General features: G+C 40.2%; 125 protein-coding genes, 3 tRNA genes and 3 other annotated features (1 of these 131 running past the window's edge). Of the genes, 109 read left to right on the forward strand and 19 right to left on the reverse strand.

All coding sequences use genetic code 11. From position 1 onward, the window contains the following. The first annotated feature begins 735 nt into the window (after positions 1-735). The 12 genes from pnuC to GSM42_RS12375 all read left to right on the forward strand — a co-directional run bounded on the left by pnuC (position 736) and on the right by GSM42_RS12375 (position 9,974). Positions 736-1,374, forward strand: a complete 639-nt coding sequence (pnuC, locus tag GSM42_RS12320; protein ID WP_160801846.1) for a nicotinamide riboside transporter PnuC — start codon at positions 736-738, stop codon at positions 1,372-1,374. A gap of 22 nt (positions 1,375-1,396) precedes the next feature. Beyond that, positions 1,397-2,431 (forward strand): AAA family ATPase, encoded by a 1,035-nt coding sequence (locus GSM42_RS12325; RefSeq protein ID WP_160801847.1) that lies wholly within the window; start codon positions 1,397-1,399, stop codon positions 2,429-2,431. A 327-nt stretch (positions 2,432-2,758) separates the two neighbouring features. Continuing rightward, on the forward strand, positions 2,759-3,538 hold the full coding sequence (locus GSM42_RS12330) for an SDR family NAD(P)-dependent oxidoreductase (protein ID WP_160801848.1): 780 nt from the start codon (positions 2,759-2,761) through the stop codon (positions 3,536-3,538). 2 nt (positions 3,539-3,540) lie between these two features. Next, entirely contained in the window at positions 3,541-4,311 is a 771-nt protein-coding gene (locus tag GSM42_RS12335) for an SDR family NAD(P)-dependent oxidoreductase (RefSeq protein WP_160801849.1), read from the forward strand. Positions 4,312-4,605: 294 nt separating this feature from the next. Beyond that, positions 4,606-4,779, forward strand: coding sequence for a sigma factor G inhibitor Gin (locus tag GSM42_RS12340; RefSeq protein WP_160801850.1), 174 nt, complete (start codon positions 4,606-4,608; stop codon positions 4,777-4,779). Positions 4,780-4,947: 168 nt separating this feature from the next. Beyond that, positions 4,948-6,369 carry an aminotransferase class I/II-fold pyridoxal phosphate-dependent enzyme gene (locus GSM42_RS12345; protein WP_160801851.1) on the forward strand — a complete coding sequence of 474 codons (1,422 nt, stop codon included), beginning with the start codon at positions 4,948-4,950 and terminating at the stop codon, positions 6,367-6,369. 20 nt (positions 6,370-6,389) lie between these two features. Then, positions 6,390-7,010, forward strand: a complete 621-nt coding sequence (gene tmk, locus GSM42_RS12350) for a dTMP kinase (RefSeq protein ID WP_160801852.1) — start codon at positions 6,390-6,392, stop codon at positions 7,008-7,010. Positions 7,011-7,135: 125 nt separating this feature from the next. Continuing rightward, complete coding sequence (locus GSM42_RS12355) at positions 7,136-7,939, forward strand: PSP1 domain-containing protein (protein WP_160801853.1); 804 nt, start codon at positions 7,136-7,138, stop codon at positions 7,937-7,939. Between the two features lie 37 nt (positions 7,940-7,976). Next, positions 7,977-8,375 (forward strand): initiation-control protein YabA, encoded by a 399-nt coding sequence (locus GSM42_RS12360; protein WP_237446590.1) that lies wholly within the window; start codon positions 7,977-7,979, stop codon positions 8,373-8,375. A gap of 41 nt (positions 8,376-8,416) precedes the next feature. Then, a complete protein-coding gene (locus GSM42_RS12365) occupies positions 8,417-8,680 on the forward strand; it encodes a GIY-YIG nuclease family protein (protein ID WP_160801854.1) in 264 nt (87 codons plus the stop codon). Further along, positions 8,673-9,548: a 16S rRNA (cytidine(1402)-2'-O)-methyltransferase gene (gene rsmI, locus GSM42_RS12370; RefSeq protein ID WP_160801855.1), complete on the forward strand. Its 876-nt coding sequence runs from the start codon at positions 8,673-8,675 to the stop codon at positions 9,546-9,548. Before GSM42_RS12365 ends, rsmI begins: the two co-directional genes overlap by 8 nt. 90 nt (positions 9,549-9,638) lie before the next feature. Continuing rightward, a complete protein-coding gene (locus GSM42_RS12375) occupies positions 9,639-9,974 on the forward strand; it encodes a hypothetical protein (protein WP_160801856.1) in 336 nt (111 codons plus the stop codon). A 152-nt stretch (positions 9,975-10,126) separates the two neighbouring features. Here GSM42_RS12375 and GSM42_RS12380 read toward each other — a convergent pair whose 3' ends face one another. Next, positions 10,127-10,399 (reverse strand): AbrB/MazE/SpoVT family DNA-binding domain-containing protein, encoded by a 273-nt coding sequence (locus GSM42_RS12380; RefSeq protein ID WP_037465050.1) that lies wholly within the window; start codon positions 10,397-10,399, stop codon positions 10,127-10,129. Positions 10,400-10,590: 191 nt separating this feature from the next. Here GSM42_RS12380 and GSM42_RS12385 point away from each other — a divergent pair, with 191 nt between their 5' ends. Then, on the forward strand, positions 10,591-11,541 hold the full coding sequence (locus GSM42_RS12385) for a DNA double-strand break repair nuclease NurA (RefSeq protein WP_160801857.1): 951 nt from the start codon (positions 10,591-10,593) through the stop codon (positions 11,539-11,541). 14 nt (positions 11,542-11,555) lie between these two features. Next, entirely contained in the window at positions 11,556-13,394 is a 1,839-nt protein-coding gene (locus tag GSM42_RS12390) for an ATP-binding protein (RefSeq protein WP_160801858.1), read from the forward strand. Between the two features lie 215 nt (positions 13,395-13,609). Here GSM42_RS12390 and GSM42_RS21400 read toward each other — a convergent pair whose 3' ends face one another. Beyond that, positions 13,610-13,705, reverse strand: coding sequence for an IS3 family transposase (locus GSM42_RS21400; protein ID WP_420820998.1), 96 nt, complete (start codon positions 13,703-13,705; stop codon positions 13,610-13,612). Positions 13,706-13,743: 38 nt separating this feature from the next. After that, the gene (locus tag GSM42_RS12400; RefSeq protein WP_160801860.1) at positions 13,744-13,917 is read right to left on the reverse strand and encodes a hypothetical protein; all 174 of its coding nucleotides are present in this window, start codon (positions 13,915-13,917) and stop codon (positions 13,744-13,746) included. A 412-nt stretch (positions 13,918-14,329) separates the two neighbouring features. On the opposite strand from GSM42_RS12400, the gene GSM42_RS12405 reads away from it, so the two are divergent. The 15 genes from GSM42_RS12405 (at position 14,330) to spoVG (ending at position 26,557) form a co-directional block, all read left to right on the forward strand. After that, positions 14,330-15,046 carry a hypothetical protein gene (locus tag GSM42_RS12405; protein WP_160801861.1) on the forward strand — a complete coding sequence of 239 codons (717 nt, stop codon included), beginning with the start codon at positions 14,330-14,332 and terminating at the stop codon, positions 15,044-15,046. A 380-nt stretch (positions 15,047-15,426) separates the two neighbouring features. Beyond that, on the forward strand, positions 15,427-16,389 hold the full coding sequence (locus GSM42_RS12410) for a GDP-mannose 4,6-dehydratase (RefSeq protein ID WP_160801862.1): 963 nt from the start codon (positions 15,427-15,429) through the stop codon (positions 16,387-16,389). 74 nt (positions 16,390-16,463) lie between these two features. Continuing rightward, a complete protein-coding gene (locus tag GSM42_RS12415; RefSeq protein ID WP_160801863.1) occupies positions 16,464-16,859 on the forward strand; it encodes a winged helix-turn-helix transcriptional regulator in 396 nt (131 codons plus the stop codon). A 66-nt stretch (positions 16,860-16,925) separates the two neighbouring features. Beyond that, positions 16,926-17,145: a binding site (T-box leader), on the forward strand. Positions 17,146-17,185: 40 nt separating this feature from the next. After that, on the forward strand, positions 17,186-19,156 hold the full coding sequence (gene metG / locus GSM42_RS12420; RefSeq protein WP_160801864.1) for a methionine--tRNA ligase: 1,971 nt from the start codon (positions 17,186-17,188) through the stop codon (positions 19,154-19,156). 79 nt (positions 19,157-19,235) lie between these two features. Continuing rightward, positions 19,236-19,760, forward strand: coding sequence for a signal peptidase I (gene lepB / locus GSM42_RS12425; RefSeq protein ID WP_160801865.1), 525 nt, complete (start codon positions 19,236-19,238; stop codon positions 19,758-19,760). A 22-nt stretch (positions 19,761-19,782) separates the two neighbouring features. After that, complete coding sequence (locus GSM42_RS12430; RefSeq protein WP_160801866.1) at positions 19,783-20,550, forward strand: TatD family hydrolase; 768 nt, start codon at positions 19,783-19,785, stop codon at positions 20,548-20,550. 14 nt (positions 20,551-20,564) lie between these two features. Further along, complete coding sequence (gene rnmV / locus GSM42_RS12435; protein ID WP_160801867.1) at positions 20,565-21,122, forward strand: ribonuclease M5; 558 nt, start codon at positions 20,565-20,567, stop codon at positions 21,120-21,122. Next, positions 21,119-21,997 carry a 16S rRNA (adenine(1518)-N(6)/adenine(1519)-N(6))-dimethyltransferase RsmA gene (gene rsmA / locus GSM42_RS12440; RefSeq protein WP_160801868.1) on the forward strand — a complete coding sequence of 293 codons (879 nt, stop codon included), beginning with the start codon at positions 21,119-21,121 and terminating at the stop codon, positions 21,995-21,997. The genes rnmV and rsmA overlap by 4 nt, the downstream gene beginning before the upstream one ends. A 76-nt stretch (positions 21,998-22,073) precedes the next feature. Continuing rightward, positions 22,074-22,550, forward strand: a complete 477-nt coding sequence (locus GSM42_RS12445; RefSeq protein ID WP_237446591.1) for a ribonuclease H-like YkuK family protein — start codon at positions 22,074-22,076, stop codon at positions 22,548-22,550. A 105-nt stretch (positions 22,551-22,655) separates the two neighbouring features. Next, on the forward strand, positions 22,656-22,937 hold the full coding sequence (gene veg, locus GSM42_RS12450) for a biofilm formation stimulator Veg (RefSeq protein WP_160801869.1): 282 nt from the start codon (positions 22,656-22,658) through the stop codon (positions 22,935-22,937). A 733-nt stretch (positions 22,938-23,670) separates the two neighbouring features. Next, positions 23,671-23,853 (forward strand): small, acid-soluble spore protein, alpha/beta type, encoded by a 183-nt coding sequence (locus GSM42_RS12455; RefSeq protein ID WP_160801870.1) that lies wholly within the window; start codon positions 23,671-23,673, stop codon positions 23,851-23,853. Between the two features lie 194 nt (positions 23,854-24,047). Then, positions 24,048-24,941, forward strand: a complete 894-nt coding sequence (ispE, locus tag GSM42_RS12460; RefSeq protein WP_160801871.1) for a 4-(cytidine 5'-diphospho)-2-C-methyl-D-erythritol kinase — start codon at positions 24,048-24,050, stop codon at positions 24,939-24,941. A gap of 23 nt (positions 24,942-24,964) precedes the next feature. Continuing rightward, positions 24,965-25,795 (forward strand): pur operon repressor, encoded by an 831-nt coding sequence (gene purR, locus GSM42_RS12465; protein WP_160801872.1) that lies wholly within the window; start codon positions 24,965-24,967, stop codon positions 25,793-25,795. Continuing rightward, positions 25,795-26,169 (forward strand): RidA family protein, encoded by a 375-nt coding sequence (locus GSM42_RS12470; protein ID WP_160801873.1) that lies wholly within the window; start codon positions 25,795-25,797, stop codon positions 26,167-26,169. Before purR ends, GSM42_RS12470 begins: the two co-directional genes overlap by 1 nt. A gap of 94 nt (positions 26,170-26,263) precedes the next feature. Beyond that, on the forward strand, positions 26,264-26,557 hold the full coding sequence (gene spoVG, locus GSM42_RS12475) for a septation regulator SpoVG (protein WP_028777589.1): 294 nt from the start codon (positions 26,264-26,266) through the stop codon (positions 26,555-26,557). A gap of 192 nt (positions 26,558-26,749) precedes the next feature. On the opposite strand, the gene GSM42_RS12480 is transcribed toward spoVG, so the two are convergent. The 4 genes from GSM42_RS12480 to GSM42_RS12495 all read right to left on the reverse strand — a co-directional run bounded on the left by GSM42_RS12480 (position 26,750) and on the right by GSM42_RS12495 (position 28,464). Then, on the reverse strand, positions 26,750-26,944 hold the full coding sequence (locus tag GSM42_RS12480) for a hypothetical protein (RefSeq protein ID WP_160801874.1): 195 nt from the start codon (positions 26,942-26,944) through the stop codon (positions 26,750-26,752). Positions 26,945-27,251: 307 nt separating this feature from the next. Further along, complete coding sequence (locus GSM42_RS12485; RefSeq protein ID WP_160801875.1) at positions 27,252-27,581, reverse strand: hypothetical protein; 330 nt, start codon at positions 27,579-27,581, stop codon at positions 27,252-27,254. A gap of 202 nt (positions 27,582-27,783) precedes the next feature. After that, the gene (locus GSM42_RS12490; RefSeq protein WP_160801876.1) at positions 27,784-27,957 is read right to left on the reverse strand and encodes a hypothetical protein; all 174 of its coding nucleotides are present in this window, start codon (positions 27,955-27,957) and stop codon (positions 27,784-27,786) included. A 270-nt stretch (positions 27,958-28,227) separates the two neighbouring features. Then, positions 28,228-28,464, reverse strand: coding sequence for a hypothetical protein (locus GSM42_RS12495; RefSeq protein WP_160801877.1), 237 nt, complete (start codon positions 28,462-28,464; stop codon positions 28,228-28,230). Positions 28,465-28,587: 123 nt separating this feature from the next. Here GSM42_RS12495 and glmU point away from each other — a divergent pair, with 123 nt between their 5' ends. The 7 genes from glmU (at position 28,588) to spoVT (ending at position 37,150) form a co-directional block, all read left to right on the forward strand. After that, positions 28,588-29,997, forward strand: coding sequence for a bifunctional UDP-N-acetylglucosamine diphosphorylase/glucosamine-1-phosphate N-acetyltransferase GlmU (gene glmU, locus GSM42_RS12500; RefSeq protein ID WP_160801878.1), 1,410 nt, complete (start codon positions 28,588-28,590; stop codon positions 29,995-29,997). Positions 29,998-30,011: 14 nt separating this feature from the next. Further along, the gene (locus tag GSM42_RS12505; RefSeq protein WP_160801879.1) at positions 30,012-30,959 is read left to right on the forward strand and encodes a ribose-phosphate diphosphokinase; all 948 of its coding nucleotides are present in this window, start codon (positions 30,012-30,014) and stop codon (positions 30,957-30,959) included. Between the two features lie 40 nt (positions 30,960-30,999). After that, positions 31,000-31,575, forward strand: a complete 576-nt coding sequence (gene pth / locus GSM42_RS12510; RefSeq protein WP_160801880.1) for an aminoacyl-tRNA hydrolase — start codon at positions 31,000-31,002, stop codon at positions 31,573-31,575. 34 nt (positions 31,576-31,609) lie between these two features. After that, positions 31,610-31,837 carry an anti-sigma-F factor Fin gene (locus GSM42_RS12515; protein ID WP_160801881.1) on the forward strand — a complete coding sequence of 76 codons (228 nt, stop codon included), beginning with the start codon at positions 31,610-31,612 and terminating at the stop codon, positions 31,835-31,837. 76 nt (positions 31,838-31,913) lie between these two features. Further along, complete coding sequence (gene mfd / locus GSM42_RS12520) at positions 31,914-35,459, forward strand: transcription-repair coupling factor (RefSeq protein ID WP_160801882.1); 3,546 nt, start codon at positions 31,914-31,916, stop codon at positions 35,457-35,459. Continuing rightward, the gene (locus GSM42_RS21185) at positions 35,443-36,468 is read left to right on the forward strand and encodes a peptidylprolyl isomerase (RefSeq protein WP_160801883.1); all 1,026 of its coding nucleotides are present in this window, start codon (positions 35,443-35,445) and stop codon (positions 36,466-36,468) included. The genes mfd and GSM42_RS21185 overlap by 17 nt, the downstream gene beginning before the upstream one ends. A 139-nt stretch (positions 36,469-36,607) precedes the next feature. Beyond that, positions 36,608-37,150 (forward strand): stage V sporulation protein T, encoded by a 543-nt coding sequence (gene spoVT, locus GSM42_RS12530; RefSeq protein ID WP_160802045.1) that lies wholly within the window; start codon positions 36,608-36,610, stop codon positions 37,148-37,150. Between the two features lie 114 nt (positions 37,151-37,264). Here the strand turns inward: spoVT and GSM42_RS12535 are convergent, their stop codons facing one another. Next, on the reverse strand, positions 37,265-37,657 hold the full coding sequence (locus GSM42_RS12535; RefSeq protein ID WP_160801884.1) for a hypothetical protein: 393 nt from the start codon (positions 37,655-37,657) through the stop codon (positions 37,265-37,267). 288 nt (positions 37,658-37,945) lie between these two features. On the opposite strand from GSM42_RS12535, the gene GSM42_RS20645 reads away from it, so the two are divergent. Together GSM42_RS20645 and GSM42_RS20650 are read left to right on the forward strand one after the other, a co-directional pair. Further along, a complete protein-coding gene (locus GSM42_RS20645; RefSeq protein WP_338055294.1) occupies positions 37,946-38,053 on the forward strand; it encodes a hypothetical protein in 108 nt (35 codons plus the stop codon). Positions 38,054-38,453: 400 nt separating this feature from the next. Further along, complete coding sequence (locus GSM42_RS20650; RefSeq protein ID WP_237446592.1) at positions 38,454-38,873, forward strand: RNA-guided endonuclease TnpB family protein; 420 nt, start codon at positions 38,454-38,456, stop codon at positions 38,871-38,873. Between the two features lie 319 nt (positions 38,874-39,192). Here GSM42_RS20650 and GSM42_RS12545 read toward each other — a convergent pair whose 3' ends face one another. Beyond that, positions 39,193-39,540, reverse strand: a complete 348-nt coding sequence (locus GSM42_RS12545) for a hypothetical protein (protein WP_160801885.1) — start codon at positions 39,538-39,540, stop codon at positions 39,193-39,195. A gap of 180 nt (positions 39,541-39,720) precedes the next feature. Here GSM42_RS12545 and GSM42_RS12550 point away from each other — a divergent pair, with 180 nt between their 5' ends. From GSM42_RS12550 to GSM42_RS12560, 3 genes are all read left to right on the forward strand, one after another. Then, positions 39,721-41,310 carry a putative polysaccharide biosynthesis protein gene (locus tag GSM42_RS12550; protein ID WP_160801886.1) on the forward strand — a complete coding sequence of 530 codons (1,590 nt, stop codon included), beginning with the start codon at positions 39,721-39,723 and terminating at the stop codon, positions 41,308-41,310. 127 nt (positions 41,311-41,437) lie between these two features. Further along, positions 41,438-41,713: a hypothetical protein gene (locus tag GSM42_RS12555; protein ID WP_160801887.1), complete on the forward strand. Its 276-nt coding sequence runs from the start codon at positions 41,438-41,440 to the stop codon at positions 41,711-41,713. Positions 41,714-42,376: 663 nt separating this feature from the next. Then, positions 42,377-42,535: a hypothetical protein gene (locus GSM42_RS12560; protein ID WP_160801888.1), complete on the forward strand. Its 159-nt coding sequence runs from the start codon at positions 42,377-42,379 to the stop codon at positions 42,533-42,535. A gap of 355 nt (positions 42,536-42,890) precedes the next feature. Here the strand turns inward: GSM42_RS12560 and GSM42_RS12565 are convergent, their stop codons facing one another. Beyond that, on the reverse strand, positions 42,891-43,061 hold the full coding sequence (locus GSM42_RS12565; protein ID WP_160801889.1) for a hypothetical protein: 171 nt from the start codon (positions 43,059-43,061) through the stop codon (positions 42,891-42,893). Between the two features lie 133 nt (positions 43,062-43,194). Here GSM42_RS12565 and yabN point away from each other — a divergent pair, with 133 nt between their 5' ends. The 29 genes from yabN (at position 43,195) to GSM42_RS12710 (ending at position 70,464) form a co-directional block, all read left to right on the forward strand. Continuing rightward, positions 43,195-44,676, forward strand: coding sequence for a bifunctional methyltransferase/pyrophosphohydrolase YabN (gene yabN / locus GSM42_RS12570; protein WP_160801890.1), 1,482 nt, complete (start codon positions 43,195-43,197; stop codon positions 44,674-44,676). Beyond that, positions 44,663-44,920 (forward strand): RNA-binding S4 domain-containing protein, encoded by a 258-nt coding sequence (locus GSM42_RS12575; RefSeq protein WP_160801891.1) that lies wholly within the window; start codon positions 44,663-44,665, stop codon positions 44,918-44,920. Before yabN ends, GSM42_RS12575 begins: the two co-directional genes overlap by 14 nt. Positions 44,921-44,991: 71 nt before the next feature. Further along, positions 44,992-45,276: a sporulation protein YabP gene (gene yabP / locus GSM42_RS12580; protein ID WP_160801892.1), complete on the forward strand. Its 285-nt coding sequence runs from the start codon at positions 44,992-44,994 to the stop codon at positions 45,274-45,276. Continuing rightward, positions 45,273-45,818: a spore cortex biosynthesis protein YabQ gene (yabQ, locus tag GSM42_RS12585; protein WP_160801893.1), complete on the forward strand. Its 546-nt coding sequence runs from the start codon at positions 45,273-45,275 to the stop codon at positions 45,816-45,818. The genes yabP and yabQ overlap by 4 nt, the downstream gene beginning before the upstream one ends. Next, positions 45,799-46,173: a septum formation initiator family protein gene (locus GSM42_RS12590; protein ID WP_160801894.1), complete on the forward strand. Its 375-nt coding sequence runs from the start codon at positions 45,799-45,801 to the stop codon at positions 46,171-46,173. Before yabQ ends, GSM42_RS12590 begins: the two co-directional genes overlap by 20 nt. Positions 46,174-46,298: 125 nt before the next feature. Next, a tRNA-Met gene (locus GSM42_RS12595) sits at positions 46,299-46,375 on the forward strand. A 7-nt stretch (positions 46,376-46,382) separates the two neighbouring features. Continuing rightward, a tRNA-Met gene (locus GSM42_RS12600) sits at positions 46,383-46,459 on the forward strand. A gap of 13 nt (positions 46,460-46,472) precedes the next feature. After that, a tRNA-Met gene (locus GSM42_RS12605) sits at positions 46,473-46,549 on the forward strand. A gap of 89 nt (positions 46,550-46,638) precedes the next feature. Next, positions 46,639-47,127 carry a DUF402 domain-containing protein gene (locus GSM42_RS12610; protein ID WP_160801895.1) on the forward strand — a complete coding sequence of 163 codons (489 nt, stop codon included), beginning with the start codon at positions 46,639-46,641 and terminating at the stop codon, positions 47,125-47,127. 265 nt (positions 47,128-47,392) lie between these two features. Further along, complete coding sequence (gene spoIIE, locus GSM42_RS12615) at positions 47,393-49,834, forward strand: stage II sporulation protein E (protein WP_160801896.1); 2,442 nt, start codon at positions 47,393-47,395, stop codon at positions 49,832-49,834. Between the two features lie 149 nt (positions 49,835-49,983). Beyond that, positions 49,984-51,375, forward strand: a complete 1,392-nt coding sequence (tilS, locus tag GSM42_RS12620) for a tRNA lysidine(34) synthetase TilS (RefSeq protein ID WP_160801897.1) — start codon at positions 49,984-49,986, stop codon at positions 51,373-51,375. 81 nt (positions 51,376-51,456) lie between these two features. Beyond that, positions 51,457-52,005, forward strand: a complete 549-nt coding sequence (gene hpt / locus GSM42_RS12625) for a hypoxanthine phosphoribosyltransferase (RefSeq protein ID WP_160801898.1) — start codon at positions 51,457-51,459, stop codon at positions 52,003-52,005. 403 nt (positions 52,006-52,408) lie between these two features. After that, positions 52,409-54,391: an ATP-dependent zinc metalloprotease FtsH gene (gene ftsH, locus GSM42_RS12630; protein WP_160801899.1), complete on the forward strand. Its 1,983-nt coding sequence runs from the start codon at positions 52,409-52,411 to the stop codon at positions 54,389-54,391. Between the two features lie 127 nt (positions 54,392-54,518). Continuing rightward, entirely contained in the window at positions 54,519-55,286 is a 768-nt protein-coding gene (locus GSM42_RS12635) for a type III pantothenate kinase (protein WP_160801900.1), read from the forward strand. Positions 55,287-55,297: 11 nt separating this feature from the next. Further along, positions 55,298-56,167 (forward strand): Hsp33 family molecular chaperone HslO, encoded by an 870-nt coding sequence (gene hslO / locus GSM42_RS12640; RefSeq protein WP_160801901.1) that lies wholly within the window; start codon positions 55,298-55,300, stop codon positions 56,165-56,167. Between the two features lie 72 nt (positions 56,168-56,239). After that, the gene (gene cysK, locus GSM42_RS12645; RefSeq protein WP_160801902.1) at positions 56,240-57,172 is read left to right on the forward strand and encodes a cysteine synthase A; all 933 of its coding nucleotides are present in this window, start codon (positions 56,240-56,242) and stop codon (positions 57,170-57,172) included. Between the two features lie 319 nt (positions 57,173-57,491). Next, positions 57,492-58,985 carry an MFS transporter gene (locus GSM42_RS12650; protein WP_160801903.1) on the forward strand — a complete coding sequence of 498 codons (1,494 nt, stop codon included), beginning with the start codon at positions 57,492-57,494 and terminating at the stop codon, positions 58,983-58,985. A 215-nt stretch (positions 58,986-59,200) separates the two neighbouring features. Beyond that, positions 59,201-59,773, forward strand: a complete 573-nt coding sequence (locus tag GSM42_RS12655) for an anthranilate synthase component II (protein ID WP_160801904.1) — start codon at positions 59,201-59,203, stop codon at positions 59,771-59,773. A gap of 63 nt (positions 59,774-59,836) precedes the next feature. Further along, entirely contained in the window at positions 59,837-60,610 is a 774-nt protein-coding gene (folP, locus tag GSM42_RS12660; protein WP_160802046.1) for a dihydropteroate synthase, read from the forward strand. Further along, on the forward strand, positions 60,603-60,959 hold the full coding sequence (gene folB / locus GSM42_RS12665; protein ID WP_160801905.1) for a dihydroneopterin aldolase: 357 nt from the start codon (positions 60,603-60,605) through the stop codon (positions 60,957-60,959). Before folP ends, folB begins: the two co-directional genes overlap by 8 nt. Further along, positions 60,956-61,465 carry a 2-amino-4-hydroxy-6-hydroxymethyldihydropteridine diphosphokinase gene (folK, locus tag GSM42_RS12670; protein ID WP_160801906.1) on the forward strand — a complete coding sequence of 170 codons (510 nt, stop codon included), beginning with the start codon at positions 60,956-60,958 and terminating at the stop codon, positions 61,463-61,465. Before folB ends, folK begins: the two co-directional genes overlap by 4 nt. 73 nt (positions 61,466-61,538) lie before the next feature. Further along, positions 61,539-62,522 (forward strand): tRNA dihydrouridine synthase DusB, encoded by a 984-nt coding sequence (gene dusB, locus GSM42_RS12675; RefSeq protein WP_160801907.1) that lies wholly within the window; start codon positions 61,539-61,541, stop codon positions 62,520-62,522. Between the two features lie 33 nt (positions 62,523-62,555). Further along, positions 62,556-64,043: a lysine--tRNA ligase gene (gene lysS, locus GSM42_RS12680; RefSeq protein ID WP_160802047.1), complete on the forward strand. Its 1,488-nt coding sequence runs from the start codon at positions 62,556-62,558 to the stop codon at positions 64,041-64,043. Positions 64,044-64,878: 835 nt separating this feature from the next. Further along, positions 64,879-65,529 (forward strand): nucleotide exchange factor GrpE, encoded by a 651-nt coding sequence (locus tag GSM42_RS12685; protein ID WP_160801908.1) that lies wholly within the window; start codon positions 64,879-64,881, stop codon positions 65,527-65,529. Between the two features lie 262 nt (positions 65,530-65,791). After that, positions 65,792-67,315: an Hsp70 family protein gene (locus tag GSM42_RS12690; RefSeq protein ID WP_160801909.1), complete on the forward strand. Its 1,524-nt coding sequence runs from the start codon at positions 65,792-65,794 to the stop codon at positions 67,313-67,315. Positions 67,316-67,338: 23 nt separating this feature from the next. Next, positions 67,339-68,646: a tetratricopeptide repeat protein gene (locus GSM42_RS12695; protein ID WP_160801910.1), complete on the forward strand. Its 1,308-nt coding sequence runs from the start codon at positions 67,339-67,341 to the stop codon at positions 68,644-68,646. 425 nt (positions 68,647-69,071) lie between these two features. Further along, complete coding sequence (locus GSM42_RS12700; RefSeq protein WP_160801911.1) at positions 69,072-69,218, forward strand: hypothetical protein; 147 nt, start codon at positions 69,072-69,074, stop codon at positions 69,216-69,218. Between the two features lie 311 nt (positions 69,219-69,529). Next, entirely contained in the window at positions 69,530-69,913 is a 384-nt protein-coding gene (locus GSM42_RS12705) for a hypothetical protein (protein ID WP_160801912.1), read from the forward strand. Positions 69,914-70,080: 167 nt separating this feature from the next. Further along, positions 70,081-70,464, forward strand: a complete 384-nt coding sequence (locus tag GSM42_RS12710) for a hypothetical protein (protein ID WP_160801913.1) — start codon at positions 70,081-70,083, stop codon at positions 70,462-70,464. A gap of 66 nt (positions 70,465-70,530) precedes the next feature. Here the strand turns inward: GSM42_RS12710 and GSM42_RS12715 are convergent, their stop codons facing one another. Next, on the reverse strand, positions 70,531-71,787 hold the full coding sequence (locus GSM42_RS12715) for an MFS transporter (protein WP_160801914.1): 1,257 nt from the start codon (positions 71,785-71,787) through the stop codon (positions 70,531-70,533). A gap of 393 nt (positions 71,788-72,180) precedes the next feature. Here GSM42_RS12715 and GSM42_RS12720 point away from each other — a divergent pair, with 393 nt between their 5' ends. Genes GSM42_RS12720 through pyrB form a run of 3 tightly spaced genes read left to right on the forward strand, consistent with a single transcriptional unit; the run spans position 72,181 to position 75,345 of the window. After that, positions 72,181-74,196 (forward strand): tetratricopeptide repeat protein, encoded by a 2,016-nt coding sequence (locus GSM42_RS12720; RefSeq protein ID WP_160801915.1) that lies wholly within the window; start codon positions 72,181-72,183, stop codon positions 74,194-74,196. A 24-nt stretch (positions 74,197-74,220) separates the two neighbouring features. Further along, positions 74,221-74,430 carry a hypothetical protein gene (locus tag GSM42_RS12725; protein WP_160801916.1) on the forward strand — a complete coding sequence of 70 codons (210 nt, stop codon included), beginning with the start codon at positions 74,221-74,223 and terminating at the stop codon, positions 74,428-74,430. Between the two features lie 6 nt (positions 74,431-74,436). Continuing rightward, complete coding sequence (pyrB, locus tag GSM42_RS12730; RefSeq protein WP_160801917.1) at positions 74,437-75,345, forward strand: aspartate carbamoyltransferase; 909 nt, start codon at positions 74,437-74,439, stop codon at positions 75,343-75,345. Between the two features lie 76 nt (positions 75,346-75,421). On the opposite strand, the gene GSM42_RS12735 is transcribed toward pyrB, so the two are convergent. The 7 genes from GSM42_RS12735 to GSM42_RS12765 form a co-directional block, all read right to left on the reverse strand. Then, positions 75,422-75,763 carry a hypothetical protein gene (locus tag GSM42_RS12735; protein WP_160801918.1) on the reverse strand — a complete coding sequence of 114 codons (342 nt, stop codon included), beginning with the start codon at positions 75,761-75,763 and terminating at the stop codon, positions 75,422-75,424. 93 nt (positions 75,764-75,856) lie between these two features. Further along, positions 75,857-76,231, reverse strand: a complete 375-nt coding sequence (locus GSM42_RS12740) for a hypothetical protein (RefSeq protein WP_160801919.1) — start codon at positions 76,229-76,231, stop codon at positions 75,857-75,859. 50 nt (positions 76,232-76,281) lie between these two features. Next, positions 76,282-76,995 (reverse strand): FixH family protein, encoded by a 714-nt coding sequence (locus GSM42_RS12745; protein WP_160801920.1) that lies wholly within the window; start codon positions 76,993-76,995, stop codon positions 76,282-76,284. 121 nt (positions 76,996-77,116) lie between these two features. Continuing rightward, positions 77,117-77,758 carry a response regulator gene (locus GSM42_RS12750; protein ID WP_160801921.1) on the reverse strand — a complete coding sequence of 214 codons (642 nt, stop codon included), beginning with the start codon at positions 77,756-77,758 and terminating at the stop codon, positions 77,117-77,119. Between the two features lie 2 nt (positions 77,759-77,760). Continuing rightward, positions 77,761-78,573: a sensor histidine kinase gene (locus GSM42_RS12755; RefSeq protein WP_160801922.1), complete on the reverse strand. Its 813-nt coding sequence runs from the start codon at positions 78,571-78,573 to the stop codon at positions 77,761-77,763. Between the two features lie 118 nt (positions 78,574-78,691). Then, on the reverse strand, positions 78,692-79,105 hold the full coding sequence (locus GSM42_RS12760; RefSeq protein WP_160801923.1) for a hypothetical protein: 414 nt from the start codon (positions 79,103-79,105) through the stop codon (positions 78,692-78,694). A gap of 209 nt (positions 79,106-79,314) precedes the next feature. After that, the gene (locus GSM42_RS12765; protein WP_160801924.1) at positions 79,315-79,665 is read right to left on the reverse strand and encodes a hypothetical protein; all 351 of its coding nucleotides are present in this window, start codon (positions 79,663-79,665) and stop codon (positions 79,315-79,317) included. Between the two features lie 155 nt (positions 79,666-79,820). Here GSM42_RS12765 and GSM42_RS12770 point away from each other — a divergent pair, with 155 nt between their 5' ends. The 8 genes from GSM42_RS12770 to GSM42_RS12805 all read left to right on the forward strand — a co-directional run bounded on the left by GSM42_RS12770 (position 79,821) and on the right by GSM42_RS12805 (position 87,353). Then, positions 79,821-80,510, forward strand: coding sequence for an MgtC/SapB family protein (locus GSM42_RS12770; RefSeq protein ID WP_237446595.1), 690 nt, complete (start codon positions 79,821-79,823; stop codon positions 80,508-80,510). 247 nt (positions 80,511-80,757) lie between these two features. Next, positions 80,758-81,093 (forward strand): hypothetical protein, encoded by a 336-nt coding sequence (locus GSM42_RS12775; protein WP_160801925.1) that lies wholly within the window; start codon positions 80,758-80,760, stop codon positions 81,091-81,093. 255 nt (positions 81,094-81,348) lie between these two features. After that, complete coding sequence (locus GSM42_RS12780) at positions 81,349-81,744, forward strand: hypothetical protein (protein WP_160801926.1); 396 nt, start codon at positions 81,349-81,351, stop codon at positions 81,742-81,744. Between the two features lie 239 nt (positions 81,745-81,983). After that, positions 81,984-82,436, forward strand: coding sequence for a hypothetical protein (locus GSM42_RS12785; RefSeq protein WP_160801927.1), 453 nt, complete (start codon positions 81,984-81,986; stop codon positions 82,434-82,436). Positions 82,437-82,802: 366 nt separating this feature from the next. Further along, positions 82,803-83,273, forward strand: coding sequence for a CtsR family transcriptional regulator (locus tag GSM42_RS12790; RefSeq protein ID WP_160801928.1), 471 nt, complete (start codon positions 82,803-82,805; stop codon positions 83,271-83,273). A gap of 6 nt (positions 83,274-83,279) precedes the next feature. Continuing rightward, positions 83,280-83,801: a protein-arginine kinase activator protein McsA gene (locus GSM42_RS12795; RefSeq protein WP_160801929.1), complete on the forward strand. Its 522-nt coding sequence runs from the start codon at positions 83,280-83,282 to the stop codon at positions 83,799-83,801. A 13-nt stretch (positions 83,802-83,814) separates the two neighbouring features. Continuing rightward, on the forward strand, positions 83,815-84,888 hold the full coding sequence (locus GSM42_RS12800) for a protein-arginine kinase McsB (protein ID WP_160801930.1): 1,074 nt from the start codon (positions 83,815-83,817) through the stop codon (positions 84,886-84,888). Positions 84,889-84,911: 23 nt separating this feature from the next. Next, positions 84,912-87,353 (forward strand): ATP-dependent Clp protease ATP-binding subunit, encoded by a 2,442-nt coding sequence (locus tag GSM42_RS12805; RefSeq protein ID WP_160801931.1) that lies wholly within the window; start codon positions 84,912-84,914, stop codon positions 87,351-87,353. Positions 87,354-87,472: 119 nt separating this feature from the next. Here the strand turns inward: GSM42_RS12805 and GSM42_RS12810 are convergent, their stop codons facing one another. Next, positions 87,473-87,760, reverse strand: coding sequence for a YciI family protein (locus GSM42_RS12810; RefSeq protein WP_160801932.1), 288 nt, complete (start codon positions 87,758-87,760; stop codon positions 87,473-87,475). A 123-nt stretch (positions 87,761-87,883) separates the two neighbouring features. On the opposite strand from GSM42_RS12810, the gene radA reads away from it, so the two are divergent. The 28 genes from radA to fusA form a co-directional block, all read left to right on the forward strand. Further along, on the forward strand, positions 87,884-89,257 hold the full coding sequence (gene radA / locus GSM42_RS12815) for a DNA repair protein RadA (RefSeq protein WP_160801933.1): 1,374 nt from the start codon (positions 87,884-87,886) through the stop codon (positions 89,255-89,257). 5 nt (positions 89,258-89,262) lie between these two features. After that, positions 89,263-90,336, forward strand: coding sequence for a DNA integrity scanning diadenylate cyclase DisA (gene disA / locus GSM42_RS12820; RefSeq protein WP_160801934.1), 1,074 nt, complete (start codon positions 89,263-89,265; stop codon positions 90,334-90,336). Between the two features lie 175 nt (positions 90,337-90,511). Continuing rightward, positions 90,512-91,216: a CDP-diacylglycerol--serine O-phosphatidyltransferase gene (gene pssA, locus GSM42_RS12825; RefSeq protein WP_160801935.1), complete on the forward strand. Its 705-nt coding sequence runs from the start codon at positions 90,512-90,514 to the stop codon at positions 91,214-91,216. A gap of 485 nt (positions 91,217-91,701) precedes the next feature. After that, positions 91,702-92,202 carry a CarD family transcriptional regulator gene (locus GSM42_RS12830; protein WP_338055299.1) on the forward strand — a complete coding sequence of 167 codons (501 nt, stop codon included), beginning with the start codon at positions 91,702-91,704 and terminating at the stop codon, positions 92,200-92,202. Between the two features lie 179 nt (positions 92,203-92,381). Further along, positions 92,382-93,482 carry a PIN/TRAM domain-containing protein gene (locus GSM42_RS12835; protein WP_160801937.1) on the forward strand — a complete coding sequence of 367 codons (1,101 nt, stop codon included), beginning with the start codon at positions 92,382-92,384 and terminating at the stop codon, positions 93,480-93,482. A gap of 79 nt (positions 93,483-93,561) precedes the next feature. Further along, a complete protein-coding gene (gene ispD, locus GSM42_RS12840) occupies positions 93,562-94,257 on the forward strand; it encodes a 2-C-methyl-D-erythritol 4-phosphate cytidylyltransferase (protein WP_338055296.1) in 696 nt (231 codons plus the stop codon). A gap of 5 nt (positions 94,258-94,262) precedes the next feature. Next, complete coding sequence (gene ispF / locus GSM42_RS12845) at positions 94,263-94,751, forward strand: 2-C-methyl-D-erythritol 2,4-cyclodiphosphate synthase (protein WP_160801938.1); 489 nt, start codon at positions 94,263-94,265, stop codon at positions 94,749-94,751. Positions 94,752-94,830: 79 nt separating this feature from the next. Further along, positions 94,831-95,041, forward strand: a binding site (T-box leader). Between the two features lie 46 nt (positions 95,042-95,087). After that, complete coding sequence (gene cysE, locus GSM42_RS12850; RefSeq protein ID WP_237446596.1) at positions 95,088-95,801, forward strand: serine O-acetyltransferase; 714 nt, start codon at positions 95,088-95,090, stop codon at positions 95,799-95,801. Further along, a complete protein-coding gene (gene cysS / locus GSM42_RS12855; RefSeq protein WP_160801940.1) occupies positions 95,770-97,167 on the forward strand; it encodes a cysteine--tRNA ligase in 1,398 nt (465 codons plus the stop codon). Before cysE ends, cysS begins: the two co-directional genes overlap by 32 nt. Beyond that, a complete protein-coding gene (locus tag GSM42_RS12860) occupies positions 97,164-97,598 on the forward strand; it encodes a Mini-ribonuclease 3 (RefSeq protein ID WP_160801941.1) in 435 nt (144 codons plus the stop codon). The genes cysS and GSM42_RS12860 overlap by 4 nt, the downstream gene beginning before the upstream one ends. Before the next feature lie 2 nt (positions 97,599-97,600). Continuing rightward, positions 97,601-98,344, forward strand: a complete 744-nt coding sequence (rlmB, locus tag GSM42_RS12865; RefSeq protein WP_160801942.1) for a 23S rRNA (guanosine(2251)-2'-O)-methyltransferase RlmB — start codon at positions 97,601-97,603, stop codon at positions 98,342-98,344. Between the two features lies 1 nt (position 98,345). After that, positions 98,346-98,852: an NYN domain-containing protein gene (locus GSM42_RS12870; RefSeq protein WP_160801943.1), complete on the forward strand. Its 507-nt coding sequence runs from the start codon at positions 98,346-98,348 to the stop codon at positions 98,850-98,852. Between the two features lie 81 nt (positions 98,853-98,933). Then, on the forward strand, positions 98,934-99,596 hold the full coding sequence (gene sigH / locus GSM42_RS12875; protein ID WP_202404907.1) for an RNA polymerase sporulation sigma factor SigH: 663 nt from the start codon (positions 98,934-98,936) through the stop codon (positions 99,594-99,596). A gap of 357 nt (positions 99,597-99,953) precedes the next feature. Then, complete coding sequence (rpmG, locus tag GSM42_RS12880; RefSeq protein WP_083964250.1) at positions 99,954-100,103, forward strand: 50S ribosomal protein L33; 150 nt, start codon at positions 99,954-99,956, stop codon at positions 100,101-100,103. 18 nt (positions 100,104-100,121) lie between these two features. Next, positions 100,122-100,349 (forward strand): preprotein translocase subunit SecE, encoded by a 228-nt coding sequence (gene secE / locus GSM42_RS12885; protein WP_160801944.1) that lies wholly within the window; start codon positions 100,122-100,124, stop codon positions 100,347-100,349. Between the two features lie 43 nt (positions 100,350-100,392). Beyond that, a complete protein-coding gene (gene nusG / locus GSM42_RS12890) occupies positions 100,393-100,926 on the forward strand; it encodes a transcription termination/antitermination protein NusG (protein WP_160801945.1) in 534 nt (177 codons plus the stop codon). Positions 100,927-101,171: 245 nt separating this feature from the next. After that, on the forward strand, positions 101,172-101,597 hold the full coding sequence (rplK, locus tag GSM42_RS12895; protein WP_160801946.1) for a 50S ribosomal protein L11: 426 nt from the start codon (positions 101,172-101,174) through the stop codon (positions 101,595-101,597). Positions 101,598-101,666: 69 nt separating this feature from the next. Next, the gene (gene rplA, locus GSM42_RS12900) at positions 101,667-102,365 is read left to right on the forward strand and encodes a 50S ribosomal protein L1 (protein ID WP_160801947.1); all 699 of its coding nucleotides are present in this window, start codon (positions 101,667-101,669) and stop codon (positions 102,363-102,365) included. Positions 102,366-102,398: 33 nt separating this feature from the next. Further along, positions 102,399-102,509, forward strand: a sequence feature (ribosomal protein L10 leader region). A gap of 49 nt (positions 102,510-102,558) precedes the next feature. Beyond that, entirely contained in the window at positions 102,559-103,071 is a 513-nt protein-coding gene (rplJ, locus tag GSM42_RS12905; RefSeq protein ID WP_160801948.1) for a 50S ribosomal protein L10, read from the forward strand. An 84-nt stretch (positions 103,072-103,155) separates the two neighbouring features. After that, the gene (gene rplL, locus GSM42_RS12910; protein ID WP_160801949.1) at positions 103,156-103,521 is read left to right on the forward strand and encodes a 50S ribosomal protein L7/L12; all 366 of its coding nucleotides are present in this window, start codon (positions 103,156-103,158) and stop codon (positions 103,519-103,521) included. 54 nt (positions 103,522-103,575) lie between these two features. Then, on the forward strand, positions 103,576-104,178 hold the full coding sequence (locus tag GSM42_RS12915) for a methyltransferase (protein ID WP_160801950.1): 603 nt from the start codon (positions 103,576-103,578) through the stop codon (positions 104,176-104,178). 177 nt (positions 104,179-104,355) lie between these two features. Next, positions 104,356-107,940: a DNA-directed RNA polymerase subunit beta gene (gene rpoB, locus GSM42_RS12920; protein ID WP_202404910.1), complete on the forward strand. Its 3,585-nt coding sequence runs from the start codon at positions 104,356-104,358 to the stop codon at positions 107,938-107,940. A 15-nt stretch (positions 107,941-107,955) separates the two neighbouring features. Then, positions 107,956-111,567, forward strand: a complete 3,612-nt coding sequence (rpoC, locus tag GSM42_RS12925; RefSeq protein WP_160801952.1) for a DNA-directed RNA polymerase subunit beta' — start codon at positions 107,956-107,958, stop codon at positions 111,565-111,567. A 355-nt stretch (positions 111,568-111,922) separates the two neighbouring features. After that, positions 111,923-113,377 carry a DHA2 family efflux MFS transporter permease subunit gene (locus tag GSM42_RS12930; protein ID WP_160802051.1) on the forward strand — a complete coding sequence of 485 codons (1,455 nt, stop codon included), beginning with the start codon at positions 111,923-111,925 and terminating at the stop codon, positions 113,375-113,377. Positions 113,378-113,564: 187 nt separating this feature from the next. Beyond that, positions 113,565-113,816 (forward strand): ribosomal L7Ae/L30e/S12e/Gadd45 family protein, encoded by a 252-nt coding sequence (locus GSM42_RS12935; protein ID WP_160801953.1) that lies wholly within the window; start codon positions 113,565-113,567, stop codon positions 113,814-113,816. A gap of 141 nt (positions 113,817-113,957) precedes the next feature. Next, a complete protein-coding gene (gene rpsL / locus GSM42_RS12940) occupies positions 113,958-114,374 on the forward strand; it encodes a 30S ribosomal protein S12 (RefSeq protein WP_160801954.1) in 417 nt (138 codons plus the stop codon). A gap of 44 nt (positions 114,375-114,418) precedes the next feature. Next, positions 114,419-114,889 (forward strand): 30S ribosomal protein S7, encoded by a 471-nt coding sequence (gene rpsG, locus GSM42_RS12945; RefSeq protein WP_160801955.1) that lies wholly within the window; start codon positions 114,419-114,421, stop codon positions 114,887-114,889. A gap of 66 nt (positions 114,890-114,955) precedes the next feature. After that, positions 114,956-115,343: the beginning of an elongation factor G gene (gene fusA / locus GSM42_RS12950; protein WP_160801956.1), read on the forward strand. The gene runs 1,688 nt beyond the window's last position; only the first 388 of its 2,076 coding nucleotides appear in the window; it begins with the start codon at positions 114,956-114,958; its stop codon lies off the right edge, out of view.

The raw sequence follows: 115,343 nt of genomic DNA on the forward strand, positions 1-115,343 counted from the left end.
ATAGGCGTGTTACTCACTCTTCGGTTTTCAGGGAATAATTTGACCCTAGCACAATATGTGTTAGGGTTTTTTTGATGTATGCAAGTAATTTTAGCCAACTTCGACATTTAACAAATTATAGGTCAATATTCATCAAGGTACCATTACTTCCTGATGGTAATGACTTTAGATTTTTTGAATAAAAACTGTGGAGTAAATGGGCAATAACTCAAGTAATCCTAAAGAAAATACAAGTTCTTTGCTGTAGACATTAGCCTGGTAAATTTGTTTTGAAAACGATCCCAATTCATAATTTGCGGGAAGTAAAAGAAGCATTCTTTTTTAAATATAGAGGTTGTTCATAAATAAAGTTTAAGCATGTAGGATTTGATGCTTGCGAACCTACGGCACAAGTCGCACTATGTTTTTTGTCTGCTGCTTCTAACCAACCAAAGACGCTCGACCTGCGCGCAACTTCGCTTTTGAATGGAATAAATGCAACAAGCTTTAATATATAAAAGTGATTCTTTTATATAATAAGATCACTTTTTTATACTTTCATTGTATTCTGGCCTAATAATAAGGAATGACATCCTCTCTATGAACAATAACAAAATGAAATATAATTCAACCAATAATAGATGCAACGAAATGTAGGATTGGTGGAATTAATATTTTCAGACCATGTTTTTGCTGTATATGGTAATGTATTTATTATATTAATAAATACTTGTTTAACTGGGTGATTTTATGGTTATGAAAAAATGGTACGGAGATGTTTTATTGTTTTTATGTATGATTATTTGCTTGAGCACTTCTACATCTGTTTTGGAAATGGTCGGAACCCTTACAGGTCTACTGTGCGTTTGGCTTACAGCGAAAGAAAATATTTGGTGTTGGCCAATTGGGTTAATCAATGTAGGTTGTTTTTTCTTTACGTTTTGGAATGCAAAGTTATATGCAGATATGACTCTTCAAATTCTCTTTTTTATTCTAAGTATACAAGGATGGATTATTTGGCTGACGAAAAGACAAAATGCTAATGTCAGACCAACAAAGAAACTTACTGCAAAGATGTACATTATTCTTCCCATCATACTTGTTGTCACCACATTGGTTTGGGGATATGTGTTGACGAAATACACGGATGCATCTATCCCGTATTTGGATGCGTTTATTGCTGTACTCAGTGTGATTGCTCAGTATTTATTATCTAGCAAAATTTTAGAAAACTGGTATGTATGGATTGTGATTGATGTATTTTCTGTTGGGATGTATTTATACAAAGATCTATACTCGATAGCGTTTTTATATTTGGTATATCTGGTGATTGCTATTTCCGGACTTATGACTTGGAGAAAGAACTTCTTGCGAAGCATGCCACATAGAGCTTAAAGCAAAGGATTTGTGATTACTTATGGAACAAGTAGGTCGTTATGGAAAAGAAAGAAAAATAGGACTGACATTAGGGAAATTTGCCCCTTTACATAAAGGGCATCAATATATGATTGAAACAGCAATAGAAGAAATGGACGAAGTAATCGTTCTTATTTATGACTGTCCTGAAACAACTGATATTCCACTCCCTGTCCGATCAAACTGGTTGAGAACTCTCTACCCTTCAGTAAAGGTGCTGGAGGCATGGGATGGACCTACTGAGATAGGAGATACACTTGAGATCAAACAGATGCATGAAAACTATATTTTAGGGCTATTAAATGGTACGAAAATCACCCACTTTTATTCTAGTGAATTTTATGGTGATCACATGAGTCAAGCACTTCATGCAGTGGATCGCCGAGTAGATGAAAAGAGGTCACATGTCCCTGTTTCTGGTACGAAAGTCCGGAGTAATAGCTATGCATATCGCAGTTTTTTACATCCTGTCGTGTACAAAGATTTGATAACAAAAGTTGTGATGGTAGGAGCGCCTTCTACTGGGAAATCAACTTTAGCAGAGCGATTAGCAACAGAATTTAAAACTGTATGGATGCCTGAGTATGGGCGTGAGTATTGGGAAGAACACCAAGAAAATAGACGTCTGACCAAAGTGCAATTGGTGGATATAGCAAAAGGACATTTGGTTCGAGAAGAATTATTAATTCCAAAAGCAAATAAGTATTTGTTTGTTGATACGAATGCCATAACGACCTATCTTTTTTCACAAGATTACCATGGGGAAACCCATCCAGAGCTTGCTGCATTAGCAGATCAGGCAAGTAATAGGTATGATCTTGTTTTCTTGTGTGAAGATGATATTCCATACGAGGACACATGGGATCGATCTGGTGATGTACATCGAAAAGTATTCCAGAAAAAAGTGAAGGCTGACTTGTTGCAGCGAAAAATACCTTTCATTTCATTGCGTGGAACAGTAGAACAGCGTGTTGGGAAGGTGAAAGAAATACTGGAGAAATTCGAGAAGTATCTTGGTTTAGGAGCTTTATGTTAAATAAAAAATATTAAGTTAGTTACCCCCCGGGCAATGCTGGGTTTTTTAGAATGAGCAATAAATTTTACTTGGAGTACTGCCATGGCAGTACCCCTATTTATTAGCACTAATCTTAGATAAAAGGAATACCTTCATCAGATGGTATTTCATTGTCGAATATATTAATTCTTCAAATATGTGTTGAAGTCTATTGTGTTACAAAGAATAAAATATGAAACAATAAATAGATAAGTGTTTTGCAATATTTAAGTACCTGTTCGTGGAATCTGTTCTTTTTACATAATTGTATGTTTTTTAAAATACACCTGATGATGGAGGAGTTTTTGGATGAAAGGTACAGTTCTTATTACAGGTGCATCCAGTGGGATTGGTTGGGAGTTTGCACTGTTGTTTGCAGAAGCTGATTACCATGTAGTAGCAGTTGCCAGAAACGAAATTAAACTAAAGGAGTTGCAGCTCACTGTTAAGGATCAGTATGGAACAGAGTTGGATTACATTGCAAAAGACTTGGTTCAACCTCAGTCTGTAGACGAATTGATTGAGGAAATGAAAGAAAAAAATTATTCCATTGATTACTTGGTAAATAACGCTGGTTTTGGGCAATTTGGTTCCTTTTTGGATACAGATGGAAAAGAAGAAATGGATATGATTATCTTAAATGTTTCTGTGCTCACTCATTTGTCAAAGCAATTACTGCCAAACATGGTGAAAAAGAAACATGGTGGGATATTAAATGTTGCCTCTACTGCATCTTTTCAGCCAGGTCCACTCATGGCGGTTTACTACGCTACCAAGGCATATGTCCTCTCCTTTACCGAGGCATTAGCAAATGAAATGAATGGCACAGGAGTTACCGTTACGGCTTTTTGCCCTGGTCCTACGTCCACTGGTTTTGAGAAACGTGCTAATCTTGGCACTTCGAAACTTTTTCAAAAAGGGGTCATGGATGTTCAAACAGCAACTAAAATAGGTTTTAGAGGATTTTTGCAGGGAAAGGAAATCGTTATTCCAGGGTTCAAAAATCGGTTACTTTCAAGGATCGTCAGCTTTATGCCAAGGAAGTTAGTGACAAAGATTGTACGTAAAATGCAAGAGACACGGAGGTAGGAATGAACAAAAAAACTGCTTTAGTAACAGGTGCCTCATCTGGTATTGGAGAGGCGTTTGCACATGAGTTAGCCAAGCGCGGATTTGATATTGTGTTAGTTGCTCGTTCGGAAGAAAAATTGAATAAATTAGCTCATAAGTTACGGGAACAAGTTCGGGTAGAGATCATCAAGCAAGATTTGAGTGAAGAGTATGCTGCAAAACGAGTGAAAGAAAAAATAGACGAAATGGGACTTGAAATTGATTTTCTTGTGAATAATGCTGGATTTGGTACAAGTGGGGAGTTTTTATCTAATTCAATGGAGGTAGATCATCAACAAGTGATGGTAAATGTCGCTTCTGTCTTAGATTTGACACATGTATTTCTCCCTAAAATGGTGGAGAGAGGCCATGGAACGATTATTAATTTGGCATCCTTGATATCATTTGCTCCTATGCCATATATGAGCGTATATGGTGCTACAAAAGCTTTTGTTCTTGCATTTTCACAAACACTTGCCGAAGAATATCGAGATAAAGGAATTCGTGTATTGGCCCTCTGTCCAGGTCCTACAGAAACTAAATTTTTTGAAGTAGCAGGCAGTAATGCAAATAAAGGGATGAAAATGCGAACCTCTCCTCAAGTTGTGGAAACTGCATTTCAAGCTTTAACTAGAGGAAAGAGTGTTGTAATAGATGGTTTGTCCAATACGACAATCGCCCAACTCCCTCGATTGATGAGTCGCAGTTTGATGATGAGAGTTGGTGGAAGGGCGATGAGAAAAATGAATTAATCTCGTTCGACCCTCTTTTTTAAATGAACAACACAAAAAACACACACACGTGCCAAGATTAATACAGGAATACAATATGCAAATAAGAATGTTATCATTGTTTTTACTACCATATAAAGATCTCCTTTTGCTTTACCATTCCTTTTCGATAGAAAAAATATGCAAAAAATGATGGTGCATTTGTTCTAGAAGGTAGTAATTTTAAATAGAAGTAAAAGAAACAACTTGTATCTTTATCGGCAAATTGGGAATAATAAAAATAGAAGGAATGCTAGATAAAGGTGGGCGAGTAACATGGATCAATGCAAAGAGCAAGAGTTATGTATTATCTGTGAAAAAGAGCGTAGGGATGTACTCCGTATTATGGATCAACCAATATGTACGATTTGCGAACAAGATATGGTTGGTGTGAGAGTGACTGATTGGGTGTATGATTTCTATATAGCCAGACTGAAACAGATCTGGTAGGCTTTGAAGAAGAGAAGAATGGCTAAAGTGGCTCTGTGGTAGGTGTGGTAGGGTCGCTTTATGGTGGATAAAAATAGAACAGCATCTGGCAACGAAAGATTACGCCTTAGAAGGCTTGCCATTCGGCAAGTTTTCTTTACTGTCTTATACATATAGGGGCTGACTATCATGACAGATCAATCCAGAGCTCCCTTGTGGGAAGCACTACAAAAACATACAATACAATCAAAAGCGAATTTCCACGTTCCTGGTCATAAAGCCGGACAAGTTTTTGATAAAGAAGCGCTGCCTCGATATTCTTCTATCCTTCCATTTGACTTGACGGAAGTAGGAGACCTTGATGATCTTCATGCACCAACTGGTGTAATCCAAGAAGCGCAGCAACTCGCAGCAGAAGTTTTTCAGGCGGACTATACAAGGTTTTTGGTTGGAGGAACTACAGCAGGAATTCTTGCCTCTATTTTAACAGTATGCAAACCAGGGGACAAAATACTAGTGGCACGTCATTGTCATCAATCAGTCTTCCATGGCTGTCTATTGGCAGGTGCAACTGTTGTTCCAATCCCGTATATAATCGATCGAGTATCTGGATTAGAAGCACCTGTATCCTCTATACAAGTGAAAGCGTTACTTCAGCAGCATCCAGATGCGAAAGCTGTTGTACTTACAAGTCCTACCTATTTTGGAGTCGTACAAAAGATAGAAGAACTAGCAAAAGTTATTCATTCCTATAAAATTCCATTGATCGTAGACGAAGCACATGGTGCTCATTTTGGATTCCATACTACTTTACCGAAACGTGCTATGGAGTTTGGTGCAGATATTTGCATTCAATCCACCCACAAAATGCTTCCATCTTTAACGATGTCGTCTATGATACATGGAAAGGAAAGATTTATTGACAGAGAACTTTTAGATACTTATTTACGCATGATTCAATCGAGCAGTCCATCTTATGTTTTGATGGCTTCCCTTGATCTATCAAGAAGATATATGGTTAAGGAAGGGGAAAGTATACTTACAAATGTATTAAGGTTATTGGATTCTTTTCGTAAGAGTCTATATAAACTTCCGTTTATAGTGGAGAAAAAAACTGTTACAAAGATGGACCCATTGAAACTCTCCTTATCGAGTTCATATTTTTCAGGATTTGAATTAGCATCACAATTGGAAGACAAAGGTGTATATGCCGAATTAGCGGATGATCAAAAGGTTCTACTTGTCTTTTCATTGGGTACAAAGCAAGCAGAACTTGATTATTTATTGCAGTGTCTTTCTCAAATCCATGAATACAAACCAATACTTACTGAGAAAAAGAATACAACACTCCTCACTCCTCAGGAAGGAGAGATAATTCCTTATGCCGAATGTAGAACAAGAGAACGCTGTAGGGTACCTGCAAAACAAGCAGTTGGAAAGAGAAGTGCCGTTCACCTAGTCCCCTATCCTCCAGGGATTCCTATTGTGTTGATGGGTGAAACCATTTATCAAGAAACGTTGGAATATCTTTTGTTTCTACATCAAACAGGAGGGAAAGTCCGAGGTATCGAACAGCAAGACGATCAATATTGGTTATCCGTATATAATTAGATATGAATGAGGTTACAAAAATGAAAGGCATTTTCCTAACATTTGAAGGAATCGAAGGGGTTGGAAAATCGACACAGATAGCAAAGCTTTATGATTATTTATCTGTGGACTACCCAGTTATTCAAGTACGAGAACCAGGTGGCACAAAGATTGGCATGGAGATTCGTAAGATTTTGTTAGATCCGTCCATTCAAGAGCCGTTTTCTATGTTTGCAGAGTTATTTTTATATGCAGCTTCTCGCGCACAATTAATGGAACAGGTTATTTTACCTGCATTAGAAGAAGGTAAGATCATTTTATGCGATCGTTTTATTGATTCCACTATTGCTTATCAAGCTTATGGTGCAGGTGTCCCATTACAGGATGTTCTCCAAATCAATCGACAAGCGATAGGGAATCATCTTCCAAATCGCACATATTTACTCGATCTCCCTATCTCGATCTCGCAAGAAAGACTTGCAGCACGAAGCAAAGGAAAAGATCGTATGGAACAAAAATCCGAGGATTTTCACTCAAGAGTACGCAATGGATATTTAGCATTAGCAGAAGATAATAAGGAACGAATCAAGCTGATCGATGCTACTAGGAGCAAAAAGTCTATTTTTAAAGAGATCTTGCAAGATATTAAGTCGTACATTTAATCCAAGTATTGGATTTCTTTTCATTTGCCGTAGGGAATCTACCGATGATAAAATAGATGCATAAATGTTTGTAGATGAACAACTCAATGGGTGCAAGTAGCCTGGAGTTGGAGGGTTGATCAGTCATGCTAAAAGTAATAGGTGTCCGCTTCAAGGAAGCGGGTAAGATATACTTCTTTAACCCTGATAATCTCATCATGGAACGTGATTCATCCGTTATTGTGGAGACTGTCAGAGGAATAGAGTTTGGAAAAGTTGTTTGGGGAGTGCGTTACGTAGAAGAAGATGAAGTTGTACTCCCTTTAAAACGAGTTTTACGCTTAGCTACAACAGAAGATACCGATAAGCAGCATGCTAACCAGCTAGCTGCTGAGGAAGCTTTGCGGGTGTGCTCGGAGAAGGTAAGAGAACATCAGCTAGAAATGAAGTTAGTAGATGCAGAATATACCTTTGATCGTAATAAATTAATTTTTTATTTTACCGCAGATGGCCGCGTTGATTTTCGAGAGTTAGTTCGTGATCTGGCAGCTGTTTTCCGGACACGGATCGAGCTGAGACAGATTGGAGTTCGAGATGAGGCAAAAATGCTAGGCGGAATTGGTCCTTGTGGACGTGTTCTTTGTTGTTCTTCCTTTTTAGGCGATTTTGAGCCGGTTTCGATAAAAATGGCTAAAGATCAAAATCTTTCTCTCAACCCAACTAAAATTTCTGGGTTATGTGGACGATTGATGTGTTGTTTAAAATACGAGAATGATAACTATGAGGAAACAAAAGATACATTACCGGATATCGGTGATGCAGTATATACTCCGGCTGGTCTTGGACAAGTAATGCTGCTGGACTTGATTGAAAGAAAAGTAAAAGTACAGTTGGAGAGTACTGGAACCATGGTGGAACACTCACTGGATGAAGTAACCGTAGAAGCTTAAGCTTGCCCCTAAGAGATTAGTTTGTAAGAAGAGGTTGATGAGCATTCCTCATCCTCTCAAAGGAGAGTGGGGTGGAGATTTGGATAAACAAGCAGTATTTAAGCGTGTTGCCCAAGTAGAGGAACAGATTGGTGAGCTGTATAAAGAATTGGGCGGTCTGAAATCGGAGATCGTTCATTTAATGGAAGAAAATACACGTCTGACCCTTGAAAACGATCAACTACGTAAATTACAACAAGAAGTTTCTGGAGAAAATGCTTCCACCTACTCAGGTGAAGTAGGCCAAACAACTCTGCACCAAAGTATCGGAAATCATCATTTGATGAATCTGTATGATGAAGGTTTTCATATATGCAATGTACACTACGGTCGAATGCGTACGGATGGCAATTGTTTGTTTTGTGTTGCTTTTCTCGATAAGACCAAAGAAGACTAAAGCGCCGGTTTTCCGGCGTCTTTTTTTGAAAGGATTTATGCATGTATATTGTCTACATATTAGAATGTTCGGATCGAACCTATTACACAGGCATCACCAACAAACTAGAAGCTCGATTAAAGCAGCATCAATTGGGCAAGGCTTCCAAGTATACCCGTTCACGTTTACCAATAAAATTGGTCTACCAAGAACCAGCCCTTGATAAATCTCATGCCCTGAGAAGAGAACTGGAAGTGAAATCTTGGTCTAGAACGAAAAAACAACAATTAATTCAAACCTATGTGGGAGAATCACAAAATGAATAGACAAAAAAGTTTTGCAAATGATCTTCAAGCGATCGGAAAACTGTATGTGGTTGGTACTCCTATTGGCAATCTTAATGAAATGAGTCCAAGAGCTATTGATACCTTAAAAGAAGTAGATTTGATTGCAGCAGAGGATACCAGGCATACTCGCAAATTACTCTCCTATTTCTCTTTTTCTACTGCTCTTACTAGTTTTCATGAGCATAATCAAGAAACAAAGAAAGTAGAGATTGTGGAGAAGATATTGACAGGTAAGTCAGTAGCAGTAGTAAGTGATGCGGGTATGCCTGCTATCTCGGACCCTGGAGAAGTATTGGTTGAGGCTGCCCTACAGGCTGGAATAACGGTTATACCAGTGTCTGGTCCTAATGCAGCATTAAATGCGTTAGTAGCTTCTGGCATTGCTGCACAGCCTTTTACATTCATCGGATTTTTACCTCGTCAAAAGAAAGAGCGGAAAAAAGAGCTGGAGAAGTGGGCTAGTTTCCCAACGACACTTGTTTTTTATGAAGCCCCGCATCGTGTAAAGCAAATGTTACAAGATAGTCTTGCGATTTTAGGAAATCGGAAGATTGCAGTTGCGAGGGAATTGACCAAAAAACATGAAGAATGGTTAAGAGGGACGATAGAAGAAGTTGTCGTTTATGTGGAACAGACAGATACATTGGGTGAATATTGTATTGTCATTGAAGGGGCAGCAGATGAAGGATTTAATCAGATGGATAACTGGTGGGAAGCGATGAGTATAGTACAGCATGTGGATCATTACATCGAAGATGGCTTGGATAAAAAAACTGCTATTCGGCAAGTAGCAAATGATCGAGGAGTTCCAAAACGTGAGGTATATCAAGTCTACCATGAGCATTAGTTAAATGGGTAATTTAGGGGATTACAATTTTTATTGGATTTGTTACAATTGCACTAGAAGACCAACCCGCGTTCTCCAAGGAGGAGAATCATGGCGAATTCGGTGATGCACGATCTCTCAGATCGACTCTTCGCTGCCATCGCACTTGCTTCCATCGAGGAGCACGACAAGTTCATCCAGATCTACCTGCTCATGAGGATCGAGAGTATTTTCGCTGGAAGTCTCAGCGAAGAAGAGGTATCTGAGATGGAGTGCGAGCTGGCCGAATGGGAGAGTAATTTCTCCATCTATACTGTTGATGATGTCCTTCGAGCGAAGCTCATCGAGTACGGAGGACTGTATGCATGTGTACATCTCCGTCCGAGCCTCGTCACGCAGGAGCACAAGGATCGTCTCCTGTGGGTATACACCCAAATCCTCCATTGAACCAGAACGCGGGACCCTCGGATTGGTGATGAACATCCAATTCGAGGCCCTGAAAATATCACTCTTTATATAGAAAAAAACCGAGCTTTTGATCAGCTCGGTTTTTTCGTATGTGTTTCTGTGTTCCAATATGTTATGTTTGGTAGGAGAAATTATTCAGCAGTCACTTTGTTCCCATTAATAAGTTCGTACATTTCTTCAATACATTTACGGCTTACTACTTTATTTTTATAACGAACGGTTTCGTCTACTTCGCCAGTGAAAATACAAGCTGGTTCATATTTTTTCAGTACGATGCGTTCTCCATCTACATAGATTTCCAAAGCATCTTTTTCGCCAATACCTAAGGTTCGACGTAATTCGATAGGAATCACCACTCGACCCAATTCGTCCACTTTACGGACAATACCTGTAGATTTCAACATAGTTGATTTCTCCTCTCAATTCTGATCTTTGATGTTATGTTTTTTCTCTTTATAATTGCTGTCAAATTTCGACATTGTTAATTCTCCCTCATCATACCAGCGATTCCCATACCAGTCAATATTACAATAGGGTAAATATAGAAAATTTCTTGAAGAATGTTGGAAACTTGTTAAGAAAAGGAGAGAGCTACATGTTACCGGTATCTATGGAACTTAAAAACAAATTAAAACAAGTCAATGACTCACTAAGAAAGCAGTTTCCTACCATAAACTATCAACCTACCGAGATTCGACAAAAACTGCAAAAAGCAGGTCGTTTTCACCAATTTGTAAAATTCCAAAAGAATGAGTTATCTTCCTTACTAGGGGAAAAAAGTATCGTTGGGGTGGATGGTTCTGTAAATTCTACCAAAGGTACAGAAAAACGTGTATTGTCCGTTTTTCAAGCATTGGCCAAAGCGACAAGAGGAGGAGAGAAATGGGCAGCTGATGTTTATACTCCACTTTTAGAAGAGGAAATAGAAAAAGAACAAGAACCTGCACGCCATGCTCGGAAAAGGGGTACCCTTCTGTCGAATTTAGAGATGGAAGTAGCGATACAGGCAATGAGAGAATGGCAGCCAAAAGCGATGTTGATGGATGGCTCCTTGTTGCACTACCATATAGATGATATGGGCAAATGGGAGACAGTGCAACGAGTTGCTTTAGAAGAAAACGTGAGTGTAATTGGAATTGCGGAGGAAATGGGGACAAGCACGCTAATCCATGAAATATTTCCAGATTATAAAGGTTGGACGGATCGAGATTTGCTTTATGGTGTACTAGAAGTAGGAGAAGCTTTCTTGCTAGATGAACGATATTTTGGAGGGAAGATGTGGAGGGCGGTTTTTCGTCCATCGGATAGTCCTGTTCCTGTTGGATTAGATGGGTTAATGGGACAATTGGATGAGCAAATGGATTTGATTCGTTTGGTTTATACGTTGACTCCCAAGCAAGGTCGAGGAATCCCGTATTGGTTAGATATCGTGGACAATCAAGTGCGAGTGACCAATGCTCTTGTTCAGACAATGGTAGAAGAATATATTGATGAGGATTTGCGAAGAAAATTATTGGTTACCAAACGAGATGAGAGAATTATTTAATAGGAAGTGAGCTTATGCAAGTAGTTGGAGTAACAACACAACAAGAAGTTTATATTGTTTCTCGTGAACGTAAATTTTGTATCAATGAATTTTTAGTTATGGTAGATGAAGATTTAGGTGACCCGATCGGCGAGGTAGTTGAGACATTATCGTATAACCGTTTGATTCCGATGGGCTTGGATAAATCGATTGTTGATGCACAAGTACTACAGACATTGCAACAGATCGGTTATGATGTGGAGTCCGAAGAAATTAACCTAGCAAAAGTTCGACTACTGGAGGAGGCGATTCATCCGATTCGCACGGGTTCCATGGTTCGACTGCCACATTTTGATGAAGTGCGCCATCTGTTAATCAAGACAACTCCACAAGAAGGCATGGTATTAGGCGAAATAAGAGGAACGGATTCGCTAATCTCATCAATGACGGAAGATTTGCATGACCAAGTAGTGATGATGGAACAAGGAGAACTGCGCGCCCAGCATGGAGTACCTTTCTTATTTGATATACGAACGATGCAACAGTACCCTCATATGGGGATTTTCGGAGGTTCGGGCTCAGGGAAATCATTTGGTTTACGGGTGATGTTAGAAGAGCTGATGAAACTGTCCATTCCTACTCTTGTATTTGATCCGCACTTTGAAATGGATTTCTGCGATGCTTTTCCGGGTTTAGATGAAAAGGCAAAACCATTACAATCACAATTTATTCGCCTTGCAGTTGGGAAAGAAATAGGGATTTCGTTTGAAGAGCTAACTACCAATGACCTGATCAATCTGCTGCGTACAGTAGGAGATCAGTTTTCAGAGGCGATGACAAACGTTGTCCAGATGTTACATAAGCAGAAAGATTCGTTTACTTCTTTTAGTGATCGTATTGCAAATTTAGTAGAGGCACTCGAAGAAGGAAATGCATTTGATCGCCCAAGTAAAAGAGACAGTATCTCGTATGCTGAGGGACAAAGAGCGATTGATCTGCAAGAATTAAAGAAAAAATATGGAGATCTGCCACTTGCATCTATTAAAGGTGTTCGCTGGCGGTTGATGCGACTAGAGAGAGCAGGACTTTTTCAGCAAGATATTCATTCCGTGCAAAGAGGTCTTGAACAAGGAAAACTCGTTGTTGTACAAGGTCCATCCTGGATATTACAAGTGTTTGCCAATTATGTGATTGGTAGCCTTTATCGCAAACGTCGAGAATACAAAGATGCTCGAATGAATGGTGAAGAGGGACATTTTTTTCCACCGTTTGTCATTGTGACAGATGAAGCACACAATTTTGCACCAAAGGCAATTGATTCACCTGCAAAAGCGATTATCAAAGAGATCGCGCAAGAGGGACGAAAATATGGTGTTTTTCTTGTACTTGCTACGCAGAGGCCGACCTTGCTTGATGAGACGACTACCGCTCAGCTCAATACCAAATTTGTTTTCCGAACAGTCCGTGGAACGGATATTGCTACTCTGAAAGAGGAGACTGACCTTACACAAGAAGAAGGAAAAAGGCTCCCCTACCTTCGATCTGGAGATACTTTTGTTTCTTCCGCAGCCTATGGGCGGACATTATTTATACGGATACGCTCTGCTTATACCCAAAGCCCTCATTTATTAAATCCGTTTGATGAACTTCGGGAGTTACAAGCGAGCAAGACAGAGGAATTAGTGAATCTGCTCAAAGCAAAAATGCCATTCTTTGATACAGATTTGGTCATGGTTTTGGCAGATATCAATCGGGAGTTGAACAAAAATTGGGATGTTGTGAGGTTGAAGGAAGAGTTACAAGCATTAGGCAGGAGCAAGCAGATTAAAATTAAAGAGACTCCCTTTGCCACAAGATACGAAAAAGTGAAGTAATATAGCCTCAGACTTGTATAGTCGAGGTGAAGAATAGTATGGGGTAAATAAACCTTTATAGATTTGTGAGCGAGAAAACCCATGGTTTTAATCGTGGAATGATAGGGAGCGTTAGACGAAGGGGGATTTATCCTCCTGAAAGTCTGATAATATTTCCAAAAACGTATGTTCTTATCTAATGATCTGAATTCATTTCTGGAACAGAGAAAAAACACCTATCCTACCTGTTTCCTATAATCAATGGGAGACAGGTAGTTTAATTTTTCCCGAATTCGTACACGGTTATAATAGTGAATGTAATCTTTCACCATGCAATCGTAGTTAGATTTGGGAACACTAACAAGGAACACTACTCTCTTACACCAAAGTGTGGACGTAGTGCTTCTATGGTTTTTACGACAGCTTTTGGCTCCAGCTCCTTTCGACTTCCATGTACTTTTCCAGTACTGCTATTTTCGTCTCCAGAGACCGAATTTGTGCATGCCCTTGTTGTATTCCGACAAATGGTCCGTACCTTTCTCATAAGCATATTGCTTTCCAATAGGCTGTTTAAAACGATAAGTCTGACCTTCTCGATACTATCTCATCCATGTTTTGATTTAACTTTTATTCTTAATTCTTCTATGATTTCTCGATTTGGTATAGCCGTTTTCTTTCATTTTCACTGCTTTCCACTTTATCTCTACTAGATATTTCACTTTTTTTTCCTACAAACAAACACCTCCGTATCATTAGTTACAATTCAGGTAGGTGTTTTCCTTCGTCTTATTTTATGGGTTCAGTACATCATGGATAAGGGTTTTTTGTTAGATATAATACATAGGGACTTAGCAGTGAGTATTCCCGCTGTTTCAAAAAGACGGAATATAGTAAAATATTAATGATTGATTCTAAGTCGATGGAACCATTCAAAATGATTATAAGGAATGAAGAGAATGACCCAAAAGAACGTTATCATTGTTTCAATAGCTGCTGTTATCTTAATAATCGGGATTACTATTGGTATATCTGTAACACCTTCGAATGACACCCCTTCTGCTGAAAAACAAAATTCAGGCGATATACAGGAATCCGTCGTCAGTGAGAATACATATACGAAGCAGCGTAACATGAGCAAGTATGAAAAAATAGCGATGGAATACTTATTAGAAGCAACTTTTTCTACAAATATAGATAAAATAAAGTTGAATCAACTAGGTGGCTGTAAGGAAGATGAAGATAAATGTGCATTAGTGAATAATTTTTATGATAATAATGATAATATTACCGGAAGAACTCCAGAATTTATCTCGAAACCGGGTACCTACTATGTCGGTTCTGACATTGCAAATCAAGTCCTTGAAGAGGACTCGCAAGTACTTATCTATATTTTGATTCCTCCAAACAGTATGTCTAGTATGAAAGAAAAAGAACCAACCAATACTTATGGATCCCAATCTTATCAGCAATCCAATCTGGTGGTTTTTAACGTAAAAACAGACAGCTCGGGAAGTTATAAATTAAAAAACTATGATCCATATAGTGCTGTTGATTACAAAGAGCATTATGGATATAGTGAATTTATAAGCTCCTCAATAGGTCAGCAAATTACAAAAGAAGCAAACTTAAATTGGCGTTCGGTGAATGTGCAGTCAAAGACGAAATTTATGTAAATTTGATGTTGGTGACATCTATTTATTTTTCATATGTTAGTGTCACAGAAATTATTTCCACACAGTTAGACAATCACTATTCAATCCTATTCTGGTATAGAATGGGATTTTTTTATTTTAAAGTTGATTTACATTGGGATAGGATGTTTTTTTGACAATATGATAAGATGATTCCACTGTCTTACTAAAATGGTTTATGTCAAATGATTAGTAGTAGTTGTTTTTCATATAAAGTTTTCTATTGATCAAATATATAGTAACGTAATCCAAAAGATGATTGTTATTAGAAAAAGAATATAAAGTAAGGTGTGCTTAAAAAAGTTAAAAAAATCTCGACCAAGAGAAATGGGAATTCCCATTGTGACGGAGTGTGTGAAAAGATGAATGTTTTAATTACTGGTGGTGCGGGTTTTATTGGAAGTAATCTTGTCCAACATTTATCCCTATTTACGCAATATAAAAAAATAGGAGTAGTAGATAATTTTGATCCATTTTATCCTCGTGAAATAAAAATGAAGCGTTTACAAAAATGGGCAAAAATGCATAATGTCCAATTATATGAGGAGGATATCCGCGATGAAGAGGCAATGGAAGAGATTTTCCAAGAAGAAAAATGGGACACGGTAATTCATCTCGCTGCGATTCCATGTGCTCGGTCATCTATTCAAGATCCAACATTGTACAGTGACGTAAATGTAACTGGAACAGTCCAGATGTTACAGTTGTCAGCTGAGAATAAGGTCAAAAGATTTATTTTTGTTTCATCTGCTTCTGTATACGGTGCAGTGGATAAGCCTTATGCTTTTCATGAAGACGAAATTGTTTCGATGCCCATTTCACCATATGCAACTTCTAAATGGGCAGCGGAGAATTATTGCCAATTATTTTATCAGCTCTATGGATTTGATATAACGGTTTTGCGGCTATTTACTACATTTGGACCAGGCCAGCCCCCGGATATGGCCATGCATAAGTTTGCTGAACAAATGTTAGAGGATAAACCAGTAACGATTTATGATCCTGAGAGTACCAGAGATTATACCTATATCAGTGATGTAGTAGATGCCATACGTTTATCGATTGAGTTTACTGCTGGCTACCAAGTATACAATGTCGGATCAGGGATATCTGTCGGTATCACACAAATGCTGGATGTTTTAGCTAATGCACTTGGGTTACCACATGAGGTTACTGTCCTTGGGCAACAAGAAGGAGAATTGAAACATGCTGTGGCAGATATTAGTAAATTGGAACAGTCCATTGGTTTTCGTCCCAAAGTAAATTTTCATGAAGGCATATTATTATTTGCTAATTGGTTTTTGGAAGAGAAACGATTAAAATAAATACATAATATTGCACAATTTGGAATAGATCCTAAAGGAATGAAAATGATTTATTGTTGTCGGAAGAAAGGAGAATGATTGATAGCCTTGCTCCTATACAAATGTTGAAGTGCTTTTTCATTTCCTATGGTAGAGAAGTTGCAGCCAGAGAGGGTCAGGTTACCATGGCTAAAGTAAATCAACAAGGTATCGCTGCTATTCAGAAAGCTATTCAACTAATCTCGAAGAAGTGGTCATTTCCTATTATCTCCCAACTATGCTATGGACCAATACATTTTAACCAATTGAAGCAAAAGTTTATTGGAGTAAGTGTCACCGCTTTGAGAGAAACATTGCACCATCTTGAACGCCATCGAGTTATTAAACGCCAAGTGTACTCTACCAAACCAGTATATATAGAATATTCGTTAAGCAATGAAGGAAGAGAATTTATACGAGTTTTACTTGGAATCCGCAAGTGGAGCGATTAAAATAGGTCTTTCGTATTTGTACGCTTGATTTCTATTTTGTTTTTTCGATATAATAACGGGAAACACACAATGTCAGTGATTAGGATGAGTACTTGTTGAAACCTATCACCAGAGAGCCGGGTTAGGTGAAAGCCGGCATAGGTGGCGAGAAGGAATATGGCCTAGGAGACGTTTCTTTGAAATCAGAGTAGAAGAAAACGGTTTACCCTCGTTATTGGGTATTTGAGGTGTGGATAGTTTTCCACATAAATTTGGGTGGTACCACGTGAACAATCTCGTCCCTTTTTGAGGGGCGGGTTTTTATTTTTTGTCAAAGGAGAATTCAAGTGAGTAAACAAAAAACCTTTTATATTTCAACTCCTATTTACTATCCAAGTGATAAATTGCATATTGGGCATGCCTATACGACAGTAGCAGGAGATACTATGTCTCGCTACAAGCGGCTTCGCGGCTATGACGTTATGTATCTGACAGGTACAGATGAGCACGGGCAAAAAATCCAAAAGAAAGCAGAAGAGACTGGTAGAACTCCACAGCAATTTGTCGATGATATTGTAGTTGGTATCAAAGAGCTATGGGGAAAACTAGATATCTCTTACAACGATTTTATTCGGACCACAGAAGACCGTCATAAGGTAATCGTGCAAAAGATTTTTGCTCAATTGCTCGAACAAGGGGATATATACTTAGGTGAATACGAAGGTTGGTATTGTATTCCTTGTGAGGCATTCTTTACAGATCGTCAGGTGAAAGATGGGAAATGTCCAGACTGTGGTAGGCCAGTAGACAGGATCAAAGAAGAGAGCTACTTTTTTCGGATGAGCAAATATGTGGATCGTTTGTTGAAACATTATGAAGATCATCCTGACTTTATTGAACCTGTTTCTCGTAAAAATGAAATGATCGAAAATTTCATTAAACCGGGCTTGGAAGATTTGAGTGTGACACGTACCACATTTGATTGGGGAGTGCCAGTGCCAGGGAACCCAAAACATGTCGTGTATGTTTGGCTTGATGCTCTTGCAAACTATATAACGGCTTTGGGTTATGGAACAGATGATACTTCCAATTTTGATAAGTATTGGCCAGCGGATGTCCACTTGATTGGGAAAGAGATCGTTCGTTTTCATACTATTTATTGGCCAATTTTCTTGATGGCACTTGGATTGCCACTGCCGAAAAAAGTTTTTGGTCATGGTTTTTTCCTTGTCAAAGGAGAAAAAATGTCTAAATCCAAAGGAAATGTGATTGATCCAGTTCCATTGATCGAACATTTTGGCTTGGATGCTGTTCGCTACTATATGCTCCGTGAAGTTCCATTTGGTAGTGATGGTATTTTTACACCTGAAGCATTTGTCGAACGTATCAATGCCGATTTAGCTAATGATCTGGGGAATTTACTTCATCGTACATTAACCATGGTGGAAAAATATTTTGATGGCGTTGTTCCTGCATATGTATCAAATGCTACAGAACATGATCAAGCTTTTGTTACTTTAGTTGTAGACACAGTAGGAAAAGTAGAGGATTCCATGGAAAAAATGCAGTTCTCTGTAGCATTGACACAGATCTGGGAGCTCGTTCGAGCGGGTAACAAATATATTGAAGCAACAACTCCGTGGAACTTAGCAAAATCAGAAGATACGAGAGAAGTTCTGGGTTCTGTTCTCTATCATTTATTGGAGAGCTTACGTGTAGTAGGTGTCATGATTCAACCATTTATGACACAGGCTCCAAAATCAATGTTCCGGCAGCTTCAATTACAAGAGGAAGAAATCCAATGGGAGAGCATATACCAATTTGGAATCACAAAATCGGGCAAAAAAGTAAACAAAGAAAAACCGATATTCCCTCGACTAGAAGTTGAAAAAGAACTAGTAGCGATTGCAGAGATGATGGATCAAGCTGCCAAACGTCGAGAAGAGCCAACCGGAAAAGTTGAGAACCTAAAAGCAGAGAACATAAAAGAAACAGAGTACATTTCCATTGATGACTTTGCAAAAGTAGAACTAACAGTAGCGGAAATAGTTGCGGTATCTCCTGTCAAAGGGGCAGACCGTTTGTTGCAATTGCAGCTGGATCTAGGAAGTGAGAAACGTCAAGTTGTTTCTGGAATAGCAGAACACTATACACCAGACCAGTTAGTAGGTCAAAAAGTAATTGCTGTCACCAATTTGGCACCAGTGACACTTCGGGGGGTTCAATCCGAAGGGATGATTCTTGCAGCTAAAAAGGGGAAGAAATTGGTTCTTTCCACTGTATCGGGTGACATACCCAATGGTACTCGAGTGAAATAGCTTGGTGAAATATGCTATGATTGGTCCAACCCACTGATTTTTGATGAAGAGAATGAATTAAGTAAAAGGACGTGACCAGATGTCAACTGCCAATGGCTCTGTGAAAAGCTCAATAATAGAGTGGGGAGTAGCGGTAATTTCTGCGTTATTAATTGCAGTAGTAATTCGCTTCTTTCTCTTTGCGCCTTATGAAGTAAATGGTACTTCCATGTACCCAACTCTAGATGGCAATGAGCTATTGATTGTAAATAAGATTATTTATGACGTTAGCAGTCCTAGCTATGGAGATATTGTTGTATTCCATACGGAAGAACAACGTGATTTTATCAAACGTGTAATAGGTGTACCTGGTGATAAAATAGAAGTAAAAGATGGATTTGTCTATCGAAATAACAAACGTTTGACTGAGCCTTATCTTGCAGAAAAAATGATCGGTGATTTCGCAGCTGTCACTGTACCAAAAGGTCATCTGTTTGTACTAGGAGATAATCGGAATAATAGTAAGGATAGTAGGATCATTGGTTCAGTCGACGACAGTGCAATTGTAGGTCGTGCAGATCTAGTCGTAATGCCTTTTAAAGAATTTCGTTTATTAAATAAGTAGTTTTCAGATAGGGGTCAGGTAGATGCTTTTTGAAACACATACCCATCTCAATGACGAACAGTTTGATGAAGATCGAGAGCAAGTGATCAATCGAGCAAGAGATGCAGGGATTTCTTACATTTTAAACATTGGATACAACCGTAAAACAATCCCAAGTTCTATTCAATTAGCTCAAACATACCCCTTTTTCTATACTTCTGTAGGATGGCATCCCCAAGATGCCATTTCTTGTACGGAAGAAGACTTGGTCTGGCTTCGATCTTTGACCTCACATGAAAAAGTGGTAGCTATTGGAGAGATAGGCTTGGATTATTATTGGGATACTTCCCCAAAAGATATCCAGCATGAAGTTTTTCGTCAGCAAATTCGGTTAGCAAGAGAAGTGAATCTCCCTATTATCATTCATAATCGCGATGCAGATGCAGATGTGATGAGCATTTTAAAAGAAGAGCGAGCAGAAGAAGTTGGTGGTGTGATGCACTGCTTTTCTGGTGATATCTCCCTAATGGAAGAATGCATCTCGATTAATTTTTCGATAGGGTTAGGTGGTCCAGTAACCTTTAAAAATAGACGAGTGCTGAAAGAAGTGGCAACCACTGTTCCATTAAATCGTCTATTATTAGAAACAGATTCTCCTTACCTAGCTCCACATCCTTATCGTGGAAAGAGAAATGAAACAGCTTATGTACGACTTGTCGCAGAAGAAATTGCAAAACTTCGTGAGATAACCGTAGAGGAACTTGCCCGAGCAACCACCAAAAATGCAAAAAAATTGTTTAAAATTATATAGATAGGGTAAAGATTATGCGGAAGGTCAAAGAAATTATTGTTGTAGAAGGAAAAAATGATACCCTTGCCATTAAGCGTGCCGTAGATGCAGATACAGTGGAGACAAGAGGTTCAGCACTTCCAAGTTATGTGTTGGACGAGCTTCGTCGAGCACAAGCAGTAAGAGGTGTGATTGTTTTTACGGATCCAGATTATGCAGGGGAGCGAATCAGGCGTATCATTTCCCAGGAAATACCGGATGTAAAACACGCATTTATTGAGAAAGAATTAGCATTTGAAAAGAAAAAAATAGGTGTAGAGCATGCACATCCGTCTGATATTATTGCAGCATTAAAAAATGTTCGCACATTAATTGAGGAAGAAGAGTCGTGGCTAACATGGAAAGAGTATCTCACCTTGGAGTTGGTTGGTTATCCTCATTCCAAGCAGCTGCGGGAACGATTAGCGAAGGAATTGGCGATTGGTTATGCCAATGCAAAGCAATTTTTCCACAGGTTGCAAACTTTACGGATAAGTAGGGAAGAATGTGAACGTGCACTCCTGAACATTAGAGGAGATAAAGATAGGTTATGAGTTTTGGTATTTCAGCAAAAACACGGAAACTTCTAAAACAGCATAATATAGTACTAAAGAAGAGTTTAGGTCAAAACTTTCTAACGGATGCCCATATGTTGCAACGAATTATCGAAGCTGCTGATTTAAGTGACCAATCAGGAGTAATCGAAATTGGACCTGGCCTTGGTGCTTTGACAGAAGGGCTTGCACAAAGATCTCAAAAAGTGGTAGCGATCGAATTAGATAATCGCCTCATACCTGTTTTGGAACAGCTTTTTATTGGTCAATCCAATGTCGAAATGGTACATGCTGATGCATTAAAATTAGATTTTGCACAGCTGATCTCGGATAAATTCCAATCCTGTTCAGAAGTGCATGTAGTTGCAAACTTGCCCTACTATGTCACTTCTCCTATCTTGGTAAAGCTTTTGGAATCAGGATTATCGTTGTCTAGTATTGTTGTGATGATTCAGAAAGAAGTTGCGGAGCGGATTTTAGCTCGTCCTGGTACAAAAGCATATGGCTCGCTTAGTGTTTTTGCGCAATATTTTAGTGAACCTACCAAAGTGGTACAAGTTCCAAGCCATGTGTTTGTTCCGCGTCCGCAAGTTGACTCGATGGTTATTAAATTAGCTATTCGACATAAACCGCCAGTCCCAGTTGAAGATGAATCTTTCTTCTTCCAAGTAGTGCGAGCATCGTTTGCAAAAAGGCGAAAGACATTGCTTAATTCTTTAAGTAGTTCATTACCTTTTCCAATGGAAAAAAAGCGATTGGAAGAGTTAATCCTCTATATAGGCTTAGATCCTAGCTCACGAGGTGAAATGTTGTCGATCGACTCGTTTGCCCAGCTATCCAATGTTTTATTACAGGAAAGAGAGACTGCTAACTAACAAGCAAAGAAAACCGACTTTATTTATTTGTTGTCATGACTGCTTTTCTCCATGCAAAAACAACTTGGAGGGTGATATGATGGTATTTTTTCATCCACGTAAAGGGAAGTACAGTATGGACATGATGATTCGAGAGATCAAGGATTACTTGGAAGCAGATCGCAATAGAGACTACAAAATAATGATTGGTACGGATTCACAAACGAGAACGCGTGAAACATTGTTTGTTACAGCTATTATTATCCAACGTATTGGTAAAGGTGCCCTATTTTTCTATACTCGAAAATCCCACCCGGCAATGAAAGATCTACGCTATCGAATCTATCGTGAGACCGAGTATAGTCTGCATTGCGTGGACATGCTGAAAGAAAGTGGATTTTTTCGTTTAGCTGAAAATATCCCCATGGAAATTCACCTGGATGTAGGTCAGCGTGGTGAAACCAGAAAAGTAATCCAAGAAGTGGTAGGTTGGGTTACCGCAGTAGGTTATGAAGCAAAAATCAAACCTGAATCTGTAGCGGCTAGCGCGGTAGCGGATCGGTTTACAAAATAAAAATTGATTGACAAATCCTTTGTACCATTGCTATAATACTACATTTGACATTTCATCATAGATGGTATATAATCTTCTATGAGTGAAGTGAGGTGGTCGTAGACAATGGGCAAAAACGCACTATCAGAAATCAAACTAAAGTTAGATGGCTATATCGGACAGAAAATCCACCTAAAGGCCAACAGCGGACGCCGCAAGACCATTGAACGGACAGGTATCTTAGAAGAGACATACCCTTCTGTCTTTATTGTGAAACTGGATGAGGATCAGCATTCATTTAAACGTGTTTCCTACAGTTATGCAGATATTTTGACGGAGTCGGTAGAACTCACCGTTTTTCAACCCGATAATGAGCAGGTACAAGTAAAATACATCAAGGCAACATAAACGAGGAGATCCTTAGGGATGTCCTTTTTCTTTTGTTCTCATAGCGGGGTAGGTAGTGTATCATAAATTTAATTCTACATAATTTGAACTTATTGTCTCACTAACGAAAGGTGAGTGTTATGAACGGTCTGTTTAACCTTATAGATAAACTAGAGAAATATTGGAAATTGATTTTAGGAGTTTTCTTTACTGTAGTTTTTTTCATAGGGGCTGTCCTTAGCTATCGGAATGAGGAATATTTCCTTGCGATGAGCTCGTTAGCTTTAGCATTTTTGATGTTTTTTGTTACCAGATACAACAAAAAAAATTAGATTCCATTGGTGTTTTTGAAAGAGTTATAATAATTTAGGATAGTTCTTTTGTTGATCTTGAAACGATTAGAAAATGATTACAGTGAGAGAATTTGTCTCTGGATTGACAGAGTTTCGTGATTCCTTCGATGAAAAGCAAGTTTTTGGGGAGTACTTGATATTCGAAAGAACCTGCTAACAGGGGCTAGCGGATTCAATCTCTATGAGCGCTGCTCGATCTGCTGGGAGCTATAAGGAGAAACTCGTACTCTGGAAACTGGCATGCCGAAACCTCTGATCAGTCTTCAAACAGAGATGCATTGGTTGCTATGTTTTCCTAAGGTTGTGGGTTGGGGTTCCTAAACCCGTCCATAATACTAATAATATATGTCTTACTTAACCATACTAAACAATACCCTGTATCCTATAGGAGGCGATAGTGTATGGCACGACGTGGAGTTATGTCAGATGCCTTTAAGGAAGAGTTAGCCAAGGAGCTTGGTTTTTACGATGTGGTACAGCGAGAAGGCTGGGGTGGAATTAAAGCCCGTGATGCTGGGAATATGGTAAAAAGGGCTATTCAGTTAGCAGAAGAGCAATTGGCGAAACAAAATGCAGGGAAATAAGAAAAAGCTGAGGGATATCCCTTAGCTTTTTCTTTTGAAAAGAAGAAAAAATATGTATCATGTAACGATGTTTTAGCGAGTTTTCTTTATTGGTACGGATTCCCTCTCGTGGTACAATAGGAAAATAAAACTGGACGGACATGCACCAGGGGTACCCAAATTTTTTTGGGTTGTTACGAGGAGGAATTATAGTTTTGTTTATTTCAGAGAAAGCGCCAGCAAAAATAAATTTAACTTTGGACGCGCTATATAAAAGAGCGGATGGTTATCATGAGCTGGAAATGGTGATGACTTCAGTCGATCTAGCTGATCGAATTGATTTACTTTCTATTCCAAGTTCTGCGATCCTTTTAGAATCAAGCTCTGGGTTAGTGCCACAAGATGAAAAAAATCTGGCATATATGGCTGCTAATTTGCTGCGTAAAAAAATGGGGATAAGACGTGGTGTAGCAATAAGAATAGATAAGAAAGTGCCCGTTGCTGCTGGACTAGCAGGAGGCAGTAGTGATGCAGCTGCAACGCTTAGAGGTTTAAATCGGCTATGGGGCTTGGGCTTGAGTCTGCGGGAACTAGCAGAGATTGGTTCTGAGATAGGCTCTGACGTGCCTTACTGTGTTTATGGAAATACTGCCTTAGCCAAAGGTAGAGGAGAACGTTTACAAGTATTACCTACTCCTCCTGCATGTTGGGTTGTATTAGCAAAGCCAACACAAGGTGTTTCTACTGCTGATGTTTTTGGGGCGTTAAAAGTAGATAAGGTGAAGAGAAGACCGAAAACAAGTCAGATGATAGATGCTTTGTATCGACAAGATTATGGTGCGATAACCCGTCTGATGGGGAATGTGTTAGAGCCTATTACGATGCATATGGAGCCCGATGTTCGGAAATTGAAAGAGAAAATGTACCAATTTGGAGCAGATGGTGTATTGATGTCAGGCAGTGGACCAACCGTTTTTGCACTTGTAGACCGGGAGTCGAGAGCGAAAAGAATGGTAAACAGCTTAAAAGGATTTTGCCCACAAGTTTTTGCCGTTAGAATGCTGGGAAACTTGAACAAAACCAAACAAAATGTTATAGTTCAGGCATGATGTTCGGGTTTTGGGGGATTGTTATGGAAAAATGGAAAAGGAGTGCTCGATTAGTAGATATGACTCATCAACTACTAAACGTGCCCTATCAACTGATTCCGCTTACAGCTTTTGCAAAGCGTTATCATGCAGCGAAATCTTCCATTAGTGAAGACTTGACGATTATTCAAGAAGTATTACATGCAGAGCAAAGCGGACAGTTAGAAACGATGGCTGGGGCCTCTGGTGGCGTTCGATATATGCCTGGAATAGGTGTTGTGGAAACAAAAGAAGTTCTCGAAAGATTATGTAAACGTCTAACTGACCCAGAGCGGATACTTCCAGGTGGGTTTTTGTTTATGTCAGACTTGCTCGGAGATCCAGTATTGCTTCATTCGCTTGGCAGAATTTGGGCTAAAATATTTAGCCATAGTAAAATCGATGTGATTGTAACAGTAGAAACAAAAGGGATCCCGTTGGCATATGCAGCTGCTTTTCATTTGCGGAAACCAGTTGTGATTGTTCGGTATGATACGACCGTAACAGAAGGTTCGGTTGTAACTGTGAATACGGTGTCTGGCTCTAGCGGAAGAATGAAGCAGCTTTCTCTAGCTCGTCGAAGTCTAGCAAAAGGTTCTCGTGTACTTGTCATAGATGATTATATGAAAGCTGGAGGAACTGCTCGTGGAATGATTGAATTATTACGAGAATTTGAAGCAGAAGTAGTAGGCGTTGGTGTTATGGTGGATTCGATAGTGCCTGAAAAATTAGTAGATAATTATGTATCTCTGACAACAGTGACAGAGGTGGATGAAAAAGAGAAACGGATTCATACAACGATTGGAAATTTATTTGATCAAGGAGCGTATTCATAATGAAGATTATTCAAACTGATCAAGCGCCACGAGCGATCGGTCCATATTCTCAGGCTGTTCAAGTTGGAAACTTTCTCTTTGCTTCTGGACAAATCCCACTTACGCCTGAAGGTGATCTGGTAACAGGGAGTATTCAAGAACAGACTCACCAAGTTTTGAAAAATATTACTGCATTGCTGGCAGAAGTAGATGCAAAACTTGAAAATATTGTAAAGACAACACTTTTTATTAAAAACATGGATGATTTTGTAGCGATAAATGAGGTGTACAGTCAATATTTTGACGTGCATAAACCAGCTCGTTCTACGGTCGAAGTGGCTCGTCTGCCCAAAGATGTAGGTATCGAAATCGAGGTTATCGCAAATCTTTCCTGATGGAATTAATTTTTTTGCCATAATTGGAAGGAAATTCAAGTGTTCCCGCGAATACTAAGATTAAAGTCATCTTGGTAATAGGTGGTGCATTTGGATGGAAATAACAGATGTAAGATTACGTAAGGTAAATCGTGAAGGACGTATGCGTGCTATCGCGTCCATCACGATCGATAGTGAGTTTGTGATTCATGATATTCGTGTCATTGATGGAAATAATGGTATGTTTGTCGCAATGCCAAGTAAGCGTACTCCTGATGGTGAGTTCCGTGATATTGCACATCCGATCTCTCCACTTAGTCGTGAGAAGATCGAATCAGCAGTACTGGAAGAATACCGCCGGGCAGATGATATAGAAGAAGATATCATTCCTACGCCAAAAGCATTATAAGGAAAAACTCCCTTTCTAGAACTTGACTAAGAAGGGGAGTTTTTGTTTTTAAAAAAAGATGATTAAGGTATGGACGGCTAGGATGGGCTCCTAGATGGAATTGCTCCATCTAGGAGATGTACTCACTTCTTTTTGGGTTCAATCACCACTTTCACTGAAAACGTGGGAGTGTATCCCAAAGCAAAACGAGCATTAAACCGCTTCCAGTTCCATTTTGTGGATTTCTCTCAGCAATTTGCTTTTGTCTGTAAACTCGACAATCTTAGGATCGATAGAAACCTTTTGAAGTGATGTATGTTTGATGGATACTCCCCAATTGCGTTCGTAAGTTCCCCAGATAATATTCAATTGTTCTTCAAAACGCTTCTTTGAGATAGGCTCTTTCATTCGGACTCCAAATGCTGTTGGGGTAATATACGACAGTAATAAATTATATTTATTTATTGATTTTTGTCTTTTGGAAGGTAATGAAATGCCCTCAATCTGTGCATTTATAATTCTATTTAAAAGATTTCTTTTATTATACAGGAAGGTTCCTGTGATTTATAACCATTGTGTGCAATGGTTATCTGATTGGTTGATTATACTCTACTCTACTCTTTTCTCTGCTGTATCCACAGGGTGTTGAGCAGCTTTAAAACTAAATACTTTTGGCCCCAGCTGATCAATCCATGATCAGCTGGGGGAGGATGGGTTATGCGCGATTGACCGTAATGGTAATGTCATAACCATTGGAAATGAATGTTTGATAGATAAAGAATGTTTCTAGCTGAGATTTCTGATACTTTTTTAGCAGTTTATCAGGGTCAACAAAATGAACAGAAGGACGTTTCTTTTTTTCTACTTTGACACCAATTCGAAGGTTCTGGAAGGTGAAAAATTCCTGATCTTCGATAGAGATTTTTGCGAGTTCACTCACATACTCTGTATCAGTCGGAAAAGCCTTTTGTTGTTCAAGAACTCCGTATTGGTCTTCCAGTACCCTGTTCAAGGTTGATTTTAGTCGATCCCACCAAGAAGACATTTTTCCTCCAAAAAAGGGAGTTGGACATTATCATTATAACATACTGATTATTATGAATTAAATGACTGGAAAAAATCAGACTCCTAGATAAAGGGTCCCTTCATCTAGGAGTGTTGTGAAGTTTACTTCTTGAGTTTAATTTCTACTGTAATCTTGTACTTTACAAAGAAAGGCTGTGACATACCACAAATACTTCGGTTATCTAGGCTTTTGTGTCTGCTTGCAACAGATTTTCCTTCTCTATAAAGTGGAGTTTGGGGTCGTCATATTTCCCTACATCATATCTAGTTTTCTCAATGGATTTTTGTATGATGGAGACACCCCATATATTGCCTTGTTCCTTCCACAAACCTGCGAAGTCTGGCATTTCTGCCATTCTTTTCTCCAATCAACCAAAGTGGTCAACTATCTTATATCCTCACAAGAATTTTTATTAACAGTTTCAATGTTAGTTTTCTAGACATCAAAGCTCCTTGACGGCTGTATGTGAAGATGAACACTTTTACTATAGTAAAAGTAATCGGTTCAATTGTGATTATTTTCCTGTAGTATATATAAAAAAACGTTCAATGAAATTTGTAAGGAGGGGGTTGTATGGGGCTTAGCACTTAGAGAAAACCCTAAGAGCTAAGCTTTTTCTTTCTAATCACTTCCAACCAGTGATCTTGATTTCTGTATGGTAAGAAGATTTTATTTCAGAAAGGGTGTTTGTGTAAATGCGTTCAAGTTCCCTTTTTTCTTCCTCATCAAGTAGATTATCCTTACCTGTAATTTTCAATGTAGGTGGTTCGTTTGTTGTATTTCTTTCTACCACCTTAAATGTGAGCTTCAGCGTATCCAAGAACATCTTAATCATGAGTACATCTGCTTGAAGTCTCGACATTTTTACTCCAAAGGTAGAAGGATATGGGTACATGATTATTTTATCACAAACAAATTAGAATAAAATACAAAAGTTGCATAAACCCCTATTCATACGATATATTCAGGAGGGTAATTTATAACGATGGGGGCTTATATAGTGAAGGAGAATTTAGGCGCGGTTATCTTAGCAGCGGGTAAAGGCACTCGGATGAAATCAAAAAAACATAAAGTCTTGCATGAACTATGCGGGAAGCCAATGGTACGCTATATCTTAGATACATTAAAAGATATGGGTACGACCCAAACGTTAATGGTAATTGGTCATTTAGGGGAAACACTAGAAGAAGCACTTGTAGATGAAGTTACTTTTGTAAAACAAAAGGAGCAGCTGGGTACAGCTCATGCAGTGATGCAGACAGAAGAGTTTTTGCAAGGAAAAGATGGGATCACCCTTGTATTAAATGGTGACCACCCTCTATTTACAAAAGAGACACTACAATCCATGATAGAAAACCATCAAAGCAAAGATGCAGCTGCTACTGTTCTTACAGCCCGCCTAGCCGATCCAACGGGATATGGCAGGGTTATTCGCCGAGCAGATGGAAGTGTTTCGCGTATTGTCGAGCACAAAGATGCTACTGCAGAAGAACGTGCTGTCCATGAAATAAATACAGGTACTTATTGTTTTCATAATAAAAAATTGTTTGAAGCACTTAAATTAGTGAACAACAACAATGCACAAGGGGAATACTATCTCCCTGATGTAATCTCTATTTTGCAAGAGCAGGGAGAGATTATAGCAGCTTCGATGATGGAAGATGAGAAAGAAGCAATGGGTGTTAATGATCGAGTTCAACTGGCGGAAGCAGAAGATTATTTGCAACAGCGTATTATTAAGAATCATATGCTTAATGGAGTTACGATTCATCATCCTTCCACCGTTACGATTGATGCGGATGTAAAAATTGGTGCAGATACAGAAATATTTTCTGGAAGCTCTTTAAAAGGGCATACAAAAATTGGCAGTGACTGCGTGATTGGACCAGAAGCAGACCTTCGCAATGTTCAGGTAGCAGATCATACGAAAATCCGTTATAGTGTTATCGAAGATAGTGAGATAGGTAGTAATGTGACAGTTGGTCCATACTCTTATATCCGTCCAAACACAACTTTGGCGGAAAATACAAAAGTAGGTGCATTTGTTGATTTGAAAAATGCCCAGCTAGGAAAAGGGACAAAAGTATCTCACTTGGCATATGTTGGTGACGCAGAAGTAGGGCAAAATGTAAATGTTGCATGTGGTGTAGTAACGGTTAACTATGATGGTTATTCCAAGCATAAAACCGTTATCAAAGATGGTGCTTTTATTGGCTGTAATACTAATTTGATCGCACCTGTTACAATTGAAGAAAATGGCTATGTAGCAGCAGGATCTACTATTACCGATGATGTGCCTGCTGAAGCATTTGCTATCGCTCGTGAGCGTCAAGTTACCAAAGAAGATTATGTTCCAAAGTTGCGCGAAAAAATCAACAGACACAATTCATTATAGGTGGAGATAACGTAATGTCCCAAGCAAACTCTCGTATAAAGGTTTTTAGCTGTAATTCTAATCCGCTGTTAGCTCAAAAAATTTGTAACCACTTAGGAATTCCGCTAGGTGATTCCAAAGTAAACAAGTTTAGCGATGGCGAAATTCATATCCAGTTAAATGAGACTGTTCGTGGAATGGATGTCTATGTCGTACAGTCCACCTGCGATCCAGTGAACCAACACTTGATGGAATTGCTTGTTATGGTAGATGCACTAAAACGTGCTTCTGCCGGTACGATTAATGTTGTTATTCCTTATTATGGTTATGCACGTCAAGATCGCAAAGCACGTGCCAGAGATCCAATTACTGCAAAACTGGTAGCAAACTTAATCGAGACAGCTGGTGCGGATCGTGTGATAGCGATGGATTTACATGCAACTCAGATTCAAGGATTCTTTAATATCCCAGTCGATCACTTGCTTGGTGTACCTATTTTGGCAAACTACTTTCAAGGGAAAGATTTATCCGACCTAGTTGTGGTTTCCCCTGATCATGGTGGTGTGATTCGTGCACGCCGCTTAGCAGAACGCCTAGAAGCTCCACTTGCTATAATTGACAAACGTCGACCAGAACCAAACGTATCAGAAGTGATGAGTATTATCGGGAAAGTTGCTGGAAAAACTGCAATCATTATCGATGATATCATTGATACAGCTGGCACCATCTGTTTGGCGACGGAAGCAATTTTAGAGCGTGGAGCTAAAGAAGTGTATGCATGTTGTACCCACCCTGTGTTATCTGGTCCTGCACTAGAACGTATAGAGAACTCTGGAATTAAACAATTGATAGCAACGGATACGATTCCATTAAAACCAGAGAAAATGCTAGATAAGATTGAAGTCCTTTCTGTAGCACCAGTGATTGGAGAAGCTATTTACCGCATCCATCACGAACAATCAGTTAGTAAATTATTTGTATAGGCGATCATTTGGTCGCTTTTTCCTTTTTGAGGTGAGAGGTTTGAAGGTTATTGTAGGGCTTGGGAATCCTGGAAGAAAATATGAACTTACGAAACACAATGTTGGTTTTTGGGCTGTTGATCAATTAAGTGATAAGTGGGACCTGCCTTTCCAGAAAGAAAAATGGAACAGTCGAGTTGCCGAAGGGATAGTAGGCGGAGAAAAGGTGTATCTGCTTAAACCTTTAACGTATATGAATCTATCTGGGGAAGCAGTGGGAGCAGCCCTTCGTTTTCTCAAGTTGCCAATAGAAGATTTACTTATTATTTTCGATGATATGGATATTCCACTTGGGCAGTTGCGTCTTAGACAGAAAGGGAGTTCTGGTGGACACAATGGGATCAAATCATTGATTCAGCATTTGGGAACGGAACAATTTAATCGTATAAAAATCGGTATTAACCGCCCCCCAGCACGCATGACGGTTGTCGATTATGTGCTTGCACCTTTTTCCGAATCAGATCATCCAATTGCTGCAGACGCTGCTATTGCTTCCGCAGAAGCAGCAGATGAATGGATGAGGAATGATTTTCTTTCTGCGATGAATAAGTATAATGGAGCAATCTTACGACCATAATAAGAATTGACTCTTTTAGAAAGGGAGGCATCTCATGATGGAGTATGTCTGCCGCTTTTGCCAGTCATCGTTAGGAAAGTTAAATGCTTCCGTATATTCAGAAGCGGAACTAGGTCTTGATCAGTTGACCACAGAGGAACGAGAAGATATAATTATCCGTGACACAAATGGTCAGATGCAAGTGCGAGTAGTTTGTGAAAACTGTGAGCATATCTTAAACCATTACCCGGAACGTTCCCTTCTACCATCACTGTATCATTAAGTACAAATTGCATGGAAGAGTATAGCCTTAGCAAAATGCTGAGGCTTCTTTTATATAGGGGGAGAAGGAGGATAACTTGGAACCGCTTACTAATCTCTTTGAACAAGATAAAGATGTCCAGTCCATTTATCAAGGAATTCAGACGGGACTTCGAGAACAATTAGCCACAGGTCTTACAGGTTCTGCTCGTATGATCCTAGTAGCAGCTTTATATCAAAAAACTGGTCGATCCTGCGTTGTCGTAACACATAATTTGAATCAAGCACAAAAAGCTGCTGATGATCTCAGCGAGTTATTATCAAAAGAAGAAGTTTTATTATATCCAGCAGACGAGCTGATTACAACGGAAGTAGCACTTGCTAGTCCAGAAACGTTAGGAAATCGAATCGATGTTATCACTCGTCTTACCTCTGGGTTCTCAGGGGTCTTTGTTGTTCCATTTGCGGGTCTGCGGAAAATATTTCCTCCAAACTATATATGGAACAAATACTCCATTTCCCTTTCTGTAGGTGATGCATACCCAATAGAGACATTGTCACAAAAGCTGGTACACATGGGATATGATCGAGTGGATATGGTAGAAAAGAGTGGAGAATTTTCTGTACGTGGAGGAATAGTTGATATATATCCTGTAACCTTTGAACAACCAATTCGAATGGAGTGGTTTGATGATGAGGTGGATTCCATACGTCTATTTTCTGTAACCGATCAACGTTCAACGGACAAATTACAGACTGTTGTTTTACCACCTGCCAAAGAATTATTTGCAGATGAAGAACTTCTCTATCAAGCGGGGGAACATGTACAGCAATTGCTCACTGATCGCCTTGAGAAGACGAAAGATCCTGTCCTGAAGGAAAAATTGCAACAGTCTATCGGTTGGGACATTGAGCAGTTACAGTCTGGTGTATACTTCACTGGGATATACAAATATATATCGCAGATCTATCCTCAAGGAGAAAGTATTTTAAACTTTTTGCCAACTGATTCGATTCTTATTATGGATGAACCCGCTCGTATTCATGAGACAGGTAAACAATTAGAACGAGAAGAGGCAGAGTGGCAGACAGCGTTATTGGAACAAGGTGAGATGTTACCAGCACTTAAGTTATCCTACACAGTGGAAGAAGTTTCTAAATCGAATCATCAGAAAATATATTTATCTTTATTTATGCGCCAATTATCACATATGCAGGCTCATAATATAGTACAGTTTATGTGTCGTAGTATGCAGCAGTTCCATGGTCAGATGCACGTTCTCAAGGCTGAATTAGAGAGACTTATTAAAGCAAAGTATACGATTTTGTTTACTGCAAGCACGGATGAACGTCTCATGAGACTTATTCGCGTTTTGCAAGACTATGGGATGGAAGTCACTCGTACAAATGATAGCACCTCCTTACCAGTGGGCAGACCCGTTGTACGTATTTCTTCTCTTTTAAATGGGTTTGAAATGAGTAGTAATAAGCTTGCGGTGATCACGGAAGGGGAAGTATTTACCCAAAAGCAGCGGAGAGTTCGTAGATCAAGCAAATTAGACCATGCAGAGAAAATCAAAGATTATCAAGAGTTAAAGCCTGGGGATTATGTTGTACATGTGAACCACGGTATTGGAAAGTATTTAGGGATCGAGACACTGAGTGTGGCAGGCTTACACAAAGATTATATGCATATTCAGTATGCTGGGAACGATAAATTATATGTTCCAGTAGAGCAAATTGACCAAGTGCAAAAGTATGTGGGAAGCGAAGAGAAAATTCCGAGAGTCTATAGTTTAGGTGGTAGCGAATGGAGTAAAGTAAAAAACAAAGTTCGTAATGCTGTTGTAGATATCGCACAAGACTTGATTAAGCTATACGCTAAGCGCCAAGAAGCTAGAGGTTATGCATTCCACAAAGATACACCTTTTCAACGGGAATTCGAAGCGATGTTCCCTTATGAAGAAACACCAGACCAGCTTCGATCCATAACGGAGATTAAGAAAGATATGGAACAGAGTCAACCAATGGATCGTCTTTTATGTGGTGATGTGGGTTATGGCAAGACAGAAGTAGCAGTACGTGCTGCATTTAAGGCGATCATGGATGGAAAACAGGTTGCAGTTTTAGTTCCTACTACAATTTTGGCCCAACAACACTATGAAACTTTTCGCGAGCGATTTGCAGATTTTCCTATCGAGGTGCATGTACTAAATCGTTTCCGTACCAGAAAAGAGCAGAAGGAAACCATTGAAGGCTTGAAAGCAGGTTCTGTTGATATCGTTATCGGAACACACCGTGTTTTATCCAAAGATCTCGGTTTTCGTGATCTAGGATTGTTGATTATCGATGAAGAACAGCGTTTTGGAGTAAAACACAAAGAACGAATTAAAGAATTAAAAACAAATATCGATGTGTTGACGCTTACTGCTACGCCTATCCCTCGGACACTTCATATGGCAATGATGGGTGTTCGTGATCTTTCTGTGATTGAAACACCCCCAGAAAATAGATTTCCAGTGCAAACCTATGTCATTGAATACTCAGCAGCTCTTGTTCGAGAAGCGATCGAGAGGGAGTTGTCTCGAGGCGGGCAAGTTTATTTTCTATATAACCAAGTGAACAACATCGATCGCATGGCAGATCAGATTCGGATGCTGGTACCTGAGGCTAAAATTGCAGTTGCCCATGGCCAGATGGTCGATACAGAGTTAGAACGTGTTATGCTCGACTTCCTCGATGGAGAGTATGATGTTTTAGTGAGTACCACTATTATTGAAACAGGAGTGGATATCCCCAATGTGAATACATTGATCATTTATAATGCAGACAAGATGGGGCTGTCTCAGTTGTACCAGCTTAGAGGAAGAGTAGGTCGATCCAATCGGATTGCATATGCTTATTTCACGTATCAACGGGATAAAGTGTTATCTGAAACTGCTGAAAAAAGGCTCCAAGCTATCAAAGAGTTTACAGAACTCGGATCAGGATTTAAGATTGCCATGCGGGACCTCTCCATTCGTGGTGCGGGAAATTTGTTAGGTGCAGAGCAACACGGGCATATTGCGACAGTAGGTTTTGAGATGTACAGCCAAATGTTAAAAGAGGCTGTAGTGGAACTGCAACAAGGTGTAACGGAAACAAAAGAAACAACAGAACCTCAATTGGATCTAAATGTGGATGCTTATTTACCTAGTGAGTACATCACAGACGAAAAGCAAAAGATTGAGTTGTACAAAAAGATTCGTGCTTTGCAGACATTGGAGCAAGTAGCTGATTTAGAAGAGGAGATGGAAGATCGTTTCGGTGATTTGCCTGATCCAGTTCAAAATTTACTTCGCGTTGCCAAACTTCGTGCGTATGCAATAAAGTATGGAATAGAAACAATGGAAGAGAAGGGGAACGAAATTCACGTTGCTCTTCGTTCTGAAGAAAATGCCAATATCAACGGACAGTCACTCTTTAAACTAGCACATCAGTTTCCCGGACGAGTTCGTCTTGTTTCTGGTAAACATATCGGTATGATCTTTAAGAAGACTGGGCTTACTCCTAAGGCAATATTAGAGATGATGGATGGCTTTTTTAAGCAGTATGAAGGAGTACGAAAAGTAGAAGGAGTGGTACAGAGTGCAGCGATCGACTAAGTGGATAGCTGGGATTGTGGCGGTGATTTTTGTTTTGGGTAGTATCATTGCCACTACCTCAAGCTATTGGGGAAGTACCAAGAATAACAATTCAACTCAGAATACCACGCAAACCACAGCCAAACCGCTAGATACGTCTAGCCAAAAAATAGCAGCAGAGTACAAAGGTGGTAAAGTGACAGAGGGAGAGTTAAATGCTTATATCAATATCAACTCTTTCTTTGATCCTCAGTTGGCAGCTATTTTCGCTTCAACTGATAAGACTGCTGTTGCTCAACAAAAGCAAGCTCGACAAGAGTTTGCAAGAGTTTATCTCACCAAAAAATACATAGCTAGTTTGCAAAAAGTGACACCTGCTGATCAAAAAAAGATTGACCAACAAGGAAAACAATTAGAACAACAAGTGATCCAGTTTGCTCAAATGATGAATCAAAATGCCAAGTTCAAGAACATTCAAGAGGCGATTTCTGGGAAAGGTTTCACCCAGAGTCAACTTCAAATGGTTGCAGAGCAAGATGCTAAAGTGGATATGTATCTTCTAAAACAAATCGAGAATAAGACTTATGAACGAGTAAAACTTCGTCATATTCTTGTTTCCTATACAGCTGCTGGTACACAGGCTCAAGAAGGGCAAACGAGCAGAACCGAAGCACAAGCGAAAACACGTGCATTGGAAGCCAAAAAGAAGCTGGATGAGGGTGGCGATTTTGCCAAACTAACAAAAGAATATTCCGATGACCCAGGTTCCAAAGACAAAGGTGGATTGTACGATTCTGATGTGAGCGGATTTGTACCGGAGTTTGCAAATGCTGCAAAAACCCTCCCGATTGGAAAAATAAGTGATCCGATCAAAACTGAATATGGGTTTCATGTAATGAAAGTGGAAGCAAGAACACAAGACAAAATAGCAAATGCGCCAAAAGACCAATTAGAGCAAATTCAAAGCACCAAGAAACAAGAAGTATTTAGCCAGTTACAAAAGAGCATAGGTATTAAGCTGCACATTTAGAGGGGGAAACCCCTCTTTTTTTATGTCTTTTGTCCAAATGAAATAATTTTATTCTCCGCATAAGATGTTACCAGCAGATTCATACTAGGCTTATAAGACAAAAAGAACCAAGGAATTCAGATCGGAGGCAACTATGACAATGAAAGCAACTGGCATCGTCCGTCGAATCGACGACCTTGGACGTGTAGTCATCCCAAAGGAAATTCGTCGGACACTTCGTATACGCGAAGGAGATCCCTTAGAGATTTTCGTAGATAGAGATGGAGAAGTTATACTGAAAAAGTATTCCCCTATCGGCGAACTAAGTGATTTTGCCCAAGAATATGCAGAAGCTCTATATGAAAATATACAACAAACAGTTTTAGTGTGTGATCGTGATAGTATTATTGCAGTTGCTGGAGGTTCTAAAAAAGAGTATATGGAGAAACCGATCAGCACCATGATCGAATCAGCCATGGAAGCTCGCCGAGCCCAGCATGAATACAATGGCGGGATAGCAGAAATTGTTAAAGGAAACTCAGAAGAATATGCTTCTTATATTATTGTACCTATCAATGCAGGTGGAGACCCAATTGGAGCAGTAGTATTGATCGCGAAGAAAGATGGCAACAAAATGAGTGAACTCGAAAGCAAGTTAGCGAGTACAGCAGCTACCTTTTTAGGAAAACAGATGGAGAATTAAGACAACCCAAAGGTTTACATAAGCGCTGCTGGAGCATGTTCTTATTTATATTCTATGTTCTTTTTGTATAAATCAGCGGCGGTGCACCTATCAGGTACACCGCCATTACTGTTGTTACATATAGGGAGTTGTTTCTCGAGACTGCTCCATATCAATTAGGTCATCGGGGGTGACCTTACTGGAACCGAAGTTGAGTTCTGTTACTTCGAATACCTTGGCTCCAAACTTATCTCGCAGATACTGGCCGTTCAGTCCCATTTGCTTAACTGGATGGACTTTATTCTTCCTGTTTTTCGGATTCCTCCATACATGATCCGAATACATTTCGAATATGTTTCCCTTGATCGGAGTGAATTCCAGCTTCTTTTCATCAAAGTCAGCACCGACGAGAATATAGCTCCAGTCTTTACGAGTATCCTCTGTATAGACCACAACAGCATAGAACGCGGGTCTGTGAATTTCTCCACTATGAAGTTCCGGCTGAAACTTTACGGTAACGATAGACATGAGTCTCCTTATTCCCTAAATGTCACAACGGTTGTCCCTAATTATAACATTGCGAGCGAGGAAACTCACTATTTCAATCATGGGATGAAAGCGAGCACAGATGGGGGTTAAACTTTGTTTCCTCTCAGAAGCCTGACTATTTTATGGATTACTTGACAAATACGAAATATAATGTTCGGAGAATTCCAACTAGGAGTTGATCCTATGCATAAAGCATTTCCTACTGTCTTCGACCAACCAAACCACAAGCAATGCTGATTCACAAAATCCATCGGCTGTAGCTGTTTTGTGTTTAACTATTTTCTTGATGAATGGAACAAAGTGTATCAAGAAACGGGGAAAGGGCTAACCTATACCACCTGCTCCTGTGCCCTGATCCAAAAAAGCGGAAGTTAACATGGTTGAAAGAAGTGGATTCCACTTCCCTGCAAAACACACTCCAGCATCTTTCGGATGCCTTCCAACGCTTTTTCTGAAAACAAAACCATACTCCACGGTTCAAAAGTAGGAAAAATCCAGTACAAGCATATACCAGTCAGTGTAACTATTTCAAAAATAGCAGACCGACCATCGAAATAGAGGGGAACAAATCAAATTGCCGAAATTAGGCTGGGTAAAGTTGGTTCCATCGTGAGCAATAAGTGGTCGTATTCTGTCCGCCACAATCCATCGTACCCGAGCGGAGAAATACAAATCTCCATTCTTTGTGAGGGGTGCTATTTTTGCGATCCATCCCAGCGAGAAAGGAAGCCGTTGGCATCGATTTAGGTCTTGAAAGACTTTGGCATTTTCGATTATGGAACGAAATGGAGTCCGAACCGATTTTTTCGCACACTATGAACAAAAGCTAGCAAATACGCAACGTACGATGACACGAAGAAAAAAAGATGGTTCCAACTGGCAGAAAGCCCGTATCAAAGTTGCTCGCCTCCATGAAAAAATCACCCATGCCCGTCATGATTTTTTACATAGCAGATCGACGAAACTGGTGTGCGAAAGCCAAGTCATCCATATCGAAAGTTTGCAAGTGAAGAACATATGGAAAAGCAAAAAGCTGGCGAAGTCGATCACCGATGCTTCATGGTCGAAGTTTGTTTCGATGTTGGAATACAAAGCGAAAGAATATGGAGGGAAATTGGTGAAAGTAGGGAAATCCTTTCCCTCCAGTCAGCTTTGTTCGTGTTGTGGTCATCGAAACAAAGAAATGAAGCATTGAAACTATGAGCATGAACTTGATCGAATTGTAATGAGTACCATGACCTAGATATCCATGCAGCCAAGAACAATTTGCAAGAAAGTAGAAGATTACTTGCCGTGGGGCTCACGGTCTAAGCTTGATAAACTTCCTTGGAATACCAAGGATTACCCAAGAATTCCTCGGCTTTAGTCGTGTGGAGTTGTCAAAATACAAATAGATTTGAACAACATAGAAGTTTATATATTTGTATATGTTTTTGTGTATAATCGAAGATTATCACTTAGGAGGATAAAAAAATTGACGGCGGTGTACCCATGGGCACACCGCCTCCTCGTTTTTACATATAGGGCTTTTTGCGTGTAGTTTTTTCCTGCTCCATTAGATATCCAATGGAGATAGTGTGAGGGCTGTCTGCTTCCTTGTAGAAGGTAAGAGAATGGATATCGTAAATCACTCGATTCCGAACTTTCCGCACTTCCAGTCCGCTCAGAGTAAGTTCACTTAGCGTATACATCTGTGTGCTATGACGTTGCCCAAACTGGAAAGTCCCACTTCCCTGCTGAGGAGAGAATTTCAACTCCGAAGGGAGAAATGATGCACCCTTAAGGAAATAAGTAAAGGATGACTGCTTGATTTCCATAAGAAAACCAGCTCCCACACTTGAAGGATAGATCTCAACGCGCATACGAGCTCCTCTGCAAGTCTATATAAACAACAGGATTACTTCCATTTTACGATGTCACATGATTTCATACAAGGAAGAGGTAGCATCTGTCAAAGTGAAGGGTACATGACAAGCAAAGAAGATGTCTGTTATATTATCATGGTCAAGAGATCCGAAATCGTCAGATAGCAGGTGTTGAAGTTGGGGAAAGTACAGCGTTCCTTTTTAACAGGGGCTTTGATTCTTAGTGTTGCCACCATGATTTGTAAATTTCTAGGTGCTGTTTATCGTATTCCTTATCAGAATATTACTGGTAATGAAGGGATGTATGTATATAGCCAAGTGTATCCGCTTTACAGTGTATTGTTGCTCTTAGCAACAGCTGGTTTTCCGCTGGCAATATCCAAGCTTGTCTCTGAAAAGATTGCCATACAAGATTACGCAGGTGCAAAGCAGATATACCGTGTCTCGATGATAATTTTGTTTGTTATGGGATGTTTCGCATTTATTACTTTATATTTTGGTGCACCAGTCATCGCTTCTTGGATGGGAAGCCGTCAGCTTCTTACACTACCGATCAAGGCTGTTTCTTTTGCACTGCTCCTTATTCCTTTTACCGCGGTTTTGCGTGGAGTATATCAAGGACAGCAAGAAATGATGCCTTCAGCAGTTTCCCAAGTTTCTGAACAATTGGTGCGCGTTATTACCATACTCGTTTGTGCTTGGTATGCGATGAGTTCTGGATTAGGTGTGGTATATGCAGGAGCTGGTGCTGTTTTTGGTGCGACTACGGGAGCTTTTATTGCTTTGCTCGTTTTGCTTCTATATAGAAGCAAAAGTGATGGATTTTCGGCTATGTATGTATCAGAGGGAGCTTATAAACAAAGTCATTGGGATGTTCTTCGAGCGCTTTTTGCAATATCTATTCCCATATGTATCAACTCTTTGCTATATCCGTTGTTTGGGTTAGTCGATTCCTTTACGATTGCCAACTATTTAGTAGATGCAAATTGGAGTGTGGCTTCCTCTATCGATGCAAAAGGGATTTTTGATCGTGGAGGGCCATTGTTACAATTTGCTGCGTTTTTTGCTACTGGCATTGCACTATCAATTGTTCCTGCTATGACTGCAGCCAGACAACAAGGACACCAAAAAGAAGTAGAAAATCGAGCAAATTTAGCGATTCGATTGACTTTGATGTTAGGGTTGCCTGCATCCATCGGACTTGCAGTTGTATCAATGCCCACAAATGTAATGTTATACAAAGATGCGGCTGGTTCTGATGCATTGCTGATTTTAGCGTTTTCTACCATATTTGTGACCCTTGGTGTGACGTCAGCAGGTATTTTGCAGGGGTTGGGACATGTCATACTTCCAGCAATTGCGATTGTCATTGCGGTCATAGCGAAATGGATGTTTAATTTCTTTCTGATCTCCATCTGGGATATACGAGGCGCAGCACTCGCAACGGTTCTTGCTTATGCCATTGGTGCGGGGATAAATCTTTGGATATTAATGCGAGCAATTTTCTCCATACGTCCACCGTGGTTGAAACTACTAGTAACCAATGGTTTTTTAGCAATAGCTGCTTTCTCGATGAAAACAGGATTGCTCTGGATTACATCGAGTATGGAAAGTGAACGTCTTGCTATGACCATCACCAGCCTTGGTTCTGTCCTAGTAGGAGTAATAGTATACCTTTGGGCTGTCATTCGTTTTCAGTTGATTGCAGAAGAGGAACTCGCCATGGTTCCAAAGTTGCGAAAATGGTTTGGGCAGAGGAGAAAATGATAATAGATAATGGATATTTCCGACATTTCCAAAAAGTATCTACTCTAAAAAATCATCAGTAAAAGAGCCGGTTTCTGAGGTCAATGTCAACTTAGGCATGATTGACAGTAGGGAGAACGGTGACAGCGTGATCGCTGCACAGATCACGTCACTGAATATAATCTGTTTCCGAGTACGAGAGGATCACCAAGGTGGCGGTTGGTCTAGTGAGTGCCTCCAACCCCTTCTTGCACCTCGTTCCCTCTCAGAAAGAAGTCCCCATCGTTACTCGCAGGAAATAGGACATGCGGACGATCAAGTTTCTTTGCATCACCAACAAGCTGACGTTCATCCGACCTGTGGCTTCACTGGGAAGCCCCGTATCCAGATGCGTAACATTTCAAGGGGAAACGCAGCATCATGATGGGTGGTACCATCATCTGATCGGCAACTTGTTAGTCGCCATCCTCAACATCACTATCGGTGGTTGTAGCAGCCGGCACTGTTGTGGGGAATATATAATGTATCTGAATAGGAAGTCCATTAATTAGGTGGTGGCTCATTTGCTGGAAATGGACTAACAGTTTATCAAAATGATGATAGATCAAGTCAGCTTTCACACCAGTCACTACAGCAATTTCTCTATTGGTTTCTCTAGTAAATCTTTATTAGCAAAAAATGCTTAGAGCTGCTTCTATGCTTTGGATGCGACCAGCATCTGCCTTCTGGCTATAACGCCATTCCCCATCACTAAATTATGTACACACTTCCTCAAAATAAATTTACCCCGTAAGAAAACCGAAAGGCGATAGTGGTCTAAAGAGATCCAAAATTTGTATAATTTGATATAATAATAAAAAGATGTCTCACTCAGAGAATATCTTTTTTTATAACATACCTTGAATAGGGGACTGCTTTCACTGGCTCCATATGGCTAGCACGTGGATTGTTAGTTGTATGTAGCCAGTGAGGGTTGGTCTAGTAAATCTGATATCAATTAGGGATTGGTTGAGACGATAAAACGACTCCCAGTTATCTAGTTGCATGCTAGGACGCTTTCCTCCCGCTGGCGCAGGAGTGGAAAACAATGACTTGGAAGGAACGCAGATACGGAAAAAAGGAAAAGCGTGCAGCTCTTCGAAAGCTGATTTTCGAAGGCCTATCGCTGGAGCGAGACATTGGTTTTGCAAAAGCGAAGGAGAAACGAAAGGCTGCAAGAGCAATGCGCAGAGAAGCAAAAGGATAGACCGTTTCTCCTCACCTTATGTGTAGCTTCCACTATAGTTGTTGCTGCTGAGCTTGTGGTGAGTTTCGTAAAGCGACTAGGCAGGAGTCAGACCTATCAGGTTGTTAGTTATGAGATAGATAGCTCCGGCTGTCTATCTTATTGGATTGTAAATCCCCATAATATTCAGAATAATAATAATCGAGATACCTACATAATAACGAATCAGGCAAGAAGTAATACCCCTATCACTGTCACCTGTTGTTAATCATAAGATAGATTATTGGGCAGGTATAGTAATTATAGGATTAATAAACATGATCTTCAACTATAAAGATTTCAATTCAACGGAGCTATTCAAAAGCAACTTATTTTCCTATGTAAAACAAAATAATAATCCAGAATAAACACCGATGAGAAATAGCTTTAATGATAGACCATATTCTTTATTAGCTTTTCGTCTTTCCCTGAATGTTTGATACAAAGTTCCAGTGAAAAAGCTCATTACTACTCGGGAAACCAGCGTAATAAAATCGATTTTTTGCATATATCCCCCTCAGGAATTTGTATACTTACACTATATCACTTTCAACTCTCCCGTAGAACCGTTCGAACTCCTTCCGCTCTACATGTTATGATATATCTTAAAGAAGAAAAGAGGCTTGGAAAGGAAGGTAGCAGTGAATCCAAAAATTACAATTGTTGGTTTGGGATTTGGTAATGAGGACAGCCTGTCCATTGGTACATGGAAAATCCTGCAATCTGGTGATCCTATTTATCTGCGAACGCAAAACCATCCCATTACCCCTTGGATGAGACAGCAAGGTATTGAGTTTGCAGGTTTTGACCATGTTTATGAAAAGCATGATCAGTTTGAACCGGTTTATCGCGAAATAGCGGATGAGCTTCTCCGATTGGCGGACGAACACGATCAGATTATATATGCAGTCCCCGGTCATCCGATGGTGGCGGAGCAGACTGTTCAGCTCCTTCTAGAAGATGGACAAGCCCGTAATACTGAGATTGATGTACAGGGAGGGGGAAGTTTTCTGGACATCGCATTTGCGAGGTTAGGGGTTGACCCGGTGGAAGGATTTCAATTGCTAGATGGGACTGATTTGACGGACGGTCATGTGTTGGTACCAAGTCAACATATTTTGATCGGACAAGTATACAGTTCCTTTGTCGCATCTGATGTAAAGTTGACCCTGATGCAAGTATACCCAGATGATTATGAAGTGGTGATTGCAGATGCATTAGGAGTATTAGGACAAGAGAAGATCATCAAAGTTCCTCTCTATGAACTCGATCGTCAGGATTGTTTTACAAACTTGACCAGTATATATGTCCCTCCTGCTAGAGAAGACTCGATTTATTACAGGCAGTTCTCTTATTTGGTAAACATTATGCGAAAACTACGTAGTCCAGAAGGCTGCCCTTGGGATCAGAAACAAACCCATGAATCACTTCGATCTTATTTAATAGAAGAAGCCTATGAATTTATTGATGCTATTAACCAACAGGACGACAGTGCCATGGTGGAAGAGCTGGGGGATGTGTTATTACAAGTGATTTTCCACGCTGTTGTCGCAGAAGACCGGTATGGATTCAGCCTTAGCGAAGTGATTGAAACCCTAACAGAAAAGTTGATCCGCAGACATCCTCATGTATTTGGGGCAGTGCAGGCAGACACACCTGATGAAGTAATCCAAACTTGGGATGAAGTGAAGAAATCAGAAGGAAAAAGAAAAAAAGCCTCCATTCTGGATGATATCCCAAAATCATTTCCAGCTGTCCTAACAGCATATGAACAACAAAAAAAAGCAGCAAAAGTCGGCTTTGATTGGGAAGATGTAACTGGAGCCTTAGATAAGATGAAAGAAGAACTGAAAGAGTTAGCAGAAGCCCCAAATGATCTTGAGCGAGAAAAGGAGTTAGGGGATGTTCTGTTCACCGTGGTCAATATAGCGCGGTTCTATAAGGTTGATCCAGAAGTAGCCTTGTACCAAACTACTCGTAAGTTTGACCGTCGATTCCGTTATGTGGAACAACGGGCGAAAACAAGCGGTCAGCCGCTGGAGGAGTGTGGCATCGATCAATTAGAAGTATGGTGGCAAGAAGCAAAGCAAATCGAAAAGGATGAGATGAATGAGATTGGATAAGTTTTTAAAAGTATCACGGATGATCAAGCGTCGTACACTAGCAAAAGAAGTGTGTGATGGAGGGCGGGTCTCGATCAATGATAAAGTAGCAAAGGCTGGCTCAGAAGTAAAGGCTGGAGATATATTAACCATTCGGTTTGGGCAAAAATTGGTCACAGCTAAAATTGAACGCATCGCCGATAATGTCTCCAAAGATATGGCAGATACGCTATATACAATCGTCAAAGAAGAAGCAGTTCATTAATTTCCGTTCTAATCCTTAGGTTGTCCCCATAAGTTATACCAAAAGAGTTTTCGGGAAGGGGACATAAGGATATGGTACAGGATAGCAATAAGCACCATGAACTAATCTTGACCAACCGCAATGAATTAGAGGTTAGTGGTGTGACAGGAATAGAGAGCTTTGATAGCGAAGAATTTTTATTATCTACGGAATATGGATATTTAGGTATTCGCGGACAAGAATTACATCTAAAGAATCTTGATCTGGAGCAAGGGATTGTATCTATTCGTGGTCAATTTTTAGATATTAGTTATTTGGATGTCAACCATCCAAGATCAGATAAAACCAAAAGTGTATTGGGACGGTTATTCCGTTGACATTAGGTACACAATGGATGACGCTGTCGTTGATGTTTGCTTCAGGAGCACTTTTAGGTGTCTTTTTAGATGTATACCGTGTCTTGACTCGAAGATTTACGCTTCGAGGCTGGCCGATCTCCATGATCGATTTGCTCTTTTGGGTATCTTCTGCGTGTTTTGTTTTTGCGGTATTATTATGGAGTAATTGGGGCGAGATGCGATTTTATATTATGCTCGCTATCATAGCTGGAATTTTATTTTACCTTCGTCTATTAACAAAACCGGTATCCCATGTATTAACCAAGCTATTGCAATTTGTAGAATGGTTAATCACGAAGCTGATTCGAATAGTAGAAGTTGTCATCTGTCGTCCCATTGTTCGGCTGTGTAGCCTTCTTTGGCGTATTACTCGAGCAATTCTTCTTTTTATTTGGAAAATAATAACAAAACCGTTATTATGGTTACTAAGTCCTTTGATTACCTTTTGCCGACCATATACCACTAAGTTGAAAAATTGGTGGGCTAGCCGAAAGAAAGGAAATGATGATGAACCTGAATAACAAAATACTTCGGTTTCGATCACCTGAACCTCATGTGGAAACTGGGACTATCCCCAAGTCTTTACCCCCAAAACTGCATCCGAAAGTGAAACGCCGACGTTTGATCTGGCTTGTACTGATGGTCTTGTTTTTTGGATGGTGTATTATTCAGTTAGTAATGCAGGAGATCGAAATCTCTCAAAAAGAAGAACTCTTACATAAGCGTCAGCAAGAGTTGGCTACCATGGAGTCTAATACTAAGAAATTAAAAAAAGATGTAAAGCGTTATCAAGACAAAGATTACATGATGGAACAAGCACATAAACATGGGTATGGAAAGCCCGGTGAAAAGAATGTTCAGGTTGAAAATGAATAGATAATGAAGGGTGTGCATGGTGCACATCCTTTTGTATGGGTGAAAATAGATATGACCAGTGAGACAAATTTTGTTCTTGACTTTTCTTTATGATTTATACTACAATAAAGTCTGTTCGCTGATACCGCGGGGTGGAGCAGCTCGGTAGCTCGTTGGGCTCATAACCCAAAGGTCGCAGGTTCAAATCCTGCCCCCGCAACCAATATTATCACAGGGTGGAGCAGCTCGGTAGCTCGTTGGGCTCATAACCCAAAGGTCGCAGGTTCAAATCCTGCCCCTGTAACCAATACTATAAGTTTGGCGGCGTAGCTCAGCTGGCTAGAGCGTACGGTTCATACCCGTGAGGTCGGGGGTTCGAGCCCCTCCGCCGCTACCAAAAGAAGAGAGGAGAAGGCGGAACACAACCTTAGTTCAAGGTTGCGTATAGCGCCTTCTCTTCTTGTATGGAAGAGTGGGAAATATCTGGTGAATGTGGTAATCAAAAAGGTAAAGTTTACTACTATAAATAAGACCTATACCGAAAAAGTTCGTGATTGGCGCGGCCGGTCCTGCTTTTCCACTCAGTATGCCAACCCAGATGGCAAACGAATTTTTCATACTTACTACTTTGTGAAGAAAGGATATACCATTTCCAAGGTCTTTCACAAAAATGGTGAGTTCATGTATTACTATTGTGATGTGATGGAAATGAAAGAGGTCTCTCCCATGCGATATGTGATGGTAGACCTTCTACTCGATCTCATCGTATACCCAGATGGCCGCTATCATTTGATTGATGTTGATGAATTTGCTGATTCTATTGATAAAGGTCACTTGCGTAAGCGACAGCAGGTACATGCTCTACGAACACTGGATACCATGTTGCAACTTCAAACCAAACGCAGATTGGTCCCTCGTTTTGTCCAAGATGCAGAAATGGTTCCGATTATTCCAAAGCCAATTGCTCGAAAGTGAGTTTTTCGACATAGAAAGATTGTCAATTGAGAAGTTTTGTCGGAGAATCCGTTCACACCTTCGATATCGACACGATAAGACGAAAAAAGAGGCGAATTTTTCCCAATGAAAGGGAAGATTCGCTTCTTTTTTTTTTCTTATCCTTTACGTTATCTAATCTGCCCCCTTTGTCGGAAAGTTTTTTTTGATCTCCAGCCGTTTTGACAAACATTTTCAGAATCGCAACCTATAATGGGAACACAAATAAGACAAACGGGGGTCTATTATGTCATTTATGAAAAATATTCTTTATCGTCCTTCATTTTTAGAAAAAGGCTGGGTGAAAAGATTTTCCCACCAATTAACGAAAATGTGGAATTTTCCAGTGCTTGCAATGGGTTTTTTGCTAGGTCGTGCCACCATTTTAGACACAATGTCACCATTTGCATTAGCTTACCTGGCAGTGCTTTTTCATCTTGGAAGGCGAGAATGGCCTTTGGTAATGCTAACTTTACTTCTGGGGGCTGCTACGCTTGGACCGATGGCCGCTGTGAAAATGACAGGTTTTTTTATGGTATTGTTTATCGTTCACAAATTGTTTCATTGGCTAGGTCGTGGAAGTTTGTCTTCAACCCCGTTTGTCGTAATGATCAGCAGCACCGTGGGCCACCTAATAGAATTAAGTTGGCAACCGTACACTCAGTATCCATACTTGCTCGCAGCAGTTGATATCTTACTCAGTTTTATTCTTACGTTTATTTTTGTCCAATCATTACCCCTATTTACCGTCAAAAAAAATCGGCTTGGGTTAAAACACGAAGAGATGGTTTGTTTGGTCATTTTGATGGGCTCTGTGTTGACAGGGATGATTGGCTGGCATATAGGAGATCTATCGATTGTTCATATTGCCTCCCGTTATATGATATTGGTCTTGGCACTTGTTGGAGGTGGGATGTTAGGTGCATCGATGGGAGTTGTAACTGGTCTAATTTTAAATTTATCTGATGTAAAAGCAATCTTAGAAATATCGTTACTTTCTTTCTCTGGATTATTGGCTGGTTTGTTTCAAGAAGCCAGAAGAATTGGTGTAGCAGTAGGATTTTTACTTGGTTCTTCGATTTTGTCACTGTATCAAGCAGGTGGTGGTAACTTTTGGATATCACTTGAAGAATCTATGATCGCCATATTTGCTTTCTTCTTGACAAGAGAGGCGGTTTTTTTAAAAATTTCGCGATTGGTTCCTGGAACTTTTGAAAACCAGATGGCGCATCAAGAGTATATTCGTCGACTTAGAGATGCCACAGCTGGAAAAGTTGAAAGATTTACCGAGCTGTTTTATGAATTGGCAGGAAGTTTTCGCGAAGATGTATCACGGAAAAGACAGGACGATGAAGAGCAAGTGAACCAGTTTATTGGCAATATTATGGGAGAAGCATGCATGGGGTGCCGGAGATTTAGTGATTGTTGGGAGAAAAAAGTAGTAAAGACGTATCAAGGAATGACTAATTTACTTACATTGGTGGAATCGAGTGGAGATGGTCCCCTACCTGTTCCTCCATCTTGGGCTGATCACTGTATCAGGCCAGAAAAAGTATTGGAATCATGCCAAGCTCAGTATTCTTATCACCATGAAAGAGTTTATTGGAAAGAGAAAATCGATGAATCAAAAAAAATAGTATCTGATCAACTCAGTGGAATGGCAGAAGTTATGGAGAAGTTAACAAGAGAGATTCGGCATGAAGCACAAGTATTAACGGTACAGGAAGACCAAATACATTCTTCATTAGAAAGATTAGGCGTAGCCATCCAACGAGTGGATGTGTTGAATTTGGCAGAAGGTAAAGTAGAGATAGAGATTGTCATGCCACATATAGATGCGCTAGATGAATGCAAAAAGCTTATTGCGCCATTATTGACAGAAATAATAGGTGAACCGATCAATGTACACCGAAAGATGGTGCAAGATGGAGTATCAGGAGCTATTATTACGCTCGGATCGGCTCAAAAATTTGAACTAAAGACAGGTTCAGCTGTTGCAGCTAAGGGAGGTGCTGTAGTTTCAGGAGATAGTTTCTGCTCTTTGCACTTAGGAACAGGAAAAGCTGCTATTGCGATTAGTGATGGGATGGGAAATGGACAACGAGCACAAGAGGAATCTAGTGCAGCATTAAAATTACTACGGAGATTGCTACAAGCTGGTATGAACGAAGAGCGTGCTGTAGATTCAGTGAATTCTATTTTATCTTTACGCACGATGGACGAGATGTTTGCCACGATTGATCTTGCTATGGTCGATTTAAACTCTGGTAGAGGTAGATTTATGAAGATCGGTTCTACACCAGGATTTATTAAACGAGGAAAAAAAATTATGAAGCTGGCAGCTTCCAGTCCGCCAATTGGAATCTTAAAGGAGATTGATGTGAAGCCCATTGACTTACAGCTAGAGCCTGGAGATATTTTGATCATGATGAGTGATGGTGTCTATGATGCTTCTCGCCATGCGATGAATAAAGAGGCATTTATGAATCGCATTATTCATGAAATTGATACAAAAGACCCACAAGATTTTGCCGATTGTTTGCTCGAAAAGGTAATTCGTCAACATCAAGGCGCGATTCATGATGATATGACGGTTGTTGTTTCCAAAGTAGAACGTTATGCTCCAGAATGGTCTTCGATTCGAATTCCTGGGATAAGAAGGATCGATCGTACAGTAGTAAGTAATTAATATCAGAAAAATAAACGATATGATTATTCCAAGCTGTATCGAAATAAGCGGAATCAATCATATCGTTTTTTCATATTCTTAGTCTTTTTATTGGAATTAAAGTTGTATATTGATAAAATGAGGTCACTATTTAGTTATGAGGTGGCAAGTTGTTTTTAGCAAAATTGGAATCGGAAATTAAGCAATATCAGCTTTTTAACAATGGTGAAAAAATATTAGTTGGCGTGTCAGGTGGAACTGATTCGATTGCACTGCTTCATGGTTTGGTCCGACTTGCTCCTGAGTATAGATGGCAAATTCATGTTGTTCATGTCAATCACCAGCTTCGAGGGGAGGCAAGTGACCAAGATGCTGATTATGTAGCAAAATTCTGTGAGAAATATCAAATCCCTTATCAAATTAAAAAGGTTGATGTACAAGCAAAACGAGCGGAGGATGGAGGTAACAAACAAGCTATCGCTCGTCAGTTGAGATATCGGGCTTTTCAAGCAGTTGCACAAGAACAAGGAATAAAAAAATTAACCTTAGCACATCACGCTGATGACCAAGTAGAAACCATGGTAATGAGGTTAATCAGAGGAACAGGTCCTAGTGGGTTAGTAGGAATGAAAAGAATTCGTGTTTTAGGAAGCATACAAGTTGTTCGTCCCTTGCTTCGTATTTACCGAAAAGAAATGGAAGATTATCTAGAGGATTGCCAAATAGTACCACGTGAAGATGAGTCCAATCAATCCACACTCTACACGAGGAATCGGCTGAGGCTGGAACTAATACCAGATTTGATGAGTTATAATCCACATGTGAAGCAAGCACTATTACAACTAGGAAGTTTAATAGAAGAGGAAGAGGAGGTTTGGCAAAAGTGGACAAATGAAGGAGTAGCGTCCATTTCAACCAAAGTAAGTGAACAAGAGTATTTAATTGATATTAAATCCTTTCTTTCTTACCCCGTTGCTTTACAAAGGAGAATGGTTAAACTAATATTAAATTGTCTAACCGATGAAAATCTACCTTATCATTCAATTGAACAGGTGTTACAATTAGTGGTACACCCATCTCCCTCGGTATGGATTTTCCTTCCCGGTGGAATAAAAGGAGTAAGATCTTATGAGAAACTCCGTTTGACCAAAGATTACATAAATAAAGCGGAAGCAGAGTGGATTTTTCCTCTCCAAATTCCAGGAATTACTTACTTGCCACAGGGTGCGATTCAATCTATTATTTCTTCAACACCTTTTCATTCTGATACTCGTGAATCTCCTCACAAAGCTGTATTTGATGCAGAACAACTAGACTTGGCTCATTTATCAGTTCGAAATCGTCGAGCAGGAGACCGTATTAGGCCATATGGGTTTTCTGGGCACAAACAGGTGAAAGCTTTGTTTATGGAGAAGAAGATTCCTCTGAGTCAGAGGAATAAACAGCCAATAGTAGTAGTAAAAGATGAGATTGTATGGATTCCTAATATTCGACGGTCTGCTATTGCTCCTGTCACTCCAGAAACTTCCCGTTTTCTCATGCTTCAATGGTTGGAGAAATAGGGTATTTGTTAGGAAGTTATACATATTGGAAACGGAAACAAAGGGAACAGTTTTTACAAGTCGTCTGGAGGGAATATTACTTTGCATCAAGATGTGAAAGAGATTTTAGTTTCAACAGAACAGATTCAAGAAAAGATTATTTCATTAGGTCAACAAATTACAAATGATTACCAAGAGAAAGACTTACTATGTGTGTGCATATTAAAAGGAGCAGCCCCATTTATGGCTGATCTGATCCGGCAAATTGATCTTCCGATGGAAATTGATTTCATGGCCTGCTCTAGTTATGGAACATCAACGAAATCATCGGGAGAGGTTAGGATTTTGAAAGATCTTGAATCATCCGTTCAAAATCGTGACATTCTTCTCGTAGAAGATATCATTGATACAGGGCTTACTCTGAGTTACTTGGTTGATTTGTTTAAAGGACGCGAAGCTCGTTCGGTGAAGACTGTTACACTGCTCGACAAGCCGTCCAGACGGCAAGCAGATTTAGTTCCTGACTACTTTGGTTTTCAAGTGCCAGATAAGTTTGTTATCGGATTTGGACTTGATTACGATGAAAAGTATAGAAACTTGCCTTACATAGGAGTTTTGAAAGAAGAGGTATACAATACAAAAATCACTTGATTTTGGTTGGAAATTGATAGGAGTGTAGTCGAGCATTTTAACTTGTGCTAGAATGAACAAGTGCTCTTTCAGGAAGCAGAACACATTTTTTTATTATTATTGCCAATAGGATTACTTGGTTACGAGAAAACCGCTCAGCACAATGTGCAATAAGGCGCTCTTTACCAAATGATCTATCAATATCTACACCGCTGGGAATTCTTATACTAGGTGCAGGAACTACAGGAGCATGCCTCCTGTAGTGCGGGTAGGCTGTCAACCTGCCCTGATGTATCGTCACGCTAAGGTCAGAGTCGAAAGACGCTCGCATGACTGGACAGATACAAGCTCCCACCTCAAAGTTAAAATAGGTGGCGGGTCGTTGACATAAATGGACTGATATGGAATGGAGAGGAGGCCAAGGATGAAAAACTACTTCCTCAGAAATGGTTTATTGTATGTTACTCTCATCCTTGTTATTGTTGGTGTTTTTAATCTCGTAGCCAATACGAGCTCAGCTACAAAACAACTAACGTATAGTGAATACCACAATCTGTTAAAAACAAAACAGATTGAGAGTGTTGTGATTCAACCAGAAGGTGATACTTATCACATTACTGGTAAGTATAAAAACAATAAAACGAAATCGTTTGTAACACAAGGTCCTCTAGGTTATGGATCAACTGTTACACAAGATTTGCAAAAATACAATGTGAAGTTCTCTGTGGAAAAAACGAAAAGTGATTCCATTTGGATTTCTATCTTCACATCGATTATTCCCATTGTTGGTGTAATCATTTTATTCCTTTTCCTGATGAATCAAGCTCAAGGCGGCGGTAGCCGAGTGATGAACTTTGGGAAAAGCAAAGCACGTTTATACAACGAGGAGAAGAAGCGTGTTACATTTAATGATGTAGCAGGTGCTGATGAAGAGAAGACAGAGCTTATTGAAATTGTTGATTTCTTGAAAGATAATCGGCGCTTTGCACAGATGGGTGCACGTATTCCAAAAGGTGTTCTTCTAGTCGGACCACCAGGGACAGGGAAAACCTTACTGGCACGAGCGGTTGCTGGAGAAGCAAAAGTACCATTTTTCTCTATCAGCGGTTCCGACTTCGTAGAAATGTTTGTTGGGGTTGGGGCATCCCGCGTACGTGACTTGTTTGAACAAGCGAAGAAAAACGCTCCTTGTATTATCTTTATAGACGAAATTGATGCTGTAGGTCGTCAACGAGGTGCAGGTCTTGGTGGAGGTCACGATGAGCGTGAGCAAACCCTTAATCAGTTACTTGTTGAGATGGACGGATTTGATGCCAATGCTGGTATTATCATCATGGCAGCAACCAACAGACCAGATATTTTAGACCCTGCCTTGTTACGTCCTGGTCGATTCGACCGTCAAATTTTGGTCAACCGTCCGGATGTACGTGGTCGAGAAGAGATCTTAAAAGTGCATGCACGAAACAAACCGATAGATGAAAGTGTAAAACTTTCCGTTGTAGCACAGCGAACAACAGGTTTCTCCGGGGCTGATCTCGAAAACTTGCTCAATGAAGCTGCATTGCTTGCTGCTCGTGAGAACAAACGAAAAATTACGATGTTAGAGATTGATGAAGCAGTTGACCGGGTTATCGCAGGTCCTCAGAAGAAGAGCCGTGTTGTCAGCCAAAAAGAACGCCAGATTGTTGCTTACCATGAAGCCGGACATGTTATTGTCGGGTATTATGTGAAAAACGCGGACACGGTACATAAAGTTACGATTGTGCCGCGTGGTCAAGCTGGTGGATATGCGATGATGCTTCCAAAAGAAGATCGTTATATCGCTACCAAAGGCGAACTGCTTGATCGTGTTACTGGATTACTTGGTGGTCGAGTAGCTGAAGAAGTTGTGTTTGGCGAGGTAAGTACAGGAGCAAGCAATGATTTTGAACGGGCAACTGGTATTGTTCGCTCTATGATTACCGAGTATGGAATGAGTGAAAAATTTGCGACCATGCAGTTTGGCAGAACCCAAGGTCAAGTCTTCCTCGGAAGAGATTTGGGTCATGAGCAAAATTATTCTGATCAAATCGCTTATGAAATCGACACTGAAATGCAAGAATTGATCAGAAAATGTTACAATGAAGCGAAACAAATGTTGACTGAACGCCGTGAACAGCTTAATTTATTAGCTGAAACGTTACTTACACGTGAGACATTGGATGAAGAACAAATCAAGCAACTATTAGAAAATGGTAAGATCGATGACGATGTAGTTGTAACTATCCAAGGCAAAGAAGAAGCATTGAAAGAAGAACCAAAGGTTGAAGAAATACAACCTCCAAATACGAATTCGGAAGAACCAAAAGCAGATGAAATTCACATCGATGCACCAAAAGAAGAAGAACCACCAAAAAAAGATCAGTAATAGATAAAAAACCTAGTATGGACACTCGATGGGAGAGGTAAAAAGGCTAGAGGATTCCTTCCTCTGACCTTTCCTACCTTTGGAGGTCATACAGGTTTTTTTCTTTGGGGAGAAAAGGAGTAAAAAAATGTTACTCGTAATGGATGTTGGAAATACCAATATTGTTTTTGGGATTTATGATCAAGAAAAACTGTTACACCATTGGAGAATGCAAACAGACCGGAATGCGACAGAAGATGAATATGCGATGACATTTAAACATTTGTTGTCTCATGTTGGTTTAGAGTTTTCGCAAATCAAGGGAGCAATACTTTCCTCCGTTGTCCCACCGATAACTTATGTGCTTCGAAAACTAAGTGAAAAATATCTAATGCTCAGCCCTTTGGTTTTAGGACCTGGCGTAAAAACTGGATTGCATATTCAAACAGATGACCCACGAGAAGTGGGAGCTGACCGGATAGCCAATGCTGTAGCTGCAGTAGAACTATATGGAGCACCAGCTATTATCGTAGATTTTGGTACAGCAACAACCTTCTGCTATGTGGATGAGCAAGCTAGATATTTTGGAGGAGCAATCGCTCCAGGAGTACAAATATCTGCGGAAGCTTTGTACCAACGAGCTGCTAAATTGACGAGAGTCGAAATTGTTCAACCAACAGAAGTGGTAGGTAAAAATACCGTCCATGCGGTACAATCTGGCATTTACTATGGATATGTAGGTTTGGTTGATGGGATTGTCAGTAGAATGAAAGAGCAATCAGTAGTTACCCCGACTGTTATTGCAACAGGAGGTTTGGCGAGTCTTATCTGTCATAGTACTCAGACCATTGATAAAGTAGATCCACTGCTGACACTAGAAGGTTTGAAACTCATCTATAAACGAAACTTAAATTAGGAGGTTCCTAAATGGATTACACTACTCGTGCAATTTCTGCTGATGGATATGTACGCGGATTTGCTGCACTCACCACAAACCTTGTACAAGAATTACAGAAGAGACATTTTACGTTTCCAGTAGCAAGTGCAGCACTTGGAAGAACGGTTACGATGGCATCTTTGCTAAGTCTAACGATTAAAGATAAAAAAGAGCGGATCACCATACAAGTGGAGGGGGATGGACCACTAGGACGTATCGTTGCAGAAACAGACGGTGAGAGTAATATTCGTGGCTATGTCGACAATCCTGATGTTCTTATTCCGTTAAAGGAAAATGGGAAGTTGGACGTATCAGGTGCGGTGGGTCAGGGTTCTCTTTATATAACACGAGATCTAGGTTTAGGTAACCCATATCAAGGGGCTTCACCCATTGTTTCTGGAGAACTCGCCGAAGATTTCACTTATTACTTCACTTCTTCTGAACAGACACCTAGCTCAGTAGGACTTGGAGTTTTGGTCAATCGTGATAAAATCTTGGTTGCTGGTGGATATATGGTGCAACTTTTACCCAATGCACCCGAATCTGTAATCGATATGTTAGAAGCTCGAATAAGCAAGATAACATCTATCACAGATCTATTGGCAAAAGATATAACACCAGAACAACTGTTGCAGCAAATTATGGGTGATGATACACGGTTTTTAGAGAAGAAAGAAACCCGTTTTGGATGTACTTGTTCTCGGGATAAAGTGAAAAACATGTTGGTTAGCCTAGGAGAAAAAGAATTAACAGCTATTGTGGATGAAGTTGGTGAAGCAGAGGTTGTCTGTCATTTTTGTAATGAGAAATATCAGTTTAATAAAGAAGAATTATTAGAAATCATAGGATCGTTGGATTGACAATTTATTCATGTAGTTGTTAAGATAAATGCATATATTCCTGTTTTATTACTCGGAATTAGGGGGATTAATATGCGAGTCGCAAGCAACATACTGGAATTAATAGGTCAAACACCTTTGGTAAAGTTAAATCATATTGTGGGAAAAGCTGATGCAGATGTGTATTTGAAATTGGAGTTTTACAATCCAGGCGGGAGTGTGAAGGATCGGATAGCACTGAGTATGATTGAAGGTGCAGAAGAACGTGGGGAATTGAAGCGAGGAGATACTATCATTGAACCGACTAGTGGAAATACTGGTATTGGATTAGCAATGGTAGCAGCAGCCAAAGGATATCGTGCTATTCTTGTGATGCCAGATACGATGAGTATAGAACGTCGTAACTTGCTTCGGGCGTATGGTGCTGAGTTAGTTTTAACCCCTGGGGCGGAAGGGATGAAAGGTGCAATCGCCAAAGCAGAAGCGCTAAAAGAAGCACATCCAGAGTACTTTATGCCACAGCAATTTAAAAATGAAGACAATGTAAAAATCCATCGTGAGACAACAGCCAGAGAGCTGGCTAATCAAGTAGATGGTCAAATAGATGCTTTTGTTTCAGGTATAGGAACTGGCGGAACCATAACTGGAGTAGGAGAAGTGTTAAAAGAAACATTCCCTGATCTTCATGTGGTAGCAGTAGAACCAACAGACTCTCCAGTCTTATCTGGTGGAAAACCAGGTCCTCATAAAATTCAAGGAATTGGTGCGGGTTTTGTACCTCCTATTTTAAATACAGAAGTATACGATGAGATTATCCAAGTAGAAAACGAAGAAGCATTCACATGGGCAAGGAAACTAGCACGTGAAGAAGGTATCTTAGTGGGTATCTCTTCTGGAGCCGCAGTATCAGCAGCATTGAAGGTGGCACGCCGACTAGGTGCGGGGAAAAAAGTTATTGCAGTCATCCCAAGTAATGGAGAACGTTACTTAACTACCCCTTTGTACCAATTTGAAGATAAAAAATAAGTAATCATCCATAGAACTAAGAAGATAAGCTGATCAAAGGAGAAAATAATCCTGAGATCAGCTTTTATTTTTATTTAGCAGTGAGGAGTGATAATTACGAATACTTTTTCAAATAAAGAAAAGAGAAGTAACTTGTCCCCTAGTTGCTAATCATGAAATTTATTTATTTGACGGCGGATCTGATATATTTCCAACCTTTTCCTCTCCCATTACTTGCCTTGTATATAGTTGTTGAGTTTCACAAATTACTTAAAGGAAGGCATTAGAAATTCTAATATGTGATATACAAAATACAAGCAGCATTGGAGGTTGAATACGGTTGGATGATCATAAAAAAAACAAAGAGCGATCTCGTTTTTCATTTCGAAAGAAGCCAAAACAAACCTTACAGAAAGATGATATTACGATTGTAGATGCAGAAGTTGCGAAAAAGGCCGTTGTGGCAACAAGTTTAGGAAATGCTATGGAGTGGTTTGACTTTGGGATTTATTCGTACTTGGCAGCAACATTAGGAAAAGTATTTTTTCCAGCAATGAGTGGACCAATGCAATTGGTTTATTCATTTGGAACTTTTGCAGTTGCCTTTATTGCACGTCCAATTGGGGGTGTATTATTTGGTATATTAGGAGATCGATTAGGGCGCAAGAAGATCCTTGCAATTACGCTTATTATGATGTCATTTGCGACTTTAAGCATTGGCTTAATTCCTAGTTATGCATCCATTGGTTCATGGGGTACTGCTTTGTTGCTTATCGCTCGATTGGTTCAAGGATTTTCAACAGGTGGGGAATATTCAGGAGCTATGACATTTATTGCAGAATCAACGCCTGACAAAAAACGGGGTTTCATGGCAAGTGGTTTAGAAGTAGGAACATTAATAGGCTACATCGCAGGATCTGGTATTGTCACTTTGCTTACCTTTATACTTGGAGAGGAAAAAATGTTGGAATGGGGTTGGCGTATTCCATTTTTGATTGCAGCTCCTATTGGACTTGTTGGTTTTTATCTGCGCAGTCGATTAGAAGAAACACCTGCTTTTGAAGCGATGGAAAAAGCAAAAGAAGCAGAAAACGATCAAGTCTCCTTTAAAGATATTTTGATTTATCATTGGAAGCCTATTGTAGTCGGGATGTTTGTGGTTTTCTTTTATCTTGTTGTTAACTACATGGTTTTGTCTTATATGCCTTCACATTTAAGTACAGTATTAGGTTATGGCGAAACAAAAGGGTTATTGTTAATTTTAATTGTCATGTTAATCATGGTTCCAATTGTATTATTAATGGGCTATTTTGGCGACCGTATTGGTGCGAAACGGGTTATTCAAATTGGATTGATTGGATTGGCTTTGTTATCGGTTCCTTCGTTTTTATTAATAGGTAGTGGAAATACCTGGCTTGTTTTTTTGGGCTTGTTAATATTAGCTGTCTTCTCTTCTTTCTTCCAAGGCACGATGCCATCTTTATTGCCATCTTTATTTTTTACCGAAGTGAGAAACGGTGCATTGGCGATTTCTTATAACATTTCAGCTTCTTTGTTTGGTGGGACTACACCGTTGCTTGTCGCCTGGTTGATAAAAGTGACATCGAATCGAATGGTGCCTGCATATTATCTTATATTTGCATCCATTATTGGAATTGTGATTGTAACGTATTTTGTAAAAGATACTTCTGGAAAGCCTCTTCGTGGATCACCTCCAGCAGTTGCAGAGAAACATGAGATAAAAGATATTTTAGAAGAACCGGAAGAGTCGCTATGGTGGACAGAAGAAAAAAAAGAACTAGATCAGAAGATAGAGAAGTCAGAGGAAGACTGATTGTTCGAATCAAGTTGAAATTAAAATTTACAAATACAGACAATGGACAGGGTGCAAAATGATGGACCTTGTCTATTTCCAAAAATTATTCATAATTTCCGTAAAACAGTATCAAGCGGCTTCTATATCCTTTTTTCCTTTTGGATTTCTTTCATTCTGTGTTAAAATGAAGCATTATTGAGTATAGCCGAGAAAGCTTGAGGAGTGGAGTAGAGATGATTGTAATGATTGATAACTATGATTCATTTACGTATAATTTGGTGCAGTATTTTGGTGAGTTAGGGGAAGAGTTACAAGTCATTCGTAACGATGAGAAGACGGTGGAAGAGATACAGGCCCTGTCTCCTAAAATGATCGTGATATCCCCAGGACCGGGGACTCCAGATGATGCAGGGGTTACGTTGGAAATAATAGAAAAACTTGCGGGTAAGATCCCAATCTTTGGAGTATGCTTAGGTCATCAATCCATCGGTCAAGCATTTGGAGGGAAAGTGGTACGTGCAGCGGAGTTGATGCATGGAAAAACATCTGAAATTTTCCATGATGCTAAAGGAGTCTTTCATGACTTGCCTTCCCCTTTTACTGCAACCAGATACCACTCATTAATCATAGATCCAGCATCTTTACCAGATTCACTTGAGATAAGTGCACGGACTCAAACAGGTGAAATTATGGCTGTACGTCATCGCTCCTTACCGATTGAAGGAGTCCAGTTTCATCCAGAATCGCTCTTAAGCCAACATGGGAAGCAATTGCTGACCAACTTTATCCGTACGTATGCATCTTAGGAGGTTTTTTGCTTGTTTACAGCAGGACCGTACTCCCTTCCCATAGGGAAGCGCACTCTCGTCATGGGAATTTTAAATGTGACACCTGATTCTTTTTCAGATGGCGGTAAGTTTGATTCCCTTGATCGAGCTTTGTTTCATGCTGAAAAATTGCAGCAAGAGGGCGCAGATATTTTAGATATTGGTGGAGAATCGACGAGACCAGGGGCAAAATTTGTTTCTGTAGAAGAAGAACTCACAAGAGTTATCCCGATCATTGAAAAGTTAGTGACTCGGATTGATTTGCCACTATCTATTGATACGTATAAAGCAAAAGTAGCCAAAGAAGCTATCGAAGCTGGTGCGCATATGATTAATGATATATGGGGAGCGAAGAAAGATCCGAATATGCCCAGCGTCATGGGCGAGCTAAAAGTTCCCGTAGTTCTGATGCATAATCGCCCATCTGTCCCGTATGAAAACTTGATGGAAGATGTAGAGAGCGATTTGCAGCAATCAATTGAGCTGGTTAGAGAAGCAGGGTTACCAGATGAAAAAATCATTCTAGATCCAGGTATTGGATTTGCAAAAACGGTTGAAGAGAATATTTTTGTGATACAGCATATAGAAGAGATTGTATCACTTGGGTTTCCTGTGTTACTTGCTACTTCTCGTAAGTCCTTTATTGGACATACACTCTCGCTCCCAACGGATGAGAGACTAGAGGGTACACTGGCAACAGTAGGTTGGGGGATAGACAAAGGATGTCATATTGTGCGTGTTCATGATGTTGGGCAGACGGTTCGTTTTTGTCGGATGATGGATGTATTAAAAGGAGTCACAGGTGAAAATGGATAAAATCATGCTCAAGCAGATGAGTTTCTATGCTTATCATGGTGCTTTTCCTGAGGAGAATAAACTTGGACAGCGCTTTATGGTAGATGTAGAACTACGTTTGAATTTACAAACCGCAGGTAAGACAGACCAATTGGAGCATTCCATCGACTATGGCAATGTTTTTCAGATGGTACAAGAAATCGTTGAAAATCAACGTTTTCGTTTAATTGAAGCATTAGCAGAAAAAATTGCAAATGAACTTCTTACCAATTTTTCAGTGCCAGAAGTTTTGGTAAGAGTTGTGAAACCGGATCCTCCAATTCCAGGACATTATCAATCAGTTGGGGTAGAATTGGTTCGGTCCAAATGAGTAAACATGTGATAGCCTATTTGGGCCTTGGGGCAAATTTAGGTGATCCGCTTGATCAATTACAACAGGCATTGGCACTTTTGCATCATTCGCAGGGTATCTCCATTAGGCAGGTATCCTCCTTGTATGAAACATCACCTGTTGGCTATTTAGATCAGCCCAATTTTTATAACTTAGTAGCAGAGATTGATACAGTTCTCCCACCTATGCAATTATTAAATATGACACAGAAAGTAGAGCAAAGTTTGCACCGTGTTCGAAAAGAACGTTTTGGTCCTCGTACAATGGATGTAGATATCCTTCTATATGGCCAGCGTATTTTCAACTTGCCTGATTTGATCATTCCTCATCCTAGATTATTGGAGAGAGCATTTGCATTAGTACCACTTCACGAAGTGGCAGGAGACCTCACTCTTCCTACAGGAGAGAAAATAGACCAAGCAGTAAAGGCACTATCGAATGATCAGTGGATACAAAAAAAGACTTTTACTTGGCAGGGGAGATAGTATAACTTTGTCTTAACTACAAAACAACGAAAGTTTCCTTGTGCCTAAAAAATGTGAGAAGGGAGGAAAAATAATGTTGAAAATTGGTTCTATCACTATGAAAAATCAAGTAGTATTGGCTCCAATGGCTGGAGTTTGTAATCCTGCCTTTCGCCTGATCGCCAAAGAATTTGGTACTGGGTTAGTTTGTGCAGAGATGGTTAGCGATAAGGCTATTTTGCATGGAAACAAACGAACAAGAGAAATGTTGTTTGTCGATGAACGAGAGAAGCCACTGAGTCTGCAAATTTTTGGTGGAGATCGACAGACATTGGTAGAAGCAGCAAAAGTAGTGGATCAAGAGACCAATGCAGATATTATCGATATTAACATGGGTTGTCCTGTTCCCAAGGTAGTAAAATGCGATGCTGGAGCCCGCTGGCTGCTTGATCCAAATAAAATATATGAAATGGTTTCAGCTGTTGTAGATGCAGTGAAAAAGCCAGTCACTGTTAAAATGAGAATTGGCTGGGATGATGAGCATATTTTTGCGATCGAAAATGCACAGGCAGTAGAACGAGCAGGTGGGTCTGCGGTTTCTGTACATGGTCGTACAAGGGTTCAAATGTATAAAGGAAAAGCGGATTGGGAGATCATCCGCCAAGTGAAGGCTGCTGTGAAGATTCCTGTGATCGGTAATGGTGATGTATTTACACCAGAAGATGCCCGCACCATGTTGGAAAAAACCAGATGTGATGGTGTGATGATCGGTCGTGCTGCACTTGGGAACCCTTGGATGCTATATCGCACCATCAATTATTTACAAGAGGGTATTCTTACTCCAGAACCAGGAGCCAAAGAAAAAATGGAGATTGCAATTCTTCATATGGATCGCCTGATCGCCCTTCGAGGAGAAGAAGTTGCAGTTCGCGAAATGCGTAAACATGCTGCTTGGTATTTAAAGGGGTTGCGTGACAGCTCAAAATTAAAAGATATTGTAAATCGAGCTACGACCCGTGATGAAATGGCTGGTTATTTGTTAACCTTTGCACAAGAAGTAGAGGAAACCGTCGCTTAGAGTTGCGGATTTGAGGAGTGAAGACGAGAAATGATCGATCAAGCTGAACAAAGTGAACAAATGCAAGTAAGAAGAGAAAAAATGGAAGCACTAAAAGAACGTGGTGTTGATCCATTTGGTAAAAAATATGTCCGTACTCATGTAACAAAAGATTTAGAAGCGCTATATGACGGGTTCACGAAAGAAGAACTAGCAGACAAAGAAATTACTGTTTCCATAGCTGGACGGTTAATGACCAAACGGGTACAAGGAAAAGCGTCTTTTGCCCATTTGCAAGATGTAAGTGGTCAAATCCAGATCTATGTGCGTTTGGATCAAGTAGGTGAAGAGCAGTATGATGTATTTTCACAAAGCGATATGGGAGATTATTTAGGGATCTCTGGTATTGTCTTTAAAACCAATCGAGGAGAACTGAGCGTTCGTGCAAAAGAACTCACATTTTTGTCCAAAGCATTGCGCCCTCTTCCAGAAAAATATCATGGACTCAAAGATGTAGAACAACGTTACCGGAAACGTTATCTAGATTTGATTGTGAACCCAGAAGTCAAACAAACCTTTATAACGAGAAGTCAAGTTTTGACTGCGATGCGTCGACATTTGACTGATCTTGGCTATTTGGAAGTAGAGACTCCTACTTTACACGTGTTAGCTGGTGGAGCTTCTGCTAGGCCATTTGTAACTCATCATAATGCGTTGGACATGCCTCTTTTTATGCGTGTAGCGCTTGAACTACATTTGAAGCGCCTCATGATTGGTGGAGTGGAAAAAGTTTTTGAAATCGGAAGATGTTATCGTAATGAAGGGATTTCTACAAGACATAATCCTGAATTCACCATGATGGAATTATATGAAGCATATGCAGACTTTGAAGATATTATGGATTTGACGGAGAACTTGATTGCCTCTATCACCAAACAAGTTCGTGGTACTTCCGTTATTACGTATCAAGGCCAAGAAATTGATCTCTCCCTTGGATGGGCGCGTCGTTCCATGACTGATTTGATCAAAGAACATGTAGGAATTGATTTTACGGAGCAAATTTCGGACGAACAAGCTCATCAACTAGCTCGTGAACATGGCGTAGAAGTAACACCAGCTATGACATTCGGTCATATCGTCAACGAATTTTTTGAACAAAAAATCGAGCACTTACTCATTCAACCTACTTTTGTATATGGCCATCCAGTGGCGATCTCACCTCTAGCGAAACAAAATGCGCAAGATGATCGTTTTACGGATCGGTTCGAGTTATTTATTTATGGTAGAGAACATGCCAATGCATTTACAGAACTAAATGATCCAATCGAACAACGCATTCGTTTTGAAGCACAGATGGCAGAAAAAGCAGCTGGTAATGACGAAGCGCAACCTTTGGATGAAGATTTCTTAGAAGCAATGGAACACGGTATGCCGCCAGCTGGTGGTTTAGGGATTGGGATCGATCGTCTTGTTATGCTGTTAACAGATAGCCCTTCTATTCGAGATGTTCTATTATTTCCTCATATGCGTGAACAACAATAAAAAATTAGCCTCTACCGTTTTACAGATAGAGGCTAATTTTTCTATACTCTCTTTAAAACTAATCTGATTTTTTGTATACTTATTGAGGAAACAAATCATTTCTTGTCAATAAGGAGGTTTAAGGTACCTTTATTAACGTAAAAAAACAAAAACCTGAAAATATATACACATATTGCCAATAGAATAACAGATTAGTGCTAGTATCCAAAGTAGCTGTTATAATGATAAATAGTAAATCGATAAGAGTGAGATAAGTATGAGTGAGAACATACTTGCTCTCCTTGTCTTCATCGAACAAAAGATATTATAATGACCCTGTATCCTTGAGAACGGGTTATCTAACAGTAAGTTTATCTGGGAGAGTCATCTGTAGCACTCTATCCGATACTATTTTCGCTCACTTTCTATACTAGCTTTAGCTAGAGATATCGCTGATGATCTCTTGATCGAGTTATTCTAATCAGACTTGTATTAGCAATAATATGTCGATCTCGCTACTACCCTATTTTCAGTGGGACTACATTGGTACAAGTCTTATAACATTAATCGCTCTTCGTATAAGACTAGGGGGCGATTGGCGGCGGCGATATTGAAATACTCTCCATATTAAGTCTGTTTACAATCACTACTATTTCTCCGTACACATTTACACGACAAACTTTACGCTTGTTTTTCTTAAGATATGGGAAGGTATTTCAAAGTAAAAAAGTGAATAAAGATACTACCTTACCTTTTGCTCCTTTCATCTTGTGGGGACTGAACGCGACCAAAATTTGTGGTTTTAATAGGGCTAGTATCATTGCAAATGTAAACTCATGAATAGGGAGGAACATCTATGGGTCCCAAAAAAGAGAGCCAGAGATTTTTCGGTAAAGCTCCGCAGCTTCCGCAAAAAAGCCAGCAAGCGTCTCGGATGAGTTTTCTGTCCAGAGAACGTGCTGCAACTTCTAAGGAAGTGAAGGAGGTAAAATCACCCGATCGTCAACAACAACAGGTACTCTCTTTTTTGTCTGGTCTACAATCTAATTTCACATCACTTGTTCGATTAGTTGAGAAACGGTTGAGCTATGACAAAACCAAAGAAGTAGCATTTGAACGCTTGTATCAAGAAATGGATGACCTTAAGCAAGATCAAGAACTAGCACATCTTCGTCCACTATATATTGACTTAATTTTATTTCACGATCGGATGGAGAGTATCTATAAAGATGCGATCGATTCAGGGGTGTTATCTCCTGAGTTAGCAGATCTGCTCAAATCACTAAATGGTGAATTGATGGAGATATTGTACAGACGTGGAGTAGAACCAATAATCCTCACATCTTATACCTTCGATCCTAAGTATCAAGAAGTAGTTAAGATAGAACCTACATTTCATCCAAGTGAAGACAACCAGATTGTTGATATTGTTCGAAATGGTTTTAAGTACAAAGATGTTATTTTAAGACCAACCAAAGTTGTCATCAAGAAGTACCAACCAAAATAAGGCCGTTGCTCTCTATTGTTTATGGAGGTTGAGAGGTTACGAGGAAGTAGTATAGTAGGGAAGAGTTCTCTAGTTTGCAAAGAAATGAGCAAAGTTTATGATTTTATAAAAAAATGAAATGAATTTAATTGCAAACATAGATCCCTCTAACCTCTTTGCTTTTTCTCCACATAGATGGGCAACCATCTTTTCATTTTCTTCTGAAAAAACTAGCGAGCTTGGCGTTCATCTGACATTATGCGGTAAGAAGGAGTGAAAAAAGATGGCGCGAGTAGTAGGAATCGATTTAGGTACAACATACTCAGCGATCTCAATCGTTAACCAATATGGAAAACCAGAAGTACTAACCAACCGAGAAGGAGAAAGAATAACCCCTTCTGTAGTCTTATTCGATGGAGATGATCCAATCGTAGGTAGCATTGCAAAGCGATCTGCGGTTGCCAATCCATTCAACGTAATTCAATTTGTAAAAAGACAAATTGGTGATAAAGGGTGGAAGTTTCGTACCGAAAATGCGGAAGTTTACACTCCAGAAGAAATTTCTGCAATGATTTTACGCCGTTTAAAAGAAGATGCAGAAACCCTGCTTGGGGAAAAAATCGAAGATGCTGTTGTTACTGTTCCTGCATATTTTGATGATGCACAACGAAAAGCAACACAAGATGCTGGACGGATTGCTGGTATAAATGTTTTGCGTATTATCAATGAACCTACTGCAGCTGCACTTGCATATGGATTAAATAAATTAGATGAAACCCAAACCATTCTCGTTTATGATCTTGGTGGGGGTACCTTTGACGTTACCATTATGCATTTGAGCCCTGAGGGATTGAAGGTACTGGCAACAGGCGGTGCCAAGAGCTTGGGTGGTTTTGATTGGGATAACGCAGTAATGGAGTATCTCAATGATCAATTTGTCAAAGCAGGTGGAGTAGACCTTTTAGAAGATCCGATGTTAGAACAAGATCTGAGAGACAAAGCAGAAATTGCCAAGAAAACGCTATCTTCTAGAGAACGTACTAATGTGTTCCTTTCTGCTAATGGAGTGAACGTTACCATTCCTCTTTCTCGCCAAAACTTCGAAGAAGTTACCAACCATTTACTTAAACAAACACAGAAAATTATGGAGTTTGTACTCGAAGACGCAGGATTAGGTTGGAACGATATCAACCGTGTCTTACTTGTTGGAGGTTCTACCAGAATGCGCGCTGTACCTGAATTGATCGAGCGTGTAACAGGTCTTAAACCATCATTAGATGTAAATCCAGATGAGGTAGTTGCACAAGGTGCTGCTATTCAAGGATTAATCTTGATGATGAAGGAAGGACGTCAAGAATTAGTTGATAACCATTCCTTTCCAATGGTGGAAGTACAAGATGTTAACTCACATAGCATGGGGGTAGTAGCGCTAGATGAGAGTGGCCATGAAGTAAACTCTATCGTTTTGAAAAAGGATACTGCTATTCCTACAAGAGTAAGCAATCACTATACCACTACGGTGGATCAGCAAACTCAATTACATATTCAAGTAACAGAGGGTGAAGATGTTGATCTCGACTATGTAAAAATAGTTGGAGAAGGTATGATTGATCTTCCCGAATATCCAAAAGGTGCTCCGATTGAAGTTATTTTTGAATATGATAGTGATGGGATCATCCATATATCTGTGATTGACTCAACAGCAGGAACTTTGCTAGGTGAATTAGATATTGAACGTACATCCAACTTGACAGAAGATGAAGTAATAGAAAAACAAAAACGTGTTGCCAACTTAGCGATCAGCTGAGCACACGAAAAGGAATATCCGCCATGGAGAACTACTATCAATTTTTAGAGCTCTCCCAAAATGCAACCACGGAAGAGATACAGAAAATCATCCATCATCAGATACGATTGTGGAGTGCTCGAACCAATGCCGCTCAAATGAACCGCAGACAAGAAGCGGAACAAATGTTGAGTAAATTGGAAACGATAGAAGCAATACTGCTCAATAAAGAGCAAAGAGAGATTTACGATCAGCAACTTCGAGACCATCCTACTGGTTGGCCGGAAGAAAAGATTACAGAAGCAGTTGCAGAAGGCTTTCGTTTGTTAGAAGTAAGTCAACCTGAGGATGCATTGTTTATTGCTATTAAGTTGACGGAACATATTCAAGATCGAGCGGAAGCTTGGGCATTACTTGGTCAAGCTAGATTTGCTGTAGGCGAAAAACAGGAAGCGATCGAGGCTATGACCAAGGCTTGTGATCGTGCACCTAATAATGCTGAATATTCATTTATACTAGGTCAAATGTATCAATCCTCTAATCGGTTATCTAGAGCGGAAGAGGCATTTGAACATGCGATATCTTTAGATTCTTCAGAAACCGAATACCAGTATAGGCTTGGTTCTCTCTATGTACAACATGGTAACTTTCGGCATGGTATTCAACTACTCGAAAAAAGTGTAGAGCAAGCACCCGAAAATCATACTTACAAAGAAGAACTAGTACGAGCATATTTGGACATTGCCTTTAGCACATGGAAAGAAATTGAGGAAGGCCATCCACATCTGGAGGCTGGCTTTTATCCTACCTCACAAGCAGATGTTACCATGGCATATATTTATCTTAAGCGTGCTTCTTCCATAAAAACCAATAACAAGGATCTTATAAAACAAATCAAGCATTCCCGCGCTTTGATCTGTAAACGTGAGGGAAGACAATTTACAGGAAGCTGGCTTTTTGCACTTGTCAGTACAGCTGAATTAGTTTTAATCCAAAAATACAATCCTAGCATGATAAATGTATCCTTGATTGGTCTTTTACCGCTCTTATATATTTTTGCTACTTTTACACCTCGCTATCGTGTTTATCAATGGGCATTCATGGGTAAAAGCACAAGAACAGATTTTGGATATCTGCTAGAAGTTTTGAGCTCTAAACTAAAAGGATTTGGCAACATTATTATTGGTCTTTTTGCCATACTGCCTTTTATCTATATGTTCAACCCAGATTATTTTGTTTCGGAGAATAAAATATTTCGATCAGTTAACTTTTACTTCTACCTAGTGAATTATGTGCTGCCATTTGTATTGGTGATCAACTTGTATCGAAATTATATACGAAAGCCTATGTAAGCTAGAGGATATCCTCTAGCTTCTTGTTTGTATCAGATCGGGAAAAAGTCCAGATAATCAGTAAGGTCGAATTTATAAACTGGTATTGCTTTTGATGAGATGAAACAAGAGCAGATATCTGCTCCTGTTCGAAAGAAAGTTATGAATATGCATACCTTAATTGTAACTGTAGGGGTCCATCAATTTGATCTTCCACTCGAACTCGGTGATTTCTTTTACTATATAGGATGGGGTTATTTTTTGGCTGTGAGGAGAAAAATGAGGTGTTAGATATGATGAGGTTACAGGAAAAAAGCGAAGTTTCTCTTATTAGGCATGCTATAAAAACAACTCAACGAAACAGTGGGGATAGGCTCCAAACTCTTGCTTCACTTGATAAAGTCTACCGATCAACCCATTTTAATAGGGACATGGGATTCAGCATCATGGCAATACGTTTTTACCATGTGGTTTCAGAGGCGGGAAAAGAAAGGTGGTTAAAGAAATATTGGAATGTTTCACTAAGGCAAATCGAGACATCTGTAGTTCTTTGTGATAAAAAATGGAGTGAAAAACAAACAAAAGTTGGTTGACATAAAACGAAATCAAATAAAAAATAAGATAGAAGAGGAGTTCTATCTTTTCTTTGTCCGTATCTATAATGTCATCGGGAAAGTACAACCAATTTTGGTTGATCCTCTATGAGAGGATAGCAGAATATTGGACGTTCAAAGATGGAGATCTAAGAATAATGTTGGGTCACCCACCGTAGAATATGTTATTCTTATCAGAGTGGGTGTAGTAGTAACTAGATCTGCTGGCTTTTGATCGTAAGTGAAACTTCACAGATACATCCAATCAGCAACTTTAAAATGTTAGTACTAGGAAATAGGGAGTTTTTCAAATGAATCAAGCCCGTATCTTGCAAGCTGTAGGATTAGCGATCGCTTGTTTAATACTTGGAGGGATCATATCTGGTTTCATTATGAGTTATCAGGGTATATCTCCAAAATCAATTACATATGACCAAATGCTTGCTTATTTCTTACCTATCCAAGTCATTGCACAGTTTGTATTGGGATTTTGGCTTGGGAGAAAAGTAGGTGGTCGTGCTTTACATTTATTTTCCCATGTTTTTTTTGCTAATATTGTATTGTTTTTGTTTCTTGTCATTCTCGGTTTTCTCGCAGGTCAAAATGCTTTCTGGTTTGCGGCCTTTACGCCTGTTATGGCTTTGTTTCTCAGTATTCCTTCGTACCCGCTTGCATTGTTGGTACGTCGTAAATAAAATAGCTTAGCATGAAGCGAGTGTATCCATGTAAGTGTGGATATGCTTTTTTGTTGCCATATGATTCAACTTCATTTTTTGTAAATAAATACCGTTTTTATACGAGTTATTTGTATAGAAAGTAATGATAATATTTATTCATATTTATAATTTTTGGAGGTTTATAAATGAAATTAAATAGGTTGCGCATTTTACAAGCAGGTGGATTAGGATTTGTCATTATGTTACCGCTAGGATATCTTATCGAACAATTATTTACTATTTTGCAGTTTCAAATGGATCCAAATTTAGCCATTATTTTATTGACCATTCCTGTGGTTGTTATTGGGGAGATTGCCGTTGGGTATTGGATTGGAAGGCATGTAGATAAACAACTCTTTTTTCATGTTTTTCTTGCTAACATGTTAATTGTAATCATGAATTATCTGATTAACTTTTTTGTATATGGTATGCTCAACAAAAATGTTGGATCCGTTCTAATCGTCACGGTTCTCATTGCTTGGCCTACTGCGATAATGGTAAGGAAAATTCGGCTTCGTTCAAGGAGATAAACCTGACACAAATGATAAAGGCCATCCCTTTATTATCAGGGTGGCCAATTTTTCTGGCAAGTTGTTTTATTGTTTTGCTTCTTGTTTCCCTTTTTCTAGATTGAGGCTCCACAGTAGCGCGATCCCGATCAAGAAAAATATAGCGAGTGAAAGAATACCAAATCTACTTGATCCTGTTAATTGTCCAGCGAGTCCAAAGACAAAAGGTCCAAATATAGCAGAAAATTTCCCCGATAGTCCATAGAATCCAAAAAACTCTGCATTTCTACCAATTGGTACAAGTTGGCTATAGATGGATCTGGATAGAGCTTGGCTTCCTCCTTGTACGATTCCAACTAAGATTGCAAGCGTGTAAAAGTGAAAGGCAGTTGTCATTCCATACCCTAATAAGACAATAAACAGGTAGACGATGATAGTCAAAATTAAAGTCCGCTTGGTTCCAAACCATCCTGCAAATTTCCCAAAAAGTAACGTACAGGGTAACCCAACAAATTGGGTAATTAGTAAGGCGAAAATAAGATCACTTGTACCAATGCCGATTTCTCTGCCATAAATGGTAGCCATTTTAATGATGGTATTAATCCCATCATTAAAAAACCAGAAAGCAATAAGAAAACGAAGTAATTCTGGATATCTAGGAAGTTGTTTGATGGTTTGCAGAACCTGGTAGATACTATTTTTACACAGTTTTAGTAAGCTTTCTTCTGTTTTTTTCGATTTTTCTTCTACATGACGAAAGAGAGGCAGAGAGAAGAGAAACCACCATACCGCTACGGATGCAAAAGAGATTTGTGTAGCTGAAATAGTGGTTAATCCAAACCATTCTGGTTGTTGAATCAATACCAACTGCAATGCTAGTAGTACCCCGCCGCCAATATATCCAAGAGCATAGCCACGGCTAGAAACCATATCTCGATCTTGTTCATCCGCTATCTCTGGTAAGAAGGCATCATAAAAGATATTGCTGCAGGCAAAAGCTAGTGTTCCAATAATGACAAGAATGACAGCCCATATCCAGTCTCCTTCTCCAATTGTTGCCATAAGTAAAGAAGCTGCTATTCCTAGATAGGTAAAAAAGCGAAGGAATTGTTTTTTTCTTCCAGCTTGATCAGCGATAGTACCCAAAATTGGAGATAGGAAAACAAGTAATACCAAGGATATCGATTCTGTGTACCCCCAATAAGCAGTAGCTGTTGTCTTAGATAGTGATTTCGCAGCTACATCAGAAAAAAATATCGGCATGACAGCTGCAATCATGGTGGTTGCAAACGCAGAGTTTGCCCAGTCATACCATATCCAAGCACGTACAGCTTTTTTGTTCATGATTTTCCTCCTTAAAAGTCATCTTGCTCTTCAAAATAAATAAGAATATGAAGTTCATTTTTTGATGAAATATGATTAAAGGGGATATATCTCTCACTTTTGAAAGGAATCTTTGTTATTATTATATGAATTTTTTCATCAATTAGGATATAGTTAGAGAGGGTTTTTTATAGATTTGGTTTCTCTTCTCTATTTTATCGAGTAGATAATATAATAATATTCATACAAAACATGCAGTTTCCTAATTAAAAGATTAATAACATCCTCTTCGTGCGAATCTCCTTTTTTCACTCAAGGGAAATGTCGAAACGAAAATGCCATTCAACCTTTGTGTTACTTCATGTTACAATAGGGGATATGAAAAATGACCGCTTGATAGAGTGAGGAGAAGTTATGGAGATAAAACAGCAAGGAGAGCGAATAAAACGAAATTACCAAGTGATTAGTGTTTTTCCTTTTGTTGATGGGGTATTATACTACACAACGTATGATTCGTTTGATCCAGAAGAAACGCCAACTCGTTTTATCCATGCAATTCAATTACATCCGTTACCTGATGAAAATACTTTGTCAAAACTGCCTCTTAGAAATGAACGTATTTTTGTCCCTCTACAAGAAGTATTTGTTGAAGATGGTGTATTATATCAAGTATTTGAGAAGATGGAAGGAAACCTGTTAGGAATCTATCTCTACCAAAATGCACCACTAGCCTTAGGTGAGATTTCTCAAATTACGCAAACGATTTCTGACCATTTGATGGAATGTGAGTCTCAGGATGAGTTTGCACTTATTGATCCGCAAAACATGGTGATAGAAGAGAATACAAAAATACGGTTTTTATATGGCGGACCATTGTCGGTTTTTCCTAGAGAGAAGGCAAATTCTTATAGTGAAGCAGAGATTGCGAAGCAAATGGCTGAATTGTTATTTCATATGCTTACTGGGGATGGATTTGAAGAACACAAGGATGAAATGAGACCACTGCGTTCTTTACGTGGAGATGTACCAGTCGAATTAGAGTCATGGATCATGAAGAGTGTTTCACCGGACCCGATCATGCGACCACCGCTTCATGAGCTTTGGAAATGGGCACATTCTTTTGGGGGTAAAAAACCTGAGATGATTGAGGATGTAGAGCCAGAACCGGAACCAAAGAAGAAAGAAAAGTCTTTGATGGAAAAGCTGATTCCCAATAAGCAGCCACTTTCAGATAAGCTGAATTCCAATAAGCCGCCGCTTTCAGATAAACTGCTGCCTCATAAGCCAAAATTAGATTCTTTTGGGGTAAAGGATATAAAGGCAAAAAGTAATGACAAAAAGCAAAAGAAAAAATTACCAGCATGGGTGACATGGGTGGTAATTGGAGTACTAGCACTTCTTTTTCTCATGCAATTATGGGCTTCTCCTGATCCTGATGTAACTGCTTTGATTGATGCCAAGATTATTCAAGAGGTTGAGCAGGACGAAAACAAAGCGATATCACTGTACAATCAATCAGTCAAAGCTTATGAGGGTAAAGATATAGAAAAATCATTGGCATTAGCCAAACAAGCACTTGCCGTAGATACTGGGAACAAAACATACTATGTTCACCTTGCCAATCTTTATGGACTCAAAAAAGATTATAAGTCTGGTGTCCTAGTTTTGACTTCTGCAACATCGTATATAACAGATGATGCAAAGCTTTTTGATCAACTTGCTGTTTTTCATTTTTATGTACGAGACTATGAAAAGGCTAAAGAAGCAATTGAGCAAGCAGTAGGAATCAACAAAAATATGGCGAGTGCACAGTACCATCGTGGGAAAATTTACAATGCCTTAAAAAATAGTGATGAAGCGATAGCCAGTATGAAAATCGCAGTAGCCAAAGATCCGAAAAATGCATTATACTTTCATGATTTTGCCCTAATACAATTACAAGCCAATCATATTCAAGCTGCGGTGGATAATGAGAAAAAAGCAGTTCAATTAGATAAGAAAAATATCGATTATCTTATCTCGCTAGGACTTTTGTATCTCAAACAACGAGACGAACTACTTCGCAACCAAAGTTTACGACCAGAGATTAAGGAGAAGCGACTAAAGGATCTTCTTAATCTAGCTTTTGATCAATTCGTTGAAGTTAATAAGATAGATGATAAAAATGCAGAAGGATATTACTACAAAGCACGAGCCTACTACATCAATGGGAAATCGAATGCTGACAGCTATCAATCTGCTATTATAGCAACACAAAAAGCACTTACTCGTGATCCGGACAATGCGTTGTATGCTTATCAGTTAGGAGTTTGTTATATGGCTGTGAAGAATAAAGCCCAAGCAGTAGCTGCTTTTCAAAAAGCGACTACGCTTGAACCAAGTAATCGACTCTATCAGAACGGACTGTCAAGTGCTCAAGCTATGAAGTAGTCTTGCAGAAAGGATAGATAAAGAGTGCAATGGAAGCTATTACTGCTAAGTCTTTGTTCCTTATTTCTGGTTTCTATTCCTTATGTATATGCTGCAGATGAGGAATTGAAAATAAAAACTCCTTATTTGGAGATGCAATCAGATTCGATTGAACTTACATCCATGCCTGTAAAAATAGGGCCTGGTGGTGAAGGGGAAATAATTATTACCTTTACCAAAAACAACGGAGGGTAAGCATTCATGCGACATGTCATTTCTAGCAGTCAATATACCAAAGAAAGTTTAACTCCTTTATTTGCACTAACATCTAAAATCAAGAACGATCCTAGTCGCTACAGCAAAGCTCTTCAAGGAAAAGTGATAGCTACCTTATTTTATGAACCGAGTACACGTACTCGGCTTTCTTTTGAGTCCGCTATTCAGCGACTTGGTGCAAGTTTAATAAGCACAGAAAATGCAAAAGAAGTCTCTTCGTCTGTTAAAGGAGAAAGCCTTGCTGATACGATTCGTATTATAGAAGGTTATGCTGATGCAATCGTTATGCGCCACTATGATAATGATGCGGCAGATATAGCAAGCAAAATATCTGCTGTACCCATTGTCAACGCTGGTGGAGGATCAGGGGAACATCCAACCCAATCTCTGCTCGATTGCTTCACGATTTTAGAGCATCGTTCTTCTTTAGATAACTTATCGATTGCTGCAATAGGTGATTTGAGATATGGTCGAACAGTCCATTCGTTAGTTAAAATGCTATCGTTATATGATGGATTGACTATTTATGGGGTTAGTTTACCCGGATTGGAACTAAGTGAGGATTATATTCGCTATATAGAAGAACATGGAGGACGCTTTATCCCGTGCTCTACACTCGCAGAAGTGCCTGGTGATGTGGATGTTCTCTACCAGACGAGAACCCAGCGAGAGAGAATGTCTGTTAGTGAAGGAGAAGTAAAAGAGATTGTGATCAATCAGGTAGTGCTTGATGGATTTGCTAATCATACCATTGTTCTTCATCCTCTTCCTCGCAATCAAGAGATTGCACCTGAGGTAGATAGAGATCTACGTGCTCTATACTTTGAGCAGGCGAAAAATGGTATGTGGGTTCGAATGGCGTTGTTATATGAATTGTTTCAAGAAGACCGCTAACATTTGTTAGTGGTTTTTTGTGTTAAAAATGAGAGCGTGCTGGCTCCTATTTATGATAGAAGCCAGCACATGGATATCATCCCTCTAGTTGACCAATTATTTCAAGAATACGTTCCTCTACAGGATTGAACTTCCAGTAGATTGCACGCAATTCATCGATACGTTCTTGAATAGAAGGATCTGGGTGATCATAACCAGAGTAGGTGATCTCCTTGCCATACCCCTTAACCTCTTTTTTCGCGGATTCTGTCTTCTTCTTGAAATCTGCAAGAAGGTTACGAAGATGACGAAGTACCTCAGTTGTATCTGTACTTTTCTTTTTCCGATAATCATCTAGCGGCTTTGGGATGGTGATACCCATTCCTCTAAGATCGCAAGCCAGATCATGCAGGGTTTCTACAGCCAGATCGTGGTGCATATTATTCTCCAAAAAGTAAGGGATACTACTTCTCTATATTATCATAGCATAGACGAATCCCCGCTAAACTCTTTTGGGTCTAGCGGGGATATACTAATTTGGAAGAGCTTTCAGAACTGCTAAGCTGTCTTCGGAAATTTTCTGCTGCTTTTTGTACGATTCTACCCAGAGCTTGATTTTCTTCGTTTCCAAGCGATCTGGCTGCTTGTCAGAATTTAGATCAACTAGGAGAATTCCTTCTTTTGACAAATCCTCTATCAATTGCTTCATTTTGCTGTTTGTGGTGGAGATAAGCTTTTCTAGGCATTTTCTTGCTTTTGCTTTGTTACGTGTATCTATTGCTGTGTATGGTCGGGTCATCAGATGAATGCGGATTGCTTCTAATTCATCTGGGAGTTGAAAAAGCGTCAGCATGAGATCCGTCAAAGCTTCCCATAAAAGGTCATTTGGGTCATAATAATTCCCCATTTTATCTCCAAACTAGTATATGGATTGCTTCTTATATTCTAGCATAGGAGCTATTTCACAACTAGTGATTGCTCCGTATGATCATGTACTTTTCCCTTCTCTACATGTAACTTTACATAATAAGTTCCAGGAGTTTTAAAACGATAGGTGCTGTAATACTCACCTGGCTTGGTTTCGGCAACATCGGTAAAGTCGTGAGGGTTTGTATCTTTTTTCCATATCTCAAACTGGACATTCGCTGCTGTAAAAGGTTTGTTATTTTGAGTGATATGTCCGAATAATTTAGTATCTTGTCCACTTTTTGCTGTAGATGGTAGTTGAATATGCAGCATAAGTCCATCTGTTTTGGCATGATGATCATGTTGTTTTTCTGTAGATTCCCCAATAGTAAAAGTTTTGGAAATCATTTGGTGTGTTTGTGGTGTTGTAGCATGAACGATAACGTTGTAGGATCCTGCGATTGGATAAGTATTGGAAATCGTATACGTTCCTTCTCCAGTTCGCTTCGTTTTTAACATCGAGTGATTTTCCGATCCTGTATTCCATACCTCGAACTCTACACTAGCATCATTCACTGGCTTGCTGTCTCCAGTTACTTTTGCGACGAGCGTGACAGGCTGATTGGGAGTTGGATTGCTAGGGATAGTGGAAAAAGAAAGGGCGATATTTTTTGGTATGGTAGGAATAGTTGGAGTAGTGGATTGTGAGGTACAGCCACTGATGAGGAGTAGCACTAAAACGAAAATCCATCCTAATTTTTTCACGGTAAGAAACTCCTTCATTCGATTTGTTTTCCTTTAAAATCGTTTAAAAATGGGAAATTATTCAATCCTTATTTTAAAAAACGAAGAAGGTAAAACCTATCCCTCATTTGGACTATTTATCTTATGTAGGTCTTTTCATAAATCCTTGTTCATAAGCATATCTGGTTAACTGTACTCGGTTATTCAGATGTAATTTCTGCATGATATTCTTTAGATGATTTTTCACTGTATACTCAGAAATTACCAATTCCACTGCGATTTCCCGGTTGCTTAATCCTTGTGCAACTCTAGTCAAAATTTCTTGTTCTCGAGGAGTCAGAAGCGTGTGATCAGATGATTTCATCCCTGTAAATTCTGCTAAAATTCGGTTGGCTATTGCTTGTGGCATGGGAGCGGAATCAGTAGCCAAAGCATGCAGATACGAGAGCCAAATGGATGGATTTAAGTTTTTGACTAAGTATCCTTGTGCACCATTTTTGATTGCTTCAAACAGATTTGTCACATCATCTGACACTGTAACCATAACGATTTTGACATAAGGAAATCGTTCTTTTACTAAACGAGTCGCTTCCAAACCATTAAGAGATGGCATATTGATATCCATCAGAATCATATCTGGCATCAGTTGTTCCGTTAAGAAAAGAATCTCATCTCCACGTTTGGCTTCCCCTACAATGGTAAATCTTTCATCCTCTGCAAGAATAATTCGCATTGCTTTACGTGCATGTTCATGGTCGTCGCAAATTAAGATACGATAACTCATCTTTATTGTTCTCCTTTACTTATCCTTACCGTTGTTTTCTTATTTAAATGAGAAAAAGAGAACCGTGCACCACATTCTTCCGCACGTTCTCGCATGATTCGCAATCCAAAACTGTTGGGAGTATTTATCAAATTTTCATCAAATCCTACGCCATTATCTGTAATACATAATGTCCATGTGGAAGAGGTTGAGGCTAGTGAAATAGATACATCAGTAGCATTCGCGTGTTTTCGGATATTTGTTAATGCTTCATTCGTACAAGCTGCTATTTCCCAGCCTTCTTTTTGCGAGAAGTGACTATCTTGAAAATCGGATCTATAATCAATCGCAATGCCTGTATCCAACTGAAATTGTTCGATACAGGCTTGCATTTGTGCAGACAAAGCTATTTGATTCTCTGTTTTTAGCGTGTGAATCGATCGCCTGACATATTCTTGGATATGATAGAGACTATGTTGTAGTTCTTTCCATTCTTCATTAGGGGAGACTGCTTTTAGTTTCTCCACCTGGACAGAAGATAAAAACAGTGTTTGGGCGATACCGTCGTGTAACTCTCTAGCGATTCTTTCTCTTTCCGCCATTAATTGTGTACTTTCCCGCTCTTGTTTTAATTCTTGCTGTAAGTTTTCATAAGCTCGAAAAAGTGGACTGACTACTGTGATGGTTACAAGAAATATAATGAGAGGTGAAAGCCAGTTTCCTAATTCCATAGAAATATGGGGAAGAAGAATGGAATGACGGAGATATTCCCATATTCCGATTGTCAGAGTAGGAATGGCGAGGATAAGCCATTTGATTTGGTTACTAGACATCATAATTCACCGCTTCTTATAGAAAGTTTCCTTTCTCATGATAGCGGAAAAGCCGAGGATAATCTATAGAAAGAAAGTCGACGACCGGATACCTTTGGTAAGATATCCGGTCGGAGCTCGATCAGACAGTTGCAAGTTCTCGCTCACTCGTCTGTTCTTGTAGCTGCTGTAGCTGTCTGATCAACGATCGATAGAGAGCAATATCCCTAGAGTAAACTTGCTTCACGCGAGTATCCGTAGAGATTACACGAGGAAGTTCAAGTCTTTCGCGTCGAGTGCAGGGCATTCCCAGCCGTTGGTGTAGCCTCGTCAACCCTTGTTGTGTTTCGATGAGTTTTGATTGAGTACTTTGACTGAGACCTTGGAGATATCCGATAGCCTTTTGAAGTTCCTCTGTGGTTGGAGGATCTCCTTTTCGAAGAAGCTTCAGATATACCACTTCTAGAACTTGCGGGAGCCCATTCCCATGAGCATAGCGACCTCCATAGGGATTGAGAAGAGCCCGGAAATCGGTGAGAGCTTGCAATCTGCTCATGATGATCAAACTCTTTCTACTAGAAAGGAAAGTTCTCTACTGATAGTATACTTGAAATATCCACTAACTGTTAATTGGTTTTGAAAAATTGAATTTGTTTACACACAAAATGATTTATTTGAACATGCAGACACTCTACAGTGAAATATGTAATCTTGCTTAAATTCATATAGGTGACTGGGTATCTACATTGATACCCAGTCAGACGATCACCCAAGGTGATTGATCAGCTCCTTAAACTTTTCGTTGGCCCAGTAGTATCGCCAGTATTCTTTAACAAGCTTCCGTACTTGAGGATCGTTTGAGCTATTATCGCCGGGACGCTCATTCATGCCATCAAGCTTTTTTTCTATGCTCTTGAAACTCGAAGTAGCAGATGCGGAAAGCTTTTTCAATTCAGAGCGAGTAGAACCCAGCTGCTTCGAGGTAGGTGTATCTCCATTCTCCAGAAGCCTATAGAGATCTACTAGAATCTTGGGCATTCCCTCGCCTTCGCGATAGAATCCACTGAAAGGATTCCGCATACCACGAAGAGTCTCAAGGGCTGCGCGATCGTTCATGATTCATCCATTTCTACTAGGGTAAGAGCTAATTTTATTATACTTGAATTATCAGATGGAAGAACACAGAAGTTGAATAGCTCTTTATAAAACATGTTAAATATGTATAATAATATATCTAATTAGGGTAATTGTATGGTAAGGAGGTGGAGGTATTGGTTGACATCTTGCATCCGAGCTACTGGGTGTTAACAGAGCGTTTATTTATGGCTGCATTGATGGGCGGATTAATCGGTTGGGAGCGAGAGTTAAATCATTCTCCAGCAGGATTTCGCACACATATTTTGGTTTCAGTAGGCTCAGCCCTTATCATGTTGATTTCTATTTATGGTTTTGCAGATTTTGTAGAGCTAAAACATTTTACTTTTGATCCATCACGAATTAGTGCACAAGTTGTTAGTGGGATTGGTTTTCTTGGAGCAGGGACGATCTTACGTCAAGGTGTCACCGTAAGTGGTTTAACCACGGCTGCCTCCTTATGGGTTGTTGCAGCAATTGGTTTATCTACTGGGGCAGGTTATTATTTTCCAGCAATTATTACTACTATTATTGTATTTGTTGGGTTGATTATCCGAAAACAACTTGATCGAATCTTTTGGAACAAAAAAACGAGGGCAGTATTAGAAGTATGGACGGATAATGAAGTAGTCCAGCTCAGTGAGCTCATTACGATTATTGCTAATAGTAAGAGTGTCTCGATCAAAAAATTACGGATTGAAGAAGATCAACATGAAGAATCGAAGATTACGTTTACGATAAAGATAAAAGGAGAAAGCCTTGATGCAAAACTCCTTGAGGAATTACAGCAAGTAGAAGGAATCAATCGAGTAGAGCAAGTTTATTAGGATCTTTGATATGATTTTGGGGAAATATTCTGTTGAAAGTAAAGTGAATTTCCACCAGACCAATAGAACGGTCAGTGATACAGGGACAGAACTTCGAAAATACAAATTGTAATAAAAGAGTCGGTGAAAGCCGACTTTTCTTCTATGTGAAGATTTGTAAGATGCGGCTTCTTATCTTGACAGAGAAGTTAGAATGGTATATTTTAAGGTTACTTCTACCAGATCGAGCCCGAATTGAGGCTAAGACATGTCCCTGATCGACAAGCAGGCTGCCGCTGCCCGCAACCGTTCGAGGCACTCCGGTTTCACCCGCGCGATGACCGCGTCGGAGGGGGCCTCCGTCCTGGGTATCGCGAACCGACGCCAGCAGGAGATCAATCAGATGGCAGCGTACCGACGCATGCACCCGGACTACCAGCCGGGACGACCGGCGAAGAAGACCGAGCAGGTCCGTACCCGGCGATCGCTGCCGGAGGTGACTCGTCCGCAGGTGAAGGCCCGCCCACAGGCAGCTTCCAAGCTCCGTGTCGGCAACGCCTTCAGCCTGGAGCAGCAGGAGCTGCTGATGAGTCTGTTCAGCTGATCTGATACACCCTCTCCTTCTGAGGAGAGACCCGCCCATGATTTGATAATTTTCAAGTTTTGGGCGCCGCATATAATGAAATTGTATATAAATACAAAAAGAGTTGGCTTGGTCCAACTCTTTTTGTGTTTTCCACAAGTCTCTCTCTTTGCAATATGCTACGTTTTATACTTGCAAATGTTCAGTTTATTCCTTTAAAATAAAATTAGTCTAGGTGATTTTCCGAAAAAATCGCCGCCAAAATCAGGAGTTCACATGACGACGAGCGCCGCTTCCGTGCTTCCCGGTTCCGAGCGTCTCACGGGTGCCCAGCGCCCGCCCCTCAGCCGTCACGTCACCTACGCCGAATGGTACACATACGAGGGAGTCGAGTACGCCACGGGTGGAACGATGAAGAAGGTGGGTGTCTCCTTCACCGGTCGAACGTGGATCACCTCGCAGGGAATCTTCCCGACTCATGTGGAGGTGACCGTTTCCTCCGGCGAGGTCTTCCCGCTCATCCGACGTCCGCACGGTGAGCTGATTCTGGAGGGAACGGACGTGCTGATCCTTCCCGCTCGACAGGGCATCAGCGAGGCCCAGTTCAAGGACGCCAAGTACTGGCAGAACCTGCTGGAGCAGGCGCAGAAGCAGCTCGCCGTCGCTGCCTGAGCCCGATTCTTCTAGAGGAGTAACAACTTCTTAAGGAGAGGGGATGGTTACTAGCGTATACTAGTGATCGTCCCGAGCTAACAACGTTTTTATATATAGATGAAGGGAGTTAGTATTTGCTAACTCCTTTTTATTTAAAAATTATCGTTATATTCTGTATTGAAATAATAGGGGGAATACTGTAGGATGAAGGTACATCGACCGTTGTGCATCAAGTGCACGTAGTACGAGGAGTCACCATGACCATCACCGCCGTTCGTCCGACCCCCAAGATGATGCCCGCTCGTCGGACCGTCCAGGTCCCGACCACGGCTCCCAAGCGTCCGGCGCGCCCGCAGCAGACCAGTGCCACCAAGCCGGTCCAGCCGAGCGCCACCAGCACCGAGGAGACCCAGCAGCGTCCCGGTGAGTCGGCGACGCGTCCGTTCACGCCCAAGGGTGTGAAGACGAGGCGTCCCGTGTCCAAGAACTCCGCCCTTCAGCGCAAGCTGGAGGAGAAGTTCGACAACGGAGCCGCGATGACCGCCAAGGAGATCCAGCTCCTGCTCGACGTTCGCCCCGACCTCACGTCCAAGCTCCAGCCGATGCTGGAGCCGGCGAAGCGGAGCGAGGAGAATCGGAGGAAGGCCAACCGAGGCAAGACGGCCGAGACCAACCGCTCCCGCAAGCGGAAGAAGGGTCAGCAGCAGTAACACTGCTCTCCTCAACGGTCGGCCCCCCTGCGCTGTAACAAGCGTAGGGGGGCCGGACAATCCTATACTCTTTCCGAGTGCAGTGTTTGTCCCCCGCATAAAAATATTCATTCACATAGATGTTTGAAAAAGAGCTAACTGATATAGAGTTAGTTCTTTTATTTTTTTATCATTTAAGATGCTTTTTGCTCCGATTGTTATACGGAATTGTTAAAGCTAAAATGTTTGTTCTTATAGGCTAATCTTTTTGGTATATTTGTCAGAATCAAGACCAAAAATAAGAAAAAGCATTGTCATTTTCGTTGGTTGGTGTATAATAATAACAGAAGGTCAAAGTTAGTCAAAGTCAGCAAGGGGGTGTCCGGTGTGGGGAATATTTCGGACATCATCGAAAAATATCTACAACAGATGTTAGCAGCAAGTGACAGCGGGATGGTAGAGATCAAACGAAGTGAATTAGCCGATGAGTTCCAATGCGTCCCCTCTCAGATCAATTATGTGATCAGTACCAGATTTACGGTGGAAAAAGGTTATCTGGTAGAGAGCAAACGCGGTGGAGGCGGATTTATTCGAATTCGTCGTGCAAGGCTTCATTCTCAGAAGGAGTATTTTGCTGATCTTTTGCTTCATATTGGGGAGACGATCCCGCAGATAACGGCAGAGCATGTCATTAGCCGCCTGCAAGAGGACCAATTGTTAACCGAGCGTGAAGCGATTTTGATCAAAGGCATTATTTCCCGGGAAACTCTTCAACTGCCACTTCCTCTTCGCGATGAGCTGAGAGCCCGTATGTTACGATCGATGGTCTCCATTCTGTTTGGAAGGTTAGGAGGGTGATGAAGCTTGCTTTGTCCTGAGTGTGGAAAACGTCCAGCAACACTCCATTTCACCAAAATTGTCAATGGAGAAAAGACTGAATCTCATTTGTGTGAGGTATGCGCACAGGAAAAAGGCGAGTATATGCCTGGGTTTGACAATGGCTTCTCGTTTCATAACCTGTTATCTGGATTATTGAACTTTGATATGGTAGAAAGTGAATCCCCCAATATTGCACAACCGAAGACAGTTCCAAGGTGTGCAACATGCGGGTTAACGTATAATCAATTTAGTAAAATTGGGCGGTTTGGTTGTAGCGATTGTTTTGAAACATTTCGTGACCGTCTTGATCCGCTCCTTCGACGCATCCATGGATCTACCACTCACCATGGGAAGATTCCAGAGCGTACCAAAGGAGAACTCAAAATTAGACGTGATTTAGAAAAACTTCGGGAACAGCTGGCCCGAGCGATAGAATCAGAGGAATTTGAAGAGGCAGCACAACTTCGAGATCAGGTGCGTTCCTTACAGGAACGACTTTCGGAGTAAGGAGGCGGGAGATGTGTCATTAAATCAATTTCTTGAAAATGCAATGAGTGAGTGGATGCGAGTAAAAGGCGATCATTCTGATGTTATTTTCTCCAGTAGGGTTCGTATCGCCAGAAACTTAGCACATATGCCGTTTCCCATGCTTAGTACCGCCTCCCAGTCAGAAGAAGTCATTCACTTAATAGAAGAAGCACTGACAAAAGAGGATATCCCAGAGATTTTGGAGAATGCGGAATTAATTCAGATGGCTGATTTGACGGAACTCCAAAAAAGAGTACTGGTAGAGAAACATTTGATCAGCCCTCATCTTGCGGAAGAGTCTACCTCTGGTGCGGTTTTATTTAGCCAAGATGAATCAGTGAGTATTATGGTGAATGAAGAAGACCATGTACGTATACAATGCCTATTTCCAGGTTTTCAATTAGAGAAAGCTTGGCAGTTGGCTTCTCAAATAGATGATTGGTTAGAAAAGCATGTGACTTTTGCGTTTGATGAGCAATGCGGCTATTTAACAAGTTGTCCAACCAATGTTGGCACAGGTATTCGAGCTTCTGTAATGATTCACTTGCCTGCATTAGCATTGACACAGCAGTTAAATCGTTTTATTCCAGCAATTACACAAGTGGGGCTTGCGGTACGAGGAATTTATGGAGAAGGCAGCGAAGCATTAGGTAATCTTTATCAAGTATCGAATCAAGTGACACTTGGACAGTCAGAAGTAGAGATCATTAACAAATTGCAAGGTGTCGTTCACCAGATGATCGACCATGAGAAACAAGCCCGTGAACGGTTGCTTGGTTTGTCCCCCATTCAACTAGAAGATAGAGTTAGCAGATCATTTGGTATTCTAGCTCATGCGAAGATTATCGATTCCAAAGAGGCGATGAAACGTCTTTCTGATGTTCGTCTAGGGATTGATTTAAAATTGCTGCAAGGAGTTCCATCTTCTGTGATGAATGAGTTGATGGTTTTGATCCAGCCAGGCTTTCTACAGCAATATGCTGGAGAAAAACTAGGGGCAGAAGAACGCGATGTTCGCCGGGCTGAGTTGATTCGTGAACGATTTGGAATGGAAAAGGATGAATAGATAAATAGAAGAGGTGAAGCGATATGATCTTTGGACGATTTACAGAACGCGCGCAAAAAGTACTTTCTTTAGCACAAGAGGAAGCGGTTCGTCTCGGTCATACCAATATTGGAACCGAACATATTCTTTTGGGATTAATTCGAGAAGGCGATGGAATTGCAGCAAAAGCATTAGTTGCACTAGGTCTTGGCATGGAAAAAATCCAAAAAGAAGTGGAAACGCTGATTGGACGTGGAAGTGGTCAACCTACGAGTATCGCTTATACCCCAAGAGCGAAAAAGGTAATCGAGCTGTCAATGGATGAAGCTCGTAAGCTCGGTCATACTTATGTCGGTACCGAGCATATTCTCCTTGGATTGATTCGGGAAGGAGAAGGAGTGGCAGCAAGAGTTTTGAATAATCTTGGTGTTAGTTTGAACAAAGCACGTGGTCAGGTTCTTCAACTACTTGGGAGTACAGAGACGGTTTCATCTCATCAAGGGGGAACACAAATGAGCGCGAATACGCCTACATTGGATAGTCTTGCTCGTGATCTGACCCAATCGGCTAGAGAAAGTAATTTAGATCCAGTAATCGGTAGAAGCAAAGAGATCGACCGGGTTATTCAAGTATTATCTCGCCGTACCAAAAATAATCCTGTGCTGATCGGAGAGCCAGGTGTTGGGAAAACCGCAGTAGCAGAAGGGCTGGCACAGCGAATCGTCGAAGGAGATATTCCAGAGACTCTTCGTGGAAAACGTGTGATGACCCTTGATATGGGTACAGTAGTAGCTGGAACCAAGTATCGTGGGGAATTTGAAGATCGTTTGAAAAAAATTATGGACGAAATTCGCCAAGCAGGTAACATCATTCTCTTTATCGATGAGTTGCATACGTTAATTGGTGCCGGTGGTGCAGAAGGTGCGATTGATGCTTCCAATATATTAAAACCAGCACTCGCTCGTGGAGAATTACAATGCGTAGGCGCAACTACCCTCGATGAGTATCGCAAGTATATTGAAAAAGATGCTGCACTAGAACGTCGTTTCCAACCAATTACGGTAGATGAACCATCCAAAGAAGAAGCTATTCTCATTCTTCAAGGACTTCGTGATCGTTATGAAGCTCACCATCGAGTGAAAATTACAGATGAAGCTATCAAACAAGCAGTAAAACTTTCTGATCGCTATATAACAGACCGCTATCTACCAGATAAAGCAATCGATTTGATTGACGAAGCAGCATCAAAAGTAAGACTTTCCTCTTACACAGTTCCTCCAGAATTGAAAGAGTTGGAGCAACGAATGGAAGAAGTGAAAAAAGAAAAAGATGCAGCAGTTCAAAGTCAAGAATTTGAAAAAGCAGCCTCACTTCGCGATACAGAGCAAAAGCTGCGTGAGGAACTAGAGACTACTCGTAATCGCTGGAGACAGGATCAAGGAAAAAGTGACTCAGCTGTAACAGCAGAAGATGTAGCAGATGTAGTAGCAAGTTGGACTGGAGTTCCTGTAGTAAAACTCGCAGAAGAAGAGACAGAACGCCTGCTAAAAATGGAAGAAATCTTGCATAATCGGGTCATCGGTCAAGAAGAAGCTGTAGTCTCTGTGGCTCGTGCTATTCGTCGAGCTCGTGCAGGGTTAAAAGATCCGAAACGTCCGATTGGTTCCTTTATCTTCTTAGGACCTACCGGAGTAGGGAAAACAGAACTTGCTAGAGCTTTGGCAGAGTCGATGTTCGGGGACGAAGATGCTATGATTCGGATTGATATGTCTGAGTATATGGAGAAACATTCTACAAGTCGTCTCGTTGGTTCTCCACCAGGATATGTCGGTTATGATGAAGGCGGACAATTAACAGAGAAAGTTCGTCGTAAACCTTACTCTGTGGTTCTTTTTGATGAAATAGAAAAAGCACACCCAGAAGTGTTCAATGTACTGCTTCAAGTTTTGGAAGACGGTCGCTTGACTGATAGTAAGGGTCGTACCGTTGACTTCCGCAATACGATCATTATCATGACATCCAACGTTGGTGCATCTACTATCGGGAAGAATACAAAACTTGGTTTTACGGTTGGGGATAACAGCAAAGATGAGTATGAACGCATGAAACAAAACGTGATGGAAGAATTGAAGAAAAGCTTCCGTCCAGAGTTTTTAAACCGAATTGATGATGTGATTGTGTTCCATTCCTTGAAAGAAGAACATCTCAGCGAGATCGTAACATTGATGTCAGAGGAATTAAGAAAGCGCTTGGCAGAACAAAACATACATGTCACGATGACGTCAGAAGCTACTAAGCATTTGGCGAAAGAAGGATTTGACCCTGCTTATGGGGCTCGACCACTACGTCGTGCTATTCAAAAACATGTAGAAGATCGTCTCTCTGAGGAACTACTGAAAGGAAATATTGTTCGTGGAGATCACGTAACGATTGATCTAAAAGACAACGAGTTAGTAGTTGAAAAAGCAAATGTAAGCACTACTTAAAAAAAGCGGCGAAAGGCCGCTTTTTTGTGTTTTACTGTGTTGAAGTGCTGAAAAAGAGCACGAAGTATGTTAAATTTATAAAAATGGAATCATATTTTTTAATAATGATAGTATTTTTATTATAAATAGAGATCTGCAAATTTAGCATCGTATTTAACTGGATTAAATTCTATCACTTCGTAAGTAGCGAGATCTAACGTATAGTATGGATCTTTTGAAATAATGGCTTCTACTTCTTGTCGATCTGTGGTAGCGAACAAAATTATACCACCAGATTTATCCATTTTTGGTCCGGAAACAATCAGTTTACCTGATGCATATAAAGTTTCTAAGTAGGATCGATGTGCTTCCACATGGAGTTGTACGACATCAAATGGTCTTTGATAGTGTAAATGTGCAAGAAACAAAGCTGATTCCTCCTTTTGTATGAACTTTTAGTTTATCCTATTCCGCGCTTTTTGCCAAAGCATCATATGTTTGGTCCGTTTGGTATAATGAGTAACAAATAAACGGGATAGGGGAAAAGACTATTGGCAAAAAGTAAAAGTGTATTTGTATGTGGTGAGTGCGGATATGAGTTGCCAAAATGGATGGGACGATGTCCTGGGTGCGGAGTATGGAATAGTTTAGTTGAAGAGAAAGTGATCACTGGAGGAAACAAACAGGCAGTCAATCGAAATAACAAAAAAACAAAAGAAAAAGCGATACCGATCACCAAAGTAGAAAAACTGGAAACCCCGCGCTATGATACTCGCATGCGAGAGCTGAATAGAGTGTTAGGCGGAGGTTTAGTTCCGGGTTCATTGGTGCTGGTAGGAGGAGATCCTGGGATTGGGAAGTCTACTCTACTTCTGCAATCTACTCATCTCCTAGCAGATGGGGGGATGCCTGTTCTCTATGTATCTGGTGAGGAATCCATGGAGCAAATTAGGCTTCGAGCAGAGCGTTTAGAATCATTATCAGAGAAATTACTCATCGCAGCCGAAACGGATTTACTTTCTATCGAGTCATTGATTGAGGAAACATCACCCAAATTAGTTGTGATTGACTCCATACAGACTATGTTTCATCCAGAAATAACATCTGCTCCAGGGAGTGTGTCTCAAGTTAGAGAATGTACCAGCCAGTTGATGCGTTTGGCCAAAGAGAAAAGAGTTACCATTATTATTGTTGGTCATGTTACTAAATCTGGTGCACTTGCTGGTCCGCGAATGTTGGAACATATGGTGGACTCTGTTCTTTATTTTGAAGGAGAGCGACATCATACGTATCGGGTGCTTCGTGCGGTTAAAAACCGATTTGGTTCTACGAATGAGATTGGTGTATTTGAAATGAAAGAAGCTGGATTAGCGGAAGTTGGTAATCCTTCTGAACTATTTTTAGCTGGTCGACCTGTAGGAGTTCCTGGAACTGCAGTTGCCGCAAGTATTGAAGGAACAAGACCAGTACTCGTGGAACTCCAAGCGCTGGTTACCCCTACTAGCAATGCGATTCCGAAACGAATGGCTACAGGTGTTGATCATCATCGAGTCAGCATGATGCTTGCGGTTTTAGAGAAAAGACTCGGTTTCTCTCTTCATCAGCAAGATGTGTTTTTAAATGTCGTTGGAGGTGTGAAGCTGGATGAACCTGCTATTGACCTAGCTATTGCACTAAGTCTCGCATCTAGTTTTCGGGACAGGCCAATTGGGGTAGACTATTTATTTATAGGAGAGATTGGATTAACAGGAGAAGTTCGTGGAGTCAGTCGAATTGAACAGCGTGTTGCGGAAGCTTGGCAAATGGGATTTACCAATGTCATCATTCCAGAAAAAAATATGCGTGGATGGAATCCACCAGAAGGAATTGAACGAATTGGAGTCAAAACATTGAAAGAAGCATTGGAAGTCGCATTGGGAGGGTAAATAAGTTGCGAGAGGAAAAAACAGAACACATTGATGATATGCTGACATTAATAGCACCAGGTACTGCTTTTCGGGAAGGTTTGGATAATATTTTAGGTGCAAAAACTGGTGCACTTATCGTGATGGGTTATGACAATTCAGTAGCTGATATCGTAGATGGTGGTTTTCACATTGATTGTCCATTTTCGTCATCGTTCTTATATGAACTGGCTAAGATGGATGGAGCAATCATCTTGTCAAATGATGGAAAACGTATTTTGTATGCAAATGCACAATTGGTACCTAGTGCTACCCTTCCCTCGACCGAAACTGGAATTCGCCACCGAACTGCCCAGCGAACTGCTCGCCAAACAGGGAAATTGGTTGTGTCTATTTCCCAACGTCGTAACACCATTACACTTTACAAAGGGATGATACGTTATTCCTTAAAAGATATTCGTGTCATACTGACAAAAGCGAATCAAGCTGTTCAAACTTTAGAAAAATATAAATCTGTTCTGGATCAAGCAACAACAAACCTCAGTGCTTTGGAATTTGAAGAATTGGTTACGTTGGATGAAGTAACGACTGTGCTGCAACGTATGGAAATGGTTTTGCGTGTGAAACGAGAGATCGATAGTTATATACATGAACTAGGGATCGAAGGTCGCCTGATCCGTATGCAATTGGATGAATTAATGGGTAATATGGAGCAAGAAGCATTTTTATTGGTAAAAGATTATGCAATCGATAGCGATCAGTATCCACCTGAAAAAGTATTTGCTGCTTTAAAACAATTGTCAGCAGATGAATTATTAGATCATCAAGTGGTAGCAAAGTTAATTGGCTATCCTGGGCCATTAAATCTTCAAGAAGAGTCGGTATCAGCAAAAGGATATCGAATCCTTTGTAAAATTCCACGTATACCTAGTACCGTTGTCCAAAAATTAGTGGAACGTTTTGAGGTATTGCCCCAGATGATGTTGGCAACGATGGATGAATTAGACGAAGTGGAAGGGATCGGTGCTGTTCGTGCGAGGGCTGTGCAAGATGGATTAAAGCGGATTAGAAGCCAAGTATTTATTGACCGTCATTTGTAATGTTCCGTTAAATGGTGTATGCTTGCCTTTAAAATTGAATATTTTGGTGAATGCCTATTTTACTTGTGGTAGAATGTCTGTATGAATTAGATTGGATACCACAAACTTATCATCCACCAACCACATCAATTAACCCCTTGATAAACTCGGTTTCTGATCTCTAGGAGGTTCCACTATGTTTGCAAGAGTTTTACCTAATCTATTCACAGTGGGGAACTTATTTTTAGGTATTATGGCTATCTTATTAGCGATGAACAACCACTGGGAATATGCAGCAATTACCGTTATCATCGGAATGTTGCTGGATGGTTTGGATGGCAGAGTAGCTCGCATGCTTAACACACAGAGTGAATTTGGCAAAGAATTGGACTCATTATCTGATGTTATAACTTTTGGTGTGGCCCCAGCAATTATTATGTATGTTTCTGTTTTGAAGCATTTTGGTACAGAAGGATGGTTTATTACTGCGATCTTTCCTATCTGTGGTGCACTGCGTTTAGCACGCTTTAATGTTCAATCGAGCCCAAAAGGTTATTTTATTGGATTACCAATTACTGCGGCAGGTGGCATACTGGCAACGATGGCATTGTATGACAAGTACGTAGATAGTCATTATATCATGGTAATTGGTATGCTCTTTTTATCATTCTTAATGGTAAGCCAGATCAAGTATCCAGCATTTAAGAAGATGAAGGCTCCAAAAGCTTTTATTTGGATATCCAGTATCTTTATCGTAGCTATCGCGATTTCAGCGATTTTTTATCCAGCACAATTACCAATGGTCATCTTTGTACCACTTGCGCTCTATGCGCTCTATGGATTGAAAAAATCCCTTAATCGCAGACGAGCAGAAAAAAATGAAGAACCAGTTGAAGATTAGAAAACCAACCCTATTCTGTAATAGGGTTGGTTCTTTTTATGAATTGTAGATGACGGTGATAAGCATATAACAGAAATTAATTACGATAAGTAAGGGAAAATCCCTGAGATTTTTGTTATTTTGTTCGCAAGTTAGGGAACTCACTGTTAAGAAATCTTTACAGTAAGGTTTCATCCATGAAAAACACATATTTACATGATAAAATACTTGAAAATCTTGATGATGGATATTCTTCCTCCGAAAATATCAACATCATTTATCAAGAGGTCTATATGTTATATGAAAGTAAAACCTTAAATTGTATCGAGGAGTTTCTGTGATTATTTTACAAATTTATTAAATCGATGGAAAGATTCCTTTGCTTGTAGAAAAGATTCAAAAAAAGTCGTTGACGCATTTCTGTTATTATGCTAATATGTTCTGTTTGTTTTGATTGACATAACTGCCGCTTTGTGATATCTTGGAAATAGACATTGTCTATGGAGGTGGCCCGTTTGTTCAACATAGGTGACAAAGTGGTTTACCCAATGCATGGAGCCGGCGTTATTGAGTCAATCGAAGAGAGAGAAATTTTGGGTGAACGTCAACAATATTATATTATGCGTATGCCGATTGGGGACATGAAGGTGATGGTTCCTCTCAAAAATGTAGACACAATTGGTTTACGAGAAGTGATTGATGATAATACCGTTGAGCTTGTACTGCAACGAATGAGACAGTTTGAAGATGATGATACTACTAACTGGAACAGAAGATTTCGAGCAAATTTAGATAAAATGAAAACAGGAGATATTTATGATGTAGCTGAAGTTGTTCGTTCTCTCATGCGAAGAGATGGCGAAAAAGGCTTATCAACTGGTGAACGGAAGATGCTTGACAATGCTAAGCAGATTTTGATCAGTGAGTTTGTTCTTGCGCGCGACTTAGAAGAAGAACAGGCTTTTCAGCTCATAGATGGAGTAATTACTAGCGAAGAGCAGCAATAGTAATGTGAAGTAAACCATATTGTGTTTGCTTTAGACTCAGCCCTAGTTCCTTTATGTAGATAAGATAAATTATTTGCTTTTTATCTACAAAAATAAATTTTCTTGGATTCGATTATTCTGACTATCATTTGTTTATAATGATAACAACTAGAGTTGATAAGAGAGGGGGTGAAGCCCCAATGATGAAACGTTTTGTGCAACTCGCTTTCGCACTTGTTGGAGCATCCGCTGGATATTATTTAGGACCTAAAATATTTGGGGTGCTTCTCAGGTCTCCTCTGAATTTGGGTGAAGTTCCTGCACCAAACTTGGTTGGAGCAATTCTTGGGGCAATCATTCTATTTGTGGTAGCCATGTGGGTGGCTGACCCTATTGTATCGTGGATTAAATGGGTTGAAGAAAGATTGGTAAAGATACCTGCGGCAGATGGACTTTTTGGTGCGCTTGGCCTCATCTTTGGACTCATAATTGCGTTTTTAATTCAGCAACCACTGTCTCAACTGCCTAATATTCCAGGTGTATCACGTACTTTACCATTTGTATTATCTGGATTTCTTGGATATATTGGTTTTCGATTAGGTTATAAAAAACGTGATGAATTGATTACTATTTTTACCCTTGGTAGACAATCAAGAGAAAAAGCTAGGCAAAAAGAGAAACAAGCAGCTATACAAGAACATAAGATCTTGGACACAAGTGTAATTATCGATGGTAGGATTGCTGATATCTGTCGGACAGGATTTCTAGAAGGCACGCTTGTGATCCCAGGATTTGTACTGGAAGAATTGCAACATATTGCAGATTCATCTGATTTGCTAAAACGCAATCGTGGTCGCCGTGGCCTCGACATTTTGAATAAGATTCAAAAAGAATTAGATGTGAAAGTAATGATTTACGAAGGTGACTTTGAAGATATTCAAGAAGTAGATAGTAAACTGGTGAAGTTGGCGAAAGTACTTGGTGGTAAAGTAGTGACCAACGACTTTAATTTGAACAAAGTTTGTGAATTACAAGGTGTGAAAGTGCTAAATATTAATGATTTAGCTAATGCGGTTAAACCGGTTGTTTTACCTGGAGAAGAAATTCATGTTCAAGTGATCAAAGACGGAAAAGAACATGGTCAAGGTGTTGCTTACTTAGATGATGGCACGATGATTGTGATTGAAGGCGGACGTGAGTTTATCGGGGATGAGATTGATGTACTCGTCACCAGTGTACTTCAAACATCTGCAGGTCGGATGATTTTTGCAAAACCAAAATTATTAGAACGTGCTCTATAGCCCAGTTTGCATACTGGGCTTGTTTTCTGTTTGAAATGTGGTATCCTCAGCTCAGAGATGATAAAAAGGAGTAAGAGAAGTGGGCATAGGTGTAGTGATTCCAGCAGCAGGAATTGGGAAACGAATGAACAGCACTATCCCCAAACAATTTTTAGAGCTTTCTGGAAAGCCGATTTTGATACATACACTAGAAGTATTCCAACAACATATACTTATTGATGAAATAACTGTGGTGACGAATGAAGCTAGTTTTTCACAAGTGAAGCTGTTTGTTGAAAGATATGAATTGAACAAAGTGAAACAGATTGTGATAGGCGGGAAAGAACGTCAAGATAGTGTTTATGTGGGGGTAGTAGCTACAAATACGGATTGGATTATGGTGCATGATGCTGTTCGTGCTTTTATTACACCTGAAGAGATTAGTCGTTTAGTGGAAGCGGGAAAAGGGAATCATCAAGCAGTAACACTTGCTGTACCAGTGAAGGACACAATCAAAAAGGTAAATCGAAACGGTGTAGTAGAAGAGACTCTTAAACGAGACCAACTTTGGAGTATCCAGACTCCACAGCTTATCCATAGAGCTTTATTGCTCCATGCCCATGAACAAGCATCTAAACAGCATGTAAACGCAACAGATGATGCTATGTTGATTGAATTACTTGGGGAACCCGTACATGTAGTAGAAGGAGAATATACAAACATCAAGGTTACCACTCCAGATGATATTTATCTTGGGGAAGCAATTTTGGCAAAGAGACAGAAAGGTAGCGTATAAACACCATGATTCGATTTGGACAAGGATTTGATGTGCATCAACTAGGGGGATCAGGGCCTTTGATTATAGGAGGGATTCATATCCCTTATGATCAGGGACTGATTGGTCACTCTGATGCAGATGTACTACTTCATACCATTACAGATGCGATATTAGGAGCACTAGCAATGGGGGATATAGGAAAACATTTTCCAGATACTGATATGGCATACAAAGGTGCGGATAGTGCCGTTTTGCTTCATGATGTTTGGCAAATGGTGAAAGAGAAAGGCTATGTTTTAAATAATTTAGACGCAACCATCATTGCCCAGAAACCGAAAATGGCTCCATATATTCCTCAAATGGTAGAGCGGATTGCCCAGTTGCTAGAAGCAGAAGCAGGTCAAATAAATGTTAAGGCAACAACAACCGAACAACTTGGTTTTACAGGGAGAAAAGAAGGGATTGCTGCGATGGCTGTCGTAGCTTTGGTAGATAAGAGAGGTTCAAACTAGATTGAAGTAGTCGTGTAGGGAATTTTCTGTTGTGAGGAAATCTTGACAAACATATTTAGCTCTAACAGAATATAATGAAGAGAAAGCGATGATTAGGAGAAGTAAGGCAAGTCAACATTTCAGAAAGAAGCTGGTTGATGCAAAGCTTTATGTTGACTGCTTGAAATGCCCCTATGAGTGATCACTTGAATGAAGAGTAGGGTGATCCGGTTCACTACCGTTATTAGTTGAAAAGTGGGACTAAGTTTATTCCAAACAGAGTGGGACCGCGGATTTTTTCCGTCTCTGTAGCCATGGCTACAGGGGCGGTTTATTTATGAGAAGGGAATGGTTATTTTGTCAATTCTCAGTAAATGGAGAAATTGCAAACGAAATATCCAAGCTGACATTCAAGCAGTATTTGATCGAGATCCAGCAGCACGGACAACTTTAGAAATCATTCTTACTTATTCAGGCATTCATGCACTTTGGTCTCATCGATTTGCTCATTTTCTCTACCGTCACAAAGCTTTTCTGCTTGCGAGAATGGTATCACAAGTAAGTCGTTTCTTTACAGGAATTGAGATCCATCCAGGGGCTTCGATTGGAAAAGGTGTGTTTATTGACCATGGGATGGGTGTAGTGATTGGAGAAACTTGTGAAATTGGTGATTATGTAACCATTTTTCAAGGGGTTACACTTGGTGGTACTGGAAAAGAGAAGGGAAAGAGACATCCGACTTTGGAAGATCATGTGATGGTCTCCTCAGGCGCGAAGATACTAGGATCAATCCGTGTTGGGCGTTGTGCCAAGATTGGTGCAGGTTCTGTAGTTTTGCGAGATGTCCCTGCAAATTCTACCGTTGTAGGAGTACCAGGACGTGTTGTTGTCCAAGATGGAATAAGAGTGCAAGCTGATATGGATCATGTTAATATTCCAGATCCAGTAGCAGAGATGTTTCGTTCTATCCAAGATGAAATAGCTGCGCTAAAAATGGAAGTAGAGTGGTTAAAGAGACACACAGGGGGCAAATCATCAGATGACAGTCAAAGTTTACAACACATTGAGTAGAGAGAAAGAAATATTTGAAACAAATGGTCAAACCGTATCCATGTATGTTTGCGGTCCAACCGTCTACAACTATATTCATATCGGAAATGCTCGTGTATTTGTTTTTTTTGATGTAGTAAGACGATACCTTGCTAATCTGGGTTACAAAGTAACCTATGTACAAAATTTTACGGATGTGGATGATAAATTGATCAAAGCATCGATCGAAACGGGAAAAAGCGTAGCTCAGATCGCTGAAGAGTATACAGATGCATATTTTGCAGATATGGATGCATTGGGGGTTCATCGCGCAGACATTCATCCCAAAGCAACAGAGCATATTGGACAAATGATTGATGCGATTGCAACATTGATCAAAAAAGGAAAAGCATATGAAGTAAATGGAGATGTGTATTTTCGCACCCTTCGTCAGGACGGATATGGGAAACTTTCTCATCAATCAGTAGAGGATCTGCAGTCAGGTGCTCGTGTAGAAGTGAATGAAATCAAAGAGCATCCGTTTGATTTTGCCTTGTGGAAACGCGCCAAAGAAGGAGAAATTAGTTGGAATACTCCGTGGGGAAAGGGTCGTCCAGGATGGCATATTGAGTGCTCTGTTATGGCAAAAGAGTACTTAGGGGATACACTGGATATTCATGCCGGAGGCGTTGATTTATGTTTTCCGCATCACGAAAATGAAATAGCACAAAGTGAAGCATTAAATGATAAGCCATTTGTTCGCTATTGGATGCATAACGGTTTTATCAATATGGATAATGAAAAAATGTCCAAATCACTTGGAAATGTGATGCGTGTTTTTGATATGCGAAAAATGTATTCTGCAAAAGCGATTCGCTATTTCTTGCTTTCTGCCCATTATCGAAATCCTATAAACTTTACTAATGAAGTGATGAACCAAGCAGAGCAGAGTGTAGAAAGATTACAAACTTCTGTAGATAATTTACGTCATCGTCAGCAAACATCGTTATCTGGAGAAGTACCAAATGAATTAACAGCTCAATTGGAACAACTATCTGTTCAGTTTGCAGAGGCGATGAATGACGATTTCAATGCTGCAAATGGGATTACGGTGTTATTTGAGGCTGTTCGTACAGCAAACGAATGGTTATCCAAGCCAGTTTTGAGCAAGGAATCCATTCATTCGTTGCTTGATTGGTTTACCATTTATGGTGAACAAGTACTCGGCTTAGTAGATACCAATGCAGAGACTGTGCTGGAAGGTCAGATCGAAAAGTTGATCGAAGAACGCCAATCAGCACGCAAGCAGCGAAACTTTCAACGTGCTGATGAAATTCGAGATCAACTGCTGCATGCAGGGATTTTGTTGGAAGATACACCTCAAGGAGTTAGGTGGAAGAAGAAATGAGAGAGCAGCATCTATTTGGGACGCTGGGAGATTTAAAGCGTAAACCAGAAGAGCTACCCCCATTAACACTTGCATATATAGGTGATGCCGTACAAGAGTTATATGTACGGCATCATTTAATCGCTATGGGAGAAGTAAAACCGCAAAAGTTACAACAGAATGCAGTTCGTTATGTTTCGGCTGCTGCTCAAGCTCATGCTATTCAAGCAATTATGGATAAGTTGACCGAGGAAGAAGTTGCTGTCTACAAACGAGGTAGAAATGCAAAAACAACTAGCATTTCTAGACGAGCAAATGTAGGTCTTTACCGACAAGGAACTGGCTTAGAGACTCTAATTGGCTACCTTTACCTTATGGGACAAGCAGAAAGATTGGACCAGATCATGAAAATGTTAATAGAACTTGGACCATTAGAAAAGGAGAATAGGTAATCATGACGGATTGGATATTTGGTAAGCATGCGGTTTTAGAAGCTGCTTCTGCGGGAAGAGATATGGAGAAAGTATGGCTTGCAGAGGGAATGAAGAAAAAGAGTGTAGAAGACTTAGTTCGACAATTGGAAGATCAAAAAGTACCTTATCACTGGGTGCCGCGATCGAAATTAGATCAAGTAGCGGAAAATCAAAATCATCAAGGTGTAGCTGCACAAGTGAGCAGTTATCAGTATGTATCTGTGGAGCAAATAGTAGCAAATGCCAAACATAAAGGAGAGCATCCTTTTCTCCTCCTTCTAGATGGAATTGTGGACCCGCATAACTTAGGCACTGTTTTGCGTACAGCAGATGCAACAGGAGTTCATGGTGTCATTATTCCGAAACGGCGGGCAGTTGGCTTGACAGCAACAGTAGCAAAGATATCCGCTGGTGCGATCGAATATGTACCAGTAGCAAAGGTCACCAATATGAACCGAACAGCTGAATATTTGAAAGATCAAGGTGTTTGGTTAGTGGGTACGGATGGGGAATCCAAACAGTCGTATGAAACAGTAGATTATGATATGCCTGTAGCTTTAGTAATAGGTAATGAGGGCCAAGGAATTAGCCAGCAATTAAAGAAGAAATGTGATTTTCTTGTACGCTTACCGATGAAGGGAAGAGTATCTTCACTTAATGCGTCTGTTGCTACAGGTGTTATGCTTTATCAAGTATTGCAAAGCCGAAAGACAAAAGGTAATTAGGATGGAAGAATGGCTGGTAGTCGATGGATACAACATTATTCGTGCTAATCCAAACTATAGTAATGAAATAGAAGTTGCACGCGACGAACTAATCCATGATCTAATGGAGTACCAAGCGGTTTCCGGAATGAAAATTTTTGTGGTTTTCGATGCATATCGAATGGTAGGCTTACGAAACAAAGAACCAAAAAAAATAATTAAAATTATATTTACAGACAAGGAAGAAACGGCTGATGCTTGGATTGAGCAATTTGTTCGAAAGTACAAAGATGAGAAACGCCATATATATGTGGCGACTTCTGACTTTTTAGAGCAACGTATGGTTTTTGGACAAGGCGCTTATCGGATATCTGCGCGAGAATTTATTGATCAACTAACCCAATCTAAGAAGCGAATCAAAAATCATCTTAAAGCGAAGCACGTACCGAAAACGGCAAAAAACCCTCTCTGGGAAAGTATTCCTGAAGCTCTTAGACATAAATTGGAGAATTTTCGCAGAAAAAAATAGCGGAAAAATTGACGTTTTTGTTTCAATTCAATATAATAAGACTTGCCATTTTGAAATGCGACTTGGTCAGGGGGAAATATTTTGAGCATTGACCTACTATCTAGCAGTCCGAGGGATTTGGATAGGAGAGTCCTTTACCATCAGTTAGGCGATGAGGAACTAGTTAGAGATATACGTGTAGGAGACCAGGAAGCTCTAGAGTATCTCATTCATAAGTACAAAAACTTCGTTAGAGCCAAAGCCCGGTCGTACTTTTTAATTGGTGCTGATCACGAGGATATCGTACAAGAAGGTATGATTGGCTTGTATAAAGCCATTCGCGATTTTCGGGGGGACAAATTAGCTTCTTTTAAAGCGTTTGCAGAACTGTGTATCACAAGACAAATCATTACCGCGATCAAAACGGCAACAAGACAAAAGCATATACCGCTCAATTCTTATGTATCATTGGACAAGCCAAGTCACGATGACTCCGATCGGACGCTTTATGATACTTTGACAGGTGGGCGTACTAATCCAGAGGAAATATATATAAATCGAGAAGAGCATAGCGACATAGAAGATAAGATTTCCCAGATTTTAAGCGATTTAGAGCGGAAAGTGCTTATGTTATATTTAGATGGAAGATCTTATCAAGAGATCGCCGTCGACTTAAATCGACATGTAAAATCGATTGATAATGCTTTGCAGCGAGTAAAGCGAAAATTAGAGAAGTATTTAGATATTGAAGAAATCTCTTTGTGATCATTTGATCCCATTGTTCTACAAATTCGACAAAAAAGGACAAATACCTTTTCGGTAGATAAGAAAAAGTGTATATATTACGTCTCTTATCTATTTCGTAATGGGAGCCCTGTCGACAGCTGAGAAAACTTGATCATTGCAAGTTTTTTCGGTTATTTTACAGAGAATAATTTGAATCAAACATTGGAGTAGAGACAAAGGCATATGCACGAGTCTCTTTCTTTTTTAGAAAAAATAAGGTAAAAAAACTTCGTTGATTATCAATTTATTTGACCTGAGAGGGCTCTTATGTTAACCTAATTTGGGTATTTTCTATCGATATCGCTAGTTTATATGCTCCAAAGAGGAGGTGCGAAAATGCGAGTAAATGTTACGCTTGCATGTACAGATTGCCGTGAACGCAACTATGCGCTTACCAAAAACAAACGGAAACATCCAGATCGGATGGAGCTCCGCAAGTATTGCCCCCGTTGCAACTCACATACGCTACATCGGGAAACGAAGTAAATTGGGGTGGGAAGATAGATGGCTGTACTCACAAATATTGGACGCGGAATAAAGAGAAGTGTTAGTGGAACTACTGGCTTCTTTCGCTCTAGTTATCAAGAGTTTAAAAAAGTAAAATGGCCTACTCGCAAAGAGATGGTCAAATATACGACTGTTGTGGTTGCCGCTGTTGTAATCCTTACCATCTTTTTCTTCCTCGTAGATATGGGAATCGCGCAGCTAATCCAGTTGATTACTAAGAAGTAGATGGACGTCATAAGGGGGGACAGGGGTTTTTTTCCCTGATGGTATGGAAAAAAATTGGTATGTGGTGCACACATATTCCGGCTATGAAAACAAAGTAAAGACAAACTTGGAGAAACGATTAGACTCCATGGGAATGCAAGACAAAATCTTTCGTGTCATGGTGCCAATGGAGGAAGAGATTGAGCACAAAGATGGCAAGAAGAAGACAGTCATGCGGAAGGTTTTCCCAGGTTATGTGCTTGTGGAGATGATAATGACAGATGACTCGTGGTATGTTGTTCGTAACACTCCGGGTGTAACTGGCTTTGTCGGTTCTGCTGGTGCGGGCTCCAAACCAACACCTCTCTTGCCTGATGAAGTCCAAACGATTTTACAGCAAATGGGAGTCGAAGAAGTTCGAACCGTTGTTGATTTTGCACTTGGTGAAAGCGTGAAAGTAATCGAAGGTCCATTTGAAAACTTCGTTGGAGAGATCGAAGGTGTCGATGGGGACCGTGAGAAGCTAAAGGTTTTAGTCAACATGTTTGGAAGAGAGACACCAGTAGAACTCGATTTTGGACAGGTGGAAAAACTTTAGTAAAGAAAACTTGCCGATTGGCGAGCCTATAAGGCGAATCCAGAGGCTTAGTTGCACTTATGTCGATATGGAAAAATTTTTTTCCTGTATCGACCATCCAAAAAACTTTTCTTTTTACCGATAATGTGTTATTTTTATAAATGTTTGCCTGATCGGTTTGTTGTTACCGTGGGAGGGTGAAACCCGCGACCCTGGGACTCCAAATTCTTGGAGTGGGGCTACCACATTTGAAGGAGGTAAGAAGCATGGCCAAAAAAGTGATTAAAGTGGTCAAGCTACAAATCCCAGCTGGTAAAGCGAATCCAGCACCACCTGTTGGACCTGCTCTAGGTCAAGCTGGTGTGAACATCATGGGCTTTTGTAAAGAGTTTAACGCACGTACTTCAGAACAAGCTGGTTTAATCATTCCTGTAGTGATTACCGTTTTTGAAGATCGTTCTTTTACTTTTGTGACCAAAACTCCACCAGCTGCAGTTCTTTTGAAAAAAGCAGCAGGTATCGAATCTGGTTCTGGCGAGCCAAACACCAAGAAAGTGGCTACACTTTCACGTGATAAAGTTCGTGAGATTGCAGAAACAAAAATGCCTGACCTAAACGCAGCTAATGTAGAATCAGCAATGCGTATGGTAGAAGGTACAGCACGCAGCATGGGTATTGTTATAAAAGACTAATGATCCAGCCGCGGGTCATTCGTCTGGTGGGAGGATTTTCCGCTATCACCACATGAGGAGGTAATGAAAGTGGCAAAACATGGTAAAAAGTATCAAGAAGCGATTCAGAAAATAGATCGCGAAAAAGTATATGAGCCAGCAGAAGCATTGGAACTGGTAAAATCTATTTCTACTGCTAAGTTTGATGAAACAGTAGAAGCTGCTTTCCGCTTGGGGATTGACACGAAAAAAGCGGATCAGCAAGTAAGAGGGGCAGTGGTTTTACCTCATGGAACAGGGAAAACCAAACGCGTACTTGTATTTGCTAAAGGGGAAAAAGCAAAAGAAGCAGAAGCTGCTGGAGCTGATTTTGTAGGAGACGAAGAACTAGTTGGCAAAGTTCAACAAGGTTGGCTTGAGTTCGATGTTGTAGTAGCTACTCCTGACATGATGGGACAAGTTGGTCGCCTTGGACGAATCCTTGGACCTAAAGGTCTTATGCCTAACCCTAAAACAGGTACAGTTACCTTTGAAGTAGAAAAGGCTGTTAACGAGATCAAAGCTGGTAAGATCGAATATCGTGCAGATAAAGCAGGAAACATTCATGCAGCAATCGGTAAAGTTTCTTTCTCCACCGAACAACTTTCCGAAAACTTACAAGCATTGTCTGATGCGCTTACCAAAGCGAAACCAGCTGCTGCAAAAGGGACCTATATGAAAAACGTCAGTGTTTCTTCCACCATGGGACCTGGTGTTCAAATTAGCTCCTCTGCATTGAACGCTCGTTAATTGGAATAAACTGTTCGAAATTGAATAAGAAGATGAAATTCATCTTTCTTACCGTAGACAGTAGGTGTGCGACGGCACTTAATTTCCTACCGAGGTGAAAGCCACTGGCCTTCGTCCGTCTACGAAGGCTTTTTCTTTTTCCTAAAACTGTCTGCAATAACGTATTTTTACTCCACCCAAGGAGGTGTCCTGAATGTCCAAAGTACTGGAACAAAAACAACAAGTAGTAGCGGAAGTAAAAGAAAAGTTGAACACTAGTGTGAGTACAGTGGTAACTGACTATCGTGGTCTTTCTGTTGCGGAGGTGACAGAGCTACGTAAACAATTGCGCGAAGCTGGAGTCGAATACCAAGTATTGAAAAATACTTTGGTGCGTCGTGCTACTGGTGAAGTTGGTTTGTCCGAAATGGATCAGTTTCTTACAGGTCCTACTGCTATTGCATTTAGTAAAGAAGATGTTGTTGCTCCAGCAAAAGTTCTTCATAATTTTGCAAAAGAGCATAAAAATCTTGAGATCAAAGGTGCAATCGTAGAAGGTGCAGTAGTTGGTCCTGACAAAGTGAAAGAGATTGCATCTCTACCATCACGCGAAGGTTTACTATCTATGCTTCTTTCCGTTCTTCAAGCTCCAGTTCGCAACTTCGCTTATGTGGTGAAAGCTGTTGCTGATCAACAAGAACAACCAGAAGCTGCTTCTGCTGAGTAGTAGTATAAAAATACTGGTGATTTCTTGAAAATGCTAGTTTAGTAAAAAATAAAAAATCTAATAATCCTTTGGGAGGTACTATAAATGTCTAACGAACAAATCTTAGAAGCGGTAAAAAATATGACCGTACTAGAATTAAACGAATTGGTTAAAGCAATTGAAGAAGAATTTGGTGTAACTGCTGCAGCACCTGTTGTAATGGGTGGCGGCGGCGGAGCTGGTGAAGCAGCTGCTGAGAAAACTGAGTTCGATGTTATCCTAACAAATGCTGGAGCATCCAAAGTTGGAGTTATCAAAGCTGTTCGTGGTATCACTGGTCTTGGCTTGAAAGAAGCAAAAGCACTAGTTGATGGAGCTCCATCCCCTGTAAAAGAAGCAGTTTCCAAAGAGGAAGCTGAAAAGATCAAAGAAGAATTAGAAGCAGCTGGCGCTAACGTAGAGGTAAAATAATTAAATGGACTCGCCTAATCTTGGCGAGTCCGTTTTCCTATCAGGGGGTCGCAAGTGTCTAATCATTACTATTCTTCTAAACCGGAATCGAAACATGAAAAAAGAATCATAGAGGCTCAGTTATGTGGGAATCTACTTTCTTTTCAAACGGATGCTGGGGTCTTTTCCAAAAAGGGGATTGATTTTGGTAGTAGGCTATTGATAGAAACGGTAGAACTCTCTGGAGTGAAGAGCCTGTTAGATTTAGGGTGTGGGTATGGGCCTGTCGGTATTTCACTTGCAAAAGCGAATCCATCTCTGAAAGTGCAGATGGTGGATGTGAATGAACGTGCTACTTTACTTGCAAAAGAAAATGCAAGAATCAATCATGTTGCGGCTCAGATTGAAGTAAAGATAAGTGATGGCTTTGACAAATTAGAAGGAGTACAGTTTGATGCCATTCTATGTAATCCCCCGATTCGAGTAGGGAAAGTATTTGTCTATGAACTTTTTGCTCAATCTAGAGATTTTTTATCCGAGAATGGTTCCTTATGGATTGTGATTCGAAAGCAACAAGGAGCAGCTTCCGCGAAAGAAGAATTGGCTCGGTTATTTCCTTACGTAGAGCAAGTCTCTCAGAAAAAAGGCTACTGTATTTTTCTCGCAAAAAACAATTGACACAGTATAATGCTTGTGCTAGTGTTATAACTTGCAGAAATCCTTTTAATATGTTAAACATTTTTGTGTTGGTTTATTTTTCCTATTTCTTGGTTAAGATAGTTTAATAGGTTTTATTTTTGGTATCCTTGTGGTAATTTTTTTACCCATTTTCTTTTTGGTTCTCTTGGATAGGGTATGAGGGGGGAGCTCATTTTGCTAGGTAAACTTGTCCAGCACGGTCGGCGTCAACGAAGAAGTTACGCTCGAATTAATGAAGTACTAGATTTGCCAAATCTGATAGAAATCCAACAGCAATCTTATGAATGGTTTCTAGCGGAAGGTTTGCGTGAGATGTTTCAGGATATTTCTCCGATTGAGGATTTTACGGGGAATTTGGTTCTGGAGTTCATCGACTATAAATTAGGCGAACCAAAATATAACTTGGAGGAATCAAAAGACCACCAAGTTACTTATGCTGCTCCACTGCGAGTAAAAGTGCGTCTCATTAACAAAGAGACTGGTGAAGTAAAAGAGCAAGAGGTATTTATGGGTGACTTTCCTTTGATGACGGAAACAGGTACCTTTATCTACAATGGGGCAGAGCGTGTTATTGTTAGCCAGCTAGTTCGCTCTCCTAGTGTGTATTATAGCACGAAATTAGACAAGAATGGTAAACCAACATATACTGCCACAGTAATTCCAAATCGTGGTGCGTGGTTAGAGCTTGAAACGGATGCGAAGGATATTATTTATGTTCGGATTGACCGTACCAGAAAGATACCTGTCACGGTTCTTTTGCGCGCTTTAGGTTATAGTTCTGATGCGGAAATTATCGATCTTCTCGGTGAAGATGAATATATTCGCAATACACTTGACAAAGACAACACGGGTAATACAGAAAAGGCACTCATCGAAATCTATGAGCGCTTGCGTCCTGGAGAACCTCCAACGGCTGAAAATGCTCGTGATCTATTATATTCACGTTTCTTTGACCCAAAACGCTACGATTTAGCGAACGTTGGCCGCTATAAAATGAACAAAAAGTTACATATCAAAAATCGTCTACTCAATCAAAAACTAGCGGAGCATATCGTAGACAGTGAAACTGGTGAAGTATTAGCAGAAGCAGGGCAAGTGTTAGAGCGTCGTCTCTTGGATAAAGTTATACCATACTTGGTAGGCGAAACACCTTTTGGTATACAAGAATACACGGTTCGCGGTGGAGTCCAAATGGAGCCAAAAGCAACTGAGGGATTGGTTCGCTTACAATCTGTTAATATTCATTCAGCTAGAAATGATGATCAAATAATCAAAGTTATTTCCAATGCAGAAGTAGATCAAGAGATTAAACACATTACACCTGCTGACATCATTGCATCGATCAACTACTTTATTAATTTACTTCATGGTATTGGTTTAACGGATGATATTGACCATCTTGGTAATCGCCGCCTTCGTTCCGTTGGAGAACTCTTGCAGAACCAATTCCGTATTGGACTGTCTCGTATGGAACGGGTAGTAAAAGAGAGAATGTCAATCCAAGATGCTAATGCGATCACACCACAGGCATTGATCAATATTCGTCCTGTTATTGCCTCGATTAAAGAGTTTTTTGGTAGCAGCCAGTTGTCCCAGTTTATGGACCAAACCAACCCACTAGCTGAATTAACCCACAAACGTAGGTTATCTGCTTTAGGCCCTGGAGGACTTACAAGGGAACGAGCAGGGATGGAAGTGCGTGACGTTCACCATTCTCACTATGGTAGAATGTGTCCGATCGAAACACCTGAAGGTCCTAACATTGGTCTGATCAACTCTCTTTCTTCTTATGCACGAATTAATAACTTTGGTTTCATCGAAACACCTTATCGCCGTGTTGATGGAGATACAGGTCGGGTTACCAATCAGATCGATTATTTAACTGCTGATGAAGAAGATAACTACTATGTAGCACAGGCAAATGCAAAGATTGATGAAGAAGGAAACTTCTTACAAGATTCTGTGACAGTTCGTTATCGTGATGAAACAATTGCGGTGCCAAAAGACCGTGTAGACTATATGGATGTTTCACCTAAACAAGTAGTATCTGTTGCGACTGCATGTATTCCTTTCTTAGAAAACGACGACTCCAACCGTGCTCTAATGGGATCAAACATGCAACGTCAGGCTGTCCCACTCTTAAAACCAGAAGCTCCTTTTATTGGCACTGGTATGGAGTATAAAGCTGCTCGGGATTCTGGGGTCATGATTCTTGCTCGCCGCGCAGGTGTGGTAGAAAGAGTTACAGCTGATGAGATTCTCGTTCGTCATGAGGCAGAAGTAGACGGTCGTATTGTAAAAGGTGATCTGGATCGTTATCGTTTAAGCAAATTTATCCGATCGAACCAAGGAACCTCTATCAACCAACGACCAGTTGTAAAAACGGGAGACCGTGTAGAGGTTGGAGACACCTTAGCAGATGGTCCTTCTACTGAGCAAGGCGAAATGGCGTTAGGTCGTAATGTTGTTGTGGCCTTTATGACTTGGGAAGGTTATAACTATGAGGATGCTATTCTCTTAAGCGAAAAACTGGTCAAAGAAGACGTATATACCTCTATTCATATTGAGAAGCATGAATCAGAAGCAAGGGATACCAAACTAGGTCCGGAAGAAATCACCAGAGATATACCAAATGTCGGGGAAGAAGCGTTGAAAAACCTTGACGAACGTGGAATTATTCGTGTCGGTGCAGAGATCAAAGCTGGGGATATTCTAGTAGGGAAAGTAACTCCTAAAGGAGTAACAGAACTAACAGCAGAAGAACGGTTACTCCATGCGATCTTTGGAGAAAAAGCACGTGAAGTTAGAGATACTTCCTTACGTGTTCCGCATGGACAAGATGGTATTGTGGTAGATGTGAAAGTATTTACCAGAGAAAATGGCGATGAATTACCACCTGGTGTTAACCAACTTGTACGTGTTTATATCGCTCAGAAGCGAAAAATCTCTGAGGGAGACAAAATGGCTGGTCGTCACGGAAACAAAGGGGTTATTGCCCGGATCATGCCTGAAGAAGATATGCCGTTCTTACCAGATGGTACTCCTGTGCAAGTTGTACTAAATCCACTGGGTGTTCCATCTCGGATGAACATCGGACAGGTATTAGAAGTTCACCTCGGTATGGCAGCCAAAACCTTAGGATTGCATATTGCAACCCCAGTATTTGATGGTGCAACAGAGAATGATGTATTCGAAACTTTGATTGAAGCTGGTTTGAATTCAGATGGTAAGTTCGTGCTGCATGATGGACGTACTGGTGAGCCAATGGAAAACAGAGTTACTGTTGGTGTGATGTACATGATCAAGTTGGCACATATGGTTGATGACAAAATCCATGCTCGTTCTACTGGGCCATATTCCCTAGTTACCCAGCAGCCGCTTGGTGGTAAGGCGCAGTTTGGGGGACAACGTTTTGGGGAGATGGAGGTATGGGCACTTGAGGCTTATGGAGCTGCATATACCTTGCAAGAAATACTGACGGTGAAATCGGATGATGTAGTAGGTCGTGTCAAAACATATGAATCCATCGTCAAAGGTGAGAATGTACCAGAGCCAGGTGTGCCAGAGTCCTTTAAAGTATTGATTAAAGAACTTCAAAGCCTTGGAATGGACGTCAAGATTTTGGCTGAAAACGAAGAAGAGATTGAAATGCGTGAGCTGGATGATGAGGATGAACCAGCAAGTGATCGACTTGGTTTTGAATTGGATGAGCAAGAAACTCGCTCTACCATGGAATCCTAAGGGAGGAATGGCCCGATGCTCGATGTTAACAACTTCGAATATATGAAAATAGGTTTAGCCTCTCCTGAAAAGATCCGGTCTTGGTCTCGTGGGGAGGTCAAAAAGCCAGAAACCATTAACTACAGAACATTAAAACCTGAAAAAGAAGGATTGTTCTGCGAGAAGATTTTTGGCCCGCAAAAAGACTGGGAGTGTCACTGCGGTAAATACAAACGAGTTCGTTACAAAGGTGTCGTTTGTGATCGCTGTGGTGTAGAAGTTACTCGTGCAAAAGTACGTCGTGAACGTATGGGACATATTGAGCTGGCTGCTCCTGTATCACATATTTGGTATTTCAAAGGCATTCCAAGCCGTATGGGTTTGGTATTGGATATGTCTCCACGGTCATTAGAGGAAGTGATCTACTTCGCGTCTTACGTGGTAGTAGATGCAGGTGCTACTCCTCTGGAAAAGAAACAACTCTTATCGGAAAAAGAGTTTCGTAGCTACCGTGAAAAGTACGGCAATGGTTTTGTAGCGATGATGGGAGCAGAAGCGATCAAACGTCTTCTTGCTTCTATCGATCTGGACAAAGAAGTAGATCAATTAAAAGAAGAATTGGAAACTGCACAAGGTCAACGTCGTAATCGTGCGGTCAAACGTTTGGAAGTTTTAGAAGCGTTTCGTTCCTCTGGAAACAGCCCAGACTGGATGATCATGGATGTACTTCCTGTCATTCCACCAGAAATTCGTCCAATGGTTCAATTAGATGGTGGACGTTTTGCTACTTCTGATTTGAATGATTTATATCGTCGTGTGATTAACCGGAACAACCGACTAAAACGTCTATTGGATCTCGGCGCACCAGATATTATTGTACAGAACGAAAAACGCATGCTTCAAGAAGCAGTAGATGCGCTAATCGATAATGGTCGTCGTGGACGTCCAGTCACCGGTCCTGGAAACAGACCGCTAAAATCCCTTTCTCATATGCTAAAAGGGAAACAAGGACGCTTCCGTCAAAACCTATTGGGTAAACGGGTTGACTACTCTGGTCGTTCGGTTATTGTTGTTGGTCCTAACCTGAAAATGTACCAATGTGGTCTGCCAAAAGAGATGGCATTGGAACTGTTTAAACCTTTTGTGATGAAAGAACTAGTGGCAAAAGGTTTAGCACACAACATTAAGAGTGCGAAACGAAAAGTAGAGCGAATTCATCCAGAAGTTTGGGATGTATTGGAGGAAGTTATTAAAGAGCATCCAGTACTCTTAAACCGTGCTCCTACGCTTCACCGTCTAGGTATCCAAGCGTTTGAACCGATCCTAGTAGAAGGTAGAGCAATTCGTTTGCATCCACTTGTGTGTACAGCATATAATGCTGACTTTGACGGTGACCAAATGGCTGTTCACGTACCGTTGTCAGCAGAAGCACAAGCAGAAGCGCGTTTACTTATGCTAGCTGCACAAAACATCTTGAATCCAAAAGACGGAAAACCTGTTGTTACTCCTTCTCAAGACATGGTCTTAGGTTGTTACTACCTAACCATTCAGAAGACTGGAGAAAAAGGTGAGGGAAGTGTCTTTTACTCTACAGCAGAAGCGATTAGTGCATATCATCATGGCTATGTAACACTACACTCTCGTATTGCAATCCCGGTAAAATCACTTAGTAAAACTACCTTCACTGAAGCACAACAATCAGCTTTACTTGTGACTACACCAGGTAAATTGATTTTCAACGAAATTTTGCCTGAGAACTTCCCTTATATCAATGAACCTGGTAAAAAGAACTTTACAGCTACACCCGAAAAGTACTTCATCTATGAAAAAGGGGTTAACATCCCTGAGTTTATAAAAACATTGGATGAACCTGGTGCATTGACTAAAAAGGATTTAGGTGCAATTATCGCTGAATGTTTCCGCCGTTTCGGTACAATGATGACTTCTGTGATCTTGGACCGTGTGAAAGCACTTGGATATTCTTATTCCACCAAAGCTGGTATCACTATGTCCGTATCAGATGTTATGGTGCCAGAAGCAAAGAAAGATATCTTGGCAGAAGCAGAAGAGCAAGTAAAAACTGTGATGAAGCAATATCGTCGTGGTTTGATTACTGATGATGAGCGCTATGAGCGTGTTATCTCCATTTGGAGTAAAACGAAAGATCGTATCACTGAAGTATTAATGGGCAACATGGGTAAATACAACCCAATCTATATGATGGCATTTTCTGGTGCTCGTGGTAACGTGTCTCAGATTACTCAGCTAGCTGGTATGAGGGGTTTGATGGCAAACCCAGCCGGTAAGATTATTGAGCAGCCTATTCGTACCAACTTCCGTGAGGGTCTAACCGTTTTGGAATACTTTATTTCCACCCACGGTGCGAGGAAAGGTTTGGCGGATACCGCGCTACGTACCGCTGACTCTGGTTATTTAACCAGACGTTTAGTAGACGTAGCCCAAGATGTTATCGTTCGAGAAGATGATTGTGGTACCGATAAAGGATTACTTGTGAAACGCATTCATGATGGAAATGAAATCATCGAGGACTTATATGATCGTATTGTTGGGCGTGTGAGCTTCCAAACCGTTCGTCATCCTCAAACAGATCATATTATCATTAGTCCTAATGAACTGATCGACGAAGAGATCGCTACTGAGATCATGGAAGCTGGTATCGAAACCGTAGTTATTCGTTCTGTACTTTCTTGTCGTACAAAGCATGGAGTATGTAAGAAATGTTATGGTCGTAACTTAGCACTTGGTACGCCAGTAGAGATCGGAGAAGCAGTTGGTATTATCGCTGCTCAATCTATTGGAGAACCAGGAACCCAGTTAACCATGCGTACCTTCCACACTGGTGGGGTTGCAGGGGATGACATCACCCAGGGTCTACCTCGTATTCAGGAGCTCTTTGAGGCGCGTAATCCAAAAGGGCAAGCGATTGTTGCAGAAATTGATGGAAAAGTAATCGAAATTCGCGAAGTAAAAGATCGTCGTGAGGTTGAGATCGAAGGTGAAGTAGAAAGCAAGACACATACCATCCCTTATGGTTCCCGTTTGAAAATAATCGAGGGTGATGAAGTATCTGCTGGAGATGTTCTCACAGAAGGTTCTATTGATCCAAAAGAGCTACTCCGAATTAAAGGTGTACAAGGTGTTCAGGCATATATCCTACAAGAAGTACAAAAAGTATACCGCCTGCAAGGGGTAGAAATTAACGACAAACACGTAGAAGTAATGATCAGACAAATGATGCGTAAAGTCCGTATCACGGATGCTGGTACAACGGATCTTCTACCAGGTTCTGTGACAGATATTCATGACTATGAAGCGTCCAACAGAAAAACATTACTGGCTGGTGGTGAACCAGCAGTAGCTAGACCTGTCTTGCTTGGTATTACCAAAGCATCTCTTGAGACAGAATCATTCTTATCCGCTGCATCTTTCCAAGAAACGACTCGTGTTTTGACAGATGCAGCAATCAAAGGAAAAGTAGACCGACTCCTTGGATTGAAAGAGAATGTTATCATCGGGAAACTAGTCCCAGCAGGTACTGGTATGAACCGTTATCGTACATTAGATGTACAGTTGGCTAATGAAGTAGCAGAAATAGTAGATGAAAAAGAGACAGTTTTGATTGATTAATACTGTCAGGAGCAGGGGTATAAAGCCTCTGCTTTTTTTTATAAACAGAGAATAGAAGATAAGAAGAGTGCCCAATTTGAGGACTAGGATACCAATCTCTTAAGAAGAGATAAATCCAGTAAACGCAAAATATTTTGGGTTTAGATATGTCAATACCGACTTGGCAGCGTATGTGGTGGACTAGAGAATGAATCGTCTCACTAATTGATTCTGATTTGCTATTTGAAAAAAATTACTTGACTTTAAATGTGGATTATGCAGGTTCTTGACAGGCGTATGATATATTTTGTTTAGTTCAAATTTGACTCTTTCAAGTTAAACCAACTAGCAAATCTGAAAACTAGGAGTGTGGATGATGCAAGAAGCTAATGTTGTGGAACATCAGATTCCAAAAGTTAAAGTATTTCCAATTATGTTCTCTTTAATGCTAGCAGTCTTTATAGGTACTTTTAATGAGACGGCTCTTAATGTTGCTCTTAGCGAATTGATGCGAACTTTTCACATCGGTGAAACTTTGGTTCAGTGGCTTACAACTGGATATTTGCTTACGTTAGGGATATTAGTCCCGCTTTCCGGCTTATTAATGAAGTGGTTTACAACAAGACAGCTTTTTCTAACTGCAGTAGCTTTATCAATCATAGGTGCAGTCACTGGGGCAATAGCAGGTAGTTTTGAAATATTAATGATAGCTCGTATATTCCAAGCAGCTGGGACAGCCATACTATTACCGTTACTATTCAATTCCGCTCTAATTCTATTTCCTCCAGAAAAACGAGGATCAGCAATGGGGCTTGTTGCACTAGTGTTCACGGCAGCACCAGCTGTTGGACCAACCATATCTGGTCTATTAATTGTTAAGCTCAGTTGGCATTGGATATTTTGGATATCTTGCTTATTTATGTTGGTTTCTTTGGTTTTTGGTGCTATTTATATACAGAACATATCGAAAATTACAAAACCAAAAATCGAACTGTTTTCCTTATTTATGTCAATCTTTGGATTTGGAGCTCTGGTATTCGGCTTTAGCAACATCGGAGAAAGCGAAAGTGACTGGAATAGTACGAAGGTTTTTATACCTATAGTAATCAGCATTGTAATACTCACATTTTTTGTGTTTCGCCAATTGACGATCGAAAAGCCATTAATGGATCTCAGAGCTTTCCAAAAGTCGATGTTTGTTAATGGGACATTGTTGATACTTGTTTGCATGATGGTTAATTTGTCAGCAATGTTAATTCTTCCAATGTATCTTATTCGCGTTATTGGATTGAATGCTTTATCAGCTGGTTTAGTTCTTCTTCCTGGAGGACTTATTTTTGCTTTCTTTGCTCCTGTTATAGGTCGGTTGTTTGATAAATATGGGCCAAAGTGGCTGGTACTTCCGGGGCTAATTATTGTTGTTGTTAGTCTTTGGTTTTTAACAAGTCTCTCTCCTACATCAACTATTTCTCTAATCGTGTCACTACATTGTAGTCTAATGATAGGAATTGTGATGGTTTGGAATCCCGCTCAAACAAATGGAATGAATGATCTCCCTCCAGAAATGTATCCTGATGGTACAGCTATTATGAACACTCTCTTACAGATTGCTGGTGCTATTGGTACAGCAACAGCGGTAAGTGTCATGAAAATAGGAGAAATAAAATTTCTAGAAAACTCATCATCACCTGATGTTCTTCATCCCTCTCTAGCATTAACCGCAGGGATTCAAGATGCATTCTTTTTCACAATATCCGTTTCTGCCGTTGGCTTGCTGATTGGATTATTTATAAAAAGAGTAAAAGTTGAAAATCAACACCACATGAAATAGAATTGATCTCAAAGGGAACTGTTGTTGTTTAACACATTTTAGCTCCTCTTGTGGATATATAAATTATCGAATGAGCAGTGCACCACATAAATCTAATAATTGTTCGAAAATCTTCTTGACTTTTGTGTGTCATGGTGGTAAGATTTCTCCTGTGCTTGTATGAGTATCACTTTGGAGGGCTTGAAGGATGTCTTATGAAAAAGTGAAGCAAGCAAAGCAACTTGTGATTGGTACCAAACAAACAAGAAAAGCTGTTGATCGACAATTGGCTCATCTTGTTATATTGGCAAAAGATGCTGATTTATTGCTAACTTATCCCATCCAAATAGCTTGTGAGGACAATCATGTATCCTATACATATGTTCCTTCTATGAAAGAGCTTGGAAAGGCTAGTGGGATACAAGTGGGAACAGCTGCTGTTGCCATTTTGAAAGATTAGTGCTGACTTTTAGGCTTTATATTGTATAGACGTCGACTATATACGATATTTAATCTAATGGTTACTCTATTTTTTTCGCAAATTACGATCCACCTGGATCTGTTGTTTTAAATAAAAAATCTTAAATGAGGGGGTGCAAAGATGCCAACAATCAATCAGTTAGTGCGTAAAGGACGTAAGAACAAGATCGTGAAGTCCAAATCTCCTGCATTGCAATTGAATTTCAATAGCTTCCGCAAAGAGAGCACTCCACAAAGCTCACCACAAAAACGAGGGGTTTGTACTCGTGTAGGGACCATGACACCTAAAAAACCTAACTCCGCATTGCGTAAATATGCGCGTGTTCGTTTGAGCAATGGTATTGAGGTAACTGCTTATATTCCTGGAATTGGCCACAACCTACAAGAGCACTCCGTTGTACTTGTTCGTGGTGGACGTGTAAAAGACTTACCAGGGGTACGTTACCATATCGTTCGTGGAGCACTTGACACCGCTGGTGTACAAAACCGTGGACAAGGCCGTTCTAAATATGGAACAAAACGTGCGAAGAAAAAATAATTGTTTGAAATACAAACATCCATAGAGAAAAGGAGGGGAATCCGATGCCACGTAAAGGTCCTGTAGAACGTCGTGATGCATTACCAGATCCAATTTACAACAGCAAACTCGTTACCCGTCTTATCAATCGTCTCATGTACGATGGAGAAAAAGGGAAGGCACAGCGTATCTTGTATGATGCATTTGCTTTGATCAAAGATCGTTCTGGAAACGACCCAATGGAAGTTTTTGAACAAGCTTTGAAAAACGTAATGCCAGTGCTGGAAGTAAAGGCACGTCGTGTTGGTGGTGCAAACTACCAAGTACCAATCGAAGTAAAACCTGAACGTCGTACAAGCCTTGGTCTTCGTTGGTTAGTATCCTATGCACGTCTTCGAAACGAGAAGACCATGCAAGAACGCCTTGCTAACGAGATTTTAGATGCTGCAAATAACGGTGGTTCAGCTGTGAAGAAGAAAGAAGATACACACCGGATGGCAGAAGCGAACCGTGCGTTTGCACACTACCGCTGGTAATTTTACTTCCAAGCTAAGCCCTTGGACAGATCAACTACTTAGGTTATGTGAAGGGAGAAGTTTTTCATGGCACGTGAATTCTCCTTGAAAAATACACGAAATATCGGCATCATGGCTCACATCGATGCGGGAAAGACAACGACAACCGAACGTGTATTGTTTTATACTGGTCGTGTTCACAAGATTGGTGAGGTACATGAAGGTGCCGCTACCATGGACTGGATGAAACAAGAACAAGAACGTGGGATTACGATTACTTCTGCTGCGACGACAGCTCAGTGGAAAGGTCATCGAATCAACATAATTGACACTCCGGGACACGTTGATTTCACCGTAGAGGTAGAGCGTTCTCTTCGTGTATTAGATGGAGCAGTTGGGGTTTTTGACGCAAAAGGCGGAGTAGAACCTCAATCAGAAACAGTTTGGCGTCAAGCAGACCGCTATAATGTACCGC

The sequence above is a fragment of the Shimazuella alba genome, assembly GCF_009831235.1.
Lineage (GTDB): Bacteria > Bacillota > Bacilli > Thermoactinomycetales > Thermoactinomycetaceae > Shimazuella > Shimazuella alba.

What these genes read in the sequence shown, in the direction of transcription:
- GSM42_RS12685 (WP_160801908.1), top strand. Translation starts at nt 64,879, where the DNA reads ATGGGTCCCAAAAAAGAGAGCCAGAGATTTTTCGGTAAAGCTCCGCAG.
- GSM42_RS12335 (WP_160801849.1), top strand. Translation starts at nt 3,541, where the DNA reads ATGAACAAAAAAACTGCTTTAGTAACAGGTGCCTCATCTGGTATTGGA.
- GSM42_RS12345 (WP_160801851.1), top strand. Translation starts at nt 4,948, where the DNA reads ATGACAGATCAATCCAGAGCTCCCTTGTGGGAAGCACTACAAAAACAT.
- spoIIE (WP_160801896.1), top strand. Translation starts at nt 47,393, where the DNA reads ATGTCATTTATGAAAAATATTCTTTATCGTCCTTCATTTTTAGAAAAA.
- GSM42_RS12760 (WP_160801923.1), bottom strand. Translation starts at nt 79,105, where the DNA reads ATGAGCAGATTGCAAGCTCTCACCGATTTCCGGGCTCTTCTCAATCCC.
- GSM42_RS12515 (WP_160801881.1), top strand. Translation starts at nt 31,610, where the DNA reads ATGATGGAGTATGTCTGCCGCTTTTGCCAGTCATCGTTAGGAAAGTTA.
- spoVT (WP_160802045.1), top strand. Translation starts at nt 36,608, where the DNA reads ATGAAAGCAACTGGCATCGTCCGTCGAATCGACGACCTTGGACGTGTA.
- GSM42_RS12870 (WP_160801943.1), top strand. Translation starts at nt 98,346, where the DNA reads ATGGAAGAATGGCTGGTAGTCGATGGATACAACATTATTCGTGCTAAT.
- rpoC (WP_160801952.1), top strand. Translation starts at nt 107,956, where the DNA reads ATGCTCGATGTTAACAACTTCGAATATATGAAAATAGGTTTAGCCTCT.
- GSM42_RS12400 (WP_160801860.1), bottom strand. Translation starts at nt 13,917, where the DNA reads ATGAGAAAGGTACGGACCATTTGTCGGAATACAACAAGGGCATGCACA.
- GSM42_RS12480 (WP_160801874.1), bottom strand. Translation starts at nt 26,944, where the DNA reads ATGAAAGAGCCTATCTCAAAGAAGCGTTTTGAAGAACAATTGAATATT.
- folP (WP_160802046.1), top strand. Translation starts at nt 59,837, where the DNA reads ATGGGAATTTTAAATGTGACACCTGATTCTTTTTCAGATGGCGGTAAG.
- rpoB (WP_202404910.1), top strand. Translation starts at nt 104,356, where the DNA reads ATGAGGGGGGAGCTCATTTTGCTAGGTAAACTTGTCCAGCACGGTCGG.
- GSM42_RS12365 (WP_160801854.1), top strand. Translation starts at nt 8,417, where the DNA reads ATGTATATTGTCTACATATTAGAATGTTCGGATCGAACCTATTACACA.
- GSM42_RS12775 (WP_160801925.1), top strand. Translation starts at nt 80,758, where the DNA reads ATGTCCCTGATCGACAAGCAGGCTGCCGCTGCCCGCAACCGTTCGAGG.
- GSM42_RS20650 (WP_237446592.1), top strand. Translation starts at nt 38,454, where the DNA reads ATGGAACGAAATGGAGTCCGAACCGATTTTTTCGCACACTATGAACAA.
- pssA (WP_160801935.1), top strand. Translation starts at nt 90,512, where the DNA reads ATGTTTGCAAGAGTTTTACCTAATCTATTCACAGTGGGGAACTTATTT.
- rlmB (WP_160801942.1), top strand. Translation starts at nt 97,601, where the DNA reads ATGACGGATTGGATATTTGGTAAGCATGCGGTTTTAGAAGCTGCTTCT.
- GSM42_RS12710 (WP_160801913.1), top strand. Translation starts at nt 70,081, where the DNA reads ATGAAATTAAATAGGTTGCGCATTTTACAAGCAGGTGGATTAGGATTT.
- GSM42_RS12405 (WP_160801861.1), top strand. Translation starts at nt 14,330, where the DNA reads ATGACCCAAAAGAACGTTATCATTGTTTCAATAGCTGCTGTTATCTTA.
- GSM42_RS12755 (WP_160801922.1), bottom strand. Translation starts at nt 78,573, where the DNA reads ATGATGTCTAGTAACCAAATCAAATGGCTTATCCTCGCCATTCCTACT.
- GSM42_RS12575 (WP_160801891.1), top strand. Translation starts at nt 44,663, where the DNA reads ATGAGATTGGATAAGTTTTTAAAAGTATCACGGATGATCAAGCGTCGT.
- GSM42_RS12360 (WP_237446590.1), top strand. Translation starts at nt 7,977, where the DNA reads ATGAGCATTCCTCATCCTCTCAAAGGAGAGTGGGGTGGAGATTTGGAT.
- GSM42_RS12720 (WP_160801915.1), top strand. Translation starts at nt 72,181, where the DNA reads ATGGAGATAAAACAGCAAGGAGAGCGAATAAAACGAAATTACCAAGTG.
- GSM42_RS12740 (WP_160801919.1), bottom strand. Translation starts at nt 76,231, where the DNA reads ATGGGGAATTATTATGACCCAAATGACCTTTTATGGGAAGCTTTGACG.
- GSM42_RS12445 (WP_237446591.1), top strand. Translation starts at nt 22,074, where the DNA reads ATGATGGTATTTTTTCATCCACGTAAAGGGAAGTACAGTATGGACATG.
- yabP (WP_160801892.1), top strand. Translation starts at nt 44,992, where the DNA reads ATGGTACAGGATAGCAATAAGCACCATGAACTAATCTTGACCAACCGC.
- GSM42_RS12860 (WP_160801941.1), top strand. Translation starts at nt 97,164, where the DNA reads ATGAGAGAGCAGCATCTATTTGGGACGCTGGGAGATTTAAAGCGTAAA.
- folK (WP_160801906.1), top strand. Translation starts at nt 60,956, where the DNA reads ATGAGTAAACATGTGATAGCCTATTTGGGCCTTGGGGCAAATTTAGGT.
- GSM42_RS12390 (WP_160801858.1), top strand. Translation starts at nt 11,556, where the DNA reads ATGCAAGTAGTTGGAGTAACAACACAACAAGAAGTTTATATTGTTTCT.
- GSM42_RS12470 (WP_160801873.1), top strand. Translation starts at nt 25,795, where the DNA reads ATGAAGATTATTCAAACTGATCAAGCGCCACGAGCGATCGGTCCATAT.
- nusG (WP_160801945.1), top strand. Translation starts at nt 100,393, where the DNA reads ATGGAAAAAAATTGGTATGTGGTGCACACATATTCCGGCTATGAAAAC.
- GSM42_RS12705 (WP_160801912.1), top strand. Translation starts at nt 69,530, where the DNA reads ATGAATCAAGCCCGTATCTTGCAAGCTGTAGGATTAGCGATCGCTTGT.
- GSM42_RS12430 (WP_160801866.1), top strand. Translation starts at nt 19,783, where the DNA reads ATGCTTTTTGAAACACATACCCATCTCAATGACGAACAGTTTGATGAA.
- GSM42_RS12695 (WP_160801910.1), top strand. Translation starts at nt 67,339, where the DNA reads ATGGAGAACTACTATCAATTTTTAGAGCTCTCCCAAAATGCAACCACG.
- secE (WP_160801944.1), top strand. Translation starts at nt 100,122, where the DNA reads ATGGCTGTACTCACAAATATTGGACGCGGAATAAAGAGAAGTGTTAGT.
- GSM42_RS12765 (WP_160801924.1), bottom strand. Translation starts at nt 79,665, where the DNA reads ATGAACGATCGCGCAGCCCTTGAGACTCTTCGTGGTATGCGGAATCCT.
- pyrB (WP_160801917.1), top strand. Translation starts at nt 74,437, where the DNA reads ATGCGACATGTCATTTCTAGCAGTCAATATACCAAAGAAAGTTTAACT.
- spoVG (WP_028777589.1), top strand. Translation starts at nt 26,264, where the DNA reads ATGGAAATAACAGATGTAAGATTACGTAAGGTAAATCGTGAAGGACGT.
- rplL (WP_160801949.1), top strand. Translation starts at nt 103,156, where the DNA reads ATGTCTAACGAACAAATCTTAGAAGCGGTAAAAAATATGACCGTACTA.
- GSM42_RS21400 (WP_420820998.1), bottom strand. Translation starts at nt 13,705, where the DNA reads ATGGTGAAAGATTACATTCACTATTATAACCGTGTACGAATTCGGGAA.
- GSM42_RS12700 (WP_160801911.1), top strand. Translation starts at nt 69,072, where the DNA reads ATGGCAATACGTTTTTACCATGTGGTTTCAGAGGCGGGAAAAGAAAGG.
- GSM42_RS12655 (WP_160801904.1), top strand. Translation starts at nt 59,201, where the DNA reads ATGATTGTAATGATTGATAACTATGATTCATTTACGTATAATTTGGTG.
- rpsL (WP_160801954.1), top strand. Translation starts at nt 113,958, where the DNA reads ATGCCAACAATCAATCAGTTAGTGCGTAAAGGACGTAAGAACAAGATC.
- GSM42_RS12325 (WP_160801847.1), top strand. Translation starts at nt 1,397, where the DNA reads ATGGAACAAGTAGGTCGTTATGGAAAAGAAAGAAAAATAGGACTGACA.
- GSM42_RS12930 (WP_160802051.1), top strand. Translation starts at nt 111,923, where the DNA reads ATGCAAGAAGCTAATGTTGTGGAACATCAGATTCCAAAAGTTAAAGTA.
- GSM42_RS12355 (WP_160801853.1), top strand. Translation starts at nt 7,136, where the DNA reads ATGCTAAAAGTAATAGGTGTCCGCTTCAAGGAAGCGGGTAAGATATAC.
- GSM42_RS12495 (WP_160801877.1), bottom strand. Translation starts at nt 28,464, where the DNA reads ATGTCGAGACTTCAAGCAGATGTACTCATGATTAAGATGTTCTTGGAT.
- GSM42_RS12835 (WP_160801937.1), top strand. Translation starts at nt 92,382, where the DNA reads ATGATGAAACGTTTTGTGCAACTCGCTTTCGCACTTGTTGGAGCATCC.
- GSM42_RS12750 (WP_160801921.1), bottom strand. Translation starts at nt 77,758, where the DNA reads ATGAGTTATCGTATCTTAATTTGCGACGACCATGAACATGCACGTAAA.
- GSM42_RS12330 (WP_160801848.1), top strand. Translation starts at nt 2,759, where the DNA reads ATGAAAGGTACAGTTCTTATTACAGGTGCATCCAGTGGGATTGGTTGG.
- dusB (WP_160801907.1), top strand. Translation starts at nt 61,539, where the DNA reads ATGTTGAAAATTGGTTCTATCACTATGAAAAATCAAGTAGTATTGGCT.
- GSM42_RS12415 (WP_160801863.1), top strand. Translation starts at nt 16,464, where the DNA reads ATGATTGATAGCCTTGCTCCTATACAAATGTTGAAGTGCTTTTTCATT.
- GSM42_RS12560 (WP_160801888.1), top strand. Translation starts at nt 42,377, where the DNA reads ATGACTTGGAAGGAACGCAGATACGGAAAAAAGGAAAAGCGTGCAGCT.
- GSM42_RS12455 (WP_160801870.1), top strand. Translation starts at nt 23,671, where the DNA reads ATGGCACGACGTGGAGTTATGTCAGATGCCTTTAAGGAAGAGTTAGCC.
- rsmA (WP_160801868.1), top strand. Translation starts at nt 21,119, where the DNA reads ATGAGTTTTGGTATTTCAGCAAAAACACGGAAACTTCTAAAACAGCAT.
- GSM42_RS12590 (WP_160801894.1), top strand. Translation starts at nt 45,799, where the DNA reads ATGATGATGAACCTGAATAACAAAATACTTCGGTTTCGATCACCTGAA.
- GSM42_RS12545 (WP_160801885.1), bottom strand. Translation starts at nt 39,540, where the DNA reads ATGCGCGTTGAGATCTATCCTTCAAGTGTGGGAGCTGGTTTTCTTATG.
- GSM42_RS12485 (WP_160801875.1), bottom strand. Translation starts at nt 27,581, where the DNA reads ATGTCTTCTTGGTGGGATCGACTAAAATCAACCTTGAACAGGGTACTG.
- GSM42_RS12385 (WP_160801857.1), top strand. Translation starts at nt 10,591, where the DNA reads ATGTTACCGGTATCTATGGAACTTAAAAACAAATTAAAACAAGTCAAT.
- GSM42_RS12780 (WP_160801926.1), top strand. Translation starts at nt 81,349, where the DNA reads ATGACGACGAGCGCCGCTTCCGTGCTTCCCGGTTCCGAGCGTCTCACG.
- GSM42_RS12635 (WP_160801900.1), top strand. Translation starts at nt 54,519, where the DNA reads ATGTTACTCGTAATGGATGTTGGAAATACCAATATTGTTTTTGGGATT.
- GSM42_RS12490 (WP_160801876.1), bottom strand. Translation starts at nt 27,957, where the DNA reads ATGGCAGAAATGCCAGACTTCGCAGGTTTGTGGAAGGAACAAGGCAAT.
- GSM42_RS12340 (WP_160801850.1), top strand. Translation starts at nt 4,606, where the DNA reads ATGGATCAATGCAAAGAGCAAGAGTTATGTATTATCTGTGAAAAAGAG.
- GSM42_RS12375 (WP_160801856.1), top strand. Translation starts at nt 9,639, where the DNA reads ATGGCGAATTCGGTGATGCACGATCTCTCAGATCGACTCTTCGCTGCC.
- rplK (WP_160801946.1), top strand. Translation starts at nt 101,172, where the DNA reads ATGGCCAAAAAAGTGATTAAAGTGGTCAAGCTACAAATCCCAGCTGGT.
- purR (WP_160801872.1), top strand. Translation starts at nt 24,965, where the DNA reads ATGGAAAAATGGAAAAGGAGTGCTCGATTAGTAGATATGACTCATCAA.
- cysK (WP_160801902.1), top strand. Translation starts at nt 56,240, where the DNA reads ATGCGAGTCGCAAGCAACATACTGGAATTAATAGGTCAAACACCTTTG.
- rpsG (WP_160801955.1), top strand. Translation starts at nt 114,419, where the DNA reads ATGCCACGTAAAGGTCCTGTAGAACGTCGTGATGCATTACCAGATCCA.
- pnuC (WP_160801846.1), top strand. Translation starts at nt 736, where the DNA reads ATGAAAAAATGGTACGGAGATGTTTTATTGTTTTTATGTATGATTATT.
- GSM42_RS12505 (WP_160801879.1), top strand. Translation starts at nt 30,012, where the DNA reads ATGTCCCAAGCAAACTCTCGTATAAAGGTTTTTAGCTGTAATTCTAAT.
- hslO (WP_160801901.1), top strand. Translation starts at nt 55,298, where the DNA reads ATGGATTACACTACTCGTGCAATTTCTGCTGATGGATATGTACGCGGA.
- cysS (WP_160801940.1), top strand. Translation starts at nt 95,770, where the DNA reads ATGACAGTCAAAGTTTACAACACATTGAGTAGAGAGAAAGAAATATTT.
- GSM42_RS12690 (WP_160801909.1), top strand. Translation starts at nt 65,792, where the DNA reads ATGGCGCGAGTAGTAGGAATCGATTTAGGTACAACATACTCAGCGATC.
- GSM42_RS12410 (WP_160801862.1), top strand. Translation starts at nt 15,427, where the DNA reads ATGAATGTTTTAATTACTGGTGGTGCGGGTTTTATTGGAAGTAATCTT.
- rplJ (WP_160801948.1), top strand. Translation starts at nt 102,559, where the DNA reads ATGTCCAAAGTACTGGAACAAAAACAACAAGTAGTAGCGGAAGTAAAA.
- rpmG (WP_083964250.1), top strand. Translation starts at nt 99,954, where the DNA reads ATGCGAGTAAATGTTACGCTTGCATGTACAGATTGCCGTGAACGCAAC.
- rnmV (WP_160801867.1), top strand. Translation starts at nt 20,565, where the DNA reads ATGCGGAAGGTCAAAGAAATTATTGTTGTAGAAGGAAAAAATGATACC.
- GSM42_RS12805 (WP_160801931.1), top strand. Translation starts at nt 84,912, where the DNA reads ATGATCTTTGGACGATTTACAGAACGCGCGCAAAAAGTACTTTCTTTA.
- GSM42_RS12565 (WP_160801889.1), bottom strand. Translation starts at nt 43,061, where the DNA reads ATGCAAAAAATCGATTTTATTACGCTGGTTTCCCGAGTAGTAATGAGC.
- glmU (WP_160801878.1), top strand. Translation starts at nt 28,588, where the DNA reads ATGGGGGCTTATATAGTGAAGGAGAATTTAGGCGCGGTTATCTTAGCA.
- ftsH (WP_160801899.1), top strand. Translation starts at nt 52,409, where the DNA reads ATGAAAAACTACTTCCTCAGAAATGGTTTATTGTATGTTACTCTCATC.
- GSM42_RS12735 (WP_160801918.1), bottom strand. Translation starts at nt 75,763, where the DNA reads ATGCACCACGATCTGGCTGTAGAAACCCTGCATGATCTGGCTTGCGAT.
- GSM42_RS12935 (WP_160801953.1), top strand. Translation starts at nt 113,565, where the DNA reads ATGTCTTATGAAAAAGTGAAGCAAGCAAAGCAACTTGTGATTGGTACC.
- GSM42_RS12715 (WP_160801914.1), bottom strand. Translation starts at nt 71,787, where the DNA reads ATGAACAAAAAAGCTGTACGTGCTTGGATATGGTATGACTGGGCAAAC.
- folB (WP_160801905.1), top strand. Translation starts at nt 60,603, where the DNA reads ATGGATAAAATCATGCTCAAGCAGATGAGTTTCTATGCTTATCATGGT.
- GSM42_RS12380 (WP_037465050.1), bottom strand. Translation starts at nt 10,399, where the DNA reads ATGTTGAAATCTACAGGTATTGTCCGTAAAGTGGACGAATTGGGTCGA.
- tmk (WP_160801852.1), top strand. Translation starts at nt 6,390, where the DNA reads ATGAAAGGCATTTTCCTAACATTTGAAGGAATCGAAGGGGTTGGAAAA.
- GSM42_RS12785 (WP_160801927.1), top strand. Translation starts at nt 81,984, where the DNA reads ATGACCATCACCGCCGTTCGTCCGACCCCCAAGATGATGCCCGCTCGT.
- lepB (WP_160801865.1), top strand. Translation starts at nt 19,236, where the DNA reads ATGTCAACTGCCAATGGCTCTGTGAAAAGCTCAATAATAGAGTGGGGA.
- ispF (WP_160801938.1), top strand. Translation starts at nt 94,263, where the DNA reads ATGATTCGATTTGGACAAGGATTTGATGTGCATCAACTAGGGGGATCA.
- GSM42_RS12535 (WP_160801884.1), bottom strand. Translation starts at nt 37,657, where the DNA reads ATGTCTATCGTTACCGTAAAGTTTCAGCCGGAACTTCATAGTGGAGAA.
- rsmI (WP_160801855.1), top strand. Translation starts at nt 8,673, where the DNA reads ATGAATAGACAAAAAAGTTTTGCAAATGATCTTCAAGCGATCGGAAAA.
- veg (WP_160801869.1), top strand. Translation starts at nt 22,656, where the DNA reads ATGGGCAAAAACGCACTATCAGAAATCAAACTAAAGTTAGATGGCTAT.